This is a genomic window from Reyranella sp. GW821-FHT14A01 (assembly GCF_058803965.1).
This window is the reverse complement of sequence record NZ_JBXAPM010000006.1, coordinates 10-112,310: the sequence shown is the minus strand read 5'-3', so window position 1 is coordinate 112,310 and position 112,301 is coordinate 10. Positions and strand designations below refer to the sequence as shown.

General features: G+C 66.4%; 106 protein-coding genes and 1 tRNA gene (1 of these 107 running past the window's edge). 69 read left to right on the top strand and 38 right to left on the bottom strand.

The features are described 5' to 3' along the window. The 5 genes from AC1ROX_RS11830 to AC1ROX_RS11810 form a co-directional block, all read left to right on the top strand. Positions 1–561 carry the 3' portion of an LLM class flavin-dependent oxidoreductase gene (locus AC1ROX_RS11830; RefSeq protein WP_493125671.1) on the top strand. The gene continues 672 nt to the left of window position 1, outside the view, so the window shows 561 of its 1,233 coding nt (coding positions 673–1,233); the start codon falls outside the window, past its left edge; the stop codon is at positions 559–561. After that, positions 558–1,520: an FAD-dependent oxidoreductase gene (locus AC1ROX_RS11825; RefSeq protein ID WP_493125669.1), complete on the top strand. Its 963-nt coding sequence runs from the start codon at positions 558–560 to the stop codon at positions 1,518–1,520. The genes AC1ROX_RS11830 and AC1ROX_RS11825 overlap by 4 nt, the downstream gene beginning before the upstream one ends. Further along, positions 1,517–1,738, top strand: coding sequence for a hypothetical protein (locus AC1ROX_RS11820; protein WP_493125667.1), 222 nt, complete (start codon positions 1,517–1,519; stop codon positions 1,736–1,738). The genes AC1ROX_RS11825 and AC1ROX_RS11820 overlap by 4 nt, the downstream gene beginning before the upstream one ends. Before the next feature lie 88 nt (positions 1,739–1,826). Then, positions 1,827–2,783, top strand: coding sequence for an ABC transporter permease (locus AC1ROX_RS11815; protein ID WP_493125665.1), 957 nt, complete (start codon positions 1,827–1,829; stop codon positions 2,781–2,783). After that, a complete protein-coding gene (locus AC1ROX_RS11810) occupies positions 2,780–3,682 on the top strand; it encodes an ABC transporter permease (RefSeq protein WP_493125663.1) in 903 nt (300 codons plus the stop codon). Before AC1ROX_RS11815 ends, AC1ROX_RS11810 begins: the two co-directional genes overlap by 4 nt. Before the next feature lie 148 nt (positions 3,683–3,830). Here AC1ROX_RS11810 and AC1ROX_RS11805 read toward each other — a convergent pair whose 3' ends face one another. Next, complete coding sequence (locus AC1ROX_RS11805; RefSeq protein ID WP_493125661.1) at positions 3,831–4,832, bottom strand: ABC transporter ATP-binding protein; 1,002 nt, start codon at positions 4,830–4,832, stop codon at positions 3,831–3,833. Further along, on the bottom strand, positions 4,829–5,854 hold the full coding sequence (locus AC1ROX_RS11800; RefSeq protein ID WP_493125659.1) for an ABC transporter ATP-binding protein: 1,026 nt from the start codon (positions 5,852–5,854) through the stop codon (positions 4,829–4,831). Before AC1ROX_RS11800 ends, AC1ROX_RS11805 begins: the two co-directional genes overlap by 4 nt. 105 nt (positions 5,855–5,959) lie before the next feature. Here AC1ROX_RS11800 and AC1ROX_RS11795 point away from each other — a divergent pair, with 105 nt between their 5' ends. Then, a complete protein-coding gene (locus tag AC1ROX_RS11795; RefSeq protein WP_493125657.1) occupies positions 5,960–7,663 on the top strand; it encodes an ABC transporter substrate-binding protein in 1,704 nt (567 codons plus the stop codon). A gap of 46 nt (positions 7,664–7,709) precedes the next feature. On the opposite strand, the gene AC1ROX_RS11790 is transcribed toward AC1ROX_RS11795, so the two are convergent. From AC1ROX_RS11790 to AC1ROX_RS11765, 6 genes are all read right to left on the bottom strand, one after another. Then, the gene (locus AC1ROX_RS11790; protein WP_493125655.1) at positions 7,710–7,910 is read right to left on the bottom strand and encodes a hypothetical protein; all 201 of its coding nucleotides are present in this window, start codon (positions 7,908–7,910) and stop codon (positions 7,710–7,712) included. 6 nt (positions 7,911–7,916) lie between these two features. After that, positions 7,917–11,027, bottom strand: coding sequence for a multidrug efflux RND transporter permease subunit (locus AC1ROX_RS11785; protein WP_493125653.1), 3,111 nt, complete (start codon positions 11,025–11,027; stop codon positions 7,917–7,919). Positions 11,028–11,034: 7 nt separating this feature from the next. Next, positions 11,035–12,219: an efflux RND transporter periplasmic adaptor subunit gene (locus tag AC1ROX_RS11780; RefSeq protein WP_493125651.1), complete on the bottom strand. Its 1,185-nt coding sequence runs from the start codon at positions 12,217–12,219 to the stop codon at positions 11,035–11,037. Positions 12,220–12,382: 163 nt separating this feature from the next. Then, a complete protein-coding gene (locus AC1ROX_RS11775; RefSeq protein ID WP_493125649.1) occupies positions 12,383–13,279 on the bottom strand; it encodes a polysaccharide deacetylase family protein in 897 nt (298 codons plus the stop codon). Between the two features lie 9 nt (positions 13,280–13,288). After that, entirely contained in the window at positions 13,289–14,431 is a 1,143-nt protein-coding gene (locus AC1ROX_RS11770; protein WP_493125647.1) for a zinc-binding dehydrogenase, read from the bottom strand. A gap of 87 nt (positions 14,432–14,518) precedes the next feature. Next, the gene (locus AC1ROX_RS11765) at positions 14,519–15,163 is read right to left on the bottom strand and encodes a TetR/AcrR family transcriptional regulator (protein ID WP_493125645.1); all 645 of its coding nucleotides are present in this window, start codon (positions 15,161–15,163) and stop codon (positions 14,519–14,521) included. 79 nt (positions 15,164–15,242) lie between these two features. On the opposite strand from AC1ROX_RS11765, the gene AC1ROX_RS11760 reads away from it, so the two are divergent. Then, positions 15,243–15,911: an O-methyltransferase gene (locus tag AC1ROX_RS11760; RefSeq protein WP_493125643.1), complete on the top strand. Its 669-nt coding sequence runs from the start codon at positions 15,243–15,245 to the stop codon at positions 15,909–15,911. A 4-nt stretch (positions 15,912–15,915) separates the two neighbouring features. Here the strand turns inward: AC1ROX_RS11760 and AC1ROX_RS11755 are convergent, their stop codons facing one another. The 4 genes from AC1ROX_RS11755 to AC1ROX_RS11740 form a co-directional block, all read right to left on the bottom strand. Continuing rightward, a complete protein-coding gene (locus AC1ROX_RS11755) occupies positions 15,916–17,274 on the bottom strand; it encodes an MATE family efflux transporter (protein ID WP_493125641.1) in 1,359 nt (452 codons plus the stop codon). Then, complete coding sequence (locus AC1ROX_RS11750; RefSeq protein ID WP_493125639.1) at positions 17,262–18,611, bottom strand: MATE family efflux transporter; 1,350 nt, start codon at positions 18,609–18,611, stop codon at positions 17,262–17,264. Before AC1ROX_RS11750 ends, AC1ROX_RS11755 begins: the two co-directional genes overlap by 13 nt. A gap of 66 nt (positions 18,612–18,677) precedes the next feature. Next, positions 18,678–18,977, bottom strand: coding sequence for an acyl carrier protein (locus AC1ROX_RS11745; protein WP_493125637.1), 300 nt, complete (start codon positions 18,975–18,977; stop codon positions 18,678–18,680). A 109-nt stretch (positions 18,978–19,086) separates the two neighbouring features. Next, positions 19,087–20,052 carry a hypothetical protein gene (locus tag AC1ROX_RS11740; protein WP_493125635.1) on the bottom strand — a complete coding sequence of 322 codons (966 nt, stop codon included), beginning with the start codon at positions 20,050–20,052 and terminating at the stop codon, positions 19,087–19,089. 92 nt (positions 20,053–20,144) lie between these two features. On the opposite strand from AC1ROX_RS11740, the gene AC1ROX_RS11735 reads away from it, so the two are divergent. Next, entirely contained in the window at positions 20,145–20,720 is a 576-nt protein-coding gene (locus tag AC1ROX_RS11735; protein WP_493125633.1) for a TetR/AcrR family transcriptional regulator, read from the top strand. A gap of 6 nt (positions 20,721–20,726) precedes the next feature. Here AC1ROX_RS11735 and trmFO read toward each other — a convergent pair whose 3' ends face one another. Continuing rightward, the gene (trmFO, locus tag AC1ROX_RS11730; protein WP_493125631.1) at positions 20,727–22,100 is read right to left on the bottom strand and encodes a methylenetetrahydrofolate--tRNA-(uracil(54)-C(5))-methyltransferase (FADH(2)-oxidizing) TrmFO; all 1,374 of its coding nucleotides are present in this window, start codon (positions 22,098–22,100) and stop codon (positions 20,727–20,729) included. 47 nt (positions 22,101–22,147) lie between these two features. On the opposite strand from trmFO, the gene AC1ROX_RS11725 reads away from it, so the two are divergent. The 4 genes from AC1ROX_RS11725 to AC1ROX_RS11710 all read left to right on the top strand — a co-directional run bounded on the left by AC1ROX_RS11725 (position 22,148) and on the right by AC1ROX_RS11710 (position 24,666). Continuing rightward, positions 22,148–22,537 (top strand): RidA family protein, encoded by a 390-nt coding sequence (locus AC1ROX_RS11725; RefSeq protein WP_493125629.1) that lies wholly within the window; start codon positions 22,148–22,150, stop codon positions 22,535–22,537. 16 nt (positions 22,538–22,553) lie between these two features. Further along, positions 22,554–22,862, top strand: coding sequence for a hypothetical protein (locus tag AC1ROX_RS11720; RefSeq protein WP_493125627.1), 309 nt, complete (start codon positions 22,554–22,556; stop codon positions 22,860–22,862). Positions 22,863–23,205: 343 nt separating this feature from the next. Continuing rightward, positions 23,206–23,973 (top strand): gamma-glutamyl-gamma-aminobutyrate hydrolase family protein, encoded by a 768-nt coding sequence (locus AC1ROX_RS11715; protein WP_493126145.1) that lies wholly within the window; start codon positions 23,206–23,208, stop codon positions 23,971–23,973. Positions 23,974–24,201: 228 nt separating this feature from the next. Beyond that, positions 24,202–24,666, top strand: coding sequence for a hypothetical protein (locus AC1ROX_RS11710; RefSeq protein WP_493125625.1), 465 nt, complete (start codon positions 24,202–24,204; stop codon positions 24,664–24,666). Here AC1ROX_RS11710 and AC1ROX_RS11705 read toward each other — a convergent pair. Next, positions 24,663–25,646, bottom strand: a complete 984-nt coding sequence (locus tag AC1ROX_RS11705) for a D-2-hydroxyacid dehydrogenase family protein (RefSeq protein ID WP_493125623.1) — start codon at positions 25,644–25,646, stop codon at positions 24,663–24,665. The genes AC1ROX_RS11710 and AC1ROX_RS11705 overlap by 4 nt on opposite strands. Before the next feature lie 132 nt (positions 25,647–25,778). On the opposite strand from AC1ROX_RS11705, the gene AC1ROX_RS11700 reads away from it, so the two are divergent. Together AC1ROX_RS11700 and AC1ROX_RS11695 are read left to right on the top strand one after the other, a co-directional pair. Further along, positions 25,779–27,434, top strand: coding sequence for an NAD+ synthase (locus AC1ROX_RS11700; protein WP_493125621.1), 1,656 nt, complete (start codon positions 25,779–25,781; stop codon positions 27,432–27,434). 2 nt (positions 27,435–27,436) lie between these two features. Further along, positions 27,437–27,817 (top strand): hypothetical protein, encoded by a 381-nt coding sequence (locus tag AC1ROX_RS11695; protein WP_493125619.1) that lies wholly within the window; start codon positions 27,437–27,439, stop codon positions 27,815–27,817. Between the two features lie 21 nt (positions 27,818–27,838). On the opposite strand, the gene AC1ROX_RS11690 is transcribed toward AC1ROX_RS11695, so the two are convergent. Beyond that, entirely contained in the window at positions 27,839–28,618 is a 780-nt protein-coding gene (locus AC1ROX_RS11690) for an aldolase (protein WP_493125617.1), read from the bottom strand. Between the two features lie 26 nt (positions 28,619–28,644). Beyond that, the gene (locus AC1ROX_RS11685) at positions 28,645–29,619 is read right to left on the bottom strand and encodes a tripartite tricarboxylate transporter substrate binding protein (RefSeq protein WP_493125615.1); all 975 of its coding nucleotides are present in this window, start codon (positions 29,617–29,619) and stop codon (positions 28,645–28,647) included. Positions 29,620–29,695: 76 nt separating this feature from the next. Between AC1ROX_RS11685 and AC1ROX_RS11680 the strand changes: the two genes are divergently transcribed. From AC1ROX_RS11680 to AC1ROX_RS11665, 4 genes are read left to right on the top strand one after another with little or no spacing between them, the layout of a single operon-like run. After that, positions 29,696–30,433: a GntR family transcriptional regulator gene (locus AC1ROX_RS11680; RefSeq protein WP_493125613.1), complete on the top strand. Its 738-nt coding sequence runs from the start codon at positions 29,696–29,698 to the stop codon at positions 30,431–30,433. A gap of 43 nt (positions 30,434–30,476) precedes the next feature. Beyond that, positions 30,477–31,736 (top strand): Nramp family divalent metal transporter, encoded by a 1,260-nt coding sequence (locus AC1ROX_RS11675; RefSeq protein ID WP_493125611.1) that lies wholly within the window; start codon positions 30,477–30,479, stop codon positions 31,734–31,736. 26 nt (positions 31,737–31,762) lie between these two features. Continuing rightward, positions 31,763–32,410 (top strand): glutathione S-transferase family protein, encoded by a 648-nt coding sequence (locus AC1ROX_RS11670; protein ID WP_493125609.1) that lies wholly within the window; start codon positions 31,763–31,765, stop codon positions 32,408–32,410. Positions 32,411–32,412: 2 nt separating this feature from the next. Next, positions 32,413–33,015: an alpha/beta fold hydrolase gene (locus tag AC1ROX_RS11665; protein WP_493125608.1), complete on the top strand. Its 603-nt coding sequence runs from the start codon at positions 32,413–32,415 to the stop codon at positions 33,013–33,015. A gap of 144 nt (positions 33,016–33,159) precedes the next feature. Here AC1ROX_RS11665 and AC1ROX_RS11660 read toward each other — a convergent pair whose 3' ends face one another. After that, on the bottom strand, positions 33,160–34,050 hold the full coding sequence (locus tag AC1ROX_RS11660; protein ID WP_493125606.1) for an NAD(P)-dependent oxidoreductase: 891 nt from the start codon (positions 34,048–34,050) through the stop codon (positions 33,160–33,162). Between the two features lie 93 nt (positions 34,051–34,143). Between AC1ROX_RS11660 and AC1ROX_RS11655 the strand changes: the two genes are divergently transcribed. Genes AC1ROX_RS11655 through AC1ROX_RS11645 form a run of 3 tightly spaced genes read left to right on the top strand, consistent with a single transcriptional unit; the run spans position 34,144 to position 39,039 of the window. After that, on the top strand, positions 34,144–37,341 hold the full coding sequence (locus AC1ROX_RS11655; RefSeq protein ID WP_493125604.1) for a bifunctional cytochrome P450/NADPH--P450 reductase: 3,198 nt from the start codon (positions 34,144–34,146) through the stop codon (positions 37,339–37,341). Further along, positions 37,326–38,597, top strand: a complete 1,272-nt coding sequence (locus AC1ROX_RS11650) for a DUF445 domain-containing protein (RefSeq protein WP_493125602.1) — start codon at positions 37,326–37,328, stop codon at positions 38,595–38,597. Before AC1ROX_RS11655 ends, AC1ROX_RS11650 begins: the two co-directional genes overlap by 16 nt. A 16-nt stretch (positions 38,598–38,613) precedes the next feature. Next, positions 38,614–39,039, top strand: a complete 426-nt coding sequence (locus tag AC1ROX_RS11645; protein WP_493125600.1) for a phasin family protein — start codon at positions 38,614–38,616, stop codon at positions 39,037–39,039. A 101-nt stretch (positions 39,040–39,140) separates the two neighbouring features. Here AC1ROX_RS11645 and AC1ROX_RS11640 read toward each other — a convergent pair whose 3' ends face one another. Together AC1ROX_RS11640 and AC1ROX_RS11635 are read right to left on the bottom strand one after the other, a co-directional pair. After that, positions 39,141–39,917 carry an esterase/lipase family protein gene (locus AC1ROX_RS11640; RefSeq protein ID WP_493125598.1) on the bottom strand — a complete coding sequence of 259 codons (777 nt, stop codon included), beginning with the start codon at positions 39,915–39,917 and terminating at the stop codon, positions 39,141–39,143. A gap of 58 nt (positions 39,918–39,975) precedes the next feature. Then, positions 39,976–41,430 (bottom strand): WS/DGAT/MGAT family O-acyltransferase, encoded by a 1,455-nt coding sequence (locus tag AC1ROX_RS11635; protein WP_493125596.1) that lies wholly within the window; start codon positions 41,428–41,430, stop codon positions 39,976–39,978. A gap of 231 nt (positions 41,431–41,661) precedes the next feature. Between AC1ROX_RS11635 and AC1ROX_RS11630 the strand changes: the two genes are divergently transcribed. The 4 genes from AC1ROX_RS11630 (at position 41,662) to AC1ROX_RS11615 (ending at position 45,010) form a co-directional block, all read left to right on the top strand. Continuing rightward, positions 41,662–42,111, top strand: coding sequence for a phasin family protein (locus AC1ROX_RS11630; protein WP_493125594.1), 450 nt, complete (start codon positions 41,662–41,664; stop codon positions 42,109–42,111). A 101-nt stretch (positions 42,112–42,212) separates the two neighbouring features. Continuing rightward, on the top strand, positions 42,213–43,901 hold the full coding sequence (locus AC1ROX_RS11625; RefSeq protein WP_493125592.1) for a long-chain-fatty-acid--CoA ligase: 1,689 nt from the start codon (positions 42,213–42,215) through the stop codon (positions 43,899–43,901). Between the two features lie 68 nt (positions 43,902–43,969). Then, positions 43,970–44,578 carry a hypothetical protein gene (locus tag AC1ROX_RS11620; protein ID WP_493125590.1) on the top strand — a complete coding sequence of 203 codons (609 nt, stop codon included), beginning with the start codon at positions 43,970–43,972 and terminating at the stop codon, positions 44,576–44,578. A 9-nt stretch (positions 44,579–44,587) separates the two neighbouring features. Next, the gene (locus AC1ROX_RS11615; protein ID WP_493125588.1) at positions 44,588–45,010 is read left to right on the top strand and encodes a hypothetical protein; all 423 of its coding nucleotides are present in this window, start codon (positions 44,588–44,590) and stop codon (positions 45,008–45,010) included. 12 nt (positions 45,011–45,022) lie between these two features. On the opposite strand, the gene AC1ROX_RS11610 is transcribed toward AC1ROX_RS11615, so the two are convergent. Then, complete coding sequence (locus AC1ROX_RS11610) at positions 45,023–45,997, bottom strand: Bug family tripartite tricarboxylate transporter substrate binding protein (RefSeq protein WP_493125586.1); 975 nt, start codon at positions 45,995–45,997, stop codon at positions 45,023–45,025. Between the two features lie 256 nt (positions 45,998–46,253). On the opposite strand from AC1ROX_RS11610, the gene cysS reads away from it, so the two are divergent. Continuing rightward, the gene (gene cysS / locus AC1ROX_RS11605; protein ID WP_493125584.1) at positions 46,254–47,585 is read left to right on the top strand and encodes a cysteine--tRNA ligase; all 1,332 of its coding nucleotides are present in this window, start codon (positions 46,254–46,256) and stop codon (positions 47,583–47,585) included. An 85-nt stretch (positions 47,586–47,670) separates the two neighbouring features. Here the strand turns inward: cysS and AC1ROX_RS11600 are convergent, their stop codons facing one another. Both AC1ROX_RS11600 and AC1ROX_RS11595 read right to left on the bottom strand, forming a co-directional pair. Beyond that, on the bottom strand, positions 47,671–48,444 hold the full coding sequence (locus AC1ROX_RS11600; protein ID WP_493125582.1) for a thioesterase family protein: 774 nt from the start codon (positions 48,442–48,444) through the stop codon (positions 47,671–47,673). A 5-nt stretch (positions 48,445–48,449) separates the two neighbouring features. Then, the gene (locus AC1ROX_RS11595) at positions 48,450–49,271 is read right to left on the bottom strand and encodes an alpha/beta fold hydrolase (RefSeq protein WP_493125580.1); all 822 of its coding nucleotides are present in this window, start codon (positions 49,269–49,271) and stop codon (positions 48,450–48,452) included. Positions 49,272–49,377: 106 nt separating this feature from the next. On the opposite strand from AC1ROX_RS11595, the gene AC1ROX_RS11590 reads away from it, so the two are divergent. Genes AC1ROX_RS11590 through AC1ROX_RS11575 form a run of 4 tightly spaced genes read left to right on the top strand, consistent with a single transcriptional unit; the run spans position 49,378 to position 51,184 of the window. Continuing rightward, positions 49,378–49,755: an ArsR/SmtB family transcription factor gene (locus tag AC1ROX_RS11590; RefSeq protein ID WP_493125578.1), complete on the top strand. Its 378-nt coding sequence runs from the start codon at positions 49,378–49,380 to the stop codon at positions 49,753–49,755. Next, a complete protein-coding gene (locus AC1ROX_RS11585; protein ID WP_493125576.1) occupies positions 49,733–50,197 on the top strand; it encodes an SRPBCC family protein in 465 nt (154 codons plus the stop codon). The genes AC1ROX_RS11590 and AC1ROX_RS11585 overlap by 23 nt, the downstream gene beginning before the upstream one ends. Then, positions 50,194–50,886 carry a DUF899 domain-containing protein gene (locus AC1ROX_RS11580; protein WP_493125574.1) on the top strand — a complete coding sequence of 231 codons (693 nt, stop codon included), beginning with the start codon at positions 50,194–50,196 and terminating at the stop codon, positions 50,884–50,886. Before AC1ROX_RS11585 ends, AC1ROX_RS11580 begins: the two co-directional genes overlap by 4 nt. Positions 50,887–50,902: 16 nt before the next feature. After that, positions 50,903–51,184, top strand: coding sequence for a DUF427 domain-containing protein (locus AC1ROX_RS11575; protein WP_493125572.1), 282 nt, complete (start codon positions 50,903–50,905; stop codon positions 51,182–51,184). Positions 51,185–51,253: 69 nt separating this feature from the next. On the opposite strand, the gene AC1ROX_RS11570 is transcribed toward AC1ROX_RS11575, so the two are convergent. From AC1ROX_RS11570 to AC1ROX_RS11560, 3 genes are all read right to left on the bottom strand, one after another. Then, complete coding sequence (locus AC1ROX_RS11570) at positions 51,254–51,850, bottom strand: hypothetical protein (RefSeq protein ID WP_493125570.1); 597 nt, start codon at positions 51,848–51,850, stop codon at positions 51,254–51,256. A gap of 82 nt (positions 51,851–51,932) precedes the next feature. Then, positions 51,933–52,712 carry an alpha/beta fold hydrolase gene (locus AC1ROX_RS11565; RefSeq protein ID WP_493125568.1) on the bottom strand — a complete coding sequence of 260 codons (780 nt, stop codon included), beginning with the start codon at positions 52,710–52,712 and terminating at the stop codon, positions 51,933–51,935. Between the two features lie 4 nt (positions 52,713–52,716). Then, positions 52,717–53,991: an LLM class flavin-dependent oxidoreductase gene (locus AC1ROX_RS11560; protein WP_493125566.1), complete on the bottom strand. Its 1,275-nt coding sequence runs from the start codon at positions 53,989–53,991 to the stop codon at positions 52,717–52,719. A gap of 211 nt (positions 53,992–54,202) precedes the next feature. Between AC1ROX_RS11560 and ccrA the strand changes: the two genes are divergently transcribed. After that, positions 54,203–55,492 (top strand): crotonyl-CoA carboxylase/reductase, encoded by a 1,290-nt coding sequence (ccrA, locus tag AC1ROX_RS11555; protein ID WP_493125564.1) that lies wholly within the window; start codon positions 54,203–54,205, stop codon positions 55,490–55,492. Here the strand turns inward: ccrA and bioB are convergent. The 3 genes from bioB to AC1ROX_RS11540 all read right to left on the bottom strand — a co-directional run bounded on the left by bioB (position 55,489) and on the right by AC1ROX_RS11540 (position 61,727). After that, complete coding sequence (gene bioB / locus AC1ROX_RS11550; RefSeq protein WP_493125562.1) at positions 55,489–56,505, bottom strand: biotin synthase BioB; 1,017 nt, start codon at positions 56,503–56,505, stop codon at positions 55,489–55,491. The genes ccrA and bioB overlap by 4 nt on opposite strands. A 78-nt stretch (positions 56,506–56,583) precedes the next feature. Further along, positions 56,584–60,033, bottom strand: a complete 3,450-nt coding sequence (locus AC1ROX_RS11545) for an autotransporter domain-containing protein (protein WP_493125560.1) — start codon at positions 60,031–60,033, stop codon at positions 56,584–56,586. 164 nt (positions 60,034–60,197) lie between these two features. After that, the gene (locus AC1ROX_RS11540; RefSeq protein ID WP_493125558.1) at positions 60,198–61,727 is read right to left on the bottom strand and encodes an arylsulfatase; all 1,530 of its coding nucleotides are present in this window, start codon (positions 61,725–61,727) and stop codon (positions 60,198–60,200) included. A gap of 106 nt (positions 61,728–61,833) precedes the next feature. On the opposite strand from AC1ROX_RS11540, the gene AC1ROX_RS11535 reads away from it, so the two are divergent. The 12 genes from AC1ROX_RS11535 (at position 61,834) to AC1ROX_RS11480 (ending at position 72,517) form a co-directional block, all read left to right on the top strand. Further along, positions 61,834–62,802: a Bug family tripartite tricarboxylate transporter substrate binding protein gene (locus AC1ROX_RS11535; protein WP_493125556.1), complete on the top strand. Its 969-nt coding sequence runs from the start codon at positions 61,834–61,836 to the stop codon at positions 62,800–62,802. 9 nt (positions 62,803–62,811) lie between these two features. Continuing rightward, entirely contained in the window at positions 62,812–63,696 is an 885-nt protein-coding gene (locus AC1ROX_RS11530; RefSeq protein ID WP_493125554.1) for a TauD/TfdA dioxygenase family protein, read from the top strand. A 12-nt stretch (positions 63,697–63,708) separates the two neighbouring features. Then, positions 63,709–64,365, top strand: a complete 657-nt coding sequence (locus tag AC1ROX_RS11525) for an HAD family hydrolase (protein WP_493125552.1) — start codon at positions 63,709–63,711, stop codon at positions 64,363–64,365. Next, positions 64,347–65,789 (top strand): flavin monoamine oxidase family protein, encoded by a 1,443-nt coding sequence (locus AC1ROX_RS11520; RefSeq protein ID WP_493125550.1) that lies wholly within the window; start codon positions 64,347–64,349, stop codon positions 65,787–65,789. The genes AC1ROX_RS11525 and AC1ROX_RS11520 overlap by 19 nt, the downstream gene beginning before the upstream one ends. 6 nt (positions 65,790–65,795) lie before the next feature. Next, complete coding sequence (locus AC1ROX_RS11515) at positions 65,796–66,008, top strand: twin transmembrane helix small protein (protein ID WP_493125548.1); 213 nt, start codon at positions 65,796–65,798, stop codon at positions 66,006–66,008. A 3-nt stretch (positions 66,009–66,011) separates the two neighbouring features. Next, positions 66,012–66,608, top strand: a complete 597-nt coding sequence (locus tag AC1ROX_RS11510) for a cob(I)yrinic acid a,c-diamide adenosyltransferase (protein WP_493125546.1) — start codon at positions 66,012–66,014, stop codon at positions 66,606–66,608. A gap of 156 nt (positions 66,609–66,764) precedes the next feature. After that, positions 66,765–67,514, top strand: a complete 750-nt coding sequence (locus tag AC1ROX_RS11505) for an electron transfer flavoprotein subunit beta/FixA family protein (RefSeq protein WP_493125544.1) — start codon at positions 66,765–66,767, stop codon at positions 67,512–67,514. Between the two features lies 1 nt (position 67,515). Beyond that, positions 67,516–68,451 (top strand): electron transfer flavoprotein subunit alpha/FixB family protein, encoded by a 936-nt coding sequence (locus AC1ROX_RS11500; RefSeq protein WP_493125542.1) that lies wholly within the window; start codon positions 67,516–67,518, stop codon positions 68,449–68,451. A 12-nt stretch (positions 68,452–68,463) separates the two neighbouring features. Then, positions 68,464–69,345 (top strand): 3-hydroxybutyryl-CoA dehydrogenase, encoded by an 882-nt coding sequence (locus tag AC1ROX_RS11495; protein WP_493126143.1) that lies wholly within the window; start codon positions 68,464–68,466, stop codon positions 69,343–69,345. 16 nt (positions 69,346–69,361) lie between these two features. Further along, complete coding sequence (locus tag AC1ROX_RS11490) at positions 69,362–70,831, top strand: M81 family metallopeptidase (RefSeq protein ID WP_493125540.1); 1,470 nt, start codon at positions 69,362–69,364, stop codon at positions 70,829–70,831. Between the two features lie 11 nt (positions 70,832–70,842). Continuing rightward, the gene (locus AC1ROX_RS11485; protein ID WP_493125538.1) at positions 70,843–71,943 is read left to right on the top strand and encodes an NADH:flavin oxidoreductase; all 1,101 of its coding nucleotides are present in this window, start codon (positions 70,843–70,845) and stop codon (positions 71,941–71,943) included. Between the two features lie 112 nt (positions 71,944–72,055). Further along, positions 72,056–72,517 carry a hypothetical protein gene (locus tag AC1ROX_RS11480; protein WP_493125536.1) on the top strand — a complete coding sequence of 154 codons (462 nt, stop codon included), beginning with the start codon at positions 72,056–72,058 and terminating at the stop codon, positions 72,515–72,517. Between the two features lie 2 nt (positions 72,518–72,519). Here the strand turns inward: AC1ROX_RS11480 and nadC are convergent, their stop codons facing one another. The 4 genes from nadC to AC1ROX_RS11460 all read right to left on the bottom strand — a co-directional run bounded on the left by nadC (position 72,520) and on the right by AC1ROX_RS11460 (position 76,019). Beyond that, complete coding sequence (gene nadC / locus AC1ROX_RS11475; protein WP_493126141.1) at positions 72,520–73,371, bottom strand: carboxylating nicotinate-nucleotide diphosphorylase; 852 nt, start codon at positions 73,369–73,371, stop codon at positions 72,520–72,522. A gap of 7 nt (positions 73,372–73,378) precedes the next feature. After that, positions 73,379–74,368 (bottom strand): quinolinate synthase NadA, encoded by a 990-nt coding sequence (gene nadA, locus AC1ROX_RS11470; protein ID WP_493125534.1) that lies wholly within the window; start codon positions 74,366–74,368, stop codon positions 73,379–73,381. A 72-nt stretch (positions 74,369–74,440) separates the two neighbouring features. After that, positions 74,441–75,373, bottom strand: coding sequence for an NUDIX hydrolase (locus tag AC1ROX_RS11465; protein WP_493125532.1), 933 nt, complete (start codon positions 75,371–75,373; stop codon positions 74,441–74,443). Positions 75,374–75,425: 52 nt separating this feature from the next. Then, positions 75,426–76,019, bottom strand: a complete 594-nt coding sequence (locus AC1ROX_RS11460) for a TlpA disulfide reductase family protein (protein WP_493125530.1) — start codon at positions 76,017–76,019, stop codon at positions 75,426–75,428. A gap of 35 nt (positions 76,020–76,054) precedes the next feature. On the opposite strand from AC1ROX_RS11460, the gene argH reads away from it, so the two are divergent. Genes argH through AC1ROX_RS11445 form a run of 3 tightly spaced genes read left to right on the top strand, consistent with a single transcriptional unit; the run spans position 76,055 to position 81,410 of the window. Further along, positions 76,055–77,503, top strand: coding sequence for an argininosuccinate lyase (argH, locus tag AC1ROX_RS11455; protein ID WP_493125528.1), 1,449 nt, complete (start codon positions 76,055–76,057; stop codon positions 77,501–77,503). 2 nt (positions 77,504–77,505) lie between these two features. Further along, positions 77,506–78,780, top strand: coding sequence for a diaminopimelate decarboxylase (lysA, locus tag AC1ROX_RS11450; RefSeq protein ID WP_493125526.1), 1,275 nt, complete (start codon positions 77,506–77,508; stop codon positions 78,778–78,780). Between the two features lie 14 nt (positions 78,781–78,794). Then, entirely contained in the window at positions 78,795–81,410 is a 2,616-nt protein-coding gene (locus AC1ROX_RS11445) for a TIGR02302 family protein (protein WP_493125524.1), read from the top strand. A gap of 85 nt (positions 81,411–81,495) precedes the next feature. Here the strand turns inward: AC1ROX_RS11445 and hpt are convergent, their stop codons facing one another. After that, complete coding sequence (gene hpt, locus AC1ROX_RS11440; RefSeq protein WP_493125522.1) at positions 81,496–82,053, bottom strand: hypoxanthine phosphoribosyltransferase; 558 nt, start codon at positions 82,051–82,053, stop codon at positions 81,496–81,498. Positions 82,054–82,075: 22 nt separating this feature from the next. After that, positions 82,076–82,756 (bottom strand): zinc-ribbon domain-containing protein, encoded by a 681-nt coding sequence (locus tag AC1ROX_RS11435; RefSeq protein ID WP_493125520.1) that lies wholly within the window; start codon positions 82,754–82,756, stop codon positions 82,076–82,078. A 99-nt stretch (positions 82,757–82,855) separates the two neighbouring features. On the opposite strand from AC1ROX_RS11435, the gene AC1ROX_RS11430 reads away from it, so the two are divergent. Then, positions 82,856–83,590: a lysophospholipid acyltransferase family protein gene (locus AC1ROX_RS11430; protein WP_493125518.1), complete on the top strand. Its 735-nt coding sequence runs from the start codon at positions 82,856–82,858 to the stop codon at positions 83,588–83,590. Between the two features lie 79 nt (positions 83,591–83,669). Further along, positions 83,670–85,973 (top strand): adenosylcobalamin-dependent ribonucleoside-diphosphate reductase, encoded by a 2,304-nt coding sequence (locus tag AC1ROX_RS11425; RefSeq protein ID WP_493125516.1) that lies wholly within the window; start codon positions 83,670–83,672, stop codon positions 85,971–85,973. Between the two features lie 20 nt (positions 85,974–85,993). On the opposite strand, the gene AC1ROX_RS11420 is transcribed toward AC1ROX_RS11425, so the two are convergent. Further along, complete coding sequence (locus AC1ROX_RS11420) at positions 85,994–86,995, bottom strand: Bug family tripartite tricarboxylate transporter substrate binding protein (RefSeq protein ID WP_493125514.1); 1,002 nt, start codon at positions 86,993–86,995, stop codon at positions 85,994–85,996. Between the two features lie 137 nt (positions 86,996–87,132). Between AC1ROX_RS11420 and AC1ROX_RS11415 the strand changes: the two genes are divergently transcribed. After that, entirely contained in the window at positions 87,133–88,506 is a 1,374-nt protein-coding gene (locus AC1ROX_RS11415; protein ID WP_493125512.1) for a Do family serine endopeptidase, read from the top strand. Positions 88,507–88,529: 23 nt separating this feature from the next. Beyond that, on the top strand, positions 88,530–89,819 hold the full coding sequence (locus AC1ROX_RS11410) for a replication-associated recombination protein A (protein WP_493125510.1): 1,290 nt from the start codon (positions 88,530–88,532) through the stop codon (positions 89,817–89,819). 90 nt (positions 89,820–89,909) lie between these two features. Here AC1ROX_RS11410 and AC1ROX_RS11405 read toward each other — a convergent pair whose 3' ends face one another. Both AC1ROX_RS11405 and AC1ROX_RS11400 read right to left on the bottom strand, forming a co-directional pair. Next, complete coding sequence (locus tag AC1ROX_RS11405) at positions 89,910–91,313, bottom strand: L,D-transpeptidase family protein (protein WP_493125508.1); 1,404 nt, start codon at positions 91,311–91,313, stop codon at positions 89,910–89,912. 119 nt (positions 91,314–91,432) lie between these two features. Further along, positions 91,433–92,323, bottom strand: coding sequence for a dienelactone hydrolase family protein (locus tag AC1ROX_RS11400; RefSeq protein ID WP_493125506.1), 891 nt, complete (start codon positions 92,321–92,323; stop codon positions 91,433–91,435). A gap of 35 nt (positions 92,324–92,358) precedes the next feature. Between AC1ROX_RS11400 and AC1ROX_RS11395 the strand changes: the two genes are divergently transcribed. The 8 genes from AC1ROX_RS11395 to AC1ROX_RS11360 all read left to right on the top strand — a co-directional run bounded on the left by AC1ROX_RS11395 (position 92,359) and on the right by AC1ROX_RS11360 (position 101,320). Further along, positions 92,359–93,360 carry an RluA family pseudouridine synthase gene (locus AC1ROX_RS11395; RefSeq protein WP_493125504.1) on the top strand — a complete coding sequence of 334 codons (1,002 nt, stop codon included), beginning with the start codon at positions 92,359–92,361 and terminating at the stop codon, positions 93,358–93,360. A 16-nt stretch (positions 93,361–93,376) separates the two neighbouring features. Next, positions 93,377–95,404 carry an AsmA family protein gene (locus tag AC1ROX_RS11390; RefSeq protein ID WP_493125502.1) on the top strand — a complete coding sequence of 676 codons (2,028 nt, stop codon included), beginning with the start codon at positions 93,377–93,379 and terminating at the stop codon, positions 95,402–95,404. Positions 95,405–95,502: 98 nt separating this feature from the next. After that, positions 95,503–96,219 carry an ATP12 family chaperone protein gene (locus tag AC1ROX_RS11385; RefSeq protein WP_493125500.1) on the top strand — a complete coding sequence of 239 codons (717 nt, stop codon included), beginning with the start codon at positions 95,503–95,505 and terminating at the stop codon, positions 96,217–96,219. 8 nt (positions 96,220–96,227) lie between these two features. Beyond that, a complete protein-coding gene (locus AC1ROX_RS11380) occupies positions 96,228–97,100 on the top strand; it encodes a phosphonopyruvate hydrolase (RefSeq protein ID WP_493125498.1) in 873 nt (290 codons plus the stop codon). A gap of 48 nt (positions 97,101–97,148) precedes the next feature. Continuing rightward, a complete protein-coding gene (locus AC1ROX_RS11375; RefSeq protein ID WP_493125496.1) occupies positions 97,149–98,681 on the top strand; it encodes an acyl-CoA carboxylase subunit beta in 1,533 nt (510 codons plus the stop codon). A 34-nt stretch (positions 98,682–98,715) separates the two neighbouring features. Next, complete coding sequence (locus AC1ROX_RS11370) at positions 98,716–98,910, top strand: hypothetical protein (RefSeq protein ID WP_493125494.1); 195 nt, start codon at positions 98,716–98,718, stop codon at positions 98,908–98,910. A 131-nt stretch (positions 98,911–99,041) separates the two neighbouring features. After that, positions 99,042–101,033, top strand: a complete 1,992-nt coding sequence (locus tag AC1ROX_RS11365) for an acetyl-CoA carboxylase biotin carboxylase subunit (protein WP_493126139.1) — start codon at positions 99,042–99,044, stop codon at positions 101,031–101,033. A gap of 5 nt (positions 101,034–101,038) precedes the next feature. Continuing rightward, positions 101,039–101,320: an acylphosphatase gene (locus tag AC1ROX_RS11360; protein WP_493125492.1), complete on the top strand. Its 282-nt coding sequence runs from the start codon at positions 101,039–101,041 to the stop codon at positions 101,318–101,320. Here the strand turns inward: AC1ROX_RS11360 and lipB are convergent. Next, positions 101,298–101,975 (bottom strand): lipoyl(octanoyl) transferase LipB, encoded by a 678-nt coding sequence (lipB, locus tag AC1ROX_RS11355; RefSeq protein WP_493125490.1) that lies wholly within the window; start codon positions 101,973–101,975, stop codon positions 101,298–101,300. The two genes, AC1ROX_RS11360 and lipB, sit on opposite strands and share 23 nt — an antisense overlap. Positions 101,976–102,064: 89 nt before the next feature. Here lipB and AC1ROX_RS11350 point away from each other — a divergent pair. The 11 genes from AC1ROX_RS11350 (at position 102,065) to AC1ROX_RS11300 (ending at position 112,231) form a co-directional block, all read left to right on the top strand. Further along, positions 102,065–102,149: transfer RNA gene (locus AC1ROX_RS11350), tRNA-Leu, on the top strand. Positions 102,150–102,238: 89 nt separating this feature from the next. Continuing rightward, a complete protein-coding gene (locus AC1ROX_RS11345) occupies positions 102,239–104,521 on the top strand; it encodes an NADP-dependent malic enzyme (protein WP_493125488.1) in 2,283 nt (760 codons plus the stop codon). Beyond that, positions 104,518–105,879, top strand: coding sequence for a magnesium transporter (mgtE, locus tag AC1ROX_RS11340; protein WP_493125486.1), 1,362 nt, complete (start codon positions 104,518–104,520; stop codon positions 105,877–105,879). Before AC1ROX_RS11345 ends, mgtE begins: the two co-directional genes overlap by 4 nt. 26 nt (positions 105,880–105,905) lie before the next feature. Further along, on the top strand, positions 105,906–106,349 hold the full coding sequence (locus tag AC1ROX_RS11335) for a hypothetical protein (RefSeq protein WP_493125484.1): 444 nt from the start codon (positions 105,906–105,908) through the stop codon (positions 106,347–106,349). 28 nt (positions 106,350–106,377) lie between these two features. After that, on the top strand, positions 106,378–107,550 hold the full coding sequence (locus AC1ROX_RS11330) for an isovaleryl-CoA dehydrogenase (protein ID WP_493125482.1): 1,173 nt from the start codon (positions 106,378–106,380) through the stop codon (positions 107,548–107,550). Between the two features lie 165 nt (positions 107,551–107,715). Further along, positions 107,716–108,162: an Hsp20 family protein gene (locus AC1ROX_RS11325; protein WP_493125480.1), complete on the top strand. Its 447-nt coding sequence runs from the start codon at positions 107,716–107,718 to the stop codon at positions 108,160–108,162. Between the two features lie 84 nt (positions 108,163–108,246). Next, positions 108,247–108,765, top strand: coding sequence for a response regulator (locus AC1ROX_RS11320; protein ID WP_493125478.1), 519 nt, complete (start codon positions 108,247–108,249; stop codon positions 108,763–108,765). A gap of 139 nt (positions 108,766–108,904) precedes the next feature. Continuing rightward, the gene (locus AC1ROX_RS11315; protein ID WP_493125476.1) at positions 108,905–109,528 is read left to right on the top strand and encodes a TetR/AcrR family transcriptional regulator; all 624 of its coding nucleotides are present in this window, start codon (positions 108,905–108,907) and stop codon (positions 109,526–109,528) included. Continuing rightward, the gene (locus AC1ROX_RS11310) at positions 109,525–111,060 is read left to right on the top strand and encodes an acyl-CoA synthetase (RefSeq protein WP_493125474.1); all 1,536 of its coding nucleotides are present in this window, start codon (positions 109,525–109,527) and stop codon (positions 111,058–111,060) included. The genes AC1ROX_RS11315 and AC1ROX_RS11310 overlap by 4 nt, the downstream gene beginning before the upstream one ends. 8 nt (positions 111,061–111,068) lie before the next feature. Then, positions 111,069–111,743: a sulfite oxidase-like oxidoreductase gene (locus AC1ROX_RS11305; protein ID WP_493125472.1), complete on the top strand. Its 675-nt coding sequence runs from the start codon at positions 111,069–111,071 to the stop codon at positions 111,741–111,743. A 14-nt stretch (positions 111,744–111,757) separates the two neighbouring features. Next, the gene (locus AC1ROX_RS11300; protein WP_493125470.1) at positions 111,758–112,231 is read left to right on the top strand and encodes a glutathione peroxidase; all 474 of its coding nucleotides are present in this window, start codon (positions 111,758–111,760) and stop codon (positions 112,229–112,231) included. The last annotated feature ends 70 nt before the right edge of the window (positions 112,232–112,301 follow it).

Sequence of the window (112,301 nt, the reverse complement as noted above, 5' to 3'; positions counted from 1 at the left end):
GACTATCCCAGCAATCCCAACGTCGCGATGGTGTCGGGCTTCATGTGCGCGCCCACCGACGAGGAGGCCGAGGCCAAGGCCGCCGGCTGGACCTTCTTCATCTTCGCGCTCTCCTACTATGGCCGCAAAGGCGTCGATGCGCCGGGCACCTCGAACCTGTGGGACGAATACCAGGCGTGGCGCGGCGGACCGGAGGAGAAGAAGGCGATCGAATCAGGGCTGATCGGCTCGCCGGAAACGATCCGTAAAAAGCTGCGCCAGTTTCAGGCCAGCCGCGTCGACCAGGTGATCCTGCTGAACCAGGCCGGCAAGACCAGCCACCAGGACATCTGCGATTCGCTCGATCTCTTCGCCCGCGAAGTGATGCCGGAATTCCATGCCGCCGAAGCCGAGCATGCCGTCTGGAAGCAAAAGGTGCTCGACCGGGAGATCGTGCTCGAGGATCTCGATGTCGCGAAGTACGACATCTTCAGCCACCAGAACGAACATATCGTCCGCCTCACGCCAGAGCAGCTGAAGCAAAAGATGGCCGAGAAGGAAGCCGCGGCGAAGCGCGCGTGAGCGCCTTGCGCGTCGCGGTCATAGGCGGCGGGATCGGCGGGCTTTCCGCCGCGCTGGCGCTCCTGAAGGCCGGCTTCGATGTCCAGGTCTACGAGCAGGCGCCGCGTTTCGGCGAGATCGGCGCCGGCCTGCAGATCAGTCCCAACGCCTCGCGGCTGCTCCACCGGCTGGGCCTCCGGGAATCGATGAAGCGCTGGGGTGTGCGGCCACTCGCCGTCCATCAGAAGCGCTGGGACGATGGCCGCACCCTGCAGCGCGCGCCGCTGGGGCCCGAGGTCGAGCAGCGCTTCGGCGCGCCGTACTATCATTTCCATCGCGGCGATCTCGCCTTCCTGCTGGCCGAGGCAATGCCGCCGGAGCGGGCGCATGCCGGCCATCGTCTGGTCGGCATCGAGGAGAAGGGCGATCGCGTGGTCGCGCGCTTCGAGAACGGCGTTTCGGCCGAAGCCGACCTTCTGATTGGCGCCGACGGCATCCATTCAAGGGTCCGCCATCTCACCTTCGGGCCGGAGAAGCCGCGCTTCACCGGTTGCGTCGCGTGGCGCGGCCTGGTGCCGGCGGAGCGCATCGCCCATCTCGATATCGAGGTCGCCTCGCACAACTGGATGGGGCCGGGCGGGCACTGCGTCCATTATTGGGTGTCGGCGAAGCGGCTTATGAACGTGGTCTGCATTGTCGAACAGGGCGCCTGGCAGAGCGAGTCCTGGACCGACCGGGGCGACGTGGCCGACGTGATGGCGCGCTACGAAGACTGGCATCCAACGGTACGCGGCCTGATCCAGGCCTTTCCCGAGACCTTCATCTGGGCCTTGCACGACCGCGCGCCTTTACCGGCGTGGACGCGGGGCCGGGTCGCGCTGCTGGGCGATGCCTGCCATCCCATGCTGCCGATGATGGCGCAGGGCGCCGCCCAGGCGATCGAGATGGCGCCGCGCTGGCCTCGCTTCTGGCGACGATGAAGAACGACGTGCCCGGCGCGCTTCGCCGCTACGAGGAGCTTCGCAAGCCGCGCGCGACTCGGTTGCAGGAAGCCAGCGCCGTCAACCGTGTACGCTTCCACCTGCCCGACGGGCCGGAGCAGCAGGCCCGCGACGCCGGCATGGCCAACGGCGGCGACCGTTCCCTCGACAATATCGCCTGGCTCTACGATCACGACGCGGCCGACACGGCCCGGTAGCGTCGGGCCGCGGGATGTGGCCTAATCTCCCCAAATCGCGATCCACGAAGTGGGCGCCGCTGTTGCCGTCAGGGAGGCAACGCTCGATATGTACAGCTACGTTGCACGACGCCTCGTGTTCGGGGCGCTTACGATCATCGGCGTATCGATCACGGTGTTCGTGATCATGCGAATCCTGCCCGGCGATCCCCTGGTGGCGATCTTCGGTTCCGAAGGCATGACCAAGCTGACCGATGCCCAGCGGGCCCACTACATGGCCGAGCTGGGCCTCAGCGATCCCCTGTGGATTCAATACATGTCCTGGGTGAAGGACATACTGCGCGGCGACTTCGGCCGTTCCTTCTTCCGCTCCGAAAGCGTCGCCGACATGATCCTGCGGCGCGGGCCTCTCACCGCCCAGATCGCCGCCATCTCCGTCATTCTGTCCTGGGTGGTCGGCATTCCGGTGGCGATCATCAGCGCGATCAAGCCCAACAGCGTGGCCGACAGCGTCGCGCGCTTCACCAGCATCCTGTTCATCGCCGTGCCGGGCTTCTGGGTGAGCATGCTGATCGTGCTGGGGCTGCTCTTCTGGTTCGGCTATCGCGCGCCGATGGCCGGCGTGTCGTTCTTCGCCGATCCGTGGACGAACCTGCAGATCGTCATCGGCCCGGCCATCGTGCTCGGCCTGGGGCAGGCCGCCTACATCGCCCGCATGGGGCGTTCGAGCCTGCTCGAGGTGATCCGCGAGGATTACGTGCGGACGGCGCGGGCCAAGGGCCTGAACAACAAATGGGTCATCGCGCTTCACGCGCTGCCCAACGCGCTGTTGCCGGTGATCACCCTGTCGGGCGTGCTGCTCGGCCTGGTCCTGGCCGGCTCCATTCCGGTGGAGCGGGCGTTCGCCACGCCCGGCCTGGGTTACGCGATGTTCACCGCGGTGAGCGAGCGGGATGTCTTCGTGATGCAGAACCTCGTCTTCCTTTACGCCGTGGTGTTCGTCGGCCTGAACATCCTGGTCGACGTCGCGATTGCCCTGCTCGATCCGAGGATCCGGTACCAATGACCGTAACCACGACCACGACCGATCTGGTGCCCGCACCGCCCTCCCGACTGCGTCGGGTCCTGCGCGGTTTCGGGACCTTCTTCCGCCGCGCACCGCTGTCGGCCTTCTGGGGGGTGATCGCGGCCCTGATCGTCGCGACGGCGATCGCCGCGCCGCTGGTCGCTCCCTATCCGCCGCTCAAGTCCGATTTCCGGGCGATGCAGAAGCCGCCGAGCGAGAAGCACTGGTTCGGCACCGACCAGATCGGCCGCGATACGCTGAGCCGCGTGATATACGGCAGCCGGACCTCGCTCACCGTGGCGCTCGGGGCGGTCCTGTTCGGCACCACGGTCGGCGCGCTGTGGGGTTTGGCCTGCGGCTACTTCGGCGGCCGGTTCGACATGGCGAGCCAGAGGCTGATCGAGTTCCTGCAATCCTTCCCGGACCTGATCCTGGCGATGGCGATCGCCATGGCGCTGGGCGGCGGGCTGATGACCGTCATCGTGGCGATCGCCATCACCCGAATACCCTTCGGCGGCCGGGTCATTCGCTCCGTCGTGTTGTCGTTGAAGGAGATGCAGTACGTGGAGGCGGCGCGCGGCATCGGCGCGTCGCACAAGCGCCTGATGTTCCGTCACATCCTGCCGCAATGCGTGGCGCCCTATCTCATCCTCGCGACCACGCATCTCGGCGTCGCCATCGTCATCGAGGCGTCGCTGGGCTTCCTCGGCGTCGGCATCCCGCCGCCCGAGCCGACCTGGGGCAACATGCTGGCGGACGCGCTCAATTCCGGGCTGGTGCCGCCCTGGTGGCTGGTCTTCTTCCCCGGCGCGGCGATCACGCTCACGGTCCTGTCCTTCAACCTGCTGGGCGACGGCATCCGAGACCTGCTGGATCCGAGACTGCGCGGGTCTGTCTGACCCTGTTGGATCGGCGCAGGTTCGCGCACCTTGTCATCCCGAGCGTAGCGAGGGACCTTTATTCATGGGCATTAAAGGTCCCTCGCTACGCTCGGGATGACAATTTGCCTTGATCGACATTGTGCGCCGGCTTTTGCTCGGAACGATTCTAGGACGCCGCGGCCAATGGAAAGCGCACAGCGCCATCGTGCAGATGACAGGCGGCGAGGTGGCCTTGCATGACTTCGCGCAGCGCCGGCGCCTCGACCTTGCAGCGAGGCATGGCGTAGGGGCAGCGCGTGTGGAAGTGGCAGCCCGGCGGCGGATTGATCGGGCTCGGGACATCGCCTGTCAGGATCACACGCTTGCGGCCGCGAGCGCTCGATTTCGGGATGGGAACGGCCGAGAGCAGCGCCTCGCTGTAGGGGTGCAGCGGCGTCTCGAACAGGGCGCGCTTGTCGGCCATCTCGACGATGCGGCCGAGATACATCACGGCGACGCGGTGACTGATGTGCTCGACGACCGCGAGGTCGTGGGCCACGAAGAGGTAGGACAGCTTGAACTCGTCCTGCAGGTCCATCAGGAGGTTGATGATCTGGGCCTGGATCGAGACATCGAGCGCCGAGACCGGTTCGTCGCCGACGATCAGTTCCGGCTCGAGCGCCAGGGCGCGCGCGATCCCGATCCGCTGGCGCTGGCCGCCCGAGAATTCGTGCGGGTAGGAATTGATGGCTTCCGGCCGCAGCCCGACCTTCTCGAACAGCGCCGCGACCCGCTCCTTGTGTTCCTTCGGGTCGCCGATCTCGTGCACCACCATCGGCTCGCCCACGATCTCCCCGGCGCTCATGCGCGGGTTCAGCGATGCATAGGGGTCCTGGTAGATCATCTGCAGGCGCCGCCGGTAGGGGAGCAGCTCCTGCCGGCTGAGTTGCGTGATGTCCTGTCCGGATACCTTGATTGTGCCGCCGGTCGGTTCCATCAATCGCAGCAGCGTGCGCCCGACCGTGGACTTGCCGCAGCCCGATTCGCCGACCAGCCCCAGTGTTTCTCCGCGGGCGATGGAGAAGGAGACGCCGTCCACGGCATAGACCTGTCCGGAGACGCGGCTGAAAAAGCCCTTGTGGATCGGGAAGTGCTTCTTGAGGCCCTCGACCTCGAGCAATGCCGTCATGCGTCCGCTCCCACGGCCATTCCCGCCAACGCTTTGTCGGCATGCCAGCAGGCGATCCAGTGCCCCGGCCGCTTCTCTTCGAGCGGCGGCACGACCTGACGGCACTGATCGCTGGCGAGGCCGCAGCGGGGTGCGAAGGTGCATCCCTGCGGCAGCCTGAAGAGCGACGGCACCATGCCCTTGATCTCGTTCAGCCGCGGCCGCCGCGCACCGCTGCGGGCCGCGGTGTCGAGATGAGGGATCGAACCCAGCAGGCCGCGTGTGTAAGGGTGCCCGGGATGGTCGAACAGGCGCGTGGCGTCGGCTTCCTCGACCTTGCGGCCGGCATACATGACCACGACCCTGTCGGCGTTCTCGGCGACCACGCCCATGTCGTGCGTGATCAGCACGATGGCCGTGCCGAAGGTTTCCTGCAGTTCCCGCATCAGGTCGAGAATCTGCGCCTGGATGGTGACGTCGAGGGCCGTCGTCGGCTCGTCGGCGATCAGAACCTTCGGATTGCACGACAAGGCCATGGCGATCATGACCCGTTGGCGCATGCCGCCGGAAAGCTGGTGCGGATAGGCGTGCGCCCGCCGCTCCGGCTCGGGAATATAGACGCGCTTCAGCATCTCGACCGCGCGATCCCAGGCGTCGCGCTTGTTCAATCCCTGATGCAATGCGACGGCTTCGGCGATCTGCTTGCCCACCGTGTAGAGCGGGTTGAGCGAGGTCATCGGCTCCTGGAAGATCATCGAGATCTCGTTGCCGCGAATACGCTCCATCTCGGTGTCGCTGACCTCGAGCAGATTCCTGCCCTGGAAGCGGACGGCGCCGCCGACGATCCGGCCCGGCGGATTTGCCACCAGTCGCAGGACCGACAGGGCGGTCACGCTCTTGCCGCAGCCGGACTCGCCCACGACGCCCAGCGTCTCGCCGGCCTTCAGTGAATAAGACACACCGTCAACCGCGCGAACGGTGCCGACCGCGGTGAAAAAGTGGGTCTGGAGGTCCTCGATCTGGAGGATCGTTTCGTCCGCCATCGACTCCCCTCAACTTATGGTGTTAGTTTTGGCCCACAGAGAAGATGGGCAAACCATCAGAGCACAGAGTGCTCGGTCTGCAAAAGGCCAAAAGGGAGGAACGAAATGCAAGACCATGTGTCGAAGCGTTCCCGCGTTCATAAGCTTACCCGCGTAAATCGACGGCAGTTCATGAAAGGTGCGGCCGCGGCGGCCGGCGCATATGGCTTGCCGTTCCATGCCTGGGCGCAGGGTGTGCCCAGCGAGTTCGACGGATCGAAGTTCCAGCTCAAGGCCGCCGAACCCAACGCCAAATCGGGCGGCGTGCTGCGTTACGGCATCACGTCGAGGGCGCCTCATTTCGACTTCCATCAGTCCGGAACGATCAACAGCCTGGGCAGTCAGGGCTGCATGTTCGACAACCTCGTGCGGCGCGATCCGCGTGACAGCGGCAAGACGATCATTCCCGACCTGGCGCATAGTTGGGAGATCTCGAAGGACAACAAGACCTATACCTTCATGCTGCGCAAGGACGTGCAGTTCCATGACGGCGCGGATTTCACGTCGGAAGACGTGAAGGCAACCTTCGATCGCATTGCCAAGCCGCCCCAGGGCATCTCGATCCCGCGCAGCACGCTGTTCGCGGCGGTCGAGGAGATCAAGGCGCCCGACAAATACACGATCCAGTTCCAGCTCTCCGAGCCGCGACCGGCCAACTTCATCATGTCGGCGATCGCCTCGGGCTGGAACGGCATCGTCCGCAAGAAGACGCTCGAGGACAACGGCTACAACCTGCGCCGCGTCGTCGACATTCCGGGCACCGGCCCCTTCAAGAGCCAGCGCCGCGTCGAGGCGGAAGTCTGGGTCATGGAGAAGAACAAGAACTACTGGAACAAGGGCCTGCCGTATCTCGACGGCATCGAGTTCTATCACGCCCTGCCGTTCTCTCCCGAACTTGGCTCCGGCCTGCTGTCCGGCCGCCTCGACTATGCCCGCCTGCTCGACCCGGTGTCACAGCGCAAGGTCAAGTCGACCCAGGGCATGTCCGGCACCGACTTCTACCAGAGCGTCATCCAGGCGACCTGGATGAACAACAAGAAGAAGCCGCTCGACGATCCGCGGGTCCGCCGCGCTCTCCATCTCGTCCTCGACAAGCCGGTGCTGGTCGACGTGGTGAAGGACATCGCCCCGATGATGGTCGGCGGGTTCATCTATCCGTTCTCGGAGTTTGCCACGCCGCTGCCGGAGCTCGGCAAGCGGCTCGGCTACCAGGCCGACCCGACGGCGGCAGTCAAGGAAGCCAAGGCCTTGATGAAGGCGGCGGGGTACGAGAAGGGCATCACCGGCCTCGACTTTCTCGTACGCGAGGTCGCCAGCTTCAAGCTGTGGTCGCAGGCGATCCAGGCGATGCTGCAGCAGGCCCTCAACGTCCAGTGCAACATCCGCACGGTTGTCGAATCGGTCTGGTTCGACGACATCCGCACCGGCAAGTTCGATCTCGCCATCGGCGCGATCGTCTCGACCTTGCTCGACCCGTCGGACTACTTCAACGCCTGGTACTCGAAGAACGGGCCGCAGAACTACTCGTCGTGGGACAATGCCAAGTTCAACGAGCTGGTCCCGCAGATCGACCGCGAGGTCGATGCCAAGAAGCGCCTCGACCTGATCCGCCAGGCCGAGATGATCATGGAGCAGGACCCGCCGCTCCTGCCCGTGTCATGGGAGAAGATCAACGACGGCTGGTACAACTACGTGAAGGGCCATAATCCGAAGGAGTACTTCGGAATATACGACGTGGTCCGCTTCGACACGTTCTGGCTCGACAAGTAGTCAAACGGCGGAGGTTACTCCGCCCGACGTGGCGCGCTCCGCTGATTCAGTGATAGCCGAGCGTGTCCGGACTGTCCGTGCAGTTGGTTGCCTTGGTCATCAGGCAATCCTGCAATCGCGACGTCTTGTGCAGTTCGCTCGCGAGGGTGATGCCCGCGATCACCAGACTCGCCAGAACGACCAATGCGATCAGGCCCCTTCGCCGTCCGGCGGCTTCGCGTTCTTCCTCGTCCTGTTCGATACGCATGGTTGCCTACTCCGCCGGGAGGGCGGCGGCCGGCGTCGCCTGCTTCCTGCCCTTCAGCCGCTGCGCCAGCCGGTCGAGATAGAGATAGATCACCGGCGTCGTGTAGAGCGTCAGCCACTGGGAGACGAGGAGGCCGCCCACGATCGCGATGCCGAGCGGGCGGCGCAGTTCGGAGCCGGCACCCGTGCCGATGGCGAGCGGCAGGCCGCCGCCGATCGCCGCGAAGGTCGTCATCATGATCGGCCGGAAGCGCAACAGGCAGGCCTCGTGGATCGCCTCCAGCGGCGTCTTGCCCCGCTCGCGCTCGGCTTCCAGCGCGAAGTCGATCATCATGATCGCGTTCTTCTTCACGATGCCGATCAACAGGATGATGCCGATCAGCGCGATGACGCTGAGGTCGTAGTGGAAGAGCATCAACATCGCCAGCGCGCCGACGCCGGCGGACGGCAGCGCCGACAGGATCGTGATGGGATGGATATAGCTCTCGTAGAGCATGCCCAGCACGATGTAGACGGCCAGGATCGCGGCTGCGATCAAGAGCGGCGTCGAAGAGAGCGAGGACTGGAAGGCCTGCGCCGTTCCCTGGAAGGCGCCGTCCAGGGTGATCGGCGTGTGCAGCTCGGCCTGCATCTGCCGGATCTTCTCGACCGCTTCGCCCAGCGCCACGCCGGGCGCCAGGTTGAAGGACAGGGTCACCGCGGGGAACTGGCCCTGGTGGCTGACGGTGAGCGGCGCCACGCGGTTGGTGAAGCGCGCCAGCGTGCCCAGCGGCACCTGCACGCCGTTGATGCTGGCGACGTAGATGCGCGACAGCGCCGTGGGATCGGCCTGGAACGAAGGCAGGACCTCGAGCACGACCTTGTACTGCGTGCTCGACGTATAGATCGTCGCCACCTGGCGCTGGCCGAAGGCGTCGTAGAGGGTCTGGTCGATCAGCGACAGGCTGACGCCGAGGCGCGAGGCCGTATCGCGGTCGATGTCGATGGCGATGTGCGGCGCGGCGATCTGCTGGTCGGAGGTGACGTCCTGCAGCTCCGGCAGCTTCGCCATGTTCTCCTCGATGATCGGCGCCCAGTGGTTCAGCTCGGCGATGTCGGTCGAGGTCAGCGTGTACTGGAACTCGGTCTTGCTGAGACGGCCGCCGACATTGATGTCCTGGCCGGCCTGCATGAAGAACTTCACGCCCATGACGTTCGCCACCTTCGGCCGCAGGCGCTGGATGATCTCCTGCGCCGAGGCGTCGCGTTCGCCGAACGGCTTGAGCTGGATGAACATGCGGGCGGTGTTCTCCGACGAATTGCCGCCGGTCGAGCCGACGAAGCCCACGACGCCGGAAACCGCGGGATCCTGCTGGACGATCGACGAGAGCTCGGTCTGCAGCTTGGCCATGGCGGCGAAGGAGATGTCCTGCCTTGCCTCGGCCTGGGCGAAGACGAAGCCGGTATCCTGCTCGGGGAAGAAGCCCTTGGGGATGATCGCGTAGAGATAGCCGGTGACCACGATCAAAAGCACCGTGGAGATCAGCATCAGCGGCTGGTGGCGGAACACCCATTGCAGGCCGCGATCGTAGCCGCGCGTCACGGCGTCGAAGAAATCCTCGCACATCTGATCCAAACGGCCGCGCTTGTGCTCCTTATTCTGGCGCTTGAGGAATTGCGCGCACATCATCGGCGTGAGCGTCAGCGACACGAAGGCCGACATGATGACCGCCACCGTGACCGTGACCGCGAACTCCCGGAACAGGCGGCCGACGATGCCGCCCATGAACAGCAGCGGAATGAACACCGCGATCAGGGAGAAGGTGATCGACACGATCGTGAAGCCGATCTGCCCCGCGCCCTTGAGCGCGGCGTTGAGCGGCGTCTCGCCCTCCTCGATGTAGCGCACGATGTTCTCGATCATGACGATCGCGTCGTCGACGACGAAGCCGACGGCGATGGTGAGGCCCATCAGCGAGAGATTGTCGATGCTGTAGTCGAGCAGGTACATCACGCCGAAGGTGCCGACCAGCGACAGCGGTACGGTGATGCTGGGGATGATCGTCGCCCACAGGTGGCGCAGGAAGATGAAGATGACCATCACCACCAGGCCGATGGTCAGCACCAGGGTGAACTGCACGTCCGCCACGGAGTCGCGGATCGACTGGGAGCGATCGGACACCAGCTCGACCTGGACGCTCTTCGGCGCCGAGGCGAGGAGGCGCGGCATCTGCGCCTTGATCGTGTCGACGATCTCCACGGTATTGGCGCCGGGCTGGCGGAACACCAGCAGCAGCTCGGCGCGCTTGCCGTTGTACCAGGCGCCGCTGCGCGGGGCCTTGGTGGCGTCGACCACGTCGCCGATATCGTCGAGCGTCACCGGCGCGCCGTTGCGGTAGGCGACGATGATCTGGCGGTAGGTCGAGGCCTGGAAGAGCTGGTCGTTGGTGTCGATGGTGAAGGACTGGTGCTCGTTCTCGAAATTGCCCTTGGCCTGGTTGAGCGTGGCGTTGGTGACCGCCGCGCGCACGTCCTCGAGGCCTATGCCATGGGCGGCGAGGGCCGAGGGATTGGCCTGGATGCGGACGGCGAAGTCCTGCTGGCCGCCGACCAGCACCTGCGAGACGCCCGGCACCGCGGAGATCTTTTGCGCCAGGATGGTGAAGGCATAGTCGTCGACCTTGTAGATCGGCAGGTCGTCGGAATGGACGGCATAAATGAGGACTGCGCGGTCCGCGGGATTGACCTTGCGATAGGTCGGCGGGTTGGGGAGGTCCTTGGGCAGCAGGCCGCTGGCGGCGTTGATCGCGGTCTGAACATCGGTGGCCGCGCCGTCGATGCTGCGGCCGAGGTTAAATTGCAGCGCAATCGAGGTCGTGCCGAGGCCGCTGGTCGAGTTCATCGAGGCGAGGCCGGGAATGGCGGCGAACTGCTGCTCCAAGGGCGTTGCGACCGAGGAGGCCATGGTCTCCGGGCTGGCGCCGGGCAGGGTCGCCGACACGGTGATGGTCGGGAAATCGACGTTGGGCAGGGCCGAGACGGGCAGGAGACTGTAGGTGGCCGCGCCGAACACCAGCAGGCCGAGCATGAGGAGGGAGGTGGCGATCGGCCGGCGGATGTAGGTGGCGGAGATGTTCATGGCCAGCTCACCCGGCCTTCGCCGCTACAGGTGGGGCCGCCGCAGGCGGGGTCTCCGTCGAAGGCTTGTCCTCGTCGATCCTGACCCGCGCGCCGTTGGTCAGGCGGTACTGGCCGTCGACCACGATGCGCTCGCCGGCCGCGATACCCTTGTCGATGATCGCGATGCCGTCCTGCATGCCGGCGACGTCGAGGTCGCGGCGCTCCACCGTGTCGCCCTGGCGGATGACATAGGCGTAGTAGCCGGACGGACCCTGCATCACCGCGCGCTGCGGGACGGTCACGGTGGCGGCCCGCGTCGAGAGGACCAGGCGCACGTTGACGAACTCGCCCGGCCACAGCTGCGCGTCTTCATTCTCGAAGGTGGCCTTCATGCGCTGGGTGCCCGTGGCGACGTCGATCTGGTTGTCGATCAGCGAGACATGGCCCTTCGACAGCAGCGTCTTGTCGTCGCTTGCATAGGCGAACACTTCGAGCGGTGCGGTGGCCTGGCTGCGGCGGATGTCGGCCGAATAATCCTGCGGGACCGTGAAGTTCACGAAGATGGGTTTGATCTGGGCGATGCTGACCAGGCTCGTTGCCTGCGAGGCCTGGACGAGATTGCCGAGGTCGACGAGGAGCTGGCCGGTGCGGCCATCGATCGGCGCGCGGATGTCTGTGTAGGCAAGGTTCAGGGTCGCCGTGTCGATGTTCGCCTGGTCGACGCTCAGCGATCCTTTCAGCCCGTCGACGACGGCCTGCTGCTGGTCGACGCTCTGGCGCGACTGGAAGCCCGAGCCGATGAGCTTGCTGTAGCGTTCGAGGTCGAGCTGGGCGCCGAGGAGCAGGGCTTCATTGCGTTTCTTGGCAGCATTGGCCGAATCGAGCGTCGCCTGATAGGGGCGCGGGTCGATCTGGAAGAGCGGCGTGCCGGCGGTGACGTCCTGGCCTTCCTTGAACAGCACCTTGACGATCTGGCCGTCGACCCTTGCCTTCACCGTGACCGTCTTGAAGGCCTGCACGGTGCCCAAGCCGCGCACGAGGATGGGAACGTCCTTCGTCTCGGCGATGCCCGCCGAGACCGGCACGAGGGGCGGCGAGGCCGATGCCCGTGCGCTGGTGTTACCAGGTTGATGGAGGAACAGATAACCCGAGACGGCCAAGGCGATCGCGAAGCCGGTGCCCGCGAGCTTGGTCAGTGTCGATTTCTTCATTTCCGAACGGCCTTCCCTCGTCACGCACTCGAGCGACCAGAGAAAGGAGTCGGCGCCTCAAAGAGGGCTGCAACGCGGCGCTGCGCTTACAACAAGCTGACAGGGCCGTGCGCATTGACGCAGTTTTCCTCGCGACTGCAATCGCACACGAAGCGCGATTGCTCTACCACGCCGCTGGTACCTGCGTGCGATACCAGTCGAGGATCTCGGCGCCGGTCCACATCACGACTCCGTCGTGGCCGAGGATGTAGTCGTAAAGCATCTCCAGATACTTGATCCGGTGCGGCACGCCCGTGAGATAGGGATGGATCGAGATCGCCATCACCCTCGGCGCGGTCTTGCCGTCGAGGTAGAGCCGGTCGAACTGGTCACGGCCGCGCCGATAGATTTCGTCCGAGGGCTGCTGCTGCACAGCGCTGATGACGACGTCGTTGATCTCGACCGTGTAGGGCACGGAGACAATCTCGCCGTGCCTGGTCTTGAGCGGCAGCGGCTGCTCGTCCATCACCCAGTCGGCGACATATTCGATGCCGGCTTCCGCCAGCAGGTCGAGCGTCTCGTCGGTCTCGGTGAGGCCGGGGCTTTCCCAGCCGCGCGGCGGCTTGCCGGTGAAGTCCTTGATGGCGCGGATCGTGTCGGCGATGGCGCTCTTCTGGTCCTCGACCCGATGCATCGGCTTCTGCACCCAGCCATGGCCCATGAAGTCCCAGCCGGCCTCGTGCGCCGCCTGGCAAGCCTCGGGATAGAGCTCGCAGGCCGTGCCGTTCACGGCGAAGGTCGCCTTGAGCTTGCGCGCGCTCAGCGTTTCCAGGAAACGCCAGAAACCGACCCTCATGCCGTATTCGTGCCACGCCCAGTTCGGCACGTCGGGCAGCAACGGCTGGCCCATCGGCGGCGGCAGGACGGTGCGCGGCATCGCACCGGCCGGACTCCAGTTCTCGACGTTCACGATCGTCCAGACGGCGACGCGCGCGTTGCCGGGCAGGACGAGCTTCGGCCGCTTGTGGATCGGCAGATAGGGCGTGCGGCCGCGGACGCTGTCGCCGGTTTCGCGCGTCATCGCCGGCGCTTACGCCTTGTTCGGATTGATCAGGAACTTCTCGCCCGTCGCGCGCTTGGCGTAGGCGGTGAGGTTCTGGAGGTCGAGCGCTTCCGGCAGCGAGATGGTCTTGGTGTAGTGGCTGGCGAAGGTCGTCTTCAGCGAGTTCACGACGCGCTCGCGCAGGCGCATCTGATCGGGACGGCCGATCTTCTGCAGGAACGGGGTCAGCAGCCAGCCGCCCACGCCCCAGGCCATGCCATAGTTGCGCGTCAGCTCGACCGCGCCGGTGTTGAGGCTGCCATAGACATAGACCTGCTTGTGCACGGAGGAGCCGTAGCGATTGTAGGTCGTGGCGGTCTTGTTGATGGCGATTTCCATCGCGGTGAGGATCTGGCTGGCGAGCTTGCCGCCGCCGATCGCATCGAAGGCGATGGTGGCGCCGGTCTCGACCAGCGCCTGCACGAGGTCGTCGTTGAAGCTCGCGGCACTCGAATCGACGACATGCTTGGCGCCGATACCCTTCAGCAGCTTGGCCTGCTCGGGGCTGCGCACGATGTTCACGAGGCCGATCCCGTCCTCGTTGCAGATCTTGTTCAGCATCTGGCCGAGGTTGGAGGCCGCTGCCGTGTGCACGAGCGCCTTGTGGCCCTCGCGCTTCATCGTCTCGGTCATGCCGAGCGCGGTCAGCGGATTGACGAACCACGAGGCGCCCTCGGCGGCCGTCGTGCCGGCCGGCAGCGGCTGGCAGTCACGCGCGTTCAGCAGGCGGTACTGCGCGTACATCGAGCCGCCGACCATCGACACCAGCTTGCCCTTGAGCGCCTGCGCGGCGTCGGAGGAGCCGGCCTCGATCACGGTGCCGGCAGCCTCGTTGCCGACCGGCATCGACTCATCGAGGCGCGTTGCCAGGAAGGGCAGCGCCGCGGCGGAGACAGGCGCCGTCACCTTGACGTCGTCGCCGCTGCCGCTCGTCGTGGCCTTGCTGAGGTCGGCCGGGCCGGTAAGCAGGCCGAGGTCCGACGGATTGATCGGCGTCGCCTCGACCTTGACCACGACCTGATCGGGGCCGGGCTCCGGCACCTCGACCCGGACCAGCGACAGTTCGAGCTGGCCTTCCTTGGAGATCAGGGAGCGAAGCTGCAGTCCCGAAAGCTTGTTGGTGGCGCTCATCTCTCATCTCCTGGTGTTTGAAGGCGCGCACGATGCCAAGCGCGATGAGGTCGAACAAGCATTTCCTGCGGGATGATCCGTCCGGTTTCAGGACAGTGCCGGCGCGGAATTGAGCCGGTCCAGGTAGGCGGCAAACATGTCGCCCATCGCCGAGGCCAGCCGCTCGACCTCGGCGGCCGAACGGGCCTCCTCCGAGACCTGGGCGCCGACGGCACCCATCGACATCATCATGATATCGGCGGCGGCGCTGCGCTCCCGTGGCGAGGCCTTGGGCAGCGCCTCGCGCATGAACAGCATCACCTGGCGCCGGCCGGCCTTGCGATGCGCCTCCATTTCGGGGGCATCGCGATAGAGCGGCGCCGCATCGTCGAGTGCGACGCGAAGGGCAGCCTCCTCGACTTCCGACCTGAAGAAGGCGCGCACGATCGCACGGAGTCGTTCGGCCGGTGGCCGGCTGCGGTCGCTCAGCAGGTCCTGGAGAAGGCCGCTCGTCTGCTTCCATTCGTCGGTCTGCAGCCGGAAGAGGATGGCCTCCTTGTTGGGAAAGTACTGGTAGAGCGAGCCGACGCTGACCCCGGCCCGCTCCGCCACGCGCGCGGTCGTGAAGCGACGTGCGCCGTCCTGCGTCAGAACACGAACTGCAGCCTCGAGTATGTCGGAAACGAGCTGCGCCGAACGCGCCTGCCGAGGCTCTTTTCGCGAGGAAATACGGGGTGTTTTGCGAGCGGCCATGGATGGCACCGGGAACGCGAATGGTGAATGCGACGAATCATTCGTATTTTAGGCGCAGGCACATTCCTTGGAAAGACACATGAACAACACACTCATCTCTTCGCCGCTTGCCCCCGTCCTCGACGGATTGTTTGCCCAGGCCGCCGCCTCCGTCGCGGGCGTCCGCCAGGAAATGGGCAGGCTGTCGCCCGAGGAGCAGGCTGCGATGATGGCCAGCAAGACCGACTACCGCGCCTTCTACGCGCGGGCGAAGGATTTCCCGCTGGCCGTGTCGCGCGAGACCGGTACCTTGCTCTACATGCTCGCGCGTTCGGCCGGCGCGAAGAACATCGTCGAGTTCGGCACGTCGTTCGGCGTATCGACACTGCATCTCGCCGCTGCGCTGAGGGACAATGGCGGCGGCCGGCTCATCACCTGCGAGTTCGAGCCATCGAAGGTGGCGCGTGCTCGGGCCAACATCGACGCTGCCGGCGTGGCCGATCTGGTCGAGATCCGCGAAGGCGACGCGCTGGAAACCCTGGCGAAGGACCTGCCGCCGGCGATCGACCTCGTCCTGCTCGATGGCGCCAAGGGGCTCTATCCCGCGATTCTCGCCCTCGTCGAGCCGCACCTGCAAGCGGGCACGCTGATCCTCGCCGACAATGCCGACTGGAGTCCGGAATATCTGGAGCGTGTGCGCTCGCCGGCGCGGGGCTATCTGTCGGTGCCCTTCGCCGACGATGTCGAGCTGTCGATGCGGCTGGGTTGAGGACTCAGCCGGTCCAGGCCCGCCGCGTCGTCGAGACGGCGAGCAGGATCGAGTAGGCGACGATTCCGGCGGCGACGCAGGCGTAGAGACCGGCCGGCGTGCCGCCCAGAACATCGAGCACGACCAGGCCGCCACCGGCGGCGATGGCGAAGCGGACCGCGGTCGCACAGGCCGGCCAGATCATGTCGCCCGCGCCCATGGCGGCGAAGTTGAGCGCCATGGCGAGACCGAAGAAGCCGTAGGTTGGACCCACGATCCGGAAGTAGAGGCGTCCGGCGTCGAGGGCCGCGGGGTCGTCGGTGAAGAGCCGCAGCCAGAGGTCGGGCCCTATCGCGACCGTCAGGCCGATGGCCAGTGTCACCGCGCCGGCCATTGACGCACCGGTCCACGCAACCCTGCGGGCGCGCGTGAAATTCCCCGCCCCCTTGTTCGTGCCGACCATGGCGGTCAGCGCGGCACCGACACCGAAAGTGAGCGGACTCAGGAGATACTCCAGCCGCGAACCGATGCCGTAGCCTGCGATGGCGGCGTCGCCAGCGCGGCCGATCAGGCCGGTAACGATCAGCACGGCGCCGTTGATGAACAGGACGACGACGCACGAGGTGGCGCCGATCTTCAGGATGTCGGCGAAGGCCGGCCATCTGAAACCGTGTCTCGGCCAGCGCAGGCGCAGGGCCGCGCGACCGGCCAGGAACGGCCGCAGGATCCAGAGGGCTGCGATGCCGTAGGAGATCACGGCGGCGGCGGCCGGGCCCGCGACGCCGAGTTTCGGGGCGCCGAACCATCCGAGAGTCAGCGCGCCGGACAGCGGGATCTGGAGGATCGCCAAGGTGATCAGGGCGATGCCCGGCGATTTCATGTCGCCGGTGCCGCGCAGGATCGACGCCAGCGTGTTGGCGAGCCAATGCGCGCCGCACCCCAGGAACATCACCGTCGAGAAGGCGACCGCGCCGTCGAGGGCGGCCCCGCTGCCGCCCAGTGCGCCGTAGAGGGGCCGGGCAAAGCCCACGAACACGATGGCGAAGAGGATCGACATGCCCAACGCGATCGCCAGCGCATGCGACGCCGCGTCCTCGGCCCTGCCGGTGTTGCCCGAGCCTAGGGCGCGCGCCACGGAGGAGGAGACGCCGCCGCCCATGGCGCCGGCCGACATCATCTGCAGGGTGGTCTGCGCCGGGAAGACGAGGGCGAGAGCAGCCAGCTCTGCTGTGCCGAGCTGGCCCACGAACCAGCCGTCGGCGACCAGCACGACGCTCTGCGTCGCCACATTGAGAACGTTAGGCGCAGACAAGGAGAGGATGGTCGGGATCAGCGGTCCCGACAGCATCGCGGCGCGGCGTTCGGCGGCGTTCAGCCGGTCCACGCCCGCCGTGTCGTCGAAAAGGCCAGCACGGCCGAGAAAGACACGATGCCCACTGCGACGCAGGTGTAGAGGCCCGAGACGCCCCAGCCGAAATGGTCAAGCGCCAGCAGGCTGCCGCCGCCCGCGATGGTGATGCGGGTGAGGTTGGCGGCGACCGGCCAGATCATCTCGCCGGTGCCCTGCGACGCGAAGTAGAGCGCCATGGCGAGGCCGAAGAAGCCATAGGCGGGGCCGACGATGCTGAGATAGTGGCGGCCCGAGGCGAGGACGGCCGGATTGCTGGTGAACAGGCCGAGCCACAGGTCGGGCCAGAGCGCCACGACGATGCCGATGGTGGTGGCGACGGCGCCCGCCATGAAGGCGCCCGTCCAGGCCATGCGCTGGGCGCGGGCATACTGCTTGGCGCCGATGTTGGTGCCGACCAGGGCCGTCAAAGTGGCGCCGATGCCGAAGCTGATCGGGATCAGCATGTATTCCAGGCGCGAGCCGATGCCGTAGCCTGCGATGGCGGCGTCGCCCTCGCGGCCGATCAGGCCGGTGACGACCAGCACCGTGCCGTTGGTCAGGATGACCACGAGGCAGGCGATCAGGCCGACCTTCAGGATGTCGCGGAAATAGCGCCAGCGGAAACCGTCGACCGGCCAGCGCAGCCGCAGCGGCGCCTTCGGGCCGGTCAGCTTCGACAGCATCCAGAGGGCGGCAAGGGCAAAGACGATCACGGCGGCGATGGCGGGACCGCGAATGCCGAACGAGGGAAGGCCGAACCAGCCGAGGGTCAGCGTGCCGGTCAGCGGGATCTGGATCGCCGCCGTCACGACCAGCGCCAGGCCGGGCGTTTTCATATCGCCGGTGCCGCGCAGCACCGAGGCCATTGAATTGGCGACCCAATGGGCGACACAGCCCGAGAACAGGATGGTGGAGAAGGCCTCGGCGCGGTCGAGGGCGGCGCCGCTGCCGCCCAGCGCGCCGTAGATCTGGCGGCCGAAGCCCACGAACACGATGCCGAACAGCACCGCCATGCCGACCGCGATGGCCAGCGCGTGCGCCGCCGCGGCCTCGGCGGCCGCCTTGTTGCCCGAGCCTAGCGCACGGGCCACCGAAGAGGAGATGCCGCCGCCCATGGCGCCGGCCGACATCATGCCGAGCGTCATCTGCGTCGGGAACACCAGCGCCAAAGCGGCCAGGTCGATGACGCCGAGCTGGCCGATGAAATAGCCGTCGGTAATGCTGACGAGGCTCTGCATGGCCACGTTCAGCACGTTGGGGGTCGCGAGGGTGAGGATGGTGGGCACGATCGGCCCGGCCAGCATCATCTGCCGGCGTTCTGTGGGGGTCATTGCAGGCGATGTAGCACGCGCCGCGCGACCCGCTCGCGAACTTATCTCATGGGGTAGGGAGTTTTGTCAGCGCCTCGCGCGCTGCGAAACGACGGCGTCCGCGAGTTGGTCGATGGTCACGATGTCGGCCGCGACGTTCATCGGGATGGTGATGTCGAACCGGTCCTCCAGCTCCATGATCACGTCCATGATCGTGAGCGAGTCGACGGTCAGGCCCTTGGAGATCACCGTCTGCGGCGTGATCGGCTTGCCGCCGATATTGTACGGCGCCAGCAGGGTGAAAATCTCGCGCATCACGTCGAACTGCAGCGCGGGGACGGCGGGGATGGCAGTGGTGGGGGCGACCAGTTCCTGAACGGCCTGCATGGACTCACTCCGTGGAAGGGGGGTGAGGCATTTCACTCCGATGACATCCGTCTGTGAAATAACGTTTGGTTACCCACTGTTGCGGGACGTTACGGAATGTTTCCGTCGTTCAGCCTGCGTGAACGATGTTGAGCTGCCGGCGCACCTCGTCGAGTGGCAGCGCCACATAGGCCCAGTAGTCCCACTTGTCCGAGAGGTCCTGGTTGACGTGGCTCCCGCGCTCGATGGCGGCAAACATGCGCTCGGCCATGCCGGGGTTTCCCAGGACGCCCACCGTCGTGAAGTCCTCGTTCGACGGTCGCACGTTCACCCCCGTGCTGAAGAGCAGCACCGCGAACAGGATGATGAAGATCGGCGTCTTCTGCTTGAAGCCTGCCGTGAAGCAGGCGACCTGGACCTCGCCCTCGGGGTCCGTGTCGTAGCCGCCCAGCACGTGGCAGAGGTCATGATAGAGACCGGCCTCGGGGAAGCCCTTGCGCTCGCCCGGCAGGCTGAAGCCGTTCCTGGCGTAGAACTGGACCAGGGAGTGGCCGAGCGTTCCCTCCGGCAGGTCGTTCCAGGCGCGATACCGCGCGGCGAGCGCCGGGTCTTCCAGGACGCCGCGCAGGGTGAGCACGGCCTTGGCGAGGCCCAGCGATCCCTTCTGCTCGAGCTGGTTCTTCATGATGTCGGCAATCTGGCTGCGCCGCAGGAAGTCGAGCTTGAACAGCGTCATGTGCTGCTCGGCGAGCAGGCGGATATCGGTGAGCGCCGGCGTCGACACGCCGAGCGCCTTCGCGAAACCCTCGACCACGGCCACCATCTCGCGCGGCGGCACACCATCGGCGAGCGCCATCACCATCATGCCGTTGGTGAACTGCTCGCGAAGCGGGCCCTCCGCGAAGCCCGTGGCGAACTCGGCGGGCGTGACGGGCGCGAGCCCATCGATGTCGGCATCGCTGCGCAGGACGACGCGCCGCGCGGCGTCGAGCAGAGCGCGCCGCACCGGGCTCATCGGTCCGGCCGCCGAGGCGACGGTCTTCATGGCGCGAAGCCCCAGCAGGGCGGACGCGGGATCGGGTTGCATCAGGCGCATTGGGCACCCCAAAATCGAGGTCAATAAGTCAACGATTGTTGACTTATGCTTCTGGATTGCATTTGTCAACAGACGTTGGCATTTGTTTGAGGATGGCGACAGACCCCGCGACCCCGACGAAATCGGAACGGACACGCGCGGCGATCCTTGCCGCGGCGCAGGAGCTCTTTGCGCAGCAGGGCTACGACCGGACGACCGTCCGGGACGTCGCCGCCCGCGCCTCGATCGATCCGGCGATGGTGATTCGCTACTTCGGCAGCAAGGACGGACTGTTCGCCGAGGCGGCCGCCTTCGACCTCCAGCTGCCCGATATCGCGTCCGTGAAGCCGAATCGCATCGGCGAGACCCTGATCGCGCACTTCCTCGACATGTGGGAGGGACCGCGCGGCAGCGGCAGCCTCGTCATCCTGTTGCGGGCGGCCACCTCGAACGAGGCGGCGGTCCAGCAGATCCGCACGATCTTCATCGGCCAGGTGGTGCCCATGCTCGCGACCATCGTGCCGCCGTACGAATTGCCGATGCGGGCAGGCTTGGTCGCCACCCAGATCCTGGGGCTGGCGGTCGCGCGCTATGTCATCAAGGTGCCGCCGGTGGTTGCCATGACCCGCGAGCAGATCGTGGCGCAGATCGGCCCGACCATGCAGCGCTACATCGCGGGCAAGCTCTGACGCCGATCAGGCTGCAATCGGCGCGTGCTGCTGGCCGAGCCAGTCGTCGAAATCGCGCAGCGCCCGCACGGCCATGGCCTGCTTGCGCTCCTTGCCCTTGAAGCTGCCGGCGATGGGCGGGAACAGGCCGAAGTTGATGTTCATCGGCTGGAAGGTCGTGGCGTCGGCACCGCCGGTGATATGGCCCAGCAGCGCGCCCATCGCCGTGGTCGGCGGCGGAGCGGCTTGCGTACGGCCGAGGCGTTCGGCGGCGGCAAAGCGGCCGGTCATCAGGCCGACGGCGGCGCTTTCTACATAGCCTTCGCAGCCGGTGATCTGGCCGGCGAAGCGCAGGCGCGGCATCGCTTTCAGGCGCAAGGTGGCGTCGAGCAGGCGCGGGCTGTTGAGGAAGGTGTTGCGATGCAGGCCGCCCAGCCGCGCGAACTCGGCGTTCTGCAGGCCCGGGATGGTACGGAAGATGCGCGTCTGCTCGCCGTGCTTCAGCTTGGTCTGGAAGCCCACGATGTTCCACAAGGTACCGAGCGCATTGTCCTGACGGAGCTGCACCACCGCCCACGGGCGATGGCCGGTGCGCGGATCGCGCAGGCCGACCGGCTTCATCGGCCCGAAGCGCAGGCTCTGAGGCCCGGTCGAGGCGATGACCTCGATCGGCTGGCAGCCCTGGAAGTAGGGCGTGTTGTGCTCCCACTGCTTGAACTCGGTCTTCTCGCCGGCCAGCAGGGCCGCGACGAAGGCCTCGTATTGCGGCTTGTCCATCGGGCAGTTGAAGTAATCCGCACCGTCGCTGCCTTCGACATTGCCGGGCCCGACCTTGTCGTAGCGCGACTGCTTCCAGGCGATCGTCTGGTCGATGCTCTCGTGATGCACGATCGGCGCGATGGCGTCGAAGAAGGCGAGCGATTCCTCGTCAGTGATCTTGGCGATCGCGTCGGCGAGTGCGGGCGAGGTGAGGGGGCCGGTCGCCACGATAACGCTGTCCCAATCCTCGGGCGGGAGGCCGGCCACCTCTTCGCGCTCGAGCGTCACCAGCGGATGGGCGAGCAGCGTTTCCTGCACGGTGGCCGAGAAGCCGTGGCGATCGACCGCCAGGGCGCCGCCGGCCGGCAGCTTGTGCGCATCGGCCGAGCGCATGATCAGCGAGCCGGCGCGGCGCATCTCCTCGTGGATCACGCCGACGGCATTGTTCGCGGCATCGTCGGAGCGGAAGGAGTTAGAGCAGACCAGTTCGGCGAGGCTGTCGGTGAGATGCGCCTCGGTCCCGCGCACCGGCCGCATCTCGTGCAGCACCACCGGCACGCCCGCCTGCGCGAGCTGCCAGGCCGCCTCGCTGCCCGCGAGGCCGCCGCCGATAATGTGTACGGGCTTGGTGCTTGACGTCATGCTCTCCGACCTGAAACCGTGCGCCTCCTTACAATGGGGACCCCCGCATGACCAACAAGTTCCACAATCCCAAGTCCGTGTCCGTTGCCGGCAAATACAGTCTCGGCGTCGAGGTGCCGCCGGAGGCGCGTGTGCTCTACGTGTCGGGCCAGGTCGGCGTCGATTCTGCGGGCAAGCTGCAGGATGGCATCGAGGCGCAGAGCGACCAGGTCTGGAAGAATATCGGTGAGGTGCTGAAGGCCGGCGGCATGGACTTCCGCGACATCGTCAAGCTCACCGTCTTCCTGACCGACAGCCGCTTCATCCCGGCCTTCCGCGAGGTGCGCGGCAAGTATGTCAGGCAGGAGCCCTATCCCGCATCCACCCTGCTCGTCGTGGCAGGCCTCGCCGATCCCTCGATGCTGGTCGAGGTCGAGGTGGTGGCGGCGAAGTCCTAGGCCGAGGGAGGAGGGATTGCTTCGCCTCGAAGCCGTCGCGCGCGACGTCTTTCACGCGAGCGTGAACGCGGCGTCGGAGGCGATCACGCGAGCGGGTGGCTGGGTCTCCGGCCATTCGCTGCTCTCCGACGCGATGGCCGTCCTCCAGTTCGAGATTCCCGGCGACCGCCTGCACGAGTTGGTGGAAGAACTCGGCGCCCGTGGTTTGAAAACGGAACTTCCTGGCGAAGCGTTCGACCGTGGGAAGGATGTCGCCGGGCGCCTGACGCTCCATTTCAGTCGGGCCAGCGGAGACCTGCGGCGCGACGTGCCGGCCTTGCAGTGAACCGGTTCCCGGAAGGAGCCGTGAAGCAGAAGCGAGTCTGGAAAGGAACGTCGGGAGCGGCCAGTTCGGGGTCATGCCTGACTGATGCGACCCGCTGGGGCCGCTCCCGCCGTGCTGTCCGTGTCTGCCGCTAAGCCGAAGCCCGAACGATTGCCTCGGCGATCATTGCGGCACGTTGCTTGGGTGGATGCATCTAAACCTCCCTGCCGAACGTGATGCAGCGATTCACGCACCAGCGGGTGCGGCTGTCAATGACGTTTCGTGACAGCGGACTCGCACGCCGCCGGAGGCAGTGCCATTATCGGCCCTTCGAAGTCGAGGCAGGCGCGTGTTGGTTCCCAGCATCAAGAAACCCGTGGTCGGGGTGATCGGCAATTCCGGCGTGATCAACGACCGCCATAACGTGCAAATCGTGGGACAACGCAACCTGCGGGCGATTGCGGAAGTCGCCGGCGCCTTGCCGCTGATGTTCGCCGGCACGCCCGACATCACCGACATCGAGGCACTGCTGGGTGCGGTCGACGGCATCCTGCTGACCGGCGCCCGCGCCAACGTCCATCCGACGCGCTTCGGTATCGAGCCCCATCCCGCCCACGAACCCTACGATCAAGAACGCGACGCGATGGCCTTGTCGCTGATCGAGGCCTGTGTCGAGCGCGGCGTGCCGATCTTCGGCATCTGTCGCGGCTTCCAGGAGATGAACGTCGCCTTCGGCGGCTCGCTGCATCCCGAGATCCGCGACATCCCGGGCCGCATGAACCACCGCATGCCGCGGCTCGAGAATGGCGAGGTCCATCCCGATCCCACCGTGGTGTTCGCCGACCGGCACGAGGTGCAGCTCGTGAAGGACGGCTACTTCGCCAGGCTGCTCGGCTGCGAGTGCATTCGGGTGAATTCGCTCCATGGCCAGGGCATCCTCGATCCCGGCAAGAGGGTCGCCATAGAGGGCGTGGCCGAGGACGGCACGATCGAGGCGATCTGCATCGCCGAGGCGCCGGCCTTTGCCGTTGGCGTCCAGTGGCATGCCGAATACGACCCCCAGAGCAACCCGATCAACCGCGCGCTCTTCCAGGCATTCGGTGCGGCGCTCCGCGAGCGCGCTCGGGTTTAACACCGTCGTCCAACGTTCTGATTTGCACCGTATGTGAATTTGTGTAGCGTTAACCACAAGAGCGGAAAGGAAATTTCCGCCGGCCCCTTGGAGGCGGGGGAGAGTTGATGCTGGTATTTGGGAGACGACGATGAGCACACAGGAGCTTCGGCACAAAATTCGGCCAATCCCGTCAATTTCCTTCAAATCATCTCAAGCCGGATTGCGGCGGGACAGGATTTTCGGCAGGTGAGCGGCGCCAGCCCGCCGTGGAGCAGCGTGGTCGAGCATGCGCTGCGCCGCGCCCAGGATGCCTGTTCGCTCGTGACGGTGCAGTGCCGCCGCCTCAAGCTTCCCGATCCGGAAGAGTCGCGATTGGCCGTGCGCATGTGGGCGGACGTGCAGATGCTGATGATCGCGCTGCGCCAGTTGCGACGAAGCGTCGAGCTGGCAGCCCTTTCCCCCGCGCTTCAGGACGGGCTGGTCAGGGCGCTCGCCGAGTTCGACGGTCCCTTGCCCGATCTCTGGCGCATGCGCAGCGTCGAGGAGCATTTCGAGACGCAGCCCGTGCCGGAGATCAAGGCTTGGGACGGTCGCGTCTTCACCTGGGCGGGCGGGTCGCTGAATGTCGACGAGGCGTTGGCGGCGGCCGAGCGGCTGCTCGCAACGATGATCGGCGTGCGAAAGGCAAATCCCGAGACGGCGCCGGGTTAGCGTCTCGCCATGGGGAGAACGGCCGGGTTGACCACGTGGCTCGGCGTTCCGGCCACATAGTCGACGATCTGGTCGAAGATGTCCGAGAACTGCACCTCGTACTCGTCGCGCGACACGTAGCCGATATGCGGCGTGGCGATGACGTTGGGCATGTTCAGTAGCGGATGGTCGGTGTCGACCACCGGCTCCTGCTCGAACACATCCACGGCGGCCATGCCCGGCCGTCCGGCTTGCAGGGCGGCGACCAATGCGCCGGGTTCGATCAGCGGCGCGCGGCTGGTGTTCACCAGGATTGCCGTCGGCTTCATCTCGGCAAGGTCGGCGCGGGTGACGATGCCGCGCGTCGCATCGACCAGCCGCATGTGGAGCGAGAGCACGTCGCACTCGCGGAAGAAGGTCGGCTTGTCCGGCGCCACCTCGTAGCCATCGCGCCTTGCATCTTCCCGCGTCTTCTCGCGCGCCCAGACGACGACGCGCATGCCGAAGGCGCGGCCGTAGCCCGCGACGGTCGCGCCGATGCGGCCATAGCCGTAGATGCCCAGCGTTTTGCCGCGCAGGGTTGAGCCGACGCCCATCTGCCAGCGGCCGGTCTTCAGCGCCTCGATCTGTTGCGGCAGGAGACGTGACGCGGCGAGCGCCAGCGCCCAGGTCAGCTCCGCCGCGGCGTACGAGGGCGTGCCGGCATGCTGGCTCGACGACACGACGATACCGAGCCGCGTGCAGGCGTCGATATCGATATGGGGATAGACGCTGCGCTGGCTGATCAGCCTGAGCTTCGGCAGGCGCTCCAGCAACGGCGCGCGGATCTGCGTGCGTTCGCGGAACAGCACCAGCACCTCGGTATCGGCGAGCCGCGCGGCCAGGCGATCGACATCCTGCTCGTGATCATTCCAGATCGTGACCTCATGGCCGTCGAGCTTCGCGAAGCAGGGAAGGGTGCGCAGCGTGTCGAAATAGTCGTCCAGGATCGTGATCTTCATGGCGCGATGCTGACCGTCGGGATGCGGCTTCGTCAAATACGCAGCGAATCGCCTTGGCATATTCTCCGTATATGGAAGGGCTAGGGAAATCAGGATGAACGTGCGGCCAAATCCCGGCACACTCGCCGCGACATGACGGACACACTCAAAGTCGCGCTGGCGCAGCTCAATCCCAAGGTCGGCGACGTCGCGGGCAATCTCGCCAAGGTGCGGGCCGCGCGAGCGGAAGCGGCGAAGCAGGGCGCCGATCTGGTCCTCTTCTCCGAAATGGTGTTGGCGGGCTACTTCCCCGAGGACCTCGTCCTCAAGCCCGCCTTCCAGCAGGCCTGCCACGACGCGGTCGAAGCCTTGCGCGCCGATACGCTCGATGGCGGTCCGGCGCTGTTCGTCACCACGCCGTGGCGCGAGGACGGCAAGCTCTACAATGCCGTCGTCGCCCTCGACAAAGGCGGGATCGTCGGCAAGCGCTACAAGGTCGACCTGCCGAACTATGGCGTGTTCGACGACAAGCGCGTCTTCTCGCCCGGCCCGATGCCCGGGCCGCTGGTCTTTCGCGGCGTGCGGATCGGCGTGCCGATCTGCGAGGACGTCTGGACGCCCGACGTGGTCGAATGCATCGCCGAGACCGGCGGCGAGATCCTGCTGGTGCCCAATGGTTCTCCCTACGAGGCCGGCAAGACCGACGTGCGGGTACAGCTCGGCGTCCAGCGCGTGGTCGAGAGCGGACTGCCGTTCGTCTATCTCAACCAGGTCGGCGGGCAGGACGAGGTCGTCTACGACGGCGGCTCGTTCGTGCTGGGCGCCGACCGCTCGCTCAAGGCCAAGCTCGCCTCCTTCGCCGAGGAGGTCGCCACGATCGAATTCCGGCGCGGCGCCGGCGGCTGGGAATGCCAGCCCGGCCCGATCGCACGCGAGCTCGACCGGCTGGACTCGATCTATCAGGCGATGGTGCTGGGCCTGCGCGACTATGTGAACAAGACCGGGTTCCCGTCCGTGGTGATCGGCCTCTCCGGCGGCGTCGATTCGGCGATCACCGCGGCGGTGGCGGCCGATGCGCTGGGCCCCGAGCGCGTGCACGCGATCATGATGCCGTCGCCCTACACAAGCCGCGAGTCGCTGGAGGACGCCGAGGCCTGCGCCAAGGCGATCGGCGTGCGCTACGACATCGTCGACATCGGGCCGGCGATGGAGGCGTTTCGCGGCATGCTGACGCCGCTGTTCGGCAACAGGGCCGAGGACGTGACCGAGGAGAATATCCAGAGCCGTGCCCGTGGCGTCACCCTGATGGCGGTGTCGAACAAGCTGGGCGGCATGGTGGTGACGACGGGCAACAAGTCGGAGATGGCAGTCGGCTACGCCACGCTCTACGGCGACATGTGCGGCGGCTTCAACGTGCTGAAGGACGTCTACAAGACCACGGTGTTCGAGCTCTGCCGCTGGCGCAACGAACATTTGCCCGTGGGAGCGCTGGGCCGCGCGGGCGTGGTGATCCCAACGCGCATCATCGACAAGCCGCCCTCGGCCGAGCTGCGGCCCGATCAGAAGGACTCCGACTCGCTGCCGCCTTATGCGACGCTCGACGCCATCCTGAAGGGCCTGATCGAGCGCGACCTCGACACCGCGGCGCTGGCGAAGGAAGGCCACGACCCCGCGACTGTCGATCGCGTCTGGCGCCTCCTCGAAGGCGCCGAATACAAGCGGCGCCAGGCGCCGCCCGGCGTCAAAATCACCTCTCGCAATATCAGCCGCGAGCGGCGATATCCGATTGTGAACGGGTTCAGGGGATAGACGTGAGCGACGATCTCGGACGTCTGGCGACACGCGAATATGACGTGACGTTGCCGGACGGCACGCAGGGCAGGCTGGCCTTCGCTTTGTGCGACCTCACGAAGGACAATGCGCTGGCGCAACATGCCCGCCGGCGGCAGGCCGTCGCCTTCGGCCTGCTGAGCTTCTCCGAATTGCCGGACGCGCCCCGCAACGCGCTCCTCTGGGTGCGGACGAAGGACGGCATGGAGATGACGACGGCGGATGGCGACGACCAGCCGGACGGCGAGCTGCAGCGCCTCGTCGCGCGCCACTTCATCGTGTTCTTCGACGAGGTCAAGGAACTGGCCCCCGAACTGGCCTCGCTGCCGTTCCATCTGAAGGATGGTCCCGGCGTCGCGTGACCGGGGCCTCCGTCTCTGCGGTCAGGTCAGCGCGTCGCCGTCGGTCTTCAGCGCCCGTCGGCCGAAATAGTGAAACGTCGCCTCGACGGCGCGCTTCTTCAGGCGGTAGTCGTGCGCCTCACGGGCGAGGGCGGGCGGCAGCGGTTTGATGGGGGCCACGGCCTCGGCCATGAGCTGCAGCTTGGCGGCCCGCTCGATGAAGATGGCGAGCACACAGGCTTCTTCGATGGTGGCGGAGGCACTCAGCTGGCCGTGATGGGCGAGAAGGATGGTGCGCTTGTCGCCCAGTGCCTTGTGGATGATCTCGCCTTCCTCGTCGCCGACCGGCGGGCCCGGCCATTCCGGCAGGTAGGCGCAGTCGTCATGGAACATCGACGTGTCCATGTGCGAGGCCACCAGCGGCCGGCCGATCATGGAGAGCGCCGAGATGTGCGGCGGATGGGTGTGGACGATGGCGTTGACCGTGGGCCGGTGCCGGTAGATCCAGAGATGGAAGCGATTGGACGGATTGACCATCCCTTCGCCTTCGAGAAGGTTCAAATCGTCGTCGACCAGCACGATGTTGCTGCGGCGCGCCTCGTCGAAGCCGAGGCCAAAGCCCAGCATCCAGTAGGTCCCGGGCTTGTCGCCTCGCGCCGTGATCTGTCCGGCGATCGCCGATTCGTGGCCCTCGTTGGCCAGGATACGGCAGGTGAGGGCCAGCTTTTCGCGCAAGGACCAGGGCGGTGGGGCCAGATGGGCGTCCATCTGGACGCTGGTGCGGGCGTAGTATTCCGACTTCTCGCGGATGATGGGCTGCACGTCTTCCTCCTTTGTTTGATTGCGGGCTATTCCGGTCGCACGCCGGCTTCGCGCGCGACGGCACTCCATTTCGCCATCTCGCGCTCGACATAGGCCGCCAGCTCGGCGGGGCTGCTCGCGACGACCTCGGCACCCTGCTCGGCGAGCTTCGCTTTCATGTCCGGATCGGTGAACACGGCGCGGGCTTCCTGGGCCAGCTGCTCGAGGATCGCGGTTGGCGTGCCGGCGGGCGCGAACAGGGCATAGGCATTGTCGGCTTCCAGCGCGGGATACCCGGCCTCGACCGTTGTCGGTATGTCGGGCCAGGCGCTGCTGCGCTTGGCCTGCGTCACGGCGAGGCCTCGCAGCTTGCCGGCGGCGACGTGCGGGCCGAGGGCCAGGGCGGTCTCGAAGGCCATCGGGATTTCGTTGGCCAGCAACGCGTTCACCACCGGCGCGCCACCGCGATAGGGCACATGCACGACCTGCAGGCCGGCCAGCTTCTTGAAGAGTTCGCCCACGAGGTGGAACACCGTGCCGTTGCCGGCCGATCCGAAGTTGGTGACCGGGCCGCCGGGCCGGGCGAGGGCCACGAGTTCGGCCACGGTCTTGGCCGGCACCGCCGGATTGACCGCGAGCATGATCGTCGCCGAGGCGAGCAGCGAGACCGGCGCGAAGTCCTTCTGCGTGTCGTAGGGCAGCTTGGCATAGACGCTGGGATTGATGACGTGGCTGGTCGGCACCACCATCAGCGTATGGCCGTCGGGCGCGGCCTTGGCCACGACGTCGGTCCCGATCGTCCCGCCGGCGCCGCCGCGATTCTCGACGACGAACTGCTGCTTCAGGCGATCGGTGAGACGCTGCGCCAGCAGGCGCGCGACGACGTCGGTGCCGCCGCCCGGCGGATAGGGCACGACGATCTTCACCGGCCGATCCGGATAGGCGAAGGCAGGCCCGGCGATGGGTGTCGCGAGGGCCAGGGACATCAGCGCGGCGGCGGTGAGGCGGGCGAGGATGGTCATGAAGTGCTCCACGATGGCATATGGTATACCAAAAGCAAACATCGTGCCGCCTGCGAGGCTGGTCTAGGTTGCGGACATGAAGACCAAGAAGATCAGGAAGAAGGCGCCCGGCCCCCCTCCGGACGTCAGGCCGAGGCCCGAGGCACGGCAGATCGTGGTGCCGCTGATGCTGGGCGAAGTCATCGCACGGCTGCGCGACATGATCGCCAGCGGCGAGCTCGAGCCCGGCCGGCCGATCCGGGAACGCACCCTCGGCCGCGAGCTGGGCGTTTCGCGCACGCCGCTCCGCGAGGCGTTCAGGGTCCTGGCGGGAGAGGGCCTGATCGAGATCCGCCCGCGTCTCGGGGCGCGTGTCGCACTGCTGAGTGCCCGCAACGCCGACCATATCTTCTCGGTGATGGAGGCGCTGGAAGCGCTGGCGGGCGAGCTGGCCTGCCAGCACATGTCGGACGACGACCTGGCCGAGCTGCTGGCCCTGCACAAGCAACTCGTCGCGAGCTACCGTGCGCGCCAGCGGGATCGCTTCTTCACGGTGAACCAGCGACTGCACGAGCGGCTGATCGAGGCCGCGCAGAACCCGGTCCTGTCGAGGATCTATGCCGGCCTGGACGGCCAGATGCGCCGAGCCCGCTACATGGCCCTCAACACGCCGGCGCAATGGCAGGAGGCGGTGCGCGAGCACGAGGTCATCATGAAGGCACTGCAGGCACGCGACGGGGAGCAGGTTGCCGCATTGCTGCGGCGTCACCTGCACGCCAAGCTTCTCAAGGTGAAGAAACTCCTCGCGGAGCAGGAAGCCGAACCGGCCCGTTGAGCTGCGGCGGAACTCGCAGCGAAGTCTTCCGTTGCAGGGGTCCATGGTCGCAACCAACACACAGGGATTGATCAAGCGGCTCGGTCCCGGTGTCATCACCGGCGCCGCCGACGACGACCCAAGCGGCATCGCGACCTATTCCCAAGCGGGCGCCCATGCGGGCTTCGGCCTTCTCTGGACGGTGGTGCTGACTTGGCCGCTGATGGTAGCGGTGCAGTCGGTAAGCGCCCGCATCGGGCGCGTCACGGGCCGGGGCTTGGCCGCCAACATGTGCCGGACCTTCCCCCGACCGGTGGTGCTGGGCGCAGTCCTGCTGCTGTTCATCGCCAACACCATCAATATCGGCGCCGACCTGGCCGCCATGGGCGCGGCGGTGGCGATGCTTGTCGGGTGGGGGCAGGTGGTCTTCACCTTCCTCTTCGCCATCGCCTCGGTGCTGGCGATCGTGTTCATCCCCTACAGCCGCTATGTCGGCTTCCTGAAGTACCTGACCTTTTCGCTGTTCGCCTATGTCGGCGTGGTCTTCACCGCCCATATCGACTGGCGCGCGGTCGCCATCGGCGCCGTGGTGCCGAAGTTCGCCCTCGACAAGGATACGCTGACGCTGGTCGTCGCGATGCTGGGCACCACGATCAGCCCGTACCTCTTCTTCTGGCAGAGTTCCCAGGAGGTGGAGGAGGAAGAGGCGGACGACGAGGCGGGACCGCTCAAGGACAATCCCGAACAGGCACCGCGGGAGCTGACGCGCATCGGCTGGGAGACCGCCATCGGTATGGGGATGTCGAACCTCGTGGCCTTCTTCATCATCCTCACGACGGCGGCCACGTTGAATGCCAACGGCAAGACCGATATCGAAAGTACGCAGCAGGCTGCCGAGGCGCTGAAGCCGATCGCGGGCGAAGCGGCCTTCCTGCTGTTCAGCCTGGGTATCATCGGCACCGGCCTGCTGGCGGTGCCCGTGCTGGCCGGATCGGCAGCCTATGCGCTGGGCGAGGTGCGGCGCTGGAAGGTCGGGCTGGAACACGAGTTCGGCGAGGCGCGGCCCTTCTACCTCACCATCGCGGCGGCGATCCTGGCGGGGCTCGGTGTCGTGCTGCTGCCGATCGACCCGATCAAGGCGCTGATCTGGAGTGCGGTGCTGAACGGTGTGATCGTGGTGCCGATCATCGGCGCCATGATGATCGTGGCGTCGCGCCGCAAGATCATGGGCGAGTTCACCGCGAGTCTCTGGCAGCACGTACTGGGGTGGCTGACGTTCGTGCTGATGGCGGCGGCCGCTGTCGGGATGTTCGTGTTGATGTAGAAATCACCGCGCCGTAAAGGGGACCCATGAAGCTCTATTCCGGTCCTCTCAGCATGTTCGGCGCCAAGGTCGAGATCGCCCTTCGCGAGAAGAACGTCCCGTTCGAACTCGAGATGGTGCCCTTCGAGATGAAGGCGCTCTATGAGCCGAAACATCCCGAGGTCGTGCGCATCAATCCCAAGCGACAAGTGCCGGTGCTGATCGACGGCGACCTGGAGCTGTTCGATTCGACGCAGATCTTCGAGTACCTGGAATCGCTCAAGCGCGATCCGGCGTTGTGGCCGTCGGAACCGCGGGCGCGCGCCTGGGCGCGGCTGCTGGAGCACAAGTCCGACGAGGTCTACTTCCCGCACATCGTCCGCCTGATGAGCGATCCCAAGGCGCCGGGCGCGCACGATGCCGCATCGCGTTTCTACGAGGAAATGGAGCGCACGATCGGCGGCCAGGAGTGGATCGCTGGCGCCTATTCCTATGTCGACATCGCCTTCTACATGGCGCAGCTCTTCGGCGAGCGGATGGGCGCGCCGGTTGCGCCGGGATTGACGCGGCTTCATGCTTGGCGGGATCGCATGAGTGAACGGCCGGCTGTGCGGCAGGTGGCCGGCGCGATGGGCCGCTATCTCCTGTCGATCGGGCGGACCCTGCCACCCTTCATGAGCAAGCTGGGGCTCTGATCATGACCAGAACCAAGATCCTGTTCCTGCCGGGCGCCGGCGGGTCGCCGCATTTCTGGAAGCCGGTCGCCACGGCCCTGCCGTCGGCCTGGCCGCAGGAGCATTTCGGCTGGCCCGGTCTTGGCGCGCAACCGCACGATCCTGCCATCCGCGGCCTTGACGACCTGAAGAAGCTGGTGACGGCGAAGATGGACGGTCCGGTCGATCTCGTCGCCCAATCGATGGGCGGCGTGCTGGCGGCGCAGATCGCCCTCGAGCATCCCGAGCTGGTGCGCCGGCTGGTCCTCTGCGTGACCTCGGGCGGCGTCGACATGGTGGGACTCGGGGCTTCCGACTGGCGCGCGGATTATCGCAAGTCGTTCCCGAAGGCGGTGGCGTGGATCACCGATGTGCGTGCTTCGGAAGCGCTGCCCGTCGAAAAGATCGCGGCCCCTACCTTGCTGATCTGGGGCGACAAGGACGCTGTGAGCCCGGTCGCGGTCGGAAAGCATCTCGCGTCACGCCTGCCGGACGCGCATCTGGAGGTCGTGCCCGGCGGCGACCACGACGTGGCCAGCACCCATGCCGACCACGTCGCGCGCCTGATCGCTCGGCACCTTTCCTAGAACACCCGTCGTCTCGACCGGAGCGCCGAAGGCGCGAAGCGGAGAGACCTTCTCTCCACTAAAAGCCGGCAATTCGTAGAGAAAAGGTCTCTCCACTCCGCCGAGCTGCGCTCGGCTCCGGTCGAGACGACGGATCATTTGTTGCTACGGCTTCACCGTCTTCTTCAGCACCGACTCGTAGACCTGCAGGATCGCCGAGCTGTCGTTGTTGCCGAGGCCCATGCGGCGGGCCATGCGCTGCAGGTTGTGCGTGGCCGAGCCCTGCGGCAGCGGCACGTCGAGTTCGTCGGCCAGTTCCATGGCGAGGTGCAGGTCCTTGTGCGCGAGGTTGAGCGCGAAGGAGGGCGGCGAGAACTTGCCGGACAGGGCACGCTCGGAGAAGGACTTGAAGACCGAGGAGTTGCCGCTGGAGCTGGCGATCACCTGGACGAGCTTCTGCGGATCGAGGCCGGCCGTGACGCCCAGCATCAGGCCCTCGGCGGCGGCGGCGGCGTTGCAGAAGGCCATCATGTTGTTCACCAGCTTGGCCACCGTGCCGGTGCCCAGCTCGCCCATGTGGATCACGTTGGCGCTGAACGACTGCAGCACGGGAAGCGCATCGTCGAACACCTTCTTGTCGCCGCCCACCATGATGGCGATGGTCGCGGCCTCGGCGCCGACCGTGCCACCGCTCACCGGCGCGTCGAGCATGGCGATGCCCTTGGCGGCCATGGCGGCGCCGATCTTCTTCACCATCGAGGGCGCGTTGGTGCTGAGGTCGATGTAGGTCTGGCCCTTGCTGGCGTTCGCCAGGATGCCGTTGTCGCCCAGGGTGACGGCTTCGACGTCACGCGGCATGGGCAGCGACGTCATGACGATGTCGGCGCCCTTGGTCACGTCGGCGATGGACTTGCCGGCCGTCGCGCCGAGATCGGTGCAGGTCTTCACCGCCTCAGGGTTCAGGTCGAACACCGTGACAGAGTGGTTGCTGCGCTTGATGAGGTTGCGGCACATGGGGCCGCCCATGTTGCCGACGCCGATATATCCAACTTTCAAGGTTCCCTCCTGGAATTAGTGTTGCCGGGACTATACGACAGAAACCCCGGTCCCTTGCTATAAGGACCTAAAGACCGGGAGGAACGACGCCTCATGGCGCGAAACAAGCTGCACCCAATCCCCCATCCGCCGCGCACGCCGCTGCTGGGCAACATGCTGACCGTCGACGGCGATGCCCCGATCCAGGACCTGATGCGGCTCTCGCGCGAGCAGGGCCCGATCTTCTGGCTGGACATGATGGGCACGCCGCTGGTGGTCGTGTCGGGCGCCGATCTGGTGGCCGAGCTGTGCGATGAGAAGCGGTTCGACAAGGCCGTCCGCGGCTCCCTGCGCCGCGTGCGCATGCTGGGCGGCGATGCGCTGTTCACCGCCGAGACGCAGGAGCCCAACTGGCAGAAGGCGCACAACATCCTGCTGCCGACCTTCGCGCACCGCATGATGCAGACCTACCACGAGGGCATGCTCGACATTGCCGACCAGCTCGTGACCAAGTGGGAGCGCTTGAACGCCGACGAGGAGATCGATGTGGTGCGGGACATGACCGCGCTGACGCTCGACACGATCGGCCTGTGCGGCTTCAACTACCGTTTCAATTCGTTCTACCGCTCCGACAACCATCCCTATGTCGAGTCGCTGGTCCGCGCGCTGGAAGCCGTGATGAAGATGCGCGGCCTGCCGCTGGAAGACATCACCCAGCGCAAGAGCCGCAAGAAGCTCGAGCAGGATGTCGGCTTCATGAACGGCATCGCCGACCGCATCATCAAGGAGCGGCGCGAAGTCCCGGCCGACGACACGGCCAAGCCCGACCTGCTGGGCTTCATGCTGAGCGGGCTCGACAAGCAGACCGGCGAGCGGCTCGACGACGTCAACATCCGCTATCAGATGAACACCTTTCTGATCGCCGGTCACGAGACCACGAGCGGGATGCTGTCCTTCGCCGTCTACTTCCTGCTGAACAATCCGCATGTGCTGCAGAAGGCCTACGAGGAGGTCGATCGAGTGCTGGGCCGCGACGTCAATGCGAAGCCCAGCGCTAACCAAGTCAACCAGCTCGTCTATATCGGCCAGATCCTGAAGGAGTCGCTCCGGCTGTGGCCGACCGCGCCGGCCTTCGGTCTATACCCGTACCAGAACGAGACGATCGGCGGGAAATACAAGCTCCGCAAGCGCACGTTCGTGACGGTGCTGACGGCGATGCTCCATCGCGACAAGTCGGTCTGGGGACCGCAGGCTGAGGTCTTCAATCCGGACAATTTCGCGCCCGAGCGCGAGGCGAAGATGCCGGCCTATGCCTACAAGCCGTTCGGCAACGGCCAGCGCGCCTGCATCGGCCGGCAGTTCGCCATGACCGAGGCGGCGCTGGTGCTTGGCATGATCCTGCAGCGCTTCCGCCTGGTCGATCACACGCGCTACCAGCTCAGGATCAAGGAGTCGCTCACCATCAAGCCGGAAGGGCTGGTGATGCGTGTCCGGCTGCGGCCCGACATCGTGCGCGGTAGCGGCCGGGTGGCTGTCGCAACGGCGCCGGCGCCGAGGAAGGCGGCACGCAAGGCGGCCGCGAGCCACGGCACCAGGCTCGCCGTCCTGTTCGGTTCCAACATGGGCACGGCCGAGGAACTCGCGCGCTCGATCGCGGAGGATGCGGAGGCGGCGGGCTTTGCCACGACCCTGGCCGGCCTCGACGACATGGCCGGCAAGCTGCCGACGGAAGGCGCCCTCGCCATTGTCTGCGCTTCCTACAATGGCGGACCGCCGGACAATGCCGTCCAGTTCCTGGCCGGCCTGAAGGAGGCCGCACCGGGCGCGCTCGAAGGCGTGCGCTACACCGTGTTCGGCTGCGGCAACCGTGACTGGGCCTCGACCTACCAGTCGATCCCGCGCCAGATCGACGAGCTGATGGCGGAGAAGGGCGCCGAGCGGATCTTCGCGCGCGGCGAGGGCGATGCGAAGGAGGACCTCGATGGCAACTTCCAGTCCTGGTACGAGCCGATGCTGCCGGCCGTGGCCGACAAGCTCGGTGTCAAGCTGGAAGCTGACAACGGTGCCGCCCAGGAACCGCTCTATCAGGTGCAGCCGGTCGACAAGCCGCCCGTCAATCCGATCATCGGCGGCAACGGCGCGCTGCCGATGCAGGTCCTGGCCAATCGCGAGCTGCAGAACCCGGAAACCTCGGGCCGTAGCACACGGCATATCGAGGTCCTGCTGCCCGATGGCGTGAGCTATCGCGCCGGCGATCATCTCAGCATCGTGCCGCAGAACGGCGCCGCCCTGATCGAGCGGGCGGTGCGGCGCTTTGGCTTCGCGCCCGGCGCGCATGTCGAGCTGGTCGCGGCCGAGGGACGGCGCGCCTCCCTGCCGACGGGCGAGGCCATCGCGGTCCATCGCCTGCTGGCCGACTATCTCGAGCTCCAGCTTCCCGCGACGCGCAAGCAGATCCAGGCGATGGCCCTGCACACGCGCTGTCCCTTCACGCGGCCCAAGCTCGAGGCGCTGTTGGAGGAGGAACGTTTCAGGGCGGAGATCCTGGCCAAGCGCAAGTCGGTGCTCGACCTCTTGGAGGAGTTCCCGGCCTGCGAATTGCCGTTCGCGGCCTTCCTCGAAATGATGCCGCTGATGGTGCCGCGCTATTACTCGATCTCGTCCTCGCCGGTTGCCGACGGCGCGCGCTGCTCGGTGACGGTCGCGGTGGTCGAGGGGCCGGCGCGGTCGGGCGCGGGCCTCTATCATGGCATCTGCTCCAACCATCTCGCGCGACAGGCGGCCGGATCGACGGTGCAGGCCTTCGTCAAGGAGACGAAGGTCGGCTTCCGGTTGCCGGTCGATCCGGCCGCACCCATCATCATGATCGGACCGGGTACCGGCCTCGCGCCGTTCCGCGGCTTCCTGCGCGAACGCGCGGCCTTGAAGGCGCAGAACCGCACCCTGGGACCGGCGATGCTGTTCTTCGGCTGCCGTCATCCCGATCAGGATTTCATCTATGCCGGCGAGCTCAAGGAACAGGCCGAAGCCGGCCTCGTTGACCTGCACGTCGCCTTCTCGCGCCACGACGGAAAGAAGACCTACGTGCAGGATCTCTTGAAGGACAATGCCGAGAAGGTAGCGGCCCTGATCGATCAGGGCGCTATCCTCTATGTCTGCGGCGACGGCGGACGCATGGAACCCGACGTGAAACGCGCGCTGATGGCCATCCATCGCGAGAAAACGGGCGCGGACAAAGCGGCGGGCGAGGCCTGGATGGGCGGGCTCGCCGCCGACAATCGCTACGTGCTGGACGTGTGGGCGAGCAGCTGACCCGCGACGCCGAGCGCGCGCGTTCGCTCAGGCGCGTCAAGCTCGCCGCGACCTTGCTGCTGGTCGCGACGGCGGCGCTGTTCATCGTGGCGCGGCACTACGAGCCGGTTCACTGGATCTGGGGTTATGTCGCGGCCTTCGCCGCGGCGGCCACGGTGGGCGGGCTGGCCGACTGGTACGCCATCGTCGCGCTGTTCCGCCGGCCTCTGGGACTGCCGATTCCGCACACCGCGATCGTGCCGCGCAACCATCATCGCATCGCCGAGAATCTCGGCGAGTTCATCGAGACGAACTTCCTGGCGCCCGAGCCGGTCGAAGCCCGCCTGCGCGAAGTCGACTTCGCCGCCCTCGTGGCCGAGTGGCTGAGCGATCGCGACCGCAGCGCCGCCCTCGCCGGATTCATGCTGCGGCTGGTGCCGCAAGCCCTCTCCGCGATCGAGCAGGGCGGCCTCAAGGGATTCCTCGGCCAGCGCGCGATGGCCGAGCTGCAGCGCATCGAACTCGCCCCGCTGGCGGAAGGCCTCCTCACCGCCGTCATGGAAAAGGGACGCCATCAGCGTCTGCTCGACGAACTGCTGGTCGCGCTGGAGAAGGTGCTGGCCAACGAGGAGACCCTTGCCGCCTTGCGCGAAAAAATCCGCGATGAGCTGCCGGTGCTGTTCAATCTCTACCGCGCCGACGCCTATCTGCTGCGCAAGATCGTCGCCTCGACCACCGCCTTCATCAAGGAAGCCCGCGCCGATGCCGATCATCCGCTGCGGCGGGAGTTCGACAGTTTTGTTGCAAATTTCATAGACCGTCTGCGCACGTCGAAGGCTTTTGCCCGGCGCGCCGAGCGCCTGAAGCGCGACCTGCTGGCGCGGCCGGAGGTCGCGACGATCGCGGAAGGGGCATGGGACAGCGTGCGCTCGTTCCTCGAACAGGACGCGCACGCCGAAAACAGCCAGGTGCGCGGGCAACTCGAGATCATGCTGGTCGATGTCGGCGGTCAGCTCGCAACCGATCCTGTGATACGTACAGAGATCAATCGCGGCATGGTGCGGGTCCTCGCAGATTTCGTGCAGAGTCAGAAGAGCGGCGTCGGCCGCTTCATCGCCGATCAGGTGAAGTCGTGGGACATCGACGTGCTGATCGGCCGCATCGAGCTGACGGTCGGACGCGACCTGCAATATATCCGTTTCAATGGTGCAATGATTGGTGGTGTCGCCGGTTTGGCCTTGCACGCGCTGGAACAGGGGTTGAAGCTGCGCCTGTAACCGACAGGAGGTTCCCATGGCCGATGCGACGCAGCCCTTCACCGATATGTTCAAGAAGTTCGGTGAGCAGCTGAAGGTGCCTGCCTTCGACATGTCGAAGATGATGGAGCACCACCAGAAGAATTTCGATGCGATGACGCGCTCGTGGCAGGCGATGGCCGGCGGTGCGAGCGAGATCGCGCAGAAGCAGAAGGAAATCTTCGAGGCCGCGATGAAGGACATGGCCGAGATGGCGCAGTCCTACAAGCCGGGCGGCAATCCGCAGGACGTGATGGCCAAGCAGGCCGAGTTCGCCAAGAAGGCGATGGACGCGGCGATCGCCAACACCAAGGACATCGCCGAGCTGGTGCAGAAGTCCAGCACCGAGGCCTTCAAGATCGTGCAGGACCGGATGAAGGAATCCTACGAAGAGATCCGCACCAGCGTCGAGAAGAAGTCGTAGAGCGTCTCAATTGGAGCGCGCCACTCCAGTGGCGCTCATGCCCTGCTGATCGACGAGCTTGAGCGCCACTGGAGTGGCGCACTCCATTGAGACGACGGGAATTAGTCCCGCCGCCAGTCCGGGAAGACGAGGCTCTTCCAGCCGGAGCGATCGAATTTCTTCCACTGGCTCTCGGGCTGGGCGAGACGATCGGCGACCGCATAGACGGCCGCCGGATGGTGGCCGAGGCCACAGTGGCTGCCATAGACCTCGATATTCTCGGCCTGTTCGCCCTCTTCGTTGAGGCAGGTCTGCCAGGCGCAGATGCCGTCCGTCCGGCTGAACACCGAGGTCGTCGGAACCGGCGGCGACGCGGCGAGCGCGCCGGCCATGTTGTGATCGCTATCCTCGACGCTCTGGCCCGACGCGAACTCATAGACGCGCCAGGCATTCGTCGCCTTGGGACTGCCGGCAAAGGGACTGCCGAGGCTGATCACCGTGCGCACCTTGTCGGGCACGAGCTTGGCGAGTTGGCGGGCATAGATGCCGCCGAGGCTCCAGCCCACCAGGCTGATCTTGCGATGGCCATAGCGCTCGTAGAGCTCTTCCAGGCGATCCAGCATGCCCGATTCGATGCCAGGCCGCAGGCCGAGATTGCGGCCCTGCTTCCAGCCATGCACGGCATAGCCTTGTGCCTTCAGGAAGGAACGCAGCGGCTGCGTCGAGAGATCGCCGGCCAGCAGGCCGGGCAGGACGAGGACCGGATGGCCGTCGCCACGCGGCGCGGCGGCAAGCCACGGTCGCAGCAACATGAAGGCACCAAGCTCCTGCAGGGCGCGTCCTTCGAGGAACAGAAGCGCCTTGGAGGGAGGACGCAGCGCTTCAGCGACAGCCGTCATTTTGGCTCCTTGTTCGGTGTCACAAGAGTCTCACATATCGGAAGGGCGCGGAAGGGTTTCAACCGGGCACGACCGCCTTCTTCAGCTCCTGCGTCGCCTCGACCAGGTAGTCACCGAGCACGGCGACGTCCGGAACCGCGCGCCGGTCGGCTGTGAGCCCGAAGTTGAGCGCATCCATGTAGCTCTGGACCGTGATGTTGAGCGCCGCGCCATGCGCGGGGATCGACACCGGATGCAGTGCCGTCACCCTGGCGCCGGCGCAGTAGAGCGGCATCGGCGGACCGGGCACGTTGGAGATGGTGACGTTCATCGGCATCGGCAGCTTGTCGGCGAGGCCGCTGCGTCCATAGACCAGCATCATGAGCTGCAGCAGGATCGGTGCGCCCACGAAGGCGAAATCCTGCGGGACGGCGTCCCGGAACGTGCCGGCGATCTGCTTGGACTCGGTCGAGGATTTGACGATCGCGCGCAGCCGTTCCGCCGGATCGGCGACGTCGGTGGCGAGCTGGCACAGCATGCCGAAGACCTGGTTGTTCTGCCGCGTATCGCCGGGCTCGCGCAGGCTGATCGGCACACCGGCGATCAGCGGCTTGTCGGGAAGCTGGCCCTTCTCCTGCAGGTACCGGCGCAGCGCGCCGCTGCACACGGCCATCACCACGTCGTTCAGCTTGGCGCCGCTTGCCTTGGCGATCGCCTTGGCGTCGCTCAAGGAGATCGTACGGGCGGCATAGCTGCGCTCGCGTGTGATCGTGGCATTGAACGGTGTCTTCGGCACATTGAGCGTCGGCAGCTGGCTGGCGAGGCTCTGCAGCGTGCCCAGCGCCTTGGGCACCTCGCCCGGCTTGCCGAGGAAGGCACTGGCCATTGAATTCATGATGTCGGGCGCGGCCTGCAGCATCTTCAACTGCTGGCGCATCATGTTGCCCATGATGTCGGCGATGCCCTTGATCGGATCGACCGCGGTGGGCGAGTTGGGCGCCGACGTCGTGCTCGCGGGCTTGGGCGGAGGCGGAGCCACGTCGCGCGGCGTTGCGCTCACATCGTAGAGCGCCTTGTTGATCGCCATGCCGGCACCGCCATCGATCGCGGCGTGATGGACCTTGGAATAGAGAACGCCCTGGCCGTTCGCGAGACCGGTGATGACATAGAACTGCCAGAGCGGCCGACTGCGATCGAGCGTGTTGGCGTGCAGCCGCGAGATCACTTCCTCGAGCTGGGCTTCGGTGCCGGGCGCGGGGAGTGCCGTCTCGCGCAGATGGTAGTCGAGATCCAGCGTGGTCTCGTCGACCCAGCCGGGATGGTCGAGATCGTAGAGCGACGGCGCGAGGCGCTTGGAGAAGATCGGGATCGTGTGCAGCCGGCTTTCGAAGAACTTCCGGAAGTGCCGGTAGAAGCTGCCCTCGAAGCCCTGGGGCAATTCGAAGTAGGTGAGACCCGCGACGTGCATCGGGGTCTCCGGCGTCTCCAGGTAGAGAAACGAGGCGTCGATTCCGGAAAGCTGCTGCAGGTCCATTGGCGTCCTCCCGAGGTCCGCCCGTTGTTCGTTATTGGACCGTTTGTCCTCCGCCAGGGTCCGGGAAGGCAAGAGGGTGTCGATGGGGTGCGTTTCTAAGATGTTGAATTACAATGATAATCTATTTTGTATATCGCAACGCACAAATTTATGTTGCATCGCACAATCGCAATCCCATATACGGCCCGTCGCCAGAGAGATTCACAACACCCAATTGCAGGAGTCCACACCATGACCACCCAGACCCCCGCCATCGACACCGTCATCGAGCACGCCAACGAGACCACCAAGGCCGCCGGCGAGCGCGTTCGTGAGTTCGCCCAGATCGGCGTCCGCAAGGCCACCGAGGGCTTCGACAAGATCAGCCAGGCCGCGCAGACCGCGTCGGAAGAGCTGAACACGCAGTACACGCAGGCTCGCGAGGGCGCCACGAAGGCCAGCCTGAAGATCCTCGACGTCGCCAAGGAAGACGCCGACGCCGGCTTCGCCGCGATGCGCGATTTCCTCGCCGCCAAGTCGCCGCTCGAGGCGTTCGACGTCTCGGCCAAGTACTGGCGCGGCCGCATCGAGACCCGCATAGCCCAAGCGCAGGACCTTGGCGCGTTCGTGCGCAAGACGGCCGACGAGGCCGTCCGCCCCGTCCAGGAGCGCATCGAGAAGTTCACGAAGACTGCGGCTTAAGACGCCACGCTCTTTTTCGATCGAAGGCCCGTCCGCGAGGACGGGCCTTTTTTCGTGAGCCGACGCTATAGTGGGTCCAACAAGGTTTCGGGAGGAACGACGTGGACCGCTTCTGGCTCAAGAGCTATCCGCCGGGCGTGCCGGCGGACATCGATCCATCGGCCTATGCCAGCGTGGTCTCCCTGTTTGAGGAAAGCTTCTCCAAGCATCGCGACAAGAAGGCCTATGTCTGCATGGACAAGGCGCTGACCTTCGGCGAGATCGATTCCCTGTCGACGGCGCTTGGGGCGTGGCTGCAGGGCAGGGGCCTGAAGCGCGGCGCGAGAGTCGCGATCATGATGCCGAACGTGCTGCAGTATCCGGTGGCGGTCGCCGCCGTGCTGCGCGCGGGCTTCATCGCCGTCAACGTCAACCCGCTCTACACGGCCCGCGAGCTGGAACATCAGCTGAAGGATTCCGGGGCCGAAGCGATCATCATCCTCGAGAACTTCGCGACGACGCTGCAGCACGTCATCGTGGAGACCGCAATCAGGCATGTCGTGGTCGCCTCGATGGGCGATCTGCTGGGCTTTCCCAAGGGCCTGATCGTCAACTTCGTCGTCCGCACCATGCGCAAGATGGTGCCGGACTGGTCGCTGCCGGGTCATGTGAAGTTCAACGATGCCGTGAGCGCGGGTCGTCGTCTGACGCTCGCCAAGCCGCAGCTCGGTCCCGACGATGTCGCGGTCCTTCAGTACACGGGCGGCACGACGGGCGTTTCGAAGGGCGCGACGCTGCTTCATCGCACCCTGGTCGCCAACCTGCTGGCCTCGGAAGCCTGGATGCAGCCCGGCCTCAAGCGCAGGAAGATCAGCGGCCAGACCACCATCGTCTGCGCCCTGCCGCTCTATCACGTGTTTGCGTTCGTCACCTGCGGCCTGCTCGGCCTGCGCACCGGCGCGCTCAACATCCTGATCCCCAATCCGCGCGATCTCGCCGGCACGATCAAGGATCTGGCCAAGCACAGAATCAACATCTTCCCGGCCGTGAACACGCTGTTCAACGGGCTTGCCAACAATGCCGCGTTTGCCAGGCTCGACTTTTCCGAGCTGGTGATCTCGAACGGCGGTGGCACGGCGGTACAGGAAGCCGTCGCGAAGAAATGGCTCGCCGTCACCGGCTGTCCGATCTGCGAAGGCTATGGCCTCAGCGAGACCTCGGCGGGCGTCACCTGCAATCCCACCGATTCGGAGGCCTACACGGGCACGATCGGCCTGCCGCTGCCCAACGTCGAGATCCGCATCCTCGACGATGCCGGCAAGGACGTGGCGCTGGGAGAACGGGGCGAGATCGCGATCCGTGGTCCGCAGGTCATGCGGGATTACTGGCAGCAGCCGGAGGAGACCGCGAAGGTCATGACGCCGGACGGCTTCTTCAAGTCGGGCGACATCGGCATCATGGATGCGCGCGGCTACACCAAGATCGTGGATCGCAAGAAGGACATGATCCTGGTCTCGGGCTTCAACGTCTATCCCAACGAGGTCGAGGAGGTCGTTGCGGCCCATCCCGGCGTGCTGGAATGCGCGGTGGTCGGCATTCCGGATGCCAACACCGGCGAGGCCGTCATGCTGTTCGTGGTGAAGAAGGATCCCAACCTCACCAGGGAAGCGCTGGCCGCCTACTGTCACGAGGAGCTGACCGGCTACAAGCGGCCGAAGTACATCGAGTTCCGGGCCGACCTGCCCAAGACCAATGTCGGCAAGATCCTTCGCCGCGAACTGCGGGACGGAGCGGTCAAGAAGGCGGCATAAATCGCGCAGGGAACCTGCAACCCTCGGGGCACGTTCCGGAGCCAGGAAATTCCCTGGAGGATCCCCTCATGAACGTCCCGAAGATTTTGGCCGTGACTGCCTTCGGCCTGTCCGCCGCCGCCTGCAGCAGCACGACCTACGAAACCCGCACGGCCAGCACTCCCTATGCCGTGACCACCTCCGAGCAGGCCTGCATGGACTATGGCTTCCGGCCGGGCACCGACAATTACAATCGCTGCGTCTCCCGCGAGGCGGCCGCCCGCGCCCAGGGCCGCGTCCCGGTTGGCTACACCGTCGCCAGCCTCGACGCCGATGCCCGAAACGCCTGCTATTCCTACGGTCTGACGCCGGGCAGCTCGATGTACGATCGCTGCGTGGGCCGTGAAATCGATGCCCGCCGCTACCGCGACCAGGCCTACGTGACCCCGGTTCCGGCGCCGGCCCCGGCCTATTCGACGACCACCTACTACACCACGCCGCCGGCCGCCCCGACCTATTACGGCCCTGCGACAACGGTTTCGACCACCACCTATGCCACTCCGCCGGTCGCCTACCAGCCCACCCCGCCGGCCGGCGTTGAGGCCTTCCGTGACGAGTATGGTTTCCGCTATGATGGGCAGGGAAACAGGCTCGACCGCAGCGGCAACATCATCAGCCCGCAGTCGACCGTACGATGAGGGGGTCTAATGGCTGCGAGACGTGTTTTGGCCGCGACGCTCGGCGTGTCGATGCTCGCTGCCTGCGATCCGCTGCCCCAGCCCCTTTACAGTGAGACCACGCCGCCGCCGGCCTATCGGGCCCAGCCGGGCGGCGTTCGCGTCGACAACGAAGGCTTCCAGCTCGATCCGGAAGGCTACCGGATCGCCAAGAGCGGCGAGCGTATCGGGATCATCGACGTGCCGGCCAAGACGGCGGGCGACAATTCCAATGCCGTCGCCGGTTACTACATCAGCAATACCGGCCAGAATGCCCCGGGCCGCGTGGCGTCGAGCGAAGGCGCCACGACCGGGGCGAACAGCATGAACCTGCCGACGCCGTCGCAGATGCCGCAGCAGGCGCCGATCACTCCGGCGCCGGCCAACGTGCCGCCGCCGGCCGGCTACCGCTGAGCACGGGTACACCTATTCGATCTTGATGCCGGCGGCCCGGATCACTGGCGCCCATTTCGCGATCTCGTCACGGATGAACTTCGCCGTGAGTTCGGGCGTGGTGTCGGTCGTCGGCACGGCCGCGATGTCCTCCAGGAACTTGATGGTGGCCGGATCCTTCATCATCCGGCGCGACGCCTGGTCGAGTACCTCGACCACGGGCTGCGGCACGTTGGCCGGGCCCAGGATCAGGTTGAACGTATAGGCCTCGTAGCCCTTCACGCCGGCCTCGATCATCGTCGGAACTTCCGGGGCGACCGGCGCGCGCTTGGAATAGGCATAGGCGAGGATGCGGACCTTGCCGGCCTTGTGGAGCGGCAGGGTCGTGCTGAAGGTCTCGAACATCCAGGCGGTCTGGCCGCCCATCATGTCCTGCAGCGCCGGCATCGAGCCCTTGTAGGGGATGTGCTCGACATCCATGCCGCCGACCTCGCGCTTGAAGTACTCGCCGGCGAGATTGATGATCGAGCCGGCACCCGAAGATCCGTAGGAATACTTGCCCGGATTCTTCTTCATCAGCTCGACGAGGCCCATCACCGTGTCGGGCATGTCCATGCGCGCGACCAGCACCAGTGGGTTGACGCAGATCGACGAGATCGGCGTGAAGTCCTTCACCGCATCGTAGGCCGGCTTGGCGAAGGCGGTCGGGTTGATGGCGTGGGTGGACGAGGGCGCGCAGAGCAGTGTGTAGCCGTCGGGCTTGGCGTTCTTCACGTCGACCGCGCCGATCGAGCCGGCGGCGCCGGCCTTGTTGTCGACGATGACCTGCTGGCCGAGGATCGTGGAGAGCTTCTCGGCGGCCATGCGGCCGATGATGTCGGTCGGCCCGGCCGGCGCGAAGGGAATGACGAAGCGGATCGTCTTGTCGGGATACTTGCCCTGGGCGCGGGCAAAGGACGGCGCAGCAAAAGCTGCGGCGCCCGCGACGATGAGGTAGCGGCGTTTCATCTTGTTGTTTCCTCCGTTGTTGCCTGCAGACTAGCCGAGCCGGCTTGACCCGCCAACGACCCGCGACCGGCTTCACGGGCGGGAAGCCTGGAAATCCTTGCCATGGGGCCTGAATTGCGCGGCAGGAACCCATCGTATAGATTGCCGCCATGTCGCACTTCTTTCTTCCCGGCGCGCGCATGGCGCGATGTATCGAGGCCTGAGGCCCAGCGGGCCCTGTTAGCCTTCGTTCGTATTTGAGTCGGGAGAAGGGGCGATGTCCCTCGTCGTTTACAACACGCTGTCGCGCGAGAAGGAGCCGTTCGTACCGCTGGATGAGTCGCATGTGCGCCTCTATGTCTGCGGTCCGACCGTCTACGACTACGTCCATATCGGCAACGCGCGGCCGGTCGTCGTGTTCGACGTGCTTTACCGGCTGCTGAAGCGCCACCATCCGAGTGTCACCTATGTCCGCAACATCACGGACATCGACGACAAGATCATGGTGCGCGCCGCCGAGAACAAGGAATCCATCGAGGCGCTGACGGCGCGTACGGCGGCTGCCTACCAGAGCGACATGGGTCGTCTGGGTGCGCTGTCGCCGGACGTCGAGCCGCGCGCCACCAAGTATGTCGGCGAGATGATCGCGCTGATCGAGCGGCTGGTCGCGCGCGGCCATGCCTATGCCGGGGAAGGCCACGTGCTGTTCGACGTGCCCAGCATGGAAGACTATGGCCGCCTGTCGCGCCGCTCGCATGACGAGCTGATCGCCGGCGCGCGGGTCGAGGTCGCGCCCTACAAGAAAGACCCCGCCGACTTCGTTCTGTGGAAGCCGTCGACCGATGCGCAGGCGGGCTGGCCCAGCCCCTGGGGCCGCGGCCGTCCGGGCTGGCATATCGAGTGCTCGGCCATGAGCGGCGCGCTGCTTGGCGAGACGTTCGACATCCATGCCGGCGGTCTCGACCTCATCTTCCCGCACCACGAGAACGAGATCGCGCAGAGCCGCTCGGCCTTCGGTCATGCCATCATGGCGAAGTACTGGATGCACAACGGCTTCCTGAACATCTCCGGCGAGAAGATGAGCAAGTCGCTCGGCAACTTCTTCACCGTGCACGAGCTGCTCGACCAGTATCCCGGCGAGGTGATCCGCCTGCTGCTGCTGTCGGCGCAATACCGCCAGCCGCTCGACTTCACGCACGAAGGTCTTGCCCAGGCCAAGGGCACGCTCGACCGCTGGTACGGGCTGCTGCGCGGCAAGGCGCTGGAAGAGAAGCCGATCCCGGCCGCGGTCGAGGATGCGCTGTCGGACGACCTCAACACGCCGCTGGCCATCAGCGCGCTGCACCAGCTGCGCGATCCGTCGGAACTGAAGGCGGGCGCCTCCGCGCTCGGCTTGCTGCAGCAGGACCCCGAAGCCTGGTTCCGCTGGATGCCGGCAGCCGCGGCCGATGGTCCGTCGGATGCCGAGATCGAGGCGGCGATTGCCGCCCGTCAGGCCGCGCGCAAGGCCAAGGACTTCAAGGAGTCCGACCGCATCCGCGACGACCTCAAGGCCAAGGGTGTGATTCTCGAGGACGGGCCGAAGGGCACGACCTGGAAGAGGGGCTAGCGCATTCTGATGCGCTGGCGGGCGGCAGCGCCTTCTGAGGCGCGAGAGCCCGCACGGTGCAGAAAAGGCAGTGCTGCCTCGAACGTCACCTCTTCTCGAAGATGATGCTCTGCACGGCGCGGCCGAAATAGCCCTGGCGGTCGGCGAGCCGCGCGGCGGCGATGCCGACCGAGTCCGGGCCGATCCAGGTTTCCGCGTCGAGCAGCACCCAGTCGCCGACCGGCTCGCGGCCGAGACTGACGGTCAGGTCGGCGTTGATGAACGTCCACTCGTTCATGTCGAAGACGGACGAGGTGCCGTTGCAGAAATCGGCGGCGATGACGGCGCGCATCAGCGGCGAGATCGCTGCCCCCTCCACGATCGGCCGCGTCGCGCGATACCAGACGGCGGCCGGGCCGGGGATGCGGAAGCCGCCCTTTGCCGTGCGCATCTCGATGCCCTTCAGGAAAGGTGTTTTCGTCGCGAAGAATTCCGGTGGGGCACACTCTTCCGGCATCGCGAGCGAGACCGGCGGCCCGTTGGCGATCGCCGGCATCTCCTTGGGATCGATGCGGATGCGCAGCGCGCTGGCCCGCACGACCTCGGCGCCGTCGGCGAGCAGCCGCAACGATACGAGCTGGATCTTGCGGCCCTCGCGGACGATCTCGGTCTCGATGGTGAGTGGGGCCACCGGCACCGGCCGCATCAGGTCGACGGTGAGGCGGGCGACGCGCATCGGCACGGGCGACGGCAGTCGTTCGACGGCCCAGCAGATCAACGAAGAAGGGGCCGCTCCGTGCTGCAGCTTGGGGCTCCACGGACCGCCGGCGAAGGCGCTGGTTTCGACAGTGGTGCCCTCGACGCGATAGATCGCTTCCATACGCTTCAGCTCCGGATGAACCGGAGCAGGTCGTCGTTGAAGCGCTCGCGGTCGGTGATGAAAAGCCCGTGGGGCGCGCCTTCATAGACTTCGATCCTACTCCCGGCAATCGCCGCTCCCGTGCGACGTGCGTTGCCCGGCATGGTCGGCATGTCGTCCGACCCGTAGACGATCAGGGTCGGTACGTGGATCGCGCGCAGGTCCGAGCGGAAGTCGGTCTCCGTGAAAGCGCGCAGGCATTTCTCGAGCGCACCGGCATCGGCCTGATAGGCCATGTCGAGCGCCCACCTCACGGTCTCGGGCGCCGCGTCATTGCCGAGCAGGCCGGGAGCACCCGCCGCCAGATAGGCCTTCGGATCGGCCTTCAGGGCAACGACGAGTTGGTCGAAAATCTGCCGGTCGGTGCCCTCGGGATTGTCTTCGGTCTTCACCGCAAAGGGTGTCGTCGGCGCGACGAACATCGTCCGTGCGATACGCTTGCCGGCATGCCGCGCGAAGTAGCGGGCGATCTCGCCGCTGCCCATCGAGTGTCCGACCAGCGTGGCATCCGTCACGTCGGTCTGTGCGAGCACCGAGGCGAGATCGTCGGCCAGCGTGTCGTAGTCGTAGCCGGCGGGCGGCTTGGACGAGCGTCCGTGCCCGCGGCGATCGTAGGTGATGGCCCGATGTCCGTGGGCTGCGAGAAACGCGACCTGCTCCCGCCAGATCTCGCCCGACAACGACCAGCCGTGGATGAAAACGACCGGCGTGCTGCTGCCCCCGTTACCGCCAGTGTCGCGAAAGGCGAGCGTCTGTCCGTCGTGCGTGTCGATGAAGCCGTCAGCCATGATTGTCCTCCTTCGGTGCACGGGAGATGCGCCCGGAGGTCCCCGAGGTCGATGACGCGGCAGGTAATGACTTGACGGTCCCTTGTATTTAACATAGTTGTTAAATATGGATATGCTCTCCCAGACCTTCTCCGCCCTCGCGGATCCCACGCGTCGCGCCATCCTCGCGCGGCTTGCCAGCGGCGGTGCCACCGTCGGTGAATTGGCCGAGCCGTTCGACATGTCGCTGCCGGCGGTGTCGCGGCATCTCAAGGTGCTGACGGATGCCGGGCTGATCGAGCGCCATACGGAGGCGCAGTGGCGTCGCTGCGAGCTGCGCGGCGAGGGGCTGCGCGCCGCGGCCGACTGGATCGACCATTACCGGAAATTCTGGGAGGCCAGCTTCGATCGCCTCGATGCCTTTCTCAAGCGTACCGAACCCACGCCCGATCCAAATCCCAGGCCGACGAAAGGAACGCCCCGTGCCCGACGCAAGACTCGATAACAACACGCTGCATCTCAGCCGCATCTTCGACGCACCGCGCGAACGCGTGTTCGAGGCGTGGACGAACCGGGACCAGTTCGTCCAGTGGATGTGCCCGCCCGGTGTCGAGATCACGGTCTGCGAGATCGACGTTAGGCGCGGCGGTGCCTGGCGCATCGACGGTCGCCATCCTGGCGGGATCTTCTCTTCGTCGGGCGTCTATCTCGAAGTCGTGCGGCCGGAGCGGTTGGTCTTCACCTGGGCGCACCATGCCGACGGCGACTTCGCGCGCCCGCGCGGCCACGAGACGACAGTGCGGGTCGAGTTGCGCGCCATGGGTGATCGCACAGAGCTCATTCTGATCCACGGCCCGTTCGCCGACGCCGACAGCTTCGGCAATCACCAGCGCGGCTGGGCCGGCACCTTCGACAAGCTCGTCGCATTCCTCGGGAGGACCGCATGACCACGCATCCCGTCGTTTCCCACGAGGCCTGGCTGGCGGCGAGCCGCGAGCTGCTCGCGAAGGAGAAGGAGTTCACGCGGCTGCGGGACGAGCTGTCGCGCGAGCGACGTGCATTGCCCTGGGAACGGGTCGAGAAGGATTATTCCTTCGAAACGCCGGAAGGACGCGTCGCCCTGGCCGATCTGTTCGGCGGGCACCGCCAGCTCCTGGTCTATCACCTGATGTTCGGTCCGGACTGGACCGAGGCCTGCAAGAACTGCTCGTTCTGGGCCGACAATTTCAATGGCATCGACGTGCATCTCGCGCAACGCGATACGGCGCTGGTCGCCGTGTCACGGGCGCCGCTCGCGAAGCTGGAAGCCTACAAGAAGCGGATGGGCTGGACCTTCCGCTGGGTGTCGTCGGGCGAGAGCGACTTCAATTTCGACTACAAAGTGAGCTCGCCGCCGGGCGAGGACGAGATGGACTATAATTTCGGGACGATGAAGGTCGGGCCGGGAGAAATGCCGGGCCTCAGTGCCTTCCGACGCGGCGACGATGGCGCGATCTATCACACCTACTCGACCTACGCGCGCGGCATTGAAATGGCGAACGGCGCTTACCACCTGCTTGATCTGACCTCGAAGGGCCGCGACGAGGCCGGGCTTCCCTTCACCATGAGCTGGGTGAAACGCCGCGACCAATACTGAGGATGAGAGGGTCGTCATGAAGGCAGTCTGGCAAGGCAAGGTGATTGCCGAGAGCGACCGCACGCTCGAAGTCGGCGGTTATCGTTACTTTCCGCGCGATGCCGTCCAAATGGATTTGCTGAAGCCGACGCCCAAGACCGGCAGCGACCTCGAATGCCCACACGGTGTGCAGTTCTATGACGTCGTCGAGGGCGAGACGCGCAGCCCGCGTGCGGCATGGTCCTACGAGGCGCCGCAGGAGAAGATGAAGCCGGTCGATCACTGGATCGGCTTCTGGGAAGACGTGAAGGTCGCTTAGTTAAGAGACGGGACTAAAAGAAAACGGCCGGCGAATGCCGGCCGTTTCGATTCTGGCAGCAGGAGCGTTTTAGCGCGCCGGCGAGATCGCCGTGATCGTCAGCGGCGTCGTCATGCCGATCACGACGTCGCCCACCTTGATCTTCTTCAGCATGTCCTGCTTGGCGATGGAGTTGGCCGAGTAGGTGCGGACCGGGCCGCCGCGGCCGTCGATCACCGAGACCGAGTTCTTCGCGAGGTCGACGGCGACGACCGTGAGGGTGAAGCGGCCGGCCTCGACATCGGTCTGGTTCGTCGCGCCCATCTGGTCCTTGCGGGCGAGCTGGGCGCCCGGGCCCTTCTGGCGCAGGTTCAGCATGGTCACCACCTCGGAGTAGGTGATGTTGGCCATCGATCCGTCGTCGATCGCATCCAGGTTACGGACGCTGTCGGCCACGGGGAGGATCTCGAGCTGGCCGTTCGGCATGGTGAAGGCCACCGTGCGGCTTTCCGGATCGGCCGATTCGATCTTGACCCGCTGCGTGACGACGTTGTTGAAGGCCACGCCTTCGCGCGGGACGGCCGTCACCTGCGCCGATGCCTGCCCGCCGGGCAGGCCCACGCCGATCGCCAGAACGGCCGCGAACAGGGAAACGCCAGCGGTCATCTTCATCGAACGGATCGTCATTGCCGTGTACCTCGCAAAACCCCTAACGCGCCGGACAATAGCGATCCGAACACGCGAAGCAACCACCAAGGCCGTGAGGTTCTCAGGCAAAATGGGACAGCACGGCCCTGGCGACGACGTCGGGCTGGTCGAGATAGGCCAGATGGCCGGCATTTGCGACCGTTTCGACCCGTGTAGCCCCGTTGATCGCCTTGGCGAACCGGCCGGCGTAGCTTGGCGGTAACACGCCGTCCCGCTCACCCCACAGGATCAGGGTCGGCGTCTCGATCAGGCCGAGCCGCTTCTCCAGCCGGGTATTGCCGAGCGGCCAGAAGGCGCGGGCGGCGGCTTCCGAGGCTCGGGTCATCTCGATCGGCCATTCCACCGAATTGGCGCCCTCCGGCGCGGCGACCAGGTTGTTCCAGTTGGCCGCCTCGGCGCACATCAGGCTCGGCAGCACGTCCCTGCGCTGCGCCCAGGGATCGGCGGCGGGCTCCTTGTCATCGAACAGGCCGAAGGGGGCGATCAGGACGAGCTTGCCGACATGGCCGGGGAAGATCGCCGCCATTTCGGCTGCGAAGGCGCCGCCCACCGAGGCGCCCACCAGGTCGGCGCCGGCGAGGCCCGCTTTGTCGACGATCTGGCGCACCGCCAGCACCCAGTCGAGATGCGTGTCGAGCTCGTTGTGGCCCGTCGCGCCGGGATAGCCGGGCAGGGACGGCGCGATCACCGTCCGGGTCTCGGCGAGCCTGTCGAGGAAGGGCAGCCAGCGCGGCAGGCCTCCGAGGCCGGCCAGGAAGCCTAGCTTGGGACCGGTGCCCTTCGTCCAGACGCGGCAGGGGTGGCCGTTAACGTCGACGGTGGTGGTCGCGGGTTCGGACACGAGGCTACTCCGCGGCGACGGTCTGCGGGCGGAAGGCCGGGATCGCGGCGCGCTGGCCCTTCGCCATGGGCTTGGGCCACCACCTGTTTTCCCACTCGCCGAACAGGTCCTTCACCTTCGGCATCACCTGCTCGGCGAACAGGCGCGTGTTGTACTTGGTCGTGTCCTTGCTCATGTTGCCGTACTGCAGCAGCAGCATGAGGTTGCCGACATTCAGGCTCGTGCCGACATGGCGGATCTGCTCCGCCACTTCATCGGGCGTGCCGATGATCACGTATCCGCCGTCGACGATGTCCTTCATGTTGGTGGCCTTCAGCGCCGCCTTGGCCGCGGGATTGGCGACATTGGCGGCCTTGGACACCATGCTCTGGATGCCGGCGCGCTGCGTCGCCTCCGTCGTATAGCCGGGCGGCTGGGCGAAGCGCGGATCGATGTGCAGGCAACGGCCGTAGAAATACTCGGCCGGCTCCGTATAGAGGTCGAGCGCCTGCTGGCGGCTCTCGGCCACGCCGACGAACTGCAGGAAGCCCGCGCGGTAGGGATTGCGGTCCTTGCCGAGCTTGTCCATCTCGTTCCAGAAGCCCTGCATCGTCGCCAGGCCGGCCTTGTAGCCGTAATACGACAGATAGCAGTAGACGTAGTCCATCTCCGCGCACCACCGCCACGTCTCGACCGAGCCGCCGCCCGGGATCCAGATCGGTGGATGCGGATCGTCCTGGATCGGACGCGGCCAGATGTTGACGTAGCGCTGCTGGTTGTAGCGGCCGTTGAAGGCGAAGGTATCCTTCTCGGTCCAGGCGCGCTTCACGAGATCATGCGCCTCGAGATAGCGCTCGCGCAGTAGGCTGGGGTTCTGGCCGTAGGCGTAGCAGGTGTCCATCGGCGAGCCGACCGGGAAGCCCGCGATCAGCCGGCCGCCCGAGATGCAGTCGATCATCGCGAATTCTTCGGCGACGCGCGTCGGCGGATTGTAGAGCGCCAGCGAGTTGCCCATGACGCAGAGCGCGGTGTCGGTGGTGCGGCGGGCCAGCGAGGAGGCGATCAGGTTGGGCGAGGGCATCAACCCGTAGCCGTTGGAATGATGCTCGTTCACGCAGACCGCGTCGTAGCCGAGTTCGGCGGCGTATTCGAGTTCGTCCATGAAGTCGTTGTACATGTGATGCGCGCGCCTGGGGTCGAACAGCGACGAATGGATGTCGACCCACACCGACGGGTGCTTCTTGTTGAAGTCGGCCGGAAGCTCCGTGTACGGCATCAAGTGGAACCACATGAGCTTCATGGCGCCTCCTCCCTAAACTCGAGCTGTGTTGGTAAACGCTCGTTTACCTCGCAACCCTGCCGTGAGTTGAGCGGGCGGGCAATGTGGGATTTCCGCAGGGCAGGGGTAATTTTGTTGTTTTTCCCCCGTGCCAACCGTTCCGAATCGTATTTTGTGCATTGCACTCTCGCTGCCGCAGCAATAGCTTCGCTGCAACGCAGGAGGATTTGCCATGTCCGTCGTCGCTTTCGCGGCTCGCCCTCATCCCACGGCCAATCAGCCGAAGAAGGATCTCTACGAAGTCGGCGAGATTCCGCCGCTCGGGCATGTGCCGAAGAACATGTACGCCTGGGTCATCCGGCGCGACCGCCACGGGCCGCCGGAGCAGTCCATGCAGCTCGAGGTGGTGCCCACCCACGCGATCGGCGAGGACGAGGTGCTGGTCCTCGTGATGGCCGCGGGCGTGAACTACAACGGCGTGTGGGCCGGCCTCGGTCTGCCGATCTCGCCGTTCGACGTGCACAAGCAGCCGTTCCATATCGCCGGCTCCGATGCCTCGGGCATCGTCTGGGCGGTCGGCGCCAAGGTGAAGCGCTGGAAGGTCGGCGACGAGGTCGTCATCCACTGCAACCAGGATGACGGCGACGACGAGGAGTGCAACGGCGGCGACCCGATGTTCTCCACCAGCCAGCGCATCTGGGGCTACGAGACGCCGGACGGCTCGTTCGCGCAGTTCTGCAAGGTGCAGGCGCGCCAGCTCATGAAGCGCCCGCAGCACCTCACCTGGGAGGAGAGCGCCTCCTACACGCTGACCCTCGCGACCGCCTATCGCATGCTGTTCGGCCATCGCCCGCACATCCTGCGGCCCGGCCACAACGTTCTGGTATGGGGTGCGGCGGGTGGCCTCGGCTCGATGGCGATCCAGCTCATCGCCACGGCCGGCGCCAACGCCATCGGCGTGATCTCCGATCCGTCGAAGAAGGACTTCGTGATGTCGCTCGGCGCGCGCGGTGTCATCAACCGCAACGACTTCGACTGCTGGGGCCAGCTCCCCGACGTCGACGACCAGGCGGGCTATGCCGAATACATGAAAAAGTGCCGCAAGTTCGGTGCCGCCATCTGGGAACATACCGGCAAGGGCAACGACGTCGACTTCGTGTTCGAGCATCCCGGCGAGCAGACCTTCCCGGTCTCCTGCTTCATCGTGAAGCGCGGCGGCATGGTAGTCTTCTGTGCCGGCACCACCGGCTTCAACCTGACGATGGACGCGCGCTTCGTCTGGATGCGCCAGAAGCGCATCCAGGGCAGCCACTTCGCCAACCTGCTGCAGGCCAGCCAGGCCAACCAGCTGGTGATCGAGCGCCGCATCGATCCGTGCATGAGCGAAGTCTTCGAATGGGCCGACATTCCCAAGGCCCACACCAAGATGTGGAAGAACCAGCACAAGCCCGGAAACATGGCCGTGCTGGTCTCCGCCAAGCGCCCGGGCCTGCGGACGCTCGAGGACGCGCTCGACGATTAAGCCGTCGTCTCGACCGCCTGAACCAGCGCGGACTTGATGCCGAGACGGTCGAGCAGCTCGGCATCGCGGTTGCGTTGCGGGTTCTTGGTCGTCAGCAGCACGTCGCCGATGAAGATCGAGTTGGCGCCGGCCAGGAAGCACAGAGCCTGCAGCTCGTCCGTCATGTACTGGCGGCCGGCCGACAAGCGCACGACGCTCCTGGGCATCAGGATGCGCGCGACGGCGATCATGCGGACCAGCGCGATCGGATCGGGGCGATCGGCCGTGTCGTTCACCGGCACGCCCTTCACCTCGTTCCAGAGGTTGATCGGCACGCTCTCGGGATGGCTCGGCAGGTTGGCGAGCAGCAGGAGCATGCCCAGCCGGTCCTCGACCTGCTCGCCCATGCCGACGATTCCGCCGCAGCACACTTTGAGGCCGGCATCGCGCGCGTGGGCGAGGGTGTCGATGCGGTCCTGCATCGTGCGCGTGGTGATGATCTGCCCGTAGAACTCGGGCGAGGTGTCGACATTGTGATTGTAGAAGTCGAGACCGGCCTGGCGCAGCCGCGCCGCCTGCTCGGGCTTCAGCATGCCGAGGGTCGCGCAGGTCTCCAGGCCGAGTTCCTTGACCGCGCTTACCATGTCGCACACACGATCGAGATCGTGATCCTTCGGATTGCGCCAGGCGGCGGCCATGCAGAAGCGGCTGGCGCCGGCTTCCTTGGCGCGGCGCGCGGTCTCGACGACGCTCTCCTGCGCCATGAGGCGCGTCGCCTTCACGTCGGTGTCGTAGTGGGCGCTTTGCGAGCAGTAGCCGCAATCCTCGGGGCAGCCGCCGGTCTTGATGCTGAGCAGGCTGGCCGTCTCGACGTGATTGGGATCGAAGTTCCGGCGATGGATCGTCTGCGCTTCGAACATCAGGTCGGCGAAGGGCAGCGCGTACAGGCGCTCGGCTTCGCTGCGGGACCAGTCATGCCGGATACCTGTGGTGCGGTCATCGCCTTCGGCTGAGGGGCTGGCGAACATGTCCATGAACGGAATCCTCTACTCTACTGAACGCTGTCCGCCACCTTTAACCCATGATCTTCTTGGGCGGACCCTTCCTTCTTCCTACCATGTCGCCCTGAGGCCCGCGTTGAGGGCGTGCGTGCTGATGCCTGCGCCCATTTCGCCGTCGTAGCGCGCATAGAGCGACACGCCCGGGGCGACGACGGTGTTGGCGGCGAGGCTCAAGACGGCCGAATCGGTCTGGGGTGACGCGCCGAACACCGTGAAGTTGAAGCCGGGCGCGCCGGCGAAGTTCGCCGTCACCGGCCGCGAGGTGCTGGCATATTCATGCGCCCAGCCTGCCCGAAGCTGTATCATGAGCTTCTCGCGCCCGTCGGCCCCGAAAGCCCCCGCAAGTTCGGCGCCCAGCACGCTGCGCACCGAGCTCGTCGTCTGCGCCGCCACAGTGAGGTCGAGCGCGCCCGCGCCGGTTTCGGTGAAGCCGGACTGGCCGTTGATCGTGCTCTGGAAGCGCGCGAAAGGCGTGATCGACGCGGCGGCCGGCATATAGAGGTCGAACCGATAGCCTGCCTCGGCCTGGCCCAGGAACTGATTGGCGCCGGCGCGGCCCTGGGCAACGCGGGCGGCCAGATTGGGCAGCACGATCTGGCGCGTCATCTGGTTGTCGTTGTAGCCGTAGCCCACGAGGCCATCGAGATAGAAGCCGGCTTGCACGAAGGAGGCGTAGAGGCTGGCCTGGTAGCTGTTGGTCGTGCCCTGGCCGCTGAAGCCGCTCAGCCACTGGTTGCCGCTCGCATAGCCGACGCCGAAGCCGGCCAGGAAGCGCGGGTCGAAGCGATAATCGGCGCCGGCGGCGAAGCCGGCTACGTTATAGCTGAGGCTGGCTGCATTGGCGTTGCCGGCGACGCTGCCGGTTCCGCCCAGAGCGCTGCCCCAGACGCTCCAGGGGCCCGCAGGCTCGCCGGCACAGGCCTCGCTCTCGCAAGCCTGTGCCACGGCCAGGCGATTGCCGCTGCCGAAACCGCCACGCGCCAGGCTCATCTGCTGGCCCAGCATGTTCATGAACATCAACCCGCTGCCGAGGTTGGCGGTGCCGAAGCCCGAATAGTTCTGGCCGCTCATTGCAGCCATCGCCGCCTGGCCCTGCGCCTGGGTGTAGGTCGCCATGGTGCCGATGACGGTGGCGAAGTCGCCGCTCGATCCCGCGACGCTTTGGTCGAGCGCGCCGCCCACGGCCGATTGATTGGCGGTTGCGGCTCCGGCCGCGAAGCCGCCCGGCTTCAGCGTCAGGTAGACATTGTTGGCATCATAGCCGAGCGACGACTGGAGAAACGGAAAGAGGGTACTGCTGCCGGCGTAGGTACCGGTGACGCCGCCGGCGGCACTGAGGATGGTGTAGGTGGTGCTGGGCGCATAGACGCCGGTCGCGGCAACGACCTCCACCGTGCCGCCTGAGAGGGTGGCAGTGCCGGGCGCGCCGCTGACGTTGATGCGGTCGGCCTGGCCGGCAGCATTGGCCTCGACATGGTAGCGGCTGCCGGCGGCCTGGGTATAGGCGCCGTTCACGCTCAGCGTGCCGATGGAGTTGCCGGGCGCGACGACGCCGTTGTTGACGACGGAGCCGACGATGGTGCCGCTGCCGCCCAGCACTCCGGTGTTGAGCAGGTCGCCGTTGAAGATGCCGTTGTTGATCAGGATCGAGCTGTTGTCGAACGTGCCGGCCGTCTGGTTGAAGGTGCCGTAGTTCGCCAGCCCGCCCCGCAGGGTGCCGCTGTTGTCGATCGTGCCGCGGTTCACGAGCGCGGTGTTCACAGACTCGAACGTGCCAGCGTTGGACAACCTGGAGCCCGCGGCGACCGAATAGCCGCCCCCGCTCACGAACGTAGCCCCCGCATCGACGGTGAGGTCGCCCACCATCGAACCGGAGAGCGCCATCGTGCCCTCCTTCACGAACGTGCCGCCGCTGTAGGTGTTATGTCCGCCGAGGATCAACAGGCCGCTGCCGTACTTGGCGAGGCCGCCAATTCCGGAAATGTCATTGCTCCACATGTCGACGGCGTGAAATCCTCCCTTCGAGGCGTCGAGCGTCACGCTGACGTCGGAATTGAAGGCGCCGTAACCGCCGGCTGCCTTGAAGAGATTGAGACGGACCCAACCCGAGCCGTCGTCGAGCGGCCCTCCCGACGGCAGCTCCGTGGTCGCCAGGATGTCGCGAATTTTCGTATCGTCGAGATAGGGGAAGCGCGACCGGAGCAGCAGTTCGGCTTTGGCCGGCACGACGGCAGGAAGATCGATTGCGCCGACGGCGGGCAGTTTGTAGGTGGCCAGATCCTCATAGGCCCGGTTGGCCGCCGCGAACTGCGACGCCGACGGGAAGACGCCGCTCGCCATGCAGGCCGCGACATTCGACGCACAACTCGCGTAGGGCACCGCTGTGTATTTTGAGCCAAGCGCATCATGGAGCAGATCGGAAAGGCCGCCCGTGCCGAAGAGATATTCCGGGAACGTGGTGTAGGCGGGAACGCCGTCATAGTTCGGCACATCCTTCAGGATGTAGTCGGTACTGCCGGCCAGAAGCTTTGTCATTGTGTAATAGGCGAGGATGCGGCCACCGATCACGTCGAGCGTGTGGTGCACGCCCATGATGTTGCGGCTCAGTCCGAACTGCTGACCCGAGATCATCATGCTTTGATAGGCCTCCGGCATCAGCATCGCATAGAGCAGTGCGGTGGTGTTGCCCTGAAGCGAATGGCCGCTTGGAAAGGCTCCGGAGGTCTGCAGTCCATCCGGACCGGATCCCCATTCGTCCTGCTGGATCTGGAGAGCGATTGTGCCTGCCTGTGCCGGCGTCCACGGATTGTTCGCGATCTTCTTGCTGATCTGGAAGGGCCGCGGATCGACCTGTTGTGCATTGGCATATTGCGTCGATTGGCCTTGAAAGGCAGCGGCATAGGCGTCGAATGACGCCTTGAGCGCGTCGATTTCCTGGACGGCCCCGATATAGTTGTCGGCGGACGCGCCGTTCCCCGTGAGCAGCCCGGTAATCGCGGTGTAAAGAGGTTCGTTCTGCTTTTTGTAGATCCGCTCGGTCAGCGTATCCGCCAGCGCGCTTGACATCCGGAGCTGCGGGAAAACCCCCAGCGTCGGCAGGATCTGGCTGGTCGACGAGATCTGGTTCCACAGATTGTATTGAGGCTCGCCGTCGCCGGCCTTGAACACGCCGCTCGCATTATCCGCAGCCTGATTCCGCTGGCCGACCGTCGCGTTGCGGTAGATGTCTTCGACGGTCTTCAGATCGCTCCTGAAGACATTCGGGCCGGTCGACGGATTGGGCAACGACTGGAAGGACTTGAGGATGTCGTACTGTTCGGCCACCCGATTGCAGTGCGCGGCGGAGCCTTCGCAACTCACCTGGGCCCTGGCGAAGACAGTTGGCGGCGACACCATGGCCAGCGCCAGCGCGATCCTGGCGATGGCGCGCCGGTGCCGAGCGGAACCCGAGAAGACAAAGGCGAACTTACACGGAATCTTCATGAAGTCGTGCCTTTGCATGCGTTCTCCCCGGTGCCTCGAAATGCTCGCATCGGCGATGCGCCCGCGTGCAATCTACGGGCCGACGGTTGGCCTTCAATGCGCGGATACCCCAAATTGGGTCACAGGCCGCGCAGACGGTCAGCTACCGAACCAACACCGCGGTGGCCTCGGCGGGCCTTCGCCTATTCGCGTTTGTCCGCCACCTTGATGCCCATGATCTTCTTGGCCGGGTACTTCTTGAAGGTGCCGAGATGGTTGCGCATGCCGAGCTGGAAGGCCTCGATATAGGCCAGCTTGCGCGTCAGGTAATTGTGCTGCTCCTTCGGGTCGAGATAGAGGTTGAACAGCTTCGGATAGGCGTAGCGCTCCAGCACGCCGGTGAAACCGCCGGTGCCGAACGCATCGGTCGCGTTGTCGCTCGTGGCCGAGAGCACCATCTTGTATTCGCCGCAGCGCATGCCCGAGAAGGTCTGGCTGAGCCAGTAATAATGGTACTTGCGGTTGGATAGGCCGTCGGGCGCCAGCAGGAACGAGCTCTGGTCGACGCCGTCGATGTAGCGATCCGACGGCAGCAGGTCCGAGGCGCCGGCAAGGCCGAGCGCGGTCGGCACGATGTCGTTGAAGTCGAACAGCCCGTCGCTCTGGCGGCCGGCGTCGATCGTGCCAGGCCAGTACATCAGGCCGGGAACGCGCACGCCGCCTTCCCAGGTCGAGCCCTTGGCGCAGCGGAACGGCGTGAAGGCCGCATCCGGCCAGGTCTCCATGTGCGGGCCGTTGTCGGACGAGATGAAGATCAGCGTGTCCTCGAGCTGGCCCGACTTGCGCAGCGCCTCGACGAGGCGGCCCATGATTTCGTCGAGTTCGAGCAGCGTGTCCTTGTAGGGATGCCGCGCCGGCGATTTGCCGAGGAACTTCTCGTGCGGATAATTGTCGAAGTGCGCGCCGCGGGTGCAGTGATAGAGCAGCCACGGCTTGTCCGACTTGGCCTGCTTCTCGATGAACGCCTCGGAGTACTTGCACCACTTCTCGTCGAGCTCGGAGAGGACGGGGATCGTCACCTCCTCGACGTTGGTCAGTTCCTTGCCCTTGGTCGCGTGCACGAAGCAGCGGTTGAACGGCATGTTCTTGATCCACTCGGTCCGCGCGTCCGAGTAAACGATCTCGGGGAAGAAGTGCGGATCACGCCATTCGGTGTACATGTCCGACACCGAGAGGAAGCCGTAGAAATCATCGTAGCCAACATGCTGCGGCTGGCTTTCGACATTCTCGCCGAGATGCCACTTGCCGACGGCTTGTGTCGTGTAGCCGGCCTGGCCGAGCAGCATGGGCAGCGTGATCTCGCCCTGCAGGCCGCCGGGCTCGCCGTACATCGGCGGGCGGTGCAGGCCGTGGCGGTTGGGCACGCGGCCGGTATGCAGCGTGGCGCGCGAGGGCGAGCAGGAGGGTTCCGAATAGCAGGACGTAAGCTGCAGGCCGCCGCGCGCGATCTTGTCGAAGTTGGGCGTCGGGGCGCCCACGGCCACGCCGCCGCCATAGCAGCCGAAGTCGCCCCAGCCGACATCGTCCATCAGGTAGATGAGGATGTTGGGCTTCTTCTTGCGCGCCGCCAGCTTCCGCGCTGCGGCTTCGATGTCGGCCGTGTGCTTGAAGGCGGGCTCGAGATGGGCTGCCGTCCGCACGGTCTGCGTGGCGATGGCGTCGAACGTCGTCATGTTTCCCCCAAGCTGATTTCGGCGCAAGCTACCCGCTCGCGGCGTCCGTGGCGATGGACTCGGACGGTCTGGTTCCGATGCGTGATAAGGAAAACGACGAGGAAGCATGTTCGGCAGAAGGCAATTCGGCAGGACGTTGGGCGCGGCCGCCGTCGCGGCGCCGGCTATCGTCCATGCGCAGAAGTTTCCGGCCGGCCGCGTCACCATGGTCGTGCCATTTCCGGCCGGTGCCGCCACCGACATCAGCGCCCGCATCTATGCCGAGCGGCTGTCGGCGCTGTGGGGCCAGCCCGTCGTGATCGACAACAAGGGCGGCGGCAACGGCATTCCGGCGGCCGAATCGGTGGTGCGGTCCAAGCCCGATGGCCTGACGATCTTCGCGACCTCGGCCATGACGCAGGCCGTCAATCCGGCGATCTACGACAAGCTGCCCTACGATCCGATCACCGACTTCGAGGCGGTCACGCGCATGGGCACCTCGCCCTTCGTGCTGCTGGTCGACAGGAACAGCCCGATCAACAGTGCGGCCGAGCTGACGGCGAAGCTCAAGGCGGAGCCCGGCAAGTACAATTACGGCGCCGGTGCGCTGCCGGCCCGGGTGGCGTCGGAGCTGTACAAGATGGCCGCCGGTGTCGACGCGGTCTATGTCGGCTACAAGAGCAACCCGCAGGCCATTCCGGATGTCCAGAGCGGGCTTCTGACCTTCATGATGATCGACACGGTCAACGCCAAGATCGCGATGGAGCGCGGCGCGCTGAAGGGATTGTTCGTCACCGACGGCGAGCGCTACGCCTCCGTCCCCGACATGCCGAGCGCGGTCGAGGCGGGCTTGCCCGAGGTGCAGCTCACGACCTGGACCGGCTTCTATGTTCCCAAGGGTACGCCGCGCGAGATCGTGCAGCGCATCAATGCCGACATCCGTACCGTCGCGGCGCAGCCGGAAGTGCTGGAGCGGCTCGCCGCTTTGGGCGGTGCGCCCCGGCTGATGAGTCCGGAGGAGTTCGCCGCCTTTACGCGTTCCGAGAAGGAACGGTGGGGCCAGATCATCCGTCGTGCCAATATCAAGGTGGAGTAGGAGAGACCCATGGCAGGATCCCTGAGCGCCAATGCCGGCCCGCGCTATCGTCACAATCCGGACGAGAGCGCGCCGTACGAGACCATCACCATCGACAAGCTGACGCCGATCCTCGGCGCCGAGATCGGCGGGATCGACCTCAGCAAGCCGCTCTCCAACCGGCAGCAGGACGAGATCCACCGTGCGCTGGCGGAGAACCTGGTCATCTTCTTCCGCGACCAGCATATCAGCCAGGAGCAGCACCTGGCCTTCGGCCGCCTGTTCGGCGACCTGCACACGCACCCCGCGGCGCCGAGCGAGCCCGGCAAGCCCGAGCTGATGATCATCCATGCCGATAAGGATTCGCCGCGCGCCAACGGCGAGGGCTGGCACACCGACGTGAGCTGCGACCTCGAGCCGCCGATGGGCAGCATCCTGTACATCAAGAAGTCTCCGCCCAAGGGCGGCGACACGTTGTTCGCCAGCATGTACGCCGCCTACGAGGCGCTGTCGGACCGCATGAAGATCTATCTCGACGGCCTGACCGCGGTGCACGACGGCGAGTCGGTCTATCGCGGCCTCTACAAGAACTTCAACGTGGCCGACAAGCCTGAGTATCCGCGCGCGGTGCATCCGGTCGTGCGCACCCATCCGGTGACGGGGAAGAAGGCGCTCTACGTCAATCGCGGCTTCACCCGCTCGCTGGTCGGCCTGCCGCGCGACGAGAGCGATGCGATCCTGCGGTACCTCTACGAGCACATGGAGAACCCGCTCTTCCAGTGCCGCTTCCGCTGGCAGGAGAATTCCATCGCCTTCTGGGACAATCGCTGTGTCCAGCATCGCGCCATGTGGGACTACTGGCCGCACACCCGCAGCGGCAACCGGGTCACGGTGGCAGGCGACAAGCCTTACTGATACTGCAGGCGGGTGCTGGTCATATTCGATTGCGACGGGGTGCTGGTCGACAGCGAGCCCCTCGCCAATACCTGCTTTGCCCGCGCGCTGCAGCGCGAGGGGCTCGACTGGAATGTCGAGGAGACGATGCGTCGCCTGATGGGCCGCTCGATGAAGTCCTGCGTCGAGATCGTCGAGGGCGAACTCGGCCGGCAATTGCCCGCCGATTTCGTCGAGCGCCTGCAGGACGACACGCTGCAGACCTTCCGCGATGCGCCGCTGCAGGCCGTTCCCGGCGTCGTCGAAGCCATCGATGCGATCGAGGCTGCAGGCATTGCGACCTGCGTCGCCAGTTCGGGCGGCTTCGACAAGATGCGGGTCACCCTGGGCATCACCGGCCTGTGGTCGCGCTTCGAGGGGCGGATCTTCAGCTCCAGCCAGGTACCGCGTGGAAAACCGTTCCCGGACCTTTTCCTCCATGCCGCGATAGAGATGAACGAGCAGCCTTTCGCCTGCACGGTCGTGGAGGATTCGCTGCCCGGCATCCAGGCGGCGCGTTCCGCCGGTATGCGCGCTCTGGCCTATGTCGGCGCACCCTATACCGACGCCGAGGCGCTGCGCGCCGCGGGCGGACGAACCTTCGACGCGATGTCGTCATTGCCGATGCTGGCATGGGCACCCCGCGTATGAGCATGACCGGCTCCTGGTCGATGGGATCGGGCAAGGGCGAGCGCATCGTCGTTGTCGGCGCCGGCATGGCGGGCCTGGTCGCCGCAAGACTGCTGCACGATTCGGGTTTCGTCGTGAGCGTGCTCGAAGCGCGCGGGCGGATCGGCGGCCGGACCTGGACGGACGATCGTGTCGGCGCGCCGGTCGATCTCGGCGGCTCGTGGGTCCATGGCGTCGAGGGCAATCCTCTCACGCTGTGGTGCGAGAAGCTCGGCATCGAGCTGGTCGAATCGCAGGGCGACCGGCTGCTGATCGACAAGCGCGCGACGTCGCCGACCCGCGAGGGCCAGCGTCGCCGCGCCGTGATGGGCCGGATGGCCTTCAAGGCCGCCATCGAATGGGCGAGTTGGAAGAGCAAGGCGTTGACCCGCATCCGCGGCCCGCGCTCGATCTCGGTGCGTGAAGCCGTCGAGCCGTTGCTGACCGCGTCATGGTTGCCGGAAATCGACCGGCTGGTCGTGGCGACCTTCGTCGAGATGAGCGAGGGCGTGCAGAGCGCCCCGTGGGAGGCGGTGGCGGCGGAGGAGTGGTTCCCCACCGAAGGCCTCGAACGCAACGCCCAGCCCAAGGGCGGCTACCGGCAACTGGTCGACGACGTTGCGCGCGGGCTCGACATCCGCCAGGGCGCCGCGGTCGAGCGCGTCGTCTGGAAAGGCGATGGCGTGACGGCGATCCTGCAGAACGGCGGGCGCATCGAGGCCGACCGCGCCGTGATCGCGGTGCCGGTCGGGCTGCTGCGGGCCGGCCTGCCGGTGCTCGATCCTGCGCCGCCGGAGTTGCAGCGCGAGGCCATCGGCCGCATCGGCTACGGCGCCGGCGTGCTGGGCAAGATCTACCTGCGCTTTCCGCGCCGCTTCTGGCCCGAGTCGCCGAAATGGTTCGGACGCCTGCCGGATTCGCCGCAGCGGCGCGGCGGCTTCAACACCTTCGTCAGCCATCACCAGGAAACCGGCCTGCCGATCCTGCTGAGCTTCTGCAACGGCCATACCGCCATCCATCTCGACCGCGAGGCGAGCGATGCAGAAGTGACCGCCGTCGCCATGCGATCCCTGCGTGCGATGTTCGGCGACAGTATTCCCGAGCCCGAGGCGATGGTCTTCCCGCGCTGGCTGAGCGATCCCTGGTCGCGCGGCGGCTATTCCTATCCCGGCGTCGGCAGCGATCCCGACGATTGCACCGCGCATGCACGGCCGCTCGGCAACCGCGTGTTCTTTGCCGGTGAAGCGACCGAGCCGGTCGAGTACGGCACCGTGCATGCCGCCCTCTGGTCCGCCGAGCAGACGGCGGAGACGATCTTCCGCCTCGCCACCGGCACGGCAGCTTCGCGCACCGCGCGGCCCTGGGCCGGGGCGCGTGCTGGCGCGGGCCGGCACAATGCGGGATAAAAGACGATGACCGCCGCCAATATCCTTTTCGTCCTCGTGCTGGTGTCTGCGTTCGCGACGCTCGGCACGCTGTTCGCCGGCCTGATCAACATGAGCCGCAACCAGGATGGCAACATCGAGGGCAGCCGTCGCAGCAACCGCATGATGTGGTGGCGCGTGCGCCTGCAGCTCCTCACGGTCGTGCTGATCCTGCTGTGGTATCTCGCGAGCAGGAGCTAGGCGATGGCCGTCAATCTCAACCGCATCTACACACGCGGCGGCGACACCGGGCAGACGTCGCTCGGCCGCGGCGAACGCGTCGCCAAGCACGACATCCGCGTCGAAGCCTATGGCACGACCGACGAGGCGAACTCGGTGATCGGTCTGGCGCGCAGCGCCATCGCGCGCGCCGGTGCCGGCGATGCGCGCCTTGCCGAAGCCGATGCGATGCTGATGCGGATCCAGAACGACCTGTTCGATCTCGGTGCCGATCTCTGCACGCCCGAGGGCAAGACCAAGCGCGACGAGCCGGCCCTGCGCATCGTGGCCTCGCAGGTCGAGCGCCTCGAGCACGAGATCGATGCGATGAACGCCGAGCTGCAGCCGCTCAAGTCCTTCATCCTGCCGGGCGGCAGCGAGGCCGCCTCATGGTTGCACCTGGCGCGGACCGTGGCGCGGCGTGCCGAGCGCGGCATGACGCACCTCGCGACCGAGCAGGAGATCAATCCGGAGGCGATCAAGTACATCAATCGCCTGTCCGACCATCTGTTCGTGCTGGCCCGGAGGCTCAACGACAATGGCGCAGCAGATGTGCTGTGGGTGCCGGGCGGCGCCCGCTAACGGCCCAAGCTGTTGAAACATATCGGAAAAATCTTTCACCCTGCGATTTTGTGCAGTGCGCCATAGCCTTGACATGATCGGCTCAACACCCCTACACGAAAACCCCTTCGCCGGACGGGAACAGTCCGGCCGCAACTCACCGATAGGCGCAACGCGATGAAAGTGCTGGTCGCGGTCAAGCGGGTCATCGACTACAACGTCAAGATCCGCGTCAAGGCCGACAACACGGGTGTCGAGACGGCTAACGTCAAGATGTCCATGAATCCCTTCGACGAGATCGCCGTGGAAGAGGCGATCCGCATGAAAGAGAAGGGCGCCGCGACCGAGATCATCGCCTTCTCCGCCGGCCCGGCCCAGTGCCAGGAGACGATCCGCACCGCGCTCGCCATGGGCGCCGACCGCGGCGTCCTGGTGCAGACCGACGCCGAACTGCAGCCGCTGGCCGTCGCCAAGCTGCTGAAGGCCGTGGTCGACAAGGAGCAGCCCGGCCTGGTGATCGTCGGCAAGCAGGCGATCGACGACGACTCCAACCAGACCGGCCAGATGCTGGCCGCGCTGCTCGGCTGGTCGGTCGGCACCTTCGCCAACAAGCTGAACGTCGCCGACGGCTCGGTCGAGGTGAAGCGCGAGGTCGACGGCGGCCTCGAGAACATCAAGATCAAGATGCCGGCGGTGATCACCACCGACCTGCGCCTGAACGAGCCGCGCTACGCATCGCTGCCCAACATCATGAAGGCGAAGAAGAAGCCGATCGAGGTGCTGGCGCCGGACGCGCTGGGCGTCGACGTCGCGCCGCGCCTCAAGACGCTGAAGGTCGAAGAGCCGCCGAAGCGCAAGTCGGGCATCAAGGTGAAGACCGTCGCGGAGCTGGTCGAGAAGCTGCGCAACGAAGCGGGAGTGATCTGAGATGGCCGTCCTCGTCGTCGCCGCGCATGACGGCAAGACCGTCCGCGCCAACGTCTCCAACGCCGTAGCGGCCGCGGCCCAGATGGACCCCGAGGTCCATGTCCTGGTGGCCGGCAGCAACGCCGGCGATGCCGCCCAGTCGGCGGCCGCGATCCAGGGTGTCGCCAAGGTGCTGCAGGCCGAGGATGCGGCCTACGCCAACTGGCTGGCCGAGGACATCGCGCCGCTCGTCGTCAAGCTGGCGCCGAACTACAGCCACATCGTGATGGCCGCCGACTCGGTCGGCAAGAACGTGGCGCCGCGCGCCGCGGCCCTGCTCGACGTCGCGCAGGTCTCCGAGGCGATCCAGGTCGTCTCGCCCGACACCTTCGTGCGCCCGATCTACGCCGGCAACGCGATGGCGACGGTGCAGAGCACCGACAAGATCAAGATCGTCACCGTGCGTCCGACCAACTTCAAGGCGGCGGCGGGCGGCGGTTCGGCCGCGATCGAGCAGATCGCCGGCACGGGCAGCGCGGGCCTTTCTTCCTTCGCCGGCGCCGAGCTCTCCAAGAGCGAGCGCCCCGAGCTGACCAGCGCCAAGATCGTCGTCAGCGGCGGCCGTGGCCTGCAGAGCGGCGAGAACTTCAAGATGCTGGAGACCCTGGCCGACAAGCTCGGTGCCGGTCTCGGCGCCAGCCGCGCCGCAGTCGATGCGGGTTACGTGCCGAACGACTACCAGGTCGGCCAGACCGGCAAGGTGGTCGCTCCCGACCTCTATATCGCCATCGGCATCTCCGGCGCGATTCAGCATCTCGCCGGCATGAAGGACAGCAAGACCATCGTGGCGATCAACAAGGACGAGGAAGCGCCGATCTTCCAGGTGGCCGACTACGGCCTCGTGGGCGATCTGTTCCAGCTCGTCCCCGAGCTCACCGCCGCGATCGAGAAAAAGTAAGCCAACCCGAGGATACCCATCATGATCAAGCGCATCGGAGTCATCGGTGCCGGCCAGATGGGCGGCGGCATTGCCCATGTCTGTGCCTTGAAGGGCTTCGACATCCGTATCGCGGATATCGACCAGACGCATCTCGACAAGGGCATGGACGCGATCGGACGCAACATGGACCGGCAGATCAGCCGCGGCATGATCCGTCCGGAGGACAAGGACTCGGCGCTCGGGCGCATCTCGACCGGCACCGACTACAAGGCGTTCGCCGACTGCGACCTGATCGTCGAGGCGGCGACCGAGAACGAGGCGGTGAAGCGCGAGATCTTCAAGAAGGTCTGCGAGGGGCTGCCGGCCAACGTCCTGCTGGCGACCAACACCTCGTCGATCTCGGTGACGAGGCTCGCCGCGGTCACCGACCGGCCCGGCAAGTTCATGGGCATGCACTTCATGAACCCGGTCCCGCTGATGGGCCTGGTCGAGCTGATCCGCGGCATCGCCACTGAAGAAGAGACCTTCCGCACGGTGCGCGAGGTCGTGGTCAAGCTCGACAAGAAGCCGGTCAATGCCGAGGACTTCCCGGCCTTCATCGTGAACCGCATCCTGCTGCCGATGATCAACGAGGCGGTCTATGCGCTCTACGAGGGCGTCGGCAACGTCGAGGCGATCGACACCGGCATGAAGCTCGGTGCCAACCATCCGATGGGCCCGCTCGAGCTCGCCGACTTCATCGGCCTCGATACCTGCCTGTCGGTGATGCAGGTGCTGCACGAGGGCCTGGCCGATTCGAAGTACCGCCCGTGCCCGCTGCTCGTGAAGTATGTCGAGGCCGGCTGGATCGGCCGCAAGGTCAAGCGCGGCTTCTACGATTATTCCGGCGAACGCCCGGTTCCGACGCGATAAGACGATGGGCGGCGCGATGCGTATCGCCGTCCTGCAGTTCGCCCACGAGACGGTGACGTTCCTTCCGAACGACACCACGCTCGCCGATTTCATTTACCCAGGTTCCCCCGCCAGCGGCGAGGCGCTGCTGACGCACGATCCCAAGTCCTACATGGGCGGGTTCGTGAAGGTGGCGCGCGAGTATGACGGCGTCGAGCTGGTCGGCATCGAATCGCCGCTGTGGCCAAAGACGGGCACCGGCTCGGGCTGGATCACCGAAGAAGCCTACGAGACCTTCCTTGGCCGCATGGTCGCGGGGCTGAAGGAGCAGGGGCCGTTCGACGGCGTCTATCTCAGCCTGCACGGCGCGATGGGCGTGCGCGGCGTCGCGCGCCCCGAAGCCGATATCGCGCGGCGGGTCCGCGAGGTGGTCGGCCGCAAGGCCTTCATCGTCGGCACCTTCGATCCGCACGGCAACGAGGATGCCGAGTTCCTGGCCCAGGCCGACATGGCCTTCACGGTCAAATACTTCCCGCACTACGACAGCCATCTCCAGGGCGAGCGCGCGGCGCGCATGCTGGTGCGCGCGATCCGCGGCGATTACGCGCCCGCTACGGTGACGGTGAAGGTACCGATCATCACGCCGACGGTGCTGCAGTGGACCGGCGCCTCGCCGTGGATGGACCTGGTGCAGCGCGCGCTCGTCTGGGAAGCGCGCGAGCCCGACGTCTATGTGAACGTCTTCTTCGGCTTTCCCTTCGCCGACGTGCCCGATGTCGGCCTGACCTTCCAGGTCATGACCAACGGCAATGCTGAACTGGCGCAAAAGGTCGCCGCCGACATGTCGTCCTGGGCGTGGCGTCGCCGCAAGGATCTGCTCGACACCGCCAGGGTCTATCCGATTCCCGAAGGCGTCAGGCTTGCCAAGGAGGCCATGGCCCGTGGCGAGACGCCGGTCGTGCTGGCCGATCACAGCGACCGCTCGGGCTACGCGACCTGGATCCTGAAGGAAGTGATCGAGCAGGACCTGTCGGACACGCTGATCGCGACCATCGCCGACGCCAGGACCATCGACGCGCTGAAGGAAGAGGGCGTGAAGGTGGGCGACGCGTTCGATCGGGAGATCGGCGGCCTTGCCGACGAATCCGCCGGCCAGCCGGTGCGCGTCACCGGTACGGTCGTGGGCGCTCACGAAGCCCATGGCAGCCTGTGGGTGAGCGTCGCCTTCGGTCGCGGCAATGTCGTGCTGATCAGCCGCTACCTCACGCAGATCGTCGAGCCGTCCCAACTCGCCGGACCTGCTTTTGACCTCGCGCAGTTCAAGGCGATCGCCATCAAGTCGCGCGTGCACTTCCGGCGCGGCTTCGACGATAGCGGCTTCGCCAGGACGATCCTGCTGGTCGAGCCGGTCGAGCCCTTCCTCGGCACGGTGCGCCTCGATGGCCTGCCGTATCAGCATGTCGACCTGAACAAGTTCTATCCCTACGGCGACGTCGCCTTTCCGTGAGCGAGAATTCCATGACCAGCCCGCTCTTCCGTCCGTTCACGTCAAAAAACCTGTCGCTGGCCAACCGGCTGGTGATGGCGCCGATGACGCGCTCCAAGAGCCCCGACAGCATTCCCGGTGCCGACGTCGCCGCCTACTACCGGCGGCGCGCCGAGGGTGGCGTCGGTCTGATCGTCACCGAAGGCACCACGGTCGACCGGCCGGCCGCGTCCAACGACACCAACGTGCCCGACTTCCATTCGCCGGCGAGCCTCGCGGGCTGGCGCCGCGTGGTGGAGGAAGTGCATGGCGCCGGTGGCAAGATCGCGCCGCAGCTCTGGCACCAGGGCATGATGCGCAAGACCGGCACCGGCCGGAATCCCGAGGCACCGTCCGACGGTCCGTCGGGCCTTGCCGCGTCCGGCAAGCCGGTTGGTCCGCCGATGAGCGACGCCGACATCGCCGACACGATCGACGCTTTCGGCCGCGCGGCCGGCGTCGCCAAGGACATCGGCTTCGATGCCGTCGAGATCCATGGCGCGCATGGCTACCTGATCGACCAGTTCTTCTGGGACGGCGCGAACAAGCGCAGCGATGCCTGGGGCGGCGACTTCGTGCAGCGCACGCGCTTCGCGGCCGACATCGTGAAGGCGATCCGGGCGCGCGTGGGTGCGGACTATCCGATCATCCTGCGCTTCTCGCAGTGGAAGCAGCAGGACTTCACGGCGCGGCTGGCACTGACGCCGGACGAGCTGGCGCGCTTCCTCGAGCCGCTGACCGAGGCCGGCACCGACATCTTCCATTGCTCGACGCGCCGTTTCTGGGAGCCCGAGTTCGAGGGCTCGACGCTCAACCTCGCGGGTTGGACGAAGAAGCTCACGGGCAAGCCCACCATCACCGTGGGCTCGGTCGGCCTCAAGGGCGCCGACTTCGTGCAGACTTTCAGGACACGCGAGGATTCCGAGATCGGCGATCTCGGCGAACTCGAAGCGCGGCTCGAACGCGACGAATTCGATCTCGTCGCGGTCGGGCGTGCGCTGCTGGCCGATCCGCAGTGGGCAACCAAGGTGCGCGAGGGTCGCGTCTCCGAACTCGCGCCATTCTCGGCTTCATCGCTGGCGACACTCGCGTAGTCTTTGCTGGGGGCGCGCCACTCCAGTGGCGCGTCATTATCGGCACCAGGCAAGATCGCGCCACTGGAGTGGCGCGCCCCCAGCAGAACAAAGCGACAAAGGGAGTCGAAGTATGCACAAGATCTTCAAGCCTCTCGTCGCGGCTGGCGTGCTCGCCAGCCTGGCGCTGCCCTTTGCGCCGGCCGAGGCGCAATGGGTGTTCGTCGCCCGCAAGGCGCTGGGCCGCATCCATCAGATGACCGAAGGCAGCCAGCCGGACGGCCGAGCCGGCTATGACTTCGCGACGGTCCTGCTCGACGCCCATGCCGACAAGATCTTCTCGACCGCGCTGGAACTCGCCCGCAAGAACCCGTCGGTGCGCATCCTGATGCAGGATCCGGCCGCGCGCCGCATCCAGATAGCCGAGGGCGACCGCACCGCCACGTTGAACGTCGTGCCGTTCAACGACGAGGTTTCCCAGCTCATGATCGCCGGCCATGCCGGTGCCGGCGAAAGCTCGACCACGTCGCTGGTCGTCCAGGCCGTGCTGCGCGTCTGCAAGGAAATGGGTAAGCACTGCGAAGTCAGCAACTGACCTCAGGTTTGCCAGTCGAGGCCGATGTCGAGGACGCTGGCGCTGTGGGTCAGCCAGCCGGCTGAAATGAGATCGACGCCGCTGGCCGCGATGGAAGGCGCCGTCTGCGGCGTGATGCGGCCCGAGGCCTCGGCGATGGCGCGCCCGTCGATCATGCGGACCGCGGTGGCGAGCTGGTCGGGCGTCATGTTGTCGAGCAGGACCGCATCGATGCCGGTCGCCAGCGCCTCTTCGAGCTGATCCAGCGTATCGACCTCGACCTCGATCTTCACGAGATGGCCGACGCCGTTGCGTGCCGCGAGGATCGCCGGCCGGATGCCGCCCGCCACGGCGACATGGTTGTCCTTGATGAGGACGCCATCGTCGAGGCCGAAGCGGTGGTTCATCCCGCCGCCCACGCGGACGGCGTATTTCTGCAGGGCGCGCAGGCCCGGCATGGTCTTGCGCGTGCAGCATATGCGCGCTCTGTGGCCACGCACCGCCTCGACCAGCGTGGCCGCGGCACTGGCGACACCGCTCAGATGGCCGAGGAAGTTCAGCGCGACCCGCTCGGCGGTGAGCATGCCGCGCACCGGGCCGGCAATGGTCGCGATGCGGTCGCCGGGGACGAGGTGCGTGCCGTCCGGCTTTTCCACCGCGACCTCGATCGACGGATCGACCAGCCGGAAGGCGGTTGCCGCCGCGGCTAGTCCCGCCACCACGCCGGGCTGGCGCGCGACCAGCGCGGTTTTCGCTCGCGCCGTTGCCGGCACGATCGCGTCGGTCGTGAGATCGCCGGCGCGGCCGAGATCCTCGAGGAGGGCGGCGCGGACCACCGGTTCGACCATGAGGAGGGGAAGAGAGGGGATCGTCATCATGGCCTCAGATTTTCAGCATGCGTTCGACGGCGCGGCGGGCCGGCTGGGCCACGGCGGGATCGATCGTCACTTCGTGCTGCATCGTCTCCAGCGCGTGGCGGATCTTCGGCAGGGTGATCTGCTTCATGTGCGGGCAGAGATTGCACGGTCGTATGAACTCGGTGCCGGGATGCTGGACGGCGACGTTGTCGCTCATCGAGCATTCGGTCACGAGGACGACCCGCGCCGGCCGCTTCGCGCCGACATAGTCGATCATCGCCGCGGTCGAACCGGTGAAATCGGATTCGCCCACGACCTCGGGCGGGCATTCGGGATGGGCGAGCACCACGATGCCGGGATGGCCGGCGCGCAGCTGGCGGATGTCCTGGGCCGTGAAGCGTTCGTGCACCTCGCAGTGGCCGGCCCAGGTGACGATCTCGACGCCGGTCTCGGCCGCGATGTTCTGCGCCAGATATTCGTCGGGCAGCATGATGACCTTCGGTACCCCGAGGCTCTCGACGATCTTCTTCGCGTTGCCTGAGGTGCAGCAGATGTCGCTCTCGGCTTTAACAGCGGCGGACGTGTTCACATAGGTGACGACGGGAACGCCGGGATAGCGCTGGTGCAGCAGCCGGACATCGGCGGAGGTGATCGAGGCGGCGAGCGAGCAGCCGGCATCGAGGTCGGGGATCAGCACGCGCTTGGCCGGGTTCAGGAGCTTGGCCGTCTCGGCCATGAAGTGGACGCCGGCCAGGACGATCGTCCCGGCATCGACCTTCATGGCCTCGCGGGCCAGCGCCAGGCTGTCGCCCACGATGTCGGCGACGCAGTGGAAGATCTCGGGCGTCTGGTAGTTGTGCGCGAGGATGACGGCATCGCGCTCGCGCTTCAGCGCCAGGATGGCGTCGATATCCTCGGCGAAGGCCGGCCATTCGATCGACGGGATCACCGATTTCACGCGGTCATACAGAGGGGCGGTTCGGGCCATCAGGTCCGGCGAAAAGGCTAACGACATCTGACACCTCATTATGCTCAATGGGAGCATTAATTATTTATACTAGGAATGAGCATTAATGGCGTCAAGTTTTCAGATCGGGCGCGAGAGGGGGAGTTTGCTGCCGGCGGCGGCGCGTTCGAGGACGACCTCGCGGCGGAAGCGGAACAGCTGGGCGGGGCGTCCGCGGGCTTCCGAGGTGCTCGCGCCGGTCGGCTCAACCAAGCCTTGCTGGTCGATGAGGCGGCGGAAGTTCTGCTTGTGCATCGGCCGGCCCGCCAGCGCCTCGACGGCGCGCTGCAGCTGCAGCAAGGTGAATTCGGGCGGCATCAGCTCGAAGAAGACGGGCCGGTATTTGATCTTGGCCCGTAGCCGCGCGATGCCGGTGGCAAGGATGCGGCGATGATCGTGGCGCATCGGCATGCCCGGCACGGGATCGGGCGCCGGCGCCTTCGCCTCGGGCACCAGACCCGCCTCGTAGAGCAGCTCGTAGCGCTGCAGGACCAGGTCCTCATTCCAGCTCTCGATCCCGTCGCCGAAGCTCAGTTCGACCCGTTGCTGCCGCTCGCGCTGGCTCCGCGCGTCGCCGGCGGCGTCCGCCCATGTCGCCAATTGCGGCAGGATCGACTGGGCAATCAGCGGCGAGGGGCCGGCGCGCCAGTCTTCCCAGGGAAAATAGCGGTACCAGCTTCGCCATTCCGGATCGCGTGCGCCGGCCGACAGGCGCTCGCGGGTGAGGCCGAGATAGCTGATCGACACGATCCTCTGGCTTCCGTCCGAGCCCGGGCGGTTGCGGTCGGCGAACGTGTAGAGCTGCTCGACATAACCCAGCGGATGATGGGTCTGCCGCTCGACCCAGGCTCGCACGCCGCTTTGCAGGGTCGGGTGCTCGGTCGCGAATGGTCCCGACGGCAGGAGCGTGCCGTCCTCCAGCGTCAGGACCAGCGGCTGATCGGCCGTCAGGGCGACGAGCACCGCATTGAGTTCGATGGCAACGGCGTCGGAGGGCGCGGGAGGCGGCGTCATGTCCGCCGCATTATGCACGAACGGGCGGCGACTTCGCCCTTTCGCCAGCCCGTCAGCCCTTGTTCTTGTCCTTGCCGATCGCCGCCTTCATCAGGGCGATCGATTCGGGCATGTCCCAGTCGGCATCGCCCTCGATGCGGCCGAGTTCGCGGCCCTGGGCATCGACCAGGATCGAGGTCGGCAGCAGGGTGACGTCGAGCCCCTGCATCGTCTTGCGGCCCTTGTCGAAATAGATGCCGAGGTTGGCGAGCTTCTGGTCCTTGTAGAAGGGCGCGACCTTGGGCTTGGACGGGCCGTCGATCGACAGCGGCACGATCAGGAACTTGTCCTTCGGGAGCGCGGCCTGCAGGCGGTCGAGGCTCGGCATTTCCTTCACGCAGGGCGCACACCAGGTCGCCCAGAAATTCAGCAGCACGACCTTGCCCTTGAAGTCGCCGAGCTTCATCGGCTTGTCGTCGGCGTTCTGGATCTCGAGGTCGGGCAGGGGCTTGGGCGTCTTGGCGAGCTTGAAGCGCTCCATCGCGCCCTTGGCCATGTCCGGCTTCACGCCGGCCAGGCTGGGCGTGGCGGGGAGCGCGATGGCAGCAGCGGCGCCGCAAAGAATGTAGCGCCGGCCAAGGAGGAAATTGGGGACAGGATGTGCCATAAGCCGCGTTCCTAAAAGGATATATGGCGTAATTCATGGCACGGAAGAACACGACTGCGCGAGCGGCCAAGAGTGGCTCCAATCGTCGCTCCAACACGATGTGGGGCGGCCGCTACAAGCTCGGGCCCGCGGAAATCATGGAGAAGATCAACGCCTCCATCGGTTTCGACCGGCGGCTCTATGCGCAGGATATCGCGGGCTCCGTCGCGCACTGTGACATGTTGGTGGCCCAGGGAATTCTCACGGCGAAGGACGGTCGCGCCATCAAGCGCGGGCTCGCCCAGGTGAAGGCCGAGATCGAAAGTGGCAAGTTCAAGTTCTCGACCAAGCTCGAGGACATTCATTTCAACGTCGAGCAGCGGCTGACCGACATCATCGGCCCGGCCGGCGGCCGGCTGCACACCGCGCGCTCGCGCAACGACCAGATCGCGCTCGATGTGCGCCTGTGGGTGCGCGACACGATCGACAAGTTCGAGCTGATGCTGCGCGAGCTTCAGGAAGTGCTGATCGACCGTGCCGACGAGTACTCGGCCACCATCATGCCGGGTTTCACCCATCTGCAGACGGCCCAGCCGATCACCTTCGGCCATCACCTGATGGCCTATGTCGAGATGATCGGCCGCGACCGTAGCCGCTTCGCCGACTGCCGCGCGCGCCTGAACGAGTCGCCGCTCGGTGCCGCGGCGCTGGCGGGCTCGCCGCATCCGATCGATCCGCGCAAGACCGCGAAGGCGCTGGGCTTCGACCGCCCGATGGCCAACTCGCTCGATGCCGTCTCCGACCGCGACTACGTGATCGAGTTCATCGCCGCCGCCTCGACGACCGCCGTGCACCTGTCGCGCCTCTCCGAGGAGATCGTGATCTGGTGCTCCGCGCCGTTCCGCTTCATCTCGCTGTCCGACGCCTTCACGACCGGCAGCTCGATCATGCCGCAGAAGCGCAATCCCGACGCCGCCGAGCTGACGCGCGCCAAGGTCGGCCGCATCGTCGGCGCCTTCGTGGCGCTCACCACCATCCTGAAGGGCCTGCCGCTGACCTACGGCAAGGACATGCAGGAGGACAAGGAGCCGCTGTTCGACGCCGCCGATTCGCTGGAGCTGGGGATCGCGGCGATGACCGGCATGATCCGCGACCTCAAGGCCAACCCGGAGCGTATGCGCGCCGTGGCGTCCGCCGACTATTCGGTGGCGACGGACCTCGCCGACTGGCTGGTGCGCAAGGTCGGTCTGCCGTTCCGCCAGGCCCATCACGTCACGGGCCGTTTGGTCGGCATCGCCGCCGACAAGGGCATCGACCTCGACAAGCTGTCGCTGGCCGAGATGCAGGAAGTCGAGCCGAAGATCGACCAGAGCGTGTTCCGCGTGCTGACCGTCGAGGCCTCGGTCAATGCCCGCAAGAGCCTGGGCGGCACCGCGCCGGCCAATGTCGAGCGCGCCGTCGGGGAAGCGCGTCGCCGCTTCCTCGGCAAGGCCGGAGGCCGCTGACGATGAGCTTCTTCAGCTACAAGGACGGCGACATGCATGCCGAGGGCGTCGCGCTCGCCACCATCGCCGCGCAGGTCGGGACGCCGTTCTACTGCTATTCCGCCGGGGCCTTGCGCGCCGGCTGGAGGGAATTCGCCGACGGCATCAAGGGCATGAACGCCAGCGTCGCCTACGCGATGAAGGCCAACAGCAACCTGGCCGTGATCCGCCTGTTCGGCGAGATGGGCGCCGGCGCCGACATCGTGTCGGTGGGCGAGATGAAGCGGGCGCTGGCGGCGGGCATTCCGCCCAGGCGCATCATCTATTCCGGCGTCGGCAAGAAGCCGTCGGAGCTGATGGCCGCTCTCGAAGCCGGCATCGGCCAGATCAACGTCGAAAGCTCGGCCGAGCTCGAGACGCTGAACGCCGTCGCGGGCCAGCTTGGCCTCAAGGCCGACATCACGATCCGCGTGAACCCCGACGTCGACGCCAAGACCCACGCCAAGATCACGACGGGGCGCAAGGAGAACAAGTTCGGCATCGACATCGACCTCGCGCGCGACGCCTTCGCGCTGGCCGGCCGGCTGCCGAACCTCAACGTCGTGGGCGTGGCCATGCATATCGGCTCGCAGCTCACCTCGCTCACGCCCTACCGCGACGCCATCGTGCGGGTGCGCGAGCTGATCGGGCAGCTTCGCCAGGACGGCCACACGATCGACCGGTTCGACATCGGCGGCGGGCTGGGGATTGTTTATGCCGACGAGAAGCCGCCCTCGATCGCCGAATTCATGGCCGTCGTGGCGCGCGAGACCGACGGCCTGGGCTGCGAGCTGGCCTTCGAGCCGGGCCGCCGGCTGGTCGGCGAGGCGGGTGTGCTGGTGGGCGAGGTGATCCTCGTGAAGCCCGGCTCCGCCAAGACTTTCGTCATCGTGGATGCGGCGATGAACGACCTCATCCGGCCGACGCTCTACGAGGCCTGGCACGATATTCTGCCGGTCCGCCAGCCGCGCCCCGATGCGGCCACGATCCGTTGCGACATTGTGGGTCCCATCTGCGAATCCGGCGACTTCCTGGCTCAGAATCGTGATCTGCCGCCGCTGGCTGCCGGAGACCTCGTCATGATACGGTCGGCGGGCGCGTATGGGGCGGTGATGGCTTCCAGCTACAACAGCCGGCCGTTGGCGCCCGAGGTGATGGTGGATGGCACGAGGTTTGCGGTTACGCGACCGAGGCCTACCATCGAAGAGATGATCTCCGCCGAGCGGTTCCCGCCCTGGATGGAGCCGACAAAGGCCTGAACGAAAGGACGTCGATGGACGCCAGCCAGACCACCCCGACGATCCAGGCCCCATGGCTGGGACGCAAGATCGGTTTGGCGTGGGCGGCCTTGGCGTGGGAAGGCCTGTGGCCGCGCTTCGTGCCGTTGCTCTCCTTCGTGGCGCTGTTCGTGGCCGCGGCCCATCTCGATCTGTTCGCCGGCCTCGATCCCTGGGTTCATACCGGCATCCTGGCGGCCATCGCGCTGGCCTTCGCCGGCCTCGCCTGGTGGCGGCTGCGTGATTTTTCCTGGCCCACGCGGGAAGCGTCGATCCGCCGGCTCGAGCGCGACAGCGACATCCCGCACCGCCCCCTGGTCGCGGTGCAGGACAATCTTGCCGCCGGCAACACCGACCCGATGGCCGTGGCCCTCTGGGAAGCCCATCGCCGTCGCGAGGCCGAGCGCCTTGCCAGCCTGAGCAATCGGCCGGCCCATCCGGGCCTCGCCACCCTGGATAAGTGGGCGCTGCGCTTCGTGCCGCTGCTGGCTCTGGTCGTCGCCATCGCCGTGGCGGGCGGCTGGCGCAGCGACCGCATGGCCGCCGCCGTGACCCCGGCCTTCCCGCCGCCGCCGCCGGTCGTCGCCAACCTGTGGATCGCGCCGCCGGCCTATACCGGCAAGCCGCCGGTCTATCTGGACATGGCCGAGCACGACAAGGTCTTGCGCGTTCCTGCCGGCAGCAAGATCGCGGGTTTCGTCGATGACACGCGCGGCCGCAAGCCGCCGGTTCTGTCGATCGACGGCAAGAAGACCGAGTTCTCGACCGTCAGCAAGGGCAAGTACCAGGTCGAAGACGTCATCACGGAGGGCAAGCAGATCACCCTGCAGGCGCGGGGCGACGAGCAGGCGCGGTGGAAACTCCACGTCATCCCCGACCTCGCCCCGACCATCGACTTCACCCGTCCGATCGGCGTCGACAAATGGTCGACCAAGATCGAATACCTCGCCGGCGACGATTTCGGCGTGACCGGCGTCCAGCTCCAGATGCGCCTGCACGGCAGCGTGCTGGGCGACGATGCGCTGAGCAGCGACGAGGAGCCTGAGGTGCTGCGCGTCGACCTGCCGGTCGCGGGCAACGCCAAGAAGATCGCCGACACGTTCGTGCGCGACCTCACCAGCCATCCCTGGGCCGGCCTGAAGGTCACGGTGATGCTGTTCGCCACCGATGCGCTGGGTCAGAAGGGCCGCAGCTCAGTCGAGACCTTCCTGCTGCCGGAGCGCGTGTTCAACGATCCGACGGCGCGGGCGCTGATGGTGCTGCGCAAGGCGCTGACGCGCGATCCCAAGGGCTATCGGATCGACGTCGCCGACGGCATGCGCCTGGTCCATGCGAATCCCAAGAGCTACCGCGAGGACCCGGTCGTCCAGCTCGGCCTGCGCATCGGTTCGGTGCGGCTGGCGCAGAACGACAACAAGGAGACGATCACCGACACCCAGAAGCTCCTCTGGGATCTCGCGATGCGCCTCGAGAGCGGCGCCACGTCCGATGCCGAGCGCGCCGTCGAGCAGGCGCGGCAGGAGCTGCAGGACGCCATGCAGCGCCAGGCCGGCGACGAGGAGATCGAGAAGCTGATCCAGCAGCTCTACGACGCCATGGCGCGTTGGCAGCGCGAGCTGGCCGAGAAAATGAAGGATCCCGACGAGCGCCGCCGCATGGAAGAGCAGGCGGAGAAGATGGATCCGAACAACACCATCACCGGCGACGACCTGCAGAAGATGCTCGACAAGATTCGCGAGATGGCCAAGAACGGCCAGCGCGAAGAGGCCAAGCGCATGCTCGAGGAGCTGCGCAAGATGATGGAGAACGCCACCCCGATGATGGCGAACCCCAACGGCCAACAGCGCCAGCAGCAGGGTCAGAAGGGCCAGCAGGGCCAGGGCAGCCAGCAGGGCCGCGAGATGATGAACCAGCTCGACCAGCTGTCGCGCCGGCAGAACCAGCTCCTGGGTGAATCCGAGCGGGAAGGCCGCCAGCAGGGGCAACAGGGTCAGCGCGGTCAACAGGGCCAGCAAGGACAACAGGGTCAACAAGGCCAGCAGGGTCAACGCGGTCAGCAAGGCCAACAGGGCCAGGGCCAGCAGCCCGGTCAGGGACAAGGCCAGGGTCAGGGCCAGTGGGGCGAGCAGCAGCGCGGCCAGCAGGAAGGCCTGCGCGGCCGGCTGGGCGAGTTCATGAAGAAGCTCGACGAGAACGGCCTGCAGATGCCGGAATCGCTGGGTCGCGCCGACCGGTCGATGCGCGAGGCCGAGGAGGCGCTGCGTCGCGGCGATCCGCGCGAAGCCTCCCGCGCCCAGCGCCGGGCGCTGGACAATCTGCAGCAGGGCATGGGCGACATGGCCGAGCAGATGCGCCAGCAGCGCGGTCCCGGCAACAACCAGGACATCGCCGAGATCGAGGAGCGCGAGCGCCGCAGCGAGGATCGCGATCCGCTGGGCCGGTCCGACGGCAACTACGGCGACGCGATCGACTCCGGCGCCGACAAGGTGCCGCTCGAACTCGATCGTCAGCGCAGCCGGGAGATCCTCGACGAACTGCGCCGCCGCGCCGGCGACCAGCAGCGTCCGAAGGAAGAGCTCGACTACATCGATCGTCTTCTGAAGACGTACTGAGGCCGAGCCGCCTCAACGGAGCGCGCAACTCCAGTTGCGCTGATGATCATGATTGCGCAACTGGAGTTGCGCGCTCCGTGGCAGGCTACTCCGCCGTCTTCTCGACCACGCCGATATACGGCAAACCGCGGAAGCGGTGGGCCCAGTCGAGGCCGTAGCCGACCAGGAACTCGTCACCCGCCTCGAAGCCCACGAAGTCGGCCTTGAGCTCGGTGCGCCGTTTGCCGGGCTTGTCGAGCAGGGTGCAGATCGACACGCGACGGGCGCCGCGCTCCTCGATCAGCTTCTTGGCGAAGCTCAAGGTGAACCCCGATTCCAGGATGTCGTCGACCAGCAGCACGTCGCGACCGCGCACGTCGTCGACGATGTCGCGTACGACGCGGACGCTGCCGCTCGTCTGGGTACCGGTCCCGTAGCTCGACAAAGTGAGGAAATCCATCGACCAATCGGCGCCGGCGCGGCTCAGCGCGCGGATCAGGTCGGCGGCGAAGACGAAGCTGCCCTTCAGGACGGAGACGACCAGCGTGTCGGACTCGAGCTTGGCCGCGAGTTCGGTCGCCATCTCCTCGACTCGCGTTGCGATCTCGGCGGCGGAGAAACGGATCGAGACGACCGGACGGTCGGAGGTGGTGCGGTCGGGCATCGTGAAACTCGCGCGTTGGTCGCTAGTCGACGGTCGGCACGATGTTGGTCGCACCGGAGGGCGGCTCGTCAAGCGGCAGGCTGAAGCTCCGGCGCGCACCGGGCGCTATCGGCCCCTCGACCAGCGGCATCGCGCGCTCGGCCAGGACCTGCTCCCCCGCCCGGAAGACAAGCTTCAGCCGGCGGGTCGAGCCGGGAGCCGTGCCGGTGTTGATCAGTTCGCCCAGCACGATGTAGCGCCCGTCGATCAGGTCGATCTTGGTGGAAGCCATATCGATCCCGACCTGCGCGTGGGCCACCTTGGACGAGTTGGACGCCTTCGGTGCGGCGTCGACCTGCAGCGCCGTGCGCCAGGAGGCCGGCAGGCGCGACTTGATCTCGTCGCGATAGGCGTAGCCCGCCGCGCCGAACAGCACGATGAAGACGATCGCATAGGCGATCCAGGTGCCCCAGCTTTTCTTGGGCGGCGCGATGACGGCCGGCAGGCCGCTGCCCGGCGTGAGCGGACGGATGACGACGTCGGGCACCGGAGCGGGAGGCTCGGACGGTGCATCCGACGGCGAGTTGGTGACCGGCGGCGGCGCGTCGGGCTCCTGGAACCAGCGATGGCTGCAGCGGACGCACTGGACGGTGCGGCCGGTCGGTCCGATGGCCGCGGGATCGACGGCGTAACGAGCGCTACAGTTCGAACAGGTAATTTGCATGATGAGCGGGGGATGCCCCACCAGATGTGCTTTGCGCGGCGACACTAGGCCACTAAAACTTGGCTTACAAGCAACACGGCGTTCGCGCATACATTTGAAATGATTGGCCTCGGCCTACGCTCGTTCTTCTTCAATGTCGGCTGGTATCTCGGCACGACGATCATCGCCATCGTCGGTGCACCGATCCTGCTGATGCCGCGGCGCTTCGTCGTTGCGTGGTCGCTGTTCTGGATCGACTTCTGCCTGTGGTGGCTGCGCGTCACCTGCCGGCTGACGCATCGCGTCGGCGGCCTCGAGAACATGCCGACGGGGCCGGTGATCTTCGCCTGCAAGCACCAGTCCTCCTGGGAGACGCTGGCCTTCTCGCGGCTGTTCCCCGGTGCGGCCACCGTGATGAAGCGCGAGCTGGTGCTGATCCCGATCGTCGGCTGGGCGATGGCAAAAGTCGGCAACATCGCCGTCGAACGCGGTGACGGCTCCAAGGCGCTGCGCGGGCTGGTGAAACAGGCGAAGGCGGCTTTGGCGGAGGGCCGGTCGATCCTGATCTTCCCCGAGGGTACGCGAGTCGCCGTCGGCGACGAGAAGCCCTATCAGGTGGGAACGGCGGCGCTCTACCGGCAGCTCGGCGTGCCGGTCGTCCCGGTCGCGCTCAATTCCGGCCTATTCTGGGGCCGTCGCAAGTTCATCAAGCGGCCGGGCGTGATCGATGTCGAGATCCTGCCCGCGATCCCGCCGGGCATGAGCCGGGATGCCTTCATGACGACCCTGCGCGAGCGGATCGAAGGGGCCACCGATCGGCTCGTTGCTGCAGCCCGTGAGAGCGAACAAAGATAGAACTTCTGTTGATATCGACAGGCCTAGAGCCTACGTTTTCAGGATGGAATGGGCGCCCGTCTCCCAGCGGATCTGGGACATGAAATACCGCTTCAAGAGCGCACCGGGCGGCAGCCCGGCAGCGACGCCTGACGCCGACCTCGACGCGACCTGGTGGCGGGTCGCACGAGCCCTGGCGGTACCGGAGCGCGATCCCGAGCTTTGGGCCGGCCGTTTCCACGAGGCGCTGTCGGGCTTCAAGTTCCTGCCGGCTGGACGCGTGATCGCGGGCGCTGGTACCGGCCGCAGCGTCACGCTCTTCAACTGCTTCGTCATGGGCACGATCCCCGACGACATGTCGGGCATCTTCGAGAACCTGCGCGAGGCTGCCCTCACCATGCAGCAGGGCGGCGGCATCGGGCACGATTTCTCGAGCCTGCGTCCGCAGGGCGCGCCCGTGATCGGCGTCGGCGCCGATGCATCGGGGCCGCTCTCGTTCATGGATGTGTGGGACGCGATGTGCCGCACCATCATGAGCGCGGGCTCGCGCCGCGGCGCCATGATGGCGACCCTGCGCTGCGACCATCCCGACATCGAGGCCTTCGTCGACGCCAAGCGCGACCCCAAGCGGCTGCGCATGTTCAACGTCTCGGTGCTGGTCACCGACGCCTTTATGAAGGCGGTCGAGGAGGATGCCGACTGGCCGCTGGTATTCGGCGGCAAGATCTTCAAGGCGGTGAAGGCCAGAGCCTTATGGGAGCGCATCATGCGCGCGACCTACGAAGTGGCCGAGCCCGGCGTCATCTTCATCGACAGGGTGAACCGCCGGAACAACCTGCGTTATTGCGAGAGCATCCAGGCTACGAATCCCTGCGGCGAGCAGCCACTCCCTCCTTACGGTGCCTGCCTGCTGGGATCGATCAATCTCGCCGCATTGGTGAAGGCGCCGTTCACGCCGGAGGCGACGCTCGATATGGAGGCGCTGGAGCGGCTGGTGCCGCTGGCCGTGCGCATGCTCGACAATGTGATCGACGTCTCGCGCTTCCCGCTGCCGCAGCAGGAGCAGGAGGCCAAGGCCAAGCGGCGCATCGGGCTCGGCGTGACCGGTCTCGCCGATGCGCTGATCTTCTGCGGCGTGCGCTACGGCTCACCCGAGGCGGTGCGGCTGACGCGTGAGTGGTTGGGCGCGGTGCAGCGCCTGTCCTACGTCGCGTCGGCCGACATTGCCGCGGAGAAGGGCAGCTTCCCGCTCTACGATCGCGGGAAGTATCTCGCAGGTGAGACGATCAAGGCGCTGCCCGAGGAGGCGCGGACGGCGATCGGCCGCTACGGCATCCGCAACGCGCTGCTGAACTCGATCGCGCCCACCGGCACCATCTCGCTGCTGGCCGATAATGTCTCGTCCGGCATCGAGCCGGTGTTTGCCTTCAGCTATGTGCGCCATGTGCTGCAGCCGGACGGCACCAAGCGCGAGGAGAGTGTCGACGATTACGCTTTCCGCGCCTGGCGCGAGCTCCGGGGCAACGAGGCGCCGCCGTCCGACGTCTTCGTCGATGCCCAGACGCTGACGCCTGCCGATCATCTGGCGATGCAGGCGGCGGCGCAGGACCATGTCGACAGCTCGATCTCCAAGACCATCAACCTGCCGCGCGACATCTCCTTCGAGGCCTTCAAGGGCGTATACGAGGAGGCCTATGCGCAGAACTGCAAGGGCTGCACGACCTACCGACCCAATGACGTGACGGGCGCGGTGCTGGAAGTGAAGCCGGCCGAACCCGCGGCGGCGGAGGCGCAGCCGCGTGCGCTGGCGCCGGCGGACGAGAGCGGCGTCGTCTACATCGCCCAGCCGCTCGACCGGCCGCAGGACCTGCCGGGCCGGACCTACAAGATCAAATGGCCGGGCAGCGACCACGCCATCTACATCACCATCAACGACCTGATGCAGGACGGGCGGCGGCGGCCGTTCGAGATTTTCATCAACTCCAAGAACATGGAGCACTACGCCTGGACGGTGGCGCTGACGCGCATGATCTCGGCGGTGTTCCGCCGCGGCGGCGATGTCTCGTTCATCGTCGAGGAGCTGAAGGCGGTGTTCGATCCGCGCGGCGGGCAGTGGATGGAGGGCCGCTACGTGCCCTCCCTGCTGGCCGCGATCGGCGGCGTGATCGAGCGCCACCTGGTCGAGATCGGCTTCCTGGCGCCGACCGAATCGCCCAGCCTGATCGATGCGATCGAGGAGCGCATGCGCCTCGCCGTCAACAGCCAAAACGCTACCAAGGAGCCGGCGGCCGGCAGCGTTTCAGTCAAGTCGATGGGGCAATGCCCCAATTGCGGCGCGGCGGCGCTCACCCACCAGGAAGGCTGCGACGTCTGCCTGAACTGCGGCTACTCCCGCTGCGGGTGACAAGGTCCTCCGGCGGTCGCTCAGCCCAGCTCGAGTTCGATGCCGGCCGACTTGCTGACGCCCGCCCACAGGGTCGCGAAGTCGCCGACGAAGGCCGTGTATTCGGCCGGCGTCATCGGCTTGTCGCCGGGCAGCAGCACCACTTCCTTGAAGCGCTCGACGACTTCCGGCGCCTTGTAGGCCTTCTGCAGCTCGTCGTAGAGCCGCGCCACGACGTCGGGCGACATGCCCTTGGGGCCCGAGACGCCGACCCAGGTCGAGGTCGTGAGCTTGGGGAAGCCCTGCTCGGCGAAGGTCGGGGCGTTCGGGTACATGTCGAGGCGCTTGTCCGAGCTGACTGCCAGCAGGCGGACCTTGCCGGAGTTGATGTGCGGCACGTTGGTCGTGATCGGGTCGAACATCGAGGGGATGGCACCGGCCAGCATGTCCTGCAGCGACGGCGCCGAGCCGCGGTAGGGCACGTGCTTCAGCTTGATGCCGGCCAGGGTGCCCAGCAGCTCGCCCATCAGGTGGGTGTTGGAGCCGATGCCCGAGCTGCCGAAGGCGATCTCGTCGGGCTTGGCCTTGGCGGCCGCGATGTAGTCGGCCAGCGTCTTGTAGGGCGAATCGCCCGGCACGATCAGGACGTTGGGCGTGTGGCCGATCAGGGTCACGTGGGTGAAATCGGTCACCACATTGTACGGCAACTTCGGGTAGATACCCGGCGCGATGCCGAGCGGCGAGGCGTGCGAAATGACGAGCGTGTAGCCGTCGGGTGCGGCCTTGGCGGCGAGGTCCGAGCCGATCGTGCCGCCGGCGCCGGGCCGGTTCTCGACCACCACTTGCGTGCCCAGGGCAACCGAGAGCTTGGGCGCCAGGATGCGCGAGATCGTGTCGGCGGTGCCGCCGGGAGGGAAGGTGGCGATCAGCTTGATCGGCTGCTTGGTCGGCCAGCCGGGGCTCGCCTTGACGGCGGGCGCGGCGAGCGAAGAGCCCAGGGTGGCGGCCGAGGCAGCCAGGACGGTACGGCGGGTCAGTTTCATGAAGCGCTCCGGTTTCCTCTCGCACCAATGGCTGGCGCGTTGTGGCCTAGGCCTTGCAATCGATATGCCAGCCCCAATCAGCCCTTGATTTGCCCTGAGAGAGTCCGCAAATCCGGGCCGACCAAGGAGATGTCTGTATGATGCGGCGGCTTGTTCTGGCGGCGATTCTCGTGGGATGCGGTGCGGCGACGTCCTTGGCCCCGGCCGCGCAGGCGCAGGGGCTTCCCAACTCGCGCAGCGAGCTGGCCTATTCCTTCGCCCCGCTGGTGAAGAAGGTCTCACCGGCGGTGGTCAATATCTATACGACCACCACCGCCCGCGTGCAGCGCCGCCTGCCGTTTCCTTTTCCCGGCATGCCCCAGCAGGGCGGCGACCGGGTGCAGAACTCGCTGGGTTCCGGCGTGCTGGTGCGCCCCGACGGGCTGATCGTCACCAACGCCCATGTCGTGAAGGGCGCCGACGAGATCCGCGTCGTGCTGGCCGACCGCCGCGAATACGAGGCGAAGCTCATCACACAGGACGAACGCTATGACCTCGCCCTGCTGCGCATCGAGGGCGTCGAGGAGAAGTTCCCCTTCCTCGAGCTGCGCGATTCCGATTCGATCGAGGTCGGCGACGTCGTGCTGGCGATCGGCAATCCGTTCGGCCTGAACCAGACGGTGACCAGCGGCATCGTCTCGGCCGTGGCGCGCAGCGCCGGCGGCATCAACGATTCGAACTTCTTCCTCCAGACCGACGCGGCCATCAATCCCGGCAATTCCGGCGGCGCGCTGGTCTCGCTCGACGGCAGGCTGATCGGCATCAACACGGCGATCTATTCGCAGAGCGGCGGCTCGGTGGGCATCGGCTTCGCCACGCCGTCGAACATCGTCGAGCGCATGATCTCGACCGGCACGACGGGCGGCCGCATCGTGCGGCCGTGGCTGGGCGTCAGCATGCAGAGGGTGACGCCCGACCTCGCCTCGGGCTTCGGCCTGTCGCGGCCGGCAGGTCTCGTCGTCAAGGAAGTCTATACCAGCGGGCCGGGCGCGGATGCCGGCCTCAAGCGCAACGACGTGATCGTGGGCATTCGCGAACAGGTCATCGACGACGAGGCGGCGCTGCGGTTCAGGTTGTCGACGCTCAACGTCGGTACGACCGTCCCGGTGAAGGTCATGCGCGGCGGCAAGGAAGTGATCGTGCAGCTGAAGCTAGCGGCGCCGCCCGAGGATCCGCCGCGCGACCTGTCCTTGCTCGAGGGACGCCAGCCCTTGTCGGGCGCCTCGGTCGTCAACATGTCGCCGGCCGTCGCCGAGGAGATGGGCTTGGCCGAATGGCGCCCCGGCATCATCATCGTCGAGGTGAAGAACGGCGCCTATGCCGGCCGCTTCGTGCGTCCCGGCGACATGATCCTGGCGGTCAACGGCCAGGAGGTGAAGAACGTCGCCGATCTCAAGAAGCGCGTCGCCAGCGGCATCACCAGTATCAACGTCGGCCGCGACGGGGTGGTCTTTCCCGTCCAGTTCCGTTGAGTCCATGAACATGTCGGGTCGTCGTGCCGGCTGAACTCTTCGCCTCGCTCGCCCCGACTCCGCTGGCCGAACGCCTGCGCCCGAAGGTGCTGGGCGAGATCCTGGGCCAGGATCACCTGCTCGGTCCCGAGGGACCGCTCGGCCGCATGCTGGAGGCCCGCAAGCTCGGCTCGCTGATCCTGTGGGGGCCGCCGGGCTGCGGCAAGACCACCATCGCCCGCCTGCTCGCCGAGGCCGTGGGCCTGCATTTCGAGCCGCTGTCGGCGGTCTTCTCCGGCGTCGCCGACCTGCGCCGCATCTTCGAGGCGGCCCGCCAGCGCCGCAAGGACGGCAAGGGCACGCTTCTGTTCGTCGACGAGATCCATCGCTTCAACCGCGCCCAGCAGGACGGCTTCCTGCCCTATGTCGAGGACGGCACGGTGACGCTGATCGGCGCCACCACCGAGAACCCGTCCTTCGAGCTGAACGCCGCGCTGCTGTCGCGCTGCCAGGTGCTGGTCCTGCGCCGCCTCGACGACAATGCGCTATCCGCGCTGCTGGCGAGGGTCGAGGAGGCGATCGGCCGTCCGCTGCCGATCGACGAGACGGGCCGGCAGGCGCTGTTCGCCATGGCGGATGGCGACGGCCGCTACCTGATCGGCCTCGCCGAGCAGCTCGCGCAACTGAAGGACAAGGGGCCGGTACCGCCGTCGCGGCTGGCGACGCTCCTGCAGAAGCGTGCGCCGCTCTACGACAAGGCGCAGGAGGCGCACTACAACCTGATCAGCGCGCTGCACAAGTCGCTGCGCGGCTCGGATGTCGATGCCGCGCTCTACTGGTTCGCGCGCATGCTCGACGGCGGCGAGGACCCGAAATACATCGCCCGCCGCCTGGTGCGCTTCGCCGTCGAGGATATCGGCATGGCCGACCCGCAGGCGCTGACGCAGACCTTGGCGGCGTGGGAGACCTACGATCGGCTGGGCTCACCCGAGGGCGAACTGGCGATCGCGCAGGCGGTGATCTATCTCGGCACCGCGCCGAAATCGAATGCCGGCTACGTCGCCTTCGGCGCGGCCAAGCGCGCCGCCAAGACGCACGGCTCGCTCACGCCGCCGATGCATATCCTGAATGCGCCGACCAAGCTCATGAAGGAGATCGGCTACGGCAAGGGCTACGAGTACGACCACAATGCCGCCGACGGCTTCTCCGGCCAGAACTACTTCCCCGACGGCATGGCGCGCGAGGAGTTCTACCAGCCGGTCGAACGCGGCTTCGAGCGCGAGATCCTGAAGCGCCTCGACTACTGGAAGAAGCTCAGGGAAAAGAAACGTTGATCATTGGAGCGCGCAACTCCAGTTGCGCTCTTGTCTTGGTTGTTAACGAAGCTTGAGCGCAACTGGAGTTGCGCGCTCCAATGAGACGACTCAGGGTTTCGCCATCGCCCGCACGACACGCCTGTCGCGGCCATAGACGTCGTCGCGGAACGTCGGGACCCCGTCGGCATTGGCGCTGACGGTGCGGTAGGTCACGTAGAGCGTGATCGGCTCGGGGAAGGTGTAGTGGGCCTGCTGGCCGTCCTTGATCACCTGCTGGACCCGGTCCTTGTTGAAGCCGTTCTTGCCGTTGAAGACCTTCTCGACGAAGTCGAGCGGGTTCTGCAGGCGGATGCAGCCATGGCTGAAGTTGCGGCTGCCCTCGGTGAACAGCCAGCGGCTCGCCGTGTCGTGCATGTAGATGCCGTACTTGTTGGCGAACGGGAAGAAGATGTAGCCCAGCGCGTTCGCCGCGCCCGAATCCTGCCGGATGCGGTAGGGGAAGGCCTTGGGATGGATCGAGTTCCAGTCGATCGTGTTGGGATCGAGCTCGTCGTCGTTGTTCCAGCTCGCGAAGATCTTGAAGCCGCTGCCCGCCAGGGCGTTGGGATCGCGGCGCAGGATCGGCAGGTACTCCTCGCCGGCGATCGACGGCGGCACCGTCCAGTACGGGTTGGTCTGGAAGCCGCGCATGGTCGACTGGATCTCGGGCGTCGGGTCCTTCGGCGTGCCGACGATGACCTGGCTCTGGAAAGCGACTTTGCCCTCGTTCACGAACATCATCGAATAGTCGCCGGTGTTCACGTAGACGAAGCGGCTGCCGAGATCCTCCGGCAGCCAGCGGCGGCGCTCCAGGTTGGCGACGATCTGCTCGATGCGCTCGTCGAGCGTGGTGTTGAGCGAGCGGACGGTCTTGGCGCCGATGACGCCGTCGACGGTCAGGCCCTTCATCTCCTGGTACGACTTCACGAGGCCGACCAGCGGCTCGTCGTAGAGCTCGACGACGGCACCGGCCGGCGGGACCGTGAAATCGAGCTCGGCCAAGCGCTTGCGCAGGATGGGCACGCGAGGGTCGACCATGCCGGGCTTCAACGCGGTGCCGTCGGGCATCGCCGTGTAGGTGACCTTGCCTCGCTTCTCGCGCCACGCGGCCAGCGCCTTCTGCAGCGCCGGGTAGTCGCCCTTGGGCGGCAGCGAGGCGAGATAGGCGGCGAAGTCGGGCGCCGAGGCGGCCGCCTGCAGCAACGCGTCCTTGTCGGCCTTGCGCTGGATGATGTCGATGTCCTTGTCGACCCGGTTGGCGCGCACGCGGCCGGTCGAGACGTCGCTGGCATAGGCTGCGAAAGCGGCCGACAGCAGCGCTTCGGCCGCGGTCGGATCGGCGCCCGGCGCCATCGCCTTCTCGACGTCGGCAGGGTTGTACCAGTTGGGATCCAATCCGTGATCGCCGGCGCTGCGGAGCGCCTTCAGCAGGGCCTCGGCGCGCGCCGTCGCGGGAGCCGATCCGGTCCACACCACGCCTGAAGCGTAAGAGGACGATGCTCCCGAAAACGAGAGCGCGAACGCCAGGAAAGCGGCGAAAAAATTGAAACGATTCACAGCGGGAACATAGCCGGAATCGGCCGATTCGTCCATCAGCCGGCGAAACCGTGGGCCGCCAGGAAGTTCAAAAGATCGGCACTGGCACGCTGTTTCAGTTCCGCCGTTCCGCCGCCCGCCCGGGCGCCGCGGGTGACGCAATGGCTGCGTGCCCAGGCCTGGAAGTCGGGCTCCTTCAGGGCTTGCCCGAGCGCGGGCACGAAATGGCTGCCGTCATCCTCGATCAGGTTGCGGCAGCACGACCAGTTCTCGGCGTCCTTGATGTCGAAGACGGGGCCGAGCGATTCCCAGCCGTGATGGGCGCTGCCATAGACCTTCACCCGGATCCGGCCGTTGCCGGCGGCACGCATGCGCTCGGCATACTCGATCGCCAGTTCCGCCGGCGTGTAATCGTCCTTGGCGGCGAGCATGAAGAACATCGGCCGCCCATGCGTGGTCGGATCGCGATGCTGCGCCGTCGCGCCGGGGCAGAGGGCGACGTGGATGTCGAACAGGTGGGGAAAACCGTGCCGCCAGCGCTGCCGCACGGCGATGGCGGCGTTGAGCGTCGCCACGCCGCCCTTGGAGACGCCCATGATGCCGATGCGCGCCGGATCGAGGCGCGGATCGTCACGAAGAAGGGCGAGGGCGGCAAAGGCGTCGCCCTCCATCTGCGCCGCCGAGACCAGGCTCTGGTCGGCCACCGTGCGCCGTACGCCGCGCCCCTTGAAGCTGTCGACGATCAGCGCCGCCGTGCCTGCGCCATTCAGGAGGTCGGCGTAATAGTGCTCGCGGTGGCGCTGGACGCCGGCGCTGCTGGTCAGGATCACCATGCACGGCAGCGGTCCCGGCCGGTCGGCGGGAATATGCAGGGTCGCGGAAATTCGCGCCGGACGGGAGGCCGTCGGATGGTCGAACGTCAGCGTGTCGAATGACACCGATTCCATGGACCCTGTGTAGCTTGTCCCGTAGGTTGTGCGCCATGAGCCAGAGCCCCGCCACTGGTGGTACCCGTCAGGTCCAGGTCCGCGCCGTCACCGATGACGAGGCAGACATGCGCCTCGACCGCTGGTTCCAGCGCCATTTTCCCGAGCTGAGCCACGGCGCGCTGCAGAAGCTGCTGCGGACCGGCCAGGTCCGGATCGACGGCAAGCGGGCCGAGGGCAAGGATCGCGTCGAGCCGGGCCAATCGATCCGGCTGCCCCCGGGCGTCCTGAATTCGCCGGCGCCCAAGCCGCGGCCTGCCATTCCGGGTCCGACCATCTCGGATCGCGATGCCGCCGAAATCCAGAAGATGGTCATCCATCGCGACGATCACGTGATCGTGCTCAACAAGCCGCCGGGCCTCGCCGTCCAGGGCGGCAGCGGGACGGAAAAGCATGTCGACGGCATGCTGGACGGGCTGCGCTTCGGCTTCGAGCAGCGGCCCAAGCTGGTCCACCGGCTCGACAAGGACACCAGCGGCCTGCTGCTGATCGCGCGCACGGGCCAGGCGGCCAAGCACCTGACCGCGTCGTTCCGCGATCGCGAGACCGAGAAACTCTACTGGGCCATCGTGGTCGGCGTGCCGCCCAAGAAGGAGGGCGCGATCAACCTGCCGCTGGCCAAGCGACCGGGCGCCTTCGATCGCGAACTGATGCAGGTCGACGAGGAGAACGGCCAGAAGGCGCTCACCCATTTCCGCGTCCTCGATAGCGCCAGCCGGCGGGCGGCGTTGCTGGCGCTGTGGCCGCGCACCGGCCGGACCCATCAGCTTCGCGTCCATTGCGCCGCCATCGGCTGTCCGATCCTGGGCGACCGCAAATACGGCGGCGAGGAAGCGTCGTTGTCGACCATTGCCGACTCGCGCAAGCTGCACCTCCATGCCCGCCGCCTGTTGCTGCCGCACCCGTCGGGCAAGGGCGAGCTGAAGGCCGAGGCCGAACCGCCACCTCACTTCCGCCGTACCGTCGAGGCATTTGGCTTCTCTACGGACGGTGTTTGAGCGAGAATCGGTCGGGATGCGGATTCCCTGGAAGCGAGTGGCGGTGATCATGGCGGTGGCGGTGCCGATCGCTGCCGTCGTCGGCGTCGTCTGGGCCGCTACCCGGGACCTGTCGCGCTATCAGGCGCGGCTGACGGAACAGGTCCGCAAGGTCACCGGCCGCGAACTGGCCGCTCGCGTGCCGCTCACCGTGAAGCTCGGCAGCGAGCCGGCGATGGTTGCCGAAGGCGTGACGCTCTCGAACGCCCCCTGGGGATCGCGCCCCGATCTCGCGCGCGTGCGTCGCATGACGCTCTACCTCGATCCGTTCTCGCTGTTCCTGGGCGAGGTCAAGATCGGCAAGATCGTGCTCGAGGGCGCCGACATCCTGATCGAGCGCAACGAGGTCGGCGATGCGAACCTCGACATGCTGCCGCCGCCCGACGGGTCGGGGCCGCATCCCGGCGAGAACCGGTCGCTCCGGCTGCGCACCTCGGCGGCTTTTCCCTGGATCGACAACGTCGAAGTGCGCGATTCCGTCCTGACCGTCTCGGAAGGGCCCGGGCGGCCGCCCGTCGTACTCGATATTCCCAACGCGACCTTCAAGTCGCCGGCGCCCAACCAGGCGCTGCAGGTCGAGGGACGATTTGGCGTGGCGCAGGGCGTGCCGATGGGCCTCACGGGCACCGCGGGATCGTTCAACGGCTGGATGGCCGGATTGCCCGGCAATATCGACCTGCAGGGCGGCTTCGGCGAGGGCAAGATCTCGATCAAGGGCAGCATCAACGCCAAGGGCACGTCGCTGCAGATCAATTCCGAAGGTCCGGACGTCTCGGTGTTCGGGCCCTACATTCGCCTGCCCGTCCCGGTGGGTGGCCCCTATCTGATGAACACCAAGGCCTCGACGCAACGCAATGGCTTCAAGGTCGAGGTGACGGCGCTGAAGGTCGGTTCGAGCGAGGCGGCGGGCGAGGCGCTGTTCCGCGTCGACCGCAAGGGCACGCCGACCATCGTCGTGAACGCCGACATCACGCGCCTCGACGTTTCCGAGCTGAAGGCGCCGCCGGCCGGCGCGGCGCCCGCCGCGCCGTCGACGGCCCCGATGCAGCAACCGCGCCTCATTCCGGCGCTGCCGTTCGTCGCCAACTGGCTCGGCCGGTCCGCCCTGTCGGTGACGGTGCGGCTGGGCGAAGTGGTGGGCCTCGGCGCCAAGATGCAGAACGCCTCGGTGACGCTGGCCTCGGGCGAAACACGCTTCACGTTCCGTGCGGCGGCGACCGTGGGCGGCGGCTCGGCCGGTGTCGACCTGGTCTACGATCCGGCCGGCCGTCTCGGGCAGACCACGCTGACGGCGACGGCCAACCGTGTGTCGCTCGGCGAACTGTCGACCTTGCTGGGCCTCGATCTCGGCCTGCGCGACGGTGTTGCCGATCTCGACCTCCGCCTGCGCGGCGCCGGCCGCACGACGCGCGATGCGCTGAACTCGGCCAGCGGCTCGATCGACGTCTCGATGGGCAAGGGACTGTGGCCGCACAGCCAGCTCGCCAACTGGCCGCCGGAAACGCAGAAGCTGCTCGGCGGCACCGAGGCGGGCGTGCCGTTCAATTGCATCGCCAGCCGCTTCGAAGTGAGCGGCGGTGTCGCCAATCTCCGCCGGCTGGTCGTCGACACGCCGCGCGGCGTGCTGGTCGGCGGCGGCTACCTGCACCTGCGCACCGAAGGCTGGGAGTTCATCGTGGCGCCCGAGGCGCGCGACAACCAGAACGCGGCCCTCGCCACGCCGATGCGCATCAAGGGCGGGGCGGGCAAGCAGACCGCCAGCGCCGTCGATCCCAACCTGTCCAAGCTGCTGGTCGGCGGCGGCCCGATCCCCAGCCTCGTGGCACAGGTCGCCCAGGCCGGCCGCACGGCCGGCGCCAACGCCTGCGCCGCCCTGGCGCCGCGCGTGGAAGCCCTGCGGCCGGGGCTTCGGGCGCAGATGCCGGCGCCGGTCTCGGACACGCGCCAGCGGGCTTCGCGGCCGCAGGGGCAAACGCCCGGTCCGCAGCGCAGTCAGGGCCGCTAACCGCAGTCTTGTCGTCGGGCCTGCCCGGCGTGTAAGCCCGACGCCACGATGCGCCGTTCGATCCGTGGGTTCCGCATCGTGGCTTAGTCGGGAACTGAATGAAGCGCTTCTACAAGGATACGGACGTCGATGCGGGCGAGGGCGGTTTTCGCATCCTGCTCGACGGCAAGCCGATGCGGACGCCCGCCAAGGCAACGCTGGTCGTACCGACGCGGGCGCTGGCCGAGGCGATCGCGGCCGAATGGGCCGGCGTGCCGGACAAGGCCGAGATCAACGCGGCCCACCTTCCCCTCACGCGGCTCGCGGCGACCGGCATCGACCGCGTCGTCGCGCGGCGCGACGAGGTGATCGCCGATACGGCGAAATATGCCGGATCGGATTTGCTCTGCTACCGCGCAACGGCACCGGACAGCCTGGTGACATTGCAGCGGGAGCGGTGGCAGCCGTTGCTCGATTGGGCCGCCGAGCGCCACGGCGCCCGGTTGACCACAGCCGAGGGCATCGGCTTCGTCGAGCAGCCGGAAGATGCCAGGGCGAGGCTGCATGCGGCGGTGGCGGCACACGGCGATCTCGCCCTCTCCGCGCTCTACAACCTCACGCACACGGCGGGCTCTGTCGTGATCGCGCTGGCGGTATCGGACGGCCGCCTCGACGCGGCCGGCGCCTTTGCCGCCGCGCAGATGGACGAGCTCTATCAGGTCGATCGCTGGGGTGACGATCCGTTGGCGGAGAAGCATCGCGAAGGCGTGCGCAAGGATATCGAGGCGTGCGCGCGCTTTCTTGGATTGTTGGAAGACGCGCGACTGCGCGGATGAGAGGGATCATGGGAGCGGGCAAGAAGCTGCGGCAGGTCATGGCGGACAAGGGCCTCGTCGAGGCGATGGCGGCGCACAGTCCGTTGTCGGCGATGCTGGCCGCCGAAGCAGGATTCGACGCGATCTGGGCGTCGGGCTTCGAGCTGTCGGCGATGTACGGCGTGCCGGATGTCAGCGTCGTGTCGATGACCCAGCATCTCGACATGACGCGCGCCATGGTCGATCGCTCGGGCCTGCCGGTGGTGGCCGACATCGACACCGGCTTCGGCAATGCCATCAACGTCCTCTATGCCGTCGAGCAGTACGAGCGCGCGGGCGTCGGCGCGATCGTGATGGAGGATAAGAGCTTCCCCAAGGTCACCAGCCTGATCGCCGGCGGCCGCCAGGACATGGTCCGCATCGAGGAGTTCCAGGGCAAGATCGAGGCGGCGCGTTCGGCGCGGCGCGATCCCGACCTCGTGGTCGTCGCCCGCACCGAGGCGCTGATCGCGGGGCTCGGTCAGGACGAGGCGCTGAAGCGGGCGCGGGCCTACGAGGCGGCGGGCGCCGACCTGATCCTGGTCCATTCCAAGCAGAAGACGCCCGACGAGATCGAGTCTTTCATCAAGGCCTGGGACGGCAAGGTGCCGATCGCGCTGGTGCCGACCGCCTATCCGCAGATGACGGTGGCGCGGGTGCGCGAACTCAAGAAGGTCGGCCTGCTGATCTGGGGCAACCACGCGATCCGCGCGGCGGTCGGCGCCATGCGGAAGACCTTCGCCCAGATCCGCAAGGACGGCGGCATCCACGGGGTCGAGGCGAGCATCGCCACGGTCGACGAGGTGTTCGATTTGCAGGGAATGGGAACGGTGAAGGACAACGAGAAGAGATTCCTCCGCTAGACGCGATCAATTTATTGGCCGAAAACTGACCGAGGGCCGGAGATTTAGATGCAGAAAATGTTGGAAGAACTCGAGCGCAGGCGGGCAGCGGCGCGGCTGGGCGGCGGCGAGCGCCGTATCGAGGCGCAGCACGCCAAGGGCAAGCTGACGGCCCGCGAGCGCATCGATGCGCTGCTCGATCCGGAGTCGTTCGAGGAATACGACATGTATGTCGAGCATCGCTCGATCGATTTCGGCATGGAGAACCAGAAGATCCCGGGCGACGGCGTGGTCACCGGCCACGGCACGATCAACGGCCGGCTGGTCTATGTCTTCAGCCAGGATTTCACGGTCTTCGGCGGGGCATTGTCGGGCATGCATGCCACCAAGATCTGCAAGATCATGGATATGGCCATGAAGGTCGGCGCGCCGGTGCTGGGCCTCAACGATTCGGGCGGTGCGCGCATCCAGGAGGGCGTCGATTCGCTCGCGGGTTACGCCGACGTCTTCCAGCGCAACGTGCTGGCCTCGGGCGTGATCCCGCAGATCTCGATGGTCATGGGCCCCTGTGCTGGCGGCGCGGTCTACTCGCCGGCGATGACCGACTTCATCTTCATGGTGAAGGACAGCTCCTACATGTTCGTCACCGGCCCCGACGTGGTGAAGACCGTCACGCACGAGACGGTGACGCAGGAGGAGCTGGGCGGCGCGCTCACCCACACGCAGAAGTCGGGTGTCGCCGATCTCGCCTACGAGAACGACATCGAGGCGCTGCTGCAACTACGCCGCTTCGTCGATTTCCTGCCGTCGAACAATCGCGAGAAGGCGCCGGTCCGCACGACGCTCGACCCGATCGACCGCGACGATCCCTCGCTCGATACGCTGGTGCCGGAAAATCCCAACAAGCCCTACGACATCAAGGAGCTGATCCTGAAGGTCGTCGACGAGGGCGATTTCTTCGAGCTGTCGCCGGAATGGGCCGCCAACATGGTGGTGGGCTTCGGCCGCATGGCCGGCCGCACGGTCGGCTTCGTCGCCAATCAGCCGATGGTGCTGGCGGGCTGCCTCGACATCGACAGTTCGCGCAAGGCGGCGCGTTTCGTGCGCTTCTGCGATGCCTTCAACATCCCCATCGTGACCTTCGTCGACGTGCCGGGCTTCCTGCCGGGCACCACGCAGGAGTTCGGCGGCATCATCAAGCACGGCGCCAAGCTGCTCTACGCCTATGCCGAGGCGACCGTGCCGAAGGTGACGGTGATCACCCGCAAGGCCTATGGCGGCGCCTACGACGTGATGGCGTCCAAGCACCTGCGCGGCGACGTGAACTATGCCTGGCCCGGTGCCGAGATCGCGGTGATGGGCGCCAAGGGCGCGGTCGAGATCATCTTCCGGTCCGATGTCGGCGACGCCGCGAAGATCGCGGCGCGCACCGAGGAGTATCGCGAGAAGTTCGCCAATCCGTTCGTGGCGGCCAACCGCGGCTTCATTGACGACGTGATCATGCCGCACGGCACGCGCCGCCGGGTCTGCAAGGCGCTGGCCACGCTCGAGACCAAGAAGCTCGAGAATCCGTGGCGCAAGCACGGCAACGTCCCTCTGTGACGGGAACCACGTGCATCTCTCTCCAGAGGAACGCATGAGGCGCGGCCGGATCGTGCGCAAGCACCTGATGGTGGGGCTTCTCGCGCTGCTCGTGATCATCCCGCTGAATTTCATCGTGAGCCGTCAGTACCCGTGGTGGCTCTGGGTCCTCATCGTCTGGCTGCCCCTGATCGGCGCCCACTCACTGTGGGCCAGGGGCTTCTTCGATCGCAGAAAAGAAGGAATGTGAGCATGGCCGCCAAGAAGAAGGTCGCCAAGGTCGCCGCGAAGAGTGCGCCCAAGAGCGCCGCGCGCACCAAGAGCGTGAAAAAGGCCCCGACGAAGGAGCCGGCGGCCCCGACGCCGACAACTGGTGGGCCGCTGTTCGACAAGATCCTGATCGCCAACCGCGGCGAGATCGCCTGCCGCGTCATCCGGACCTGCAAGCGGCTCGGCATCAAGACCGTGGCGGTCTATTCCGAAGCCGACGCCGACGCGCTGCATGTGCGCGAGGCCGACGAAGCGGTGCTGATCGGACCGCCGCCCTCGGCGCAGTCCTACCTGCTGATCGACAAGATCGTCGAGGCCTGCAAGCAGACCGGCGCCCAGGCCGTGCATCCGGGCTACGGCTTCCTCTCCGAGAAGGAGGCCTTCCAGAAGGCGCTGGCCGAAGCCGGCATCGCCTTCATCGGTCCCAACGCCCACGCCATCTACGCCATGGGCGACAAGATCGAGTCCAAGAAGCTCGCCCAGAAGGCCGGCGTCAGCACGGTGCCGGGCTATCTCGCGGCGATCCCCAATGCCGACGAGGCGGTGAAGATCGCCCAGAAGATCGGCTACCCCGTCATGATCAAGGCTTCGGCCGGCGGCGGCGGCAAGGGAATGCGCATCGCCTGGAACGATGCCGAGGCGCATGAGGGCTTCGGCTCGGCGACCAACGAGGCCAAGGCCTCGTTCGCCGACGATCGCGTGTTCATCGAGAAGTACATCGAGGAACCGCGCCACATCGAGATCCAGCTCATCGCCGATGGCCACGGCAACTGTATCTATCTCTGGGAACGTGAGTGCTCGATCCAGCGCCGTCACCAGAAGGTGATCGAGGAGGCGCCGAGCCCGTTCCTCGACGCCAAGACGCGCAAGGCGATGGGCGAGCAGGCCGTGGCACTCGCGAAGGCGGTCCAATACAAGAGCGCCGGCACCGTCGAGTTCATCGTCGACAAGCACCGCAAGTTCTACTTCCTTGAGATGAACACTCGCCTGCAGGTCGAGCATCCGGTGACCGAGCTGATCACCGGCCTCGACCTCGTCGAGTTGATGATCCGCGTGGCGGCCGGCGAGAAGCTGCCGTTCCAGCAGAAGGACGTGAAGCTGCAGGGCTGGGCCGTCGAGGCGCGCCTCTACGCGGAAGACCCTTTCCGCAACTTCCTGCCGTCGACCGGCCGCCTCGTGAAGTATCGCGAGCCTGCGCCGGGCCCCGAGGTTCGCGTCGATACCGGCGTCTACGAGGGCGGCGAGATCTCGATGTTCTACGACCCGATGATCGCCAAGCTCTGTACGCACGGAAAGACGCGCAACGAGGCGATCGATCGCATGCGCCGCGCGCTCGACGAATTCTATGTCCGCGGCGTGTCGCACAACGTGCCGTTCCTGGCGGCGCTGATGGCCCATCCGCGCTTCCGGGCGGGCAACCTCACGACCAACTTCATCGCCGAGGAATTCAAGGGCGGCTTCACCGCTGCCCATCTGCCGCCGAAGGATCCGGCCATGCTGGCGGGCGTTGCGGCCGTGATTGACCGCATTTGTGCTCTGCGCGGAAGGAGTACGCTCGCCAAGTGGAACACATGGGCGGAAATGGTTCCGGCAGAAAAAGGTAGCGTCGTCATGCTCAACCGGGAGCCGATGGCGGTCACCGCGTATGGCTATGACGAGGACTTCTGGGTCCTGGTGGGCGAGCGCAGAATTATCGTCAAGGGTCGCTGGAAGCCTGGTGACCCACTGTTTCATTGCCTGGTCGATGATCAGCAGGTTGCCGTGCAAGTCGACACACTCGGCTCTGGCTGGCGATTGACGCATGAGGGTGGTCAGGCCGACGTGCTGGTGCTGACGCCGCGCCAGGCCGAACTCTATGCGCTGATGCCGGTCAAGGCCGCGCCCGACACGTCGAAGTTCCTGCTGTCGCCGATGCCGGGCCTGCTGGCCTCCGTGGCGGTGAGCGAGGGGCAGGAGATCAAGGCGGGCGAAGCGCTGGCTGTGGTCGAGGCGATGAAGATGGAGAACGTGCTGCGCGCCACGCGCGACGGCACGGTGAAGACGCTGCACGCCAAGGCGGGCGACAGCCTGAGGGTCGACCAGAAGATCATCGAGTTCGCCTGAGCCCGATGGCCTTGCAGGCGCGCCTCACGATTACGGGCCGGGTGCAGGGCGTGGGCTATCGCGATTGGGCGATGGCCACGGCACAGCGGCTCGGCCTCAACGGCTGGGTGCGCAATCGGTCCGACGGTTCGGTCGAGGCGCTGATCGTTGGCGACGACGATGCGGTCGGCAAGATGATAGAGGCCTGCCGGCGTGGTCCGTTCTTAGCGCAGGTGGATGCCGTCGATGTCGAGCCGGTCGACCTCGACGTCCTGCCGACGGGCTTTACGCGGCTGCCGACGGCCTGATTTCGCCGAACACTTCCTCAAAGGTCTCGGCCAGGGCGGCATCGAGGTCGGCCAGGGTCACCGGCAGGCCGAGATCGACCAGCGACGTCACGCCATGGTCGGCGATGCCGCAGGGAACGATTCCCGCATAGTGCGAAAGGTCCGGCTCGACGTTGATCGAGATGCCGTGGAACGCCACCCAGTGGCGGATGCGTACGCCGATGGCCGCGATCTTGTCCTCGCGCGGCGTGCCGTCGGGCAGCGGCGGCTTGTCCGGCCGCACGACCCAGACGCCGACGCGGCCTTCGCGCCGCTCGGCCCTCACGTTGAAGCGGCCGAGCGTGCGGATCGTCCATTCCTCGAGGTCGGACACGTAGCGGCGCACGTCTTGGCGGCGCGCCCGCAGGTCGAGCATCACATAGGCCACCCTCTGGCCGGGTCCGTGATAGGTGTACTGGCCGCCGCGGCCGGCGACATGGACCGGAAAGCGCGCGGGCTGCAGCAGGTCCTGGGTGCGGGCGCTGGTGCCCGCGGTGTAGAGCGGCGGGTGCTCCAGCAGCCAGACCATTTCGTCGGCCTGTCCCGCCCGGATGTCGGCGACCCTCGCCTCCATGGTGGCAAGGGCCTCGTCGTAGGGGACTGCGCCGTCGGAGATGCGCCATTCGGGGCTGTTCATTGTGGCAAAATCGGTACTTCCGAACCTTCATGCAAGCCCGCCTTGCCACTGGTGGGGCGATTTGGTATCCCCCGCGCCATCGATCCGGCGCGGCCATGGCGGAATTGGTAGACGCGCTAGCTTGAGGTGCTAGTGCCGCGAGGCGTGGAAGTTCGAGTCTTCTTGGCCGCACCATCGCCGGTTCGAACGAAAAGGTAGAGGTCGCCGCCTGTTGGTAAATGCCAACCGGCGGCCCTTTTTGTTTTCAGGCGAGGAGATGAGCTTTGGCCGACGATCTCAGCGAAAGCGCTCTCCGCTACCATCGCCTGCCACGACCCGGGAAGATCGAGGTCGTCCCGACCAAGCCGCTGGCGACCCAGCGCGACCTCTCGCTGGCCTATTCGCCCGGCGTAGCGGCTGCCTGCAACGAGATCGTGCGCGATCCCGCGACGGCCGCCGAACTCACCGCCCGGGCCAACCTGGTCGCCGTCGTGACCAACGGTACGGCCGTGCTGGGCCTCGGTGCGATCGGGCCGCTGGCCGCCAAGCCGGTGATGGAAGGCAAGGGCGTCCTCTTCAAGAAGTTCGCCGGCATCGACGTCTTCGACCTCGAACTGGCCGAACTCGATCAGGAGAAGCTGGTCGACATCGTGGCCTCGCTGGAACCGACCTTCGGCGGCATCAACCTCGAGGACATCAAGGCGCCGGAGTGCTTCTACGTCGAGCAGAAGCTGCGTGAGCGCATGAAGATCCCGGTGTTCCACGACGACCAGCATGGCACTGCCATCATCGTTGGCGCGGCACTGCTCAACGCCCTGTCGCTGGTCGGCAAGGACATCGCCAAGGTGAAGCTCGTCGTGTCGGGCGCCGGTGCCGCGGCGCTGTCGTGCCTCGGCGTACTCGAGAAGCTCGGCCTGCCGCGCGAGAACATGTGGGTCACCGACATCGCCGGCGTGGTCTGGAAGGGCCGCAACGAGCAGATGGACCCGTGGAAGGAGCGCTACGCGCGCGACACCCAGGCCCGCACCCTGGGCGAGGTGATCGGCGGGGCCGACGTGTTCCTGGGCCTGTCGGCGGCCGGCGTGCTGAAGCCCGAGATGGTGGCCAAGATGGCGGCCAGGCCGCTGATCTTCGCGCTGGCCAATCCCAACCCGGAGATCACGCCGGAAGACGTCGCCAGCGTGCGCGACGATGCCATCATGGCGACCGGCCGCAGCGACTATCCCAACCAGGTCAACAACGTCCTCTGCTTCCCCTATATCTTCCGCGGCGCACTGGATGTCGGCGCGACGACCGTCAACGACGAGATGAAGATCGCCTGCGTGCGGGCGCTGGCGTCGCTCGCGCGCAAGGAGCCGTCCGAGGTCGTGGCCCGCGCCTTCGGCGACCAGGCGGGTGGTTTTGGACCGACCCAGATCATTCCCAAGCCGTTCGATCCGCGCCTGATCGTCGAGCTGGCGCCGGCCGTCGCGAAGGCTGCGATGGACAGCGGCGTCGCCACGCGGCCGATCAGCGATTTCGACGCCTATCGCCAGCAGCTCAGCCAGTTCGTCTTCAAGTCCGGCCTGATCATGCGGCCGGTGTTCGAGCAGGCGCGCAGTGCGCCCAAGCGCGTGATCTTCAGCGCCGGCGAGGACGACCGTGTCCTGCGCGCCGTGCAGATCATCCTCGATGAGGGCATCGCCAAGCCGATCCTGATCGGCCGGCCGGAGATCGTGCGCCGCCGCGCCGAGCGTCTCGGCCTGCGCTTCCAGCCGGGCGTCGATGTCGAGCTGGTCGATCCCTCCAAGGACGCGCGCTACGACAAATACTGGGGCGCCTATCACGAGCTGATGGAACGGCGCGGCGTCACCGAGCCGACGGCCCGCAACCTCGTGCGCTCCAGCCCGACCTTGATCGCCGCGCTCGCGGTGAAGCTCGGCGATGCCGACGCGATGATCGCCGGCGCCTATGGCCGCTTCCGCACTCACCTGGCCCATGTGCGCGACGTCATCGGCCAGCGCGAGGGCGTGAAGAACATGGCGGCGCTCAGCCTGCTGGTCATGCCGACCCGCTCGCTGTTCATCGCCGACACCTACGTGAACTACGATCCCGATCCGGAGACCCTGGCCGAGATCACGTTGCTGGCGGCCGACGAAGTGCTGCGCTTCGGCATCCAGCCCAAGGTCGCGCTGATCTCGCATTCGAGCTTCGGCAGTTCCGAGCATCCCTCGGCCAAGAAGATGGCGGCGGCCGTCAAGATCCTCCACGAGCGCGCCCCGACGCTCGAAGTCGACGGCGAGATGCACGGCGACGCCGCGCTGGATGTCGAGATCCGTAACGGCGTCTTTCCGCGCTCCCGGCTCAAGGAAGTGGCGAACCTCGTGGTCTGCCCGTCGCTCGACTCCGCCAATATCGCCTTCAATCTGCTGAAGGATGGCGCGGACGGCCTGCATATCGGCCCCATGCTGCTCGGCACCGACCTGCCGGCGCATGTGCTCACGCCGTCGGTCACCGCCCGCGGCATCCTCAACATGACGGCGCTGGCCGTCGTCGAAGCCCAACGCCTCGCTGAGGCGCGTGGATGAGCGGCGAGATCGATCTCGTCGATGAAGTCACGCCGGACCTCGTCCGGCGAGTTGAGGCGGCCCTTGTCGAGAACAGGCCGGAGGATGCGCGGGGGCTGCTGGCCAACCTCAGCGCCACCGGCCAGGCCTCCATCCTCGAGCAGGTCTCGGAGCTCGAACGCGAGAAGCTGGTCGGCGTCCTCAAGGACGACCTCGATCCCGAGGCGCTGACCGAACTCGACGAGGAAGTCCTCGAGGACGTTCTCGAGCATCTCGACAGCAAGGAGATCGCCGCCGCTGCGCGCGAACTCGAGGCCGACGATGCGGCCACCATCCTCGAAGACCTGTCGGAGGACGAGCGGCAGGAAGTTCTGGCTGAGCTGCCGGCCGACGAACGCGCCGACATCGAGCGCGCGCTGGCCTATCCCGAATACACGGCCGGACGACTCATGCAGAGTTCGCTGGTCAAGGTCGCCGATACCTGGACGGTGGGTCAGGTGATCGACTATTGCCGCGAGGCGACCGACCTGCCCGACGACGTTTACGATATTTTCGTCGTCGATGCGGCCGGCAGCCTGCGCGGCTCCGTACCGCTCGGTCGCATGCTGCGTACCAAGCGGCCGGTGCAGGTCCTCGACATCGTCGATCCCGATATCCCGTCGCTGCCGGCCATGGCCGAGCAGGCCGAGGTGGCGCACGTCTTCCGCGACAAGAACCTGGTCTCATGCCCGGTCGTCGACAATGACGGACGGCTGCTGGGCGTGATCATGGTCGACGACGTGGTCGACGTGATCGACGAGGAGGCCGAGGAAGACCTGCTCATGATGGGCGGCGTCGGTTCCGACGACATGCATGCCGACACGGTGACGACGGCCCGGCTGCGCGCGCCCTGGCTGCTGGTCAACGTCGCGACCGCCCTTGTGGCGTCTTTCGTCATCAGCCAGTTCGAGGACACGATCGAGAAAATCGTGATCCTGGCCGCTCTCATGCCGATCGTGGCGTCGATGGGCGGCAATGCCGGCATCCAGACCGTCACCGTCACGGTGCGCGCCCTGGCGATGGGCGAGCTGACCGCTGCGAACGGGATGCGCTTCATCGCCAAGGAAGCAATGGTCGGCAGTCTCAACGGATTGTTGTTCGCGCTGCTGCTGGCCGCGGGTGTGGTCCTGATTTTCCACGATTGGCGGCTGGGGGGCGTGATCGCCGCGTCCATGGTCTGCAATCTCATCGCGGCGGCGCTGGCGGGCTCGCTGATCCCCCTCGGCCTGCAGAAATTCGGCGTCGACCCGGCCGTCTCGTCGACCGTGTTCCTGACCATGGTCACCGACGTGACCGGCTTCCTGACCTTCCTGGGCCTCGCGACGATCTTCCTGCTTTGAGGTATCGTCCCAGGCGGAGGTGCTTCATGTCGGCAATCTTTCGCCTGATGGGTGCATTCGTCCTGCTGCTGGCGGCTGCAACGGCTGAGGCGCAGAACAAGGTGCCGTCCGACCGCGTGCTGGAAGCGCTGGTCAAGGCCTCCCTGCTCAGCCTCAACGACGCCAACGTGACCGGCAACTACACCGTGCTGCATGCCAAGCTCTCCAAGCCATTCCGCGAGCAATTCCCGCCGGAGAAGCTCAAGGAGACGTTCAAGGAGTTCAGCCGGGGCAACGCCGATTTCGACATCATCGCGGCCATGCTGCCGACCTACGACCCGCCGCCGGGGGTCGACGGTGACGGCAAGCTGGTGGTGAAGGGCAGTTTCCCCACGGAGCCGTCGCGCCTGCTCTTCGAGCTGGAGTTCATTCCGTCGGATGGCGAGTGGAAGCTGATCCGTATCCACGTCAAGCTGGGCTCCAAGTCCTGAGTTAGGCCCCCAACAGGTAAGACAGATCATGATCCCGAATGCGATGCCGCCGTTCGATTTCGGCCTGGGCGAGACCGCCGACGCGCTGCGCGACCAGGTCCAGCGTTTCGCCTCGACCGAGGTCGCGCCGATCGCCGCCGAGATCGACAAGACCGACCGGTTCCCGCGCGAACTCTGGCCCAAGATGGGCGAGCTCGGCCTGCACGGCATCACCGTCGAGGAGGAATTCGGCGGCTCGGGCCTCGGCTACCTGGAGCATGTCATCGCGGTCGAGGAGATCAGCCGCGCCTCGGCCGCAGTCGGCCTGAGCTACGGCGCGCATTCCAATCTCTGCATCAACCAGATCCGCCGCACCGGCACCGACGAGCAGAAGAAGCGCTTCCTGCCCAAGCTGATCTCCGGCGAGCATGTCGGCAGTCTCGCCATGAGCGAAACCGGCGCCGGCTCCGACGTCGTGTCGATGAAGCTCAGGGCCGAGAAGAAGGGTGACCGCTACGTCCTGAACGGCACCAAGATGTGGATCACCAACAGCCCCGACGCGCAGCTGATCGTGGTCTATGCCAAGACCGATCCCGCGGCCGGGTCGCGCGGCATCACCACCTTCATCGTCGAGACCGACCGCAAGGGCTTCAAGGTCGCGCAGAAGCTCGACAAGATGGGCATGCGCGGCTCCTCGACCGGCGAGCTCGTGTTCGAGGATTGCGAGATCCCCGAGGAGAACGTGCTGGGCGCGGTGGGCAAGGGCGTCAACGTGCTGATGAGCGGGCTCGACTATGAGCGTGCCGTGCTGGCCGCGGGACCCATCGGGATCATGCAGGCCGCGATGGATATCGTCGTGCCCTACGTCCACGAGCGCAAGCAGTTCGGCCAGGCGATCGGCGAGTTCCAGCTCGTGCAGGGCAAGCTCGCCGACATGTACACGACCATGAACGCCTGCAAGTCGTATGTGTACGCCGTCGCCAAGGCCTGCGACCGCGGCCAGACCACGCGCAAGGATTCGGCCGGCGCGATCCTCTATGCCGCCGAGAAGGCCACGCTGATCGCCCTAGACGCCATCCAGCTCCTGGGCGGCAACGGCTACATCAACGACTATCCGGCGGGCCGCCTGCTGCGCGACGCCAAGCTCTACGAGATCGGCGCCGGCACCAGCGAAATCCGCCGCATGCTGATCGGCCGGGAACTGTTTGCCGAGACGGCGTAAGCCGCTCGACAGCACCTGGTTGGGCTCAAATTTTTTCCAGGCCGGCACTTGAAGGCTCATTGACCCTACCTAGATCCTCTGCCGGCGGCGCTTCCGGTGTCGCCCCGGCGGTCGCCCCTCGGGGGACTGCTTCGCAAACACATCGCTCAAGAGTGGAGGATGAACATGCGCACAGCTTTCGATTTTTCGCCGTTCTATCGCGACACGGTCGGCTTCGACCGGGTGTTCAACATGCTCGATTCGGCCGTCAGCCAGGGCCCGCAGGGCTATCCGCCTTACAATATCGAGAAGGCGGGCGATGACAGCTACCGCATCGTCATGGCGGTGGCGGGCTTCGGCGAGGCCGAGCTGAGCATCACGCAAAAGGAGGACGAGCTTCTCGTCACCGGCAGGTCGCAGCCGGGGGCTGAGGAGAAGGAATACCTCTACCGCGGCATCGCGGCCCGCGAGTTCGAGCGCCGCTTCCAGCTCGCCGACCACGTGAAGGTGGTGGGTGCCAGCCTCGCAAATGGCCTTCTGACGATCGAGCTGAAGCGCGAGATTCCGGAGGAGAAGAAGGCCCGCGCCATCCGCATCGAAGCGGGCTCGGCGCCGCGCATCACCAGGCAATAGGCCTCACGGTCAACGGGGTGGGGGCGTCCGCTGCGACGGCGGTGGGCGCTCTCCATCCGATCCATCGCATTTAGGAGGTTCGTCATGATCGCAAGGTCGGCAGCCTACCGGCCTGAATGGTCCTCAGACCTGACTGCCCAGGTCGATGGCGCTGAAGCTTTTCCGCCTTGTGGCTACGCAGGAACGATCGACCGGCCGCCGCGTGGCCGCATCCTGATCGTCGAGGACCAGCTGCCGCTGGCTCTGGAAATGCAGAAGCACCTGCGAGACGCGGGTTATCGCATCGTCGGTCCAGCAGGAAGCCAGAGCGAAGTGGAACGTCTTGTCAAAGCCGGCCGCCTCGACGCGGCTGTAATAGACGTGGAGTCTCGCCGAAGTGCCCCCTTCGCAGTTGCAGACTGGCTGGCAGCCGAACAGGTGCCTTTCGCGGTGATTGCCAGTGACGCGAGCAACCTGCCGCATGAGCTTGCGCTACGGCCCCTGATTACCAAGCCGGTCTCGCCACGTGCGCTGGTGGACACCGTCGACCAGATGGTCAACGGCAGCCCCGGAGCAGTGGTGATTCCATACACCAAGGGGCCAAGGTTGTTTCCCCAGCTCTAGATAAGACGCCGATGGACTGGCGCTGGCTCTATTGTGGCACTACGCCCTGAGAAGCCGGCGCCAGATCCGGTGGTCGCCGGTACGAGGAAGTCGGCGTTTGACGGACGGCGGTTATACGTACACACTGTGTATGTAAATCATGCCGCGTTACCTTACCGAACAAGACATCGCCGATTTCCGGGCCGAGCTGTGCCGGGTGGCCACGGAGCGTTTCGCCCGCTTCGGCTATGAGGGCGTCACCATGCGCCAGCTCGCCGAGGCGCTGGGCTGCAGTCCCAAGACGCCCTACCGCTACTTCAAGGACAAGGCCGACATCCTGGCAACGGTGCGGGCGCAGGCCTTCGCGCGGTTCGCCGAAACGCTGGAAGCCGCCGCGGCCAATGCCGACGGACCGCTCGACAGTGCGCGCCGCGTGGGCGATGCCTATCTGCGCTTTGCCGCCGATCATCCGCATGCCTATCGCATCATGTTCGACATCAACCAGCCGATCGACGACGAGCATCCCGAACTCAAGCACGTGGCCTCGCGGGCGCGAACCTTCATCACCCAACAGGCCGAAGAAATGGCGAAGGCCGGCCTGATCGACGTCGATCCCGCCATGTTCGGCTGGTCCATGTGGATGGCCGCGCACGGCCTGGTCATGTTGCAGCGGGCGGGCATGCTGGAGCATGGCCCGGACTATCGGGCGCTGGCGAGCTTCCACGGCACCCTGATGTTCAAGGGTGCGCTGGCCGATCCAAAGAAGACGGGGAAGAAGCAATGACGGCAGGTGTCACGGCGGGCGACCGGTTCCGCGGCTGGGCGGAGATCAGGGACAATGCGGCGCGTGCCGCCGGCGGGCTCTCGGCGCTGGGCGTCGGCGAGGACAGCGCCGTGGCGCTGATGCTGCGCAACGACTTCGCGACCTTCGAAGTGAACATGGCGGCGAGCCAGATCGGCGCCTATGCCGTGCCGATCAACTGGCACTTCACGCCCGAGGAGGCGAACTACATCCTGCGCGACAGCGGCGCATCGGTCCTCGTGGCCCATACCGACTTGCTGGCGCAGATCGCGGGCGGCGTGCCCGAGGGCGTGACGGTCTTCGCCGTGCCGACACCGAACGAGATCGCCGCCGCCTATGGCGTCACGGCCGAGAAGCGGCAGGTGCCGGCGGGCACCGAACCGTGGGACGCGTTCGTGGCGGGCTCGACGCCGCGCACCGAGCCGCCCCGCGCGGCGCGCGGCAGCATGATCTACACCTCGGGCACCACCGGGCGGCCCAAGGGCGTGCGCCGGCAGCCCAGCACGCCCGAGCAGCAGGCCGCGGCGGCGCAGGAGGCGGCCTTGTTCTGGGGGCTGAAGCCCGACCCGGAGATCGTCGTGCTGATGAACGGGCCGATGTATCACTCGGCGCCGTCGGCCTACGGCAATGCCAGCTCCCGGCTCGGCCTGCACATGGTGCTGCAGCCGCGCTTCGAGGCCGAGGACATGCTGCGGCTGATCGACAAGCATGGCGTCACCCATATGCACATCGTGCCGACCATGTTCGTCCGCCTGCTGCGCCTGCCGGCCGAGGTGCGGGCGCGCTACGGCGTCTCGTCGCTGCGTTTCGTGAGCCATGGCGCGGCCCCCTGCGCGCCGGCGGTGAAGCGCCAGATGATCGAATGGTGGGGGCCCGTCATCAACGAGTATTACGGCGCCACCGAGACCGGCGTCGTTGTCTGGCACGGCTCCGAGGACGCGCTGCGCAAGCCCGGCACCGTGGGCCGCGCGGTGCCCGGTGCGACGGTGCGCGTCGTCGACGAGCAAGGGCACGAGGTGGCGACGGGCGAGGTCGGCGAGATCTATGTGCGCGGCCCGCACCTCGCGGACTTCACCTACAACAACGACGACGCCAAGCGGCGCGAGGTGGCACTCGGTCAGCTCGTGACGGTGGGCGATATCGGCTACGTCGACGCCGACGGCTTCCTGTTCCTGTGCGACCGCAAGCGCGACATGATCATCTCGGGCGGCGTGAACATCTATCCGGCGGAGATCGAGGGCGTCCTGATCCAGATGCCGGGCGTGCGCGATTGCGCGGTGTTCGGCATCCCGGACGAGGAGTTCGGCGAGCAGATCTGCGCCCATGTCGAGCCGCTGGCCGGCGCCAGCCTCGACGCGACCGCCGTGCGCGCCTATCTGGCTGAGCACCTGGCGCGCTACAAGGTGCCGAAGGTGGTCGAGTTCAGCGCCGCGCTGCCGCGCGAGGATTCGGGCAAGATCTTCAAACGCAAGCTGCGCGCTCCATATTGGGAGAGAGCGGGCCGCAGCATCTGAGGAGTTCCATGGCCGACGACGACGTCACCCTGTCCGGCGGGCTGAAGGGCAAGCTGATCGACAGCAAGCAGAAGTGGGCCGAGGAAGGCCGCCTGCTGACCGGCAAGACCGCGGCCCATTCGGAGCGCCTGCCGCCGGGGCAGCGCCTGGTCGAGACCTGGCCCGTCCTCGACCTCGGCATAAAGCCCGAGATTCCCACCCATGCCTGGCGCCTGTTCGTCGACGGCGAGGTCGAGGCGCCGGTGACGCTGAAGTGGGACGAGTTCAACAAGCTGCCGACGACCCGGCTCACGACCGACATCCACTGCGTCACCGCCTGGTCGCGCTACGACAACAGGTGGGAAGGTGTCAGCGCCCGCGACCTGATCGCCCTGGTGAAGCCCAAGGCGTCGGCGCAGCATGTCATTTTCCATTCCTACGACACCTACAAGACCAACGTGCCGCTGGCCGACTTTGCGGCCGATGACGTGATGCTGGCCTGGAGCTGGAACGGCGAGCCGATCAGCCGCGAACATGGCGGGCCGCTGCGGGTCGTGATCCCCAGGCTCTATTTCTGGAAGAGCGCCAAGTGGATCAAGCGCATCGAATTCTCCGAGCTCGACAAGCCAGGCTTCTGGGAAGTGCGCGGCTATCACAACTATGGCGACCCGTGGCTGGAACAACGCTATGACGACGAAATCTGAAGGGGAGGCCTGACATGGGCGCGCACGATTTCAGCTTCACGACCATCGACGGCAAGCCGCTCGACCTGAAGAGCCTCGCCGGCAAGCCGATCCTGCTGGTGAACGTCGCCTCCTATTGCGGGTTCACGCCGCAATACACCGACCTGCAGGCCCTGCATGAGAATTATGGCCCGCGCGGCCTCGTGGTGCTGGGCGTGCCGTGCAACGATTTCGGCGCGCAGGAGCCGCGCGACGAGGCTGAGATCGCGAAGTTCTGCGAGACGATGTACGACGTGACGTTCCCGCTGACCGCGAAGCAGAAGGTGATCGGTCCCGAGGCCCACCCCCTCTACAAGTGGATCGCGGCGGAAGCGGGTGAGGGCGCGGCGCCCAAGTGGAACTTCCACAAGTACCTGATCGGCAAGGACGGCAGCCTGCAGGGCGCCTGGCCAAGCCGCGTGCGCCCGGTCGCGAACGAGATCACCTCGGCGATCGAGGCAGCGTTATAGGTCCCTCATTGGAGCGCGGGCCATAATTCTCATGCAGGGCCTGCAGGTCGGTGTATTGCGGCGTGAACCC

Coding starts and splice junctions, on each gene's coding strand:
- AC1ROX_RS11820 (WP_493125667.1), top strand. CDS start 1,517: ATGAAGAACGACGTGCCCGGCGCGCTTCGCCGCTACGAGGAGCTTCGC.
- AC1ROX_RS11815 (WP_493125665.1), top strand. CDS start 1,827: ATGTACAGCTACGTTGCACGACGCCTCGTGTTCGGGGCGCTTACGATC.
- AC1ROX_RS11810 (WP_493125663.1), top strand. CDS start 2,780: ATGACCGTAACCACGACCACGACCGATCTGGTGCCCGCACCGCCCTCC.
- AC1ROX_RS11805 (WP_493125661.1), bottom strand. CDS start 4,832: ATGACGGCATTGCTCGAGGTCGAGGGCCTCAAGAAGCACTTCCCGATC.
- AC1ROX_RS11800 (WP_493125659.1), bottom strand. CDS start 5,854: ATGGCGGACGAAACGATCCTCCAGATCGAGGACCTCCAGACCCACTTT.
- AC1ROX_RS11795 (WP_493125657.1), top strand. CDS start 5,960: ATGCAAGACCATGTGTCGAAGCGTTCCCGCGTTCATAAGCTTACCCGC.
- AC1ROX_RS11790 (WP_493125655.1), bottom strand. CDS start 7,910: ATGCGTATCGAACAGGACGAGGAAGAACGCGAAGCCGCCGGACGGCGA.
- AC1ROX_RS11785 (WP_493125653.1), bottom strand. CDS start 11,027: ATGAACATCTCCGCCACCTACATCCGCCGGCCGATCGCCACCTCCCTC.
- AC1ROX_RS11780 (WP_493125651.1), bottom strand. CDS start 12,219: ATGAAGAAATCGACACTGACCAAGCTCGCGGGCACCGGCTTCGCGATC.
- AC1ROX_RS11775 (WP_493125649.1), bottom strand. CDS start 13,279: ATGACGCGCGAAACCGGCGACAGCGTCCGCGGCCGCACGCCCTATCTG.
- AC1ROX_RS11770 (WP_493125647.1), bottom strand. CDS start 14,431: ATGAGCGCCACCAACAAGCTTTCGGGACTGCAGCTTCGCTCCCTGATC.
- AC1ROX_RS11765 (WP_493125645.1), bottom strand. CDS start 15,163: ATGGCCGCTCGCAAAACACCCCGTATTTCCTCGCGAAAAGAGCCTCGG.
- AC1ROX_RS11760 (WP_493125643.1), top strand. CDS start 15,243: ATGAACAACACACTCATCTCTTCGCCGCTTGCCCCCGTCCTCGACGGA.
- AC1ROX_RS11750 (WP_493125639.1), bottom strand. CDS start 18,611: ATGACCCCCACAGAACGCCGGCAGATGATGCTGGCCGGGCCGATCGTG.
- AC1ROX_RS11745 (WP_493125637.1), bottom strand. CDS start 18,977: ATGCAGGCCGTTCAGGAACTGGTCGCCCCCACCACTGCCATCCCCGCC.
- AC1ROX_RS11740 (WP_493125635.1), bottom strand. CDS start 20,052: ATGCGCCTGATGCAACCCGATCCCGCGTCCGCCCTGCTGGGGCTTCGC.
- AC1ROX_RS11735 (WP_493125633.1), top strand. CDS start 20,145: ATGGCGACAGACCCCGCGACCCCGACGAAATCGGAACGGACACGCGCG.
- trmFO (WP_493125631.1), bottom strand. CDS start 22,100: ATGACGTCAAGCACCAAGCCCGTACACATTATCGGCGGCGGCCTCGCG.
- AC1ROX_RS11725 (WP_493125629.1), top strand. CDS start 22,148: ATGACCAACAAGTTCCACAATCCCAAGTCCGTGTCCGTTGCCGGCAAA.
- AC1ROX_RS11705 (WP_493125623.1), bottom strand. CDS start 25,646: ATGAAGATCACGATCCTGGACGACTATTTCGACACGCTGCGCACCCTT.
- AC1ROX_RS11700 (WP_493125621.1), top strand. CDS start 25,779: ATGACGGACACACTCAAAGTCGCGCTGGCGCAGCTCAATCCCAAGGTC.
- AC1ROX_RS11685 (WP_493125615.1), bottom strand. CDS start 29,619: ATGACCATCCTCGCCCGCCTCACCGCCGCCGCGCTGATGTCCCTGGCC.
- AC1ROX_RS11680 (WP_493125613.1), top strand. CDS start 29,696: ATGAAGACCAAGAAGATCAGGAAGAAGGCGCCCGGCCCCCCTCCGGAC.
- AC1ROX_RS11675 (WP_493125611.1), top strand. CDS start 30,477: ATGGTCGCAACCAACACACAGGGATTGATCAAGCGGCTCGGTCCCGGT.
- AC1ROX_RS11670 (WP_493125609.1), top strand. CDS start 31,763: ATGAAGCTCTATTCCGGTCCTCTCAGCATGTTCGGCGCCAAGGTCGAG.
- AC1ROX_RS11665 (WP_493125608.1), top strand. CDS start 32,413: ATGACCAGAACCAAGATCCTGTTCCTGCCGGGCGCCGGCGGGTCGCCG.
- AC1ROX_RS11655 (WP_493125604.1), top strand. CDS start 34,144: ATGGCGCGAAACAAGCTGCACCCAATCCCCCATCCGCCGCGCACGCCG.
- AC1ROX_RS11645 (WP_493125600.1), top strand. CDS start 38,614: ATGGCCGATGCGACGCAGCCCTTCACCGATATGTTCAAGAAGTTCGGT.
- AC1ROX_RS11640 (WP_493125598.1), bottom strand. CDS start 39,917: ATGACGGCTGTCGCTGAAGCGCTGCGTCCTCCCTCCAAGGCGCTTCTG.
- AC1ROX_RS11635 (WP_493125596.1), bottom strand. CDS start 41,430: ATGGACCTGCAGCAGCTTTCCGGAATCGACGCCTCGTTTCTCTACCTG.
- AC1ROX_RS11630 (WP_493125594.1), top strand. CDS start 41,662: ATGACCACCCAGACCCCCGCCATCGACACCGTCATCGAGCACGCCAAC.
- AC1ROX_RS11620 (WP_493125590.1), top strand. CDS start 43,970: ATGAACGTCCCGAAGATTTTGGCCGTGACTGCCTTCGGCCTGTCCGCC.
- AC1ROX_RS11615 (WP_493125588.1), top strand. CDS start 44,588: ATGGCTGCGAGACGTGTTTTGGCCGCGACGCTCGGCGTGTCGATGCTC.
- AC1ROX_RS11610 (WP_493125586.1), bottom strand. CDS start 45,997: ATGAAACGCCGCTACCTCATCGTCGCGGGCGCCGCAGCTTTTGCTGCG.
- cysS (WP_493125584.1), top strand. CDS start 46,254: ATGTCCCTCGTCGTTTACAACACGCTGTCGCGCGAGAAGGAGCCGTTC.
- AC1ROX_RS11600 (WP_493125582.1), bottom strand. CDS start 48,444: ATGGAAGCGATCTATCGCGTCGAGGGCACCACTGTCGAAACCAGCGCC.
- AC1ROX_RS11595 (WP_493125580.1), bottom strand. CDS start 49,271: ATGGCTGACGGCTTCATCGACACGCACGACGGACAGACGCTCGCCTTT.
- AC1ROX_RS11590 (WP_493125578.1), top strand. CDS start 49,378: ATGGATATGCTCTCCCAGACCTTCTCCGCCCTCGCGGATCCCACGCGT.
- AC1ROX_RS11580 (WP_493125574.1), top strand. CDS start 50,194: ATGACCACGCATCCCGTCGTTTCCCACGAGGCCTGGCTGGCGGCGAGC.
- AC1ROX_RS11575 (WP_493125572.1), top strand. CDS start 50,903: ATGAAGGCAGTCTGGCAAGGCAAGGTGATTGCCGAGAGCGACCGCACG.
- AC1ROX_RS11570 (WP_493125570.1), bottom strand. CDS start 51,850: ATGACGATCCGTTCGATGAAGATGACCGCTGGCGTTTCCCTGTTCGCG.
- AC1ROX_RS11560 (WP_493125566.1), bottom strand. CDS start 53,991: ATGAAGCTCATGTGGTTCCACTTGATGCCGTACACGGAGCTTCCGGCC.
- ccrA (WP_493125564.1), top strand. CDS start 54,203: ATGTCCGTCGTCGCTTTCGCGGCTCGCCCTCATCCCACGGCCAATCAG.
- bioB (WP_493125562.1), bottom strand. CDS start 56,505: ATGGACATGTTCGCCAGCCCCTCAGCCGAAGGCGATGACCGCACCACA.
- AC1ROX_RS11545 (WP_493125560.1), bottom strand. CDS start 60,033: ATGCAAAGGCACGACTTCATGAAGATTCCGTGTAAGTTCGCCTTTGTC.
- AC1ROX_RS11540 (WP_493125558.1), bottom strand. CDS start 61,727: ATGACGACGTTCGACGCCATCGCCACGCAGACCGTGCGGACGGCAGCC.
- AC1ROX_RS11535 (WP_493125556.1), top strand. CDS start 61,834: ATGTTCGGCAGAAGGCAATTCGGCAGGACGTTGGGCGCGGCCGCCGTC.
- AC1ROX_RS11530 (WP_493125554.1), top strand. CDS start 62,812: ATGGCAGGATCCCTGAGCGCCAATGCCGGCCCGCGCTATCGTCACAAT.
- AC1ROX_RS11520 (WP_493125550.1), top strand. CDS start 64,347: ATGGGCACCCCGCGTATGAGCATGACCGGCTCCTGGTCGATGGGATCG.
- AC1ROX_RS11515 (WP_493125548.1), top strand. CDS start 65,796: ATGACCGCCGCCAATATCCTTTTCGTCCTCGTGCTGGTGTCTGCGTTC.
- AC1ROX_RS11510 (WP_493125546.1), top strand. CDS start 66,012: ATGGCCGTCAATCTCAACCGCATCTACACACGCGGCGGCGACACCGGG.
- AC1ROX_RS11505 (WP_493125544.1), top strand. CDS start 66,765: ATGAAAGTGCTGGTCGCGGTCAAGCGGGTCATCGACTACAACGTCAAG.
- AC1ROX_RS11500 (WP_493125542.1), top strand. CDS start 67,516: ATGGCCGTCCTCGTCGTCGCCGCGCATGACGGCAAGACCGTCCGCGCC.
- AC1ROX_RS11490 (WP_493125540.1), top strand. CDS start 69,362: ATGCGTATCGCCGTCCTGCAGTTCGCCCACGAGACGGTGACGTTCCTT.
- AC1ROX_RS11485 (WP_493125538.1), top strand. CDS start 70,843: ATGACCAGCCCGCTCTTCCGTCCGTTCACGTCAAAAAACCTGTCGCTG.
- AC1ROX_RS11480 (WP_493125536.1), top strand. CDS start 72,056: ATGCACAAGATCTTCAAGCCTCTCGTCGCGGCTGGCGTGCTCGCCAGC.
- nadC (WP_493126141.1), bottom strand. CDS start 73,371: ATGACGATCCCCTCTCTTCCCCTCCTCATGGTCGAACCGGTGGTCCGC.
- nadA (WP_493125534.1), bottom strand. CDS start 74,368: ATGTCGTTAGCCTTTTCGCCGGACCTGATGGCCCGAACCGCCCCTCTG.
- AC1ROX_RS11465 (WP_493125532.1), bottom strand. CDS start 75,373: ATGACGCCGCCTCCCGCGCCCTCCGACGCCGTTGCCATCGAACTCAAT.
- AC1ROX_RS11460 (WP_493125530.1), bottom strand. CDS start 76,019: ATGGCACATCCTGTCCCCAATTTCCTCCTTGGCCGGCGCTACATTCTT.
- argH (WP_493125528.1), top strand. CDS start 76,055: ATGGCACGGAAGAACACGACTGCGCGAGCGGCCAAGAGTGGCTCCAAT.
- lysA (WP_493125526.1), top strand. CDS start 77,506: ATGAGCTTCTTCAGCTACAAGGACGGCGACATGCATGCCGAGGGCGTC.
- AC1ROX_RS11445 (WP_493125524.1), top strand. CDS start 78,795: ATGGACGCCAGCCAGACCACCCCGACGATCCAGGCCCCATGGCTGGGA.
- hpt (WP_493125522.1), bottom strand. CDS start 82,053: ATGCCCGACCGCACCACCTCCGACCGTCCGGTCGTCTCGATCCGTTTC.
- AC1ROX_RS11435 (WP_493125520.1), bottom strand. CDS start 82,756: ATGCAAATTACCTGTTCGAACTGTAGCGCTCGTTACGCCGTCGATCCC.
- AC1ROX_RS11430 (WP_493125518.1), top strand. CDS start 82,856: ATGATTGGCCTCGGCCTACGCTCGTTCTTCTTCAATGTCGGCTGGTAT.
- AC1ROX_RS11425 (WP_493125516.1), top strand. CDS start 83,670: ATGAAATACCGCTTCAAGAGCGCACCGGGCGGCAGCCCGGCAGCGACG.
- AC1ROX_RS11420 (WP_493125514.1), bottom strand. CDS start 86,995: ATGAAACTGACCCGCCGTACCGTCCTGGCTGCCTCGGCCGCCACCCTG.
- AC1ROX_RS11415 (WP_493125512.1), top strand. CDS start 87,133: ATGATGCGGCGGCTTGTTCTGGCGGCGATTCTCGTGGGATGCGGTGCG.
- AC1ROX_RS11400 (WP_493125506.1), bottom strand. CDS start 92,323: ATGGAATCGGTGTCATTCGACACGCTGACGTTCGACCATCCGACGGCC.
- AC1ROX_RS11395 (WP_493125504.1), top strand. CDS start 92,359: ATGAGCCAGAGCCCCGCCACTGGTGGTACCCGTCAGGTCCAGGTCCGC.
- AC1ROX_RS11390 (WP_493125502.1), top strand. CDS start 93,377: ATGCGGATTCCCTGGAAGCGAGTGGCGGTGATCATGGCGGTGGCGGTG.
- AC1ROX_RS11385 (WP_493125500.1), top strand. CDS start 95,503: ATGAAGCGCTTCTACAAGGATACGGACGTCGATGCGGGCGAGGGCGGT.
- AC1ROX_RS11380 (WP_493125498.1), top strand. CDS start 96,228: ATGGGAGCGGGCAAGAAGCTGCGGCAGGTCATGGCGGACAAGGGCCTC.
- AC1ROX_RS11375 (WP_493125496.1), top strand. CDS start 97,149: ATGCAGAAAATGTTGGAAGAACTCGAGCGCAGGCGGGCAGCGGCGCGG.
- AC1ROX_RS11370 (WP_493125494.1), top strand. CDS start 98,716: ATGAGGCGCGGCCGGATCGTGCGCAAGCACCTGATGGTGGGGCTTCTC.
- AC1ROX_RS11360 (WP_493125492.1), top strand. CDS start 101,039: ATGGCCTTGCAGGCGCGCCTCACGATTACGGGCCGGGTGCAGGGCGTG.
- lipB (WP_493125490.1), bottom strand. CDS start 101,975: ATGAACAGCCCCGAATGGCGCATCTCCGACGGCGCAGTCCCCTACGAC.
- mgtE (WP_493125486.1), top strand. CDS start 104,518: ATGAGCGGCGAGATCGATCTCGTCGATGAAGTCACGCCGGACCTCGTC.
- AC1ROX_RS11335 (WP_493125484.1), top strand. CDS start 105,906: ATGTCGGCAATCTTTCGCCTGATGGGTGCATTCGTCCTGCTGCTGGCG.
- AC1ROX_RS11330 (WP_493125482.1), top strand. CDS start 106,378: ATGATCCCGAATGCGATGCCGCCGTTCGATTTCGGCCTGGGCGAGACC.
- AC1ROX_RS11325 (WP_493125480.1), top strand. CDS start 107,716: ATGCGCACAGCTTTCGATTTTTCGCCGTTCTATCGCGACACGGTCGGC.
- AC1ROX_RS11320 (WP_493125478.1), top strand. CDS start 108,247: ATGATCGCAAGGTCGGCAGCCTACCGGCCTGAATGGTCCTCAGACCTG.
- AC1ROX_RS11315 (WP_493125476.1), top strand. CDS start 108,905: ATGCCGCGTTACCTTACCGAACAAGACATCGCCGATTTCCGGGCCGAG.
- AC1ROX_RS11310 (WP_493125474.1), top strand. CDS start 109,525: ATGACGGCAGGTGTCACGGCGGGCGACCGGTTCCGCGGCTGGGCGGAG.
- AC1ROX_RS11305 (WP_493125472.1), top strand. CDS start 111,069: ATGGCCGACGACGACGTCACCCTGTCCGGCGGGCTGAAGGGCAAGCTG.
- AC1ROX_RS11300 (WP_493125470.1), top strand. CDS start 111,758: ATGGGCGCGCACGATTTCAGCTTCACGACCATCGACGGCAAGCCGCTC.